105 protein-coding genes, 2 tRNA genes, 2 other RNA genes and 4 pseudogenes (2 of these 113 only partly in view) are annotated in these 115,343 nt (G+C 53.8%); 45 read left to right on the top strand and 68 right to left on the bottom strand.

The genetic code is table 11. The features are described 5' to 3' along the window. The 3 genes from galU to INT84_RS10640 form a co-directional block, all read right to left on the bottom strand. Positions 1–663, bottom strand: partial view of a UTP--glucose-1-phosphate uridylyltransferase GalU gene (gene galU, locus INT84_RS10650; RefSeq protein ID WP_194206757.1) — the 5' portion only. The gene continues 240 nt to the left of window position 1, outside the view; the window shows 663 of its 903 coding nt (coding positions 1–663); the start codon lies at positions 661–663; its stop codon lies off the left edge, out of view. Positions 664–859: 196 nt separating this feature from the next. After that, positions 860–1,873: a two-component system response regulator RssB gene (gene rssB, locus INT84_RS10645; protein WP_194206756.1), complete on the bottom strand. Its 1,014-nt coding sequence runs from the start codon at positions 1,871–1,873 to the stop codon at positions 860–862. 96 nt (positions 1,874–1,969) lie between these two features. After that, entirely contained in the window at positions 1,970–2,407 is a 438-nt protein-coding gene (locus INT84_RS10640; protein ID WP_194206755.1) for a hypothetical protein, read from the bottom strand. Positions 2,408–2,580: 173 nt separating this feature from the next. Here INT84_RS10640 and INT84_RS10635 point away from each other — a divergent pair, with 173 nt between their 5' ends. The 6 genes from INT84_RS10635 to INT84_RS10610 all read left to right on the top strand — a co-directional run bounded on the left by INT84_RS10635 (position 2,581) and on the right by INT84_RS10610 (position 4,657). Continuing rightward, the gene (locus tag INT84_RS10635) at positions 2,581–3,039 is read left to right on the top strand and encodes a YchJ family protein (protein ID WP_194206754.1); all 459 of its coding nucleotides are present in this window, start codon (positions 2,581–2,583) and stop codon (positions 3,037–3,039) included. Positions 3,040–3,089: 50 nt separating this feature from the next. Further along, the gene (gene purU / locus INT84_RS10630; protein WP_176917899.1) at positions 3,090–3,932 is read left to right on the top strand and encodes a formyltetrahydrofolate deformylase; all 843 of its coding nucleotides are present in this window, start codon (positions 3,090–3,092) and stop codon (positions 3,930–3,932) included. Positions 3,933–4,093: 161 nt separating this feature from the next. Beyond that, a tRNA-Tyr gene (locus INT84_RS10625) sits at positions 4,094–4,178 on the top strand. Positions 4,179–4,212: 34 nt separating this feature from the next. Then, positions 4,213–4,297: transfer RNA gene (locus INT84_RS10620), tRNA-Tyr, on the top strand. 47 nt (positions 4,298–4,344) lie between these two features. Next, positions 4,345–4,477: non-coding RNA, RtT sRNA (locus INT84_RS10615), on the top strand. 47 nt (positions 4,478–4,524) lie between these two features. Continuing rightward, positions 4,525–4,657, top strand: a non-coding RNA gene (locus INT84_RS10610) — RtT sRNA. Positions 4,658–4,719: 62 nt separating this feature from the next. On the opposite strand, the gene INT84_RS10605 is transcribed toward INT84_RS10610, so the two are convergent. The 16 genes from INT84_RS10605 to INT84_RS10530 all read right to left on the bottom strand — a co-directional run bounded on the left by INT84_RS10605 (position 4,720) and on the right by INT84_RS10530 (position 23,983). Continuing rightward, complete coding sequence (locus INT84_RS10605; RefSeq protein ID WP_194206753.1) at positions 4,720–5,904, bottom strand: glycosyltransferase; 1,185 nt, start codon at positions 5,902–5,904, stop codon at positions 4,720–4,722. After that, positions 5,904–6,446 carry a hypothetical protein gene (locus INT84_RS10600; RefSeq protein ID WP_194206752.1) on the bottom strand — a complete coding sequence of 181 codons (543 nt, stop codon included), beginning with the start codon at positions 6,444–6,446 and terminating at the stop codon, positions 5,904–5,906. The genes INT84_RS10605 and INT84_RS10600 overlap by 1 nt, the downstream gene beginning before the upstream one ends. Then, positions 6,443–7,570 (bottom strand): glycosyltransferase, encoded by a 1,128-nt coding sequence (locus INT84_RS10595; RefSeq protein ID WP_194206751.1) that lies wholly within the window; start codon positions 7,568–7,570, stop codon positions 6,443–6,445. Before INT84_RS10595 ends, INT84_RS10600 begins: the two co-directional genes overlap by 4 nt. Further along, complete coding sequence (locus INT84_RS10590) at positions 7,567–8,529, bottom strand: NAD(P)-dependent oxidoreductase (RefSeq protein WP_194206750.1); 963 nt, start codon at positions 8,527–8,529, stop codon at positions 7,567–7,569. The genes INT84_RS10595 and INT84_RS10590 overlap by 4 nt, the downstream gene beginning before the upstream one ends. Continuing rightward, on the bottom strand, positions 8,526–9,638 hold the full coding sequence (locus INT84_RS10585; RefSeq protein ID WP_194206749.1) for an acyl-CoA desaturase: 1,113 nt from the start codon (positions 9,636–9,638) through the stop codon (positions 8,526–8,528). Before INT84_RS10585 ends, INT84_RS10590 begins: the two co-directional genes overlap by 4 nt. Continuing rightward, positions 9,625–10,749 carry a sterol desaturase family protein gene (locus INT84_RS10580; protein ID WP_194206748.1) on the bottom strand — a complete coding sequence of 375 codons (1,125 nt, stop codon included), beginning with the start codon at positions 10,747–10,749 and terminating at the stop codon, positions 9,625–9,627. Before INT84_RS10580 ends, INT84_RS10585 begins: the two co-directional genes overlap by 14 nt. Continuing rightward, positions 10,742–11,356, bottom strand: coding sequence for a phosphatase PAP2 family protein (locus INT84_RS10575; protein ID WP_228066049.1), 615 nt, complete (start codon positions 11,354–11,356; stop codon positions 10,742–10,744). The genes INT84_RS10580 and INT84_RS10575 overlap by 8 nt, the downstream gene beginning before the upstream one ends. Next, a complete protein-coding gene (locus INT84_RS10570; protein ID WP_194206747.1) occupies positions 11,356–12,642 on the bottom strand; it encodes a F390 synthetase-related protein in 1,287 nt (428 codons plus the stop codon). Before INT84_RS10570 ends, INT84_RS10575 begins: the two co-directional genes overlap by 1 nt. After that, positions 12,639–13,445: an MBL fold metallo-hydrolase gene (locus tag INT84_RS10565; RefSeq protein WP_194206746.1), complete on the bottom strand. Its 807-nt coding sequence runs from the start codon at positions 13,443–13,445 to the stop codon at positions 12,639–12,641. Before INT84_RS10565 ends, INT84_RS10570 begins: the two co-directional genes overlap by 4 nt. Next, complete coding sequence (locus INT84_RS10560; protein WP_194206745.1) at positions 13,423–14,436, bottom strand: NAD(P)-dependent oxidoreductase; 1,014 nt, start codon at positions 14,434–14,436, stop codon at positions 13,423–13,425. The genes INT84_RS10565 and INT84_RS10560 overlap by 23 nt, the downstream gene beginning before the upstream one ends. Then, positions 14,433–15,440: a 3-oxoacyl-[acyl-carrier-protein] synthase III C-terminal domain-containing protein gene (locus INT84_RS10555; protein ID WP_194206744.1), complete on the bottom strand. Its 1,008-nt coding sequence runs from the start codon at positions 15,438–15,440 to the stop codon at positions 14,433–14,435. Before INT84_RS10555 ends, INT84_RS10560 begins: the two co-directional genes overlap by 4 nt. A gap of 106 nt (positions 15,441–15,546) precedes the next feature. Continuing rightward, entirely contained in the window at positions 15,547–16,224 is a 678-nt protein-coding gene (narI, locus tag INT84_RS10550) for a respiratory nitrate reductase subunit gamma (RefSeq protein ID WP_194206743.1), read from the bottom strand. After that, on the bottom strand, positions 16,224–16,934 hold the full coding sequence (gene narJ / locus INT84_RS10545; protein ID WP_194206742.1) for a nitrate reductase molybdenum cofactor assembly chaperone: 711 nt from the start codon (positions 16,932–16,934) through the stop codon (positions 16,224–16,226). The genes narI and narJ overlap by 1 nt, the downstream gene beginning before the upstream one ends. Further along, positions 16,931–18,466: a nitrate reductase subunit beta gene (gene narH / locus INT84_RS10540; protein WP_194206741.1), complete on the bottom strand. Its 1,536-nt coding sequence runs from the start codon at positions 18,464–18,466 to the stop codon at positions 16,931–16,933. Before narH ends, narJ begins: the two co-directional genes overlap by 4 nt. Then, positions 18,463–22,206, bottom strand: a complete 3,744-nt coding sequence (locus INT84_RS10535; protein WP_194206740.1) for a nitrate reductase subunit alpha — start codon at positions 22,204–22,206, stop codon at positions 18,463–18,465. The genes narH and INT84_RS10535 overlap by 4 nt, the downstream gene beginning before the upstream one ends. Before the next feature lie 379 nt (positions 22,207–22,585). Continuing rightward, the gene (locus INT84_RS10530) at positions 22,586–23,983 is read right to left on the bottom strand and encodes a NarK family nitrate/nitrite MFS transporter (protein WP_194206739.1); all 1,398 of its coding nucleotides are present in this window, start codon (positions 23,981–23,983) and stop codon (positions 22,586–22,588) included. A gap of 310 nt (positions 23,984–24,293) precedes the next feature. Between INT84_RS10530 and narX the strand changes: the two genes are divergently transcribed. Together narX and narL are read left to right on the top strand one after the other, a co-directional pair. Then, on the top strand, positions 24,294–26,090 hold the full coding sequence (gene narX / locus INT84_RS10525; protein WP_194206738.1) for a nitrate/nitrite two-component system sensor histidine kinase NarX: 1,797 nt from the start codon (positions 24,294–24,296) through the stop codon (positions 26,088–26,090). Further along, on the top strand, positions 26,083–26,733 hold the full coding sequence (gene narL / locus INT84_RS10520) for a two-component system response regulator NarL (RefSeq protein WP_194206737.1): 651 nt from the start codon (positions 26,083–26,085) through the stop codon (positions 26,731–26,733). The genes narX and narL overlap by 8 nt, the downstream gene beginning before the upstream one ends. Before the next feature lie 5 nt (positions 26,734–26,738). Here the strand turns inward: narL and INT84_RS10515 are convergent, their stop codons facing one another. Continuing rightward, complete coding sequence (locus INT84_RS10515; RefSeq protein WP_194206736.1) at positions 26,739–28,124, bottom strand: YchO/YchP family invasin; 1,386 nt, start codon at positions 28,122–28,124, stop codon at positions 26,739–26,741. Positions 28,125–28,277: 153 nt separating this feature from the next. Here INT84_RS10515 and INT84_RS10510 point away from each other — a divergent pair, with 153 nt between their 5' ends. From INT84_RS10510 to INT84_RS10495, 4 genes are all read left to right on the top strand, one after another. Next, positions 28,278–28,829: a YbhB/YbcL family Raf kinase inhibitor-like protein gene (locus INT84_RS10510; protein WP_194206735.1), complete on the top strand. Its 552-nt coding sequence runs from the start codon at positions 28,278–28,280 to the stop codon at positions 28,827–28,829. A gap of 73 nt (positions 28,830–28,902) precedes the next feature. Beyond that, positions 28,903–29,256: a DsrE/DsrF/TusD sulfur relay family protein gene (locus INT84_RS10505; RefSeq protein ID WP_176917881.1), complete on the top strand. Its 354-nt coding sequence runs from the start codon at positions 28,903–28,905 to the stop codon at positions 29,254–29,256. Between the two features lie 107 nt (positions 29,257–29,363). Next, positions 29,364–31,148, top strand: coding sequence for a methyl-accepting chemotaxis protein (locus tag INT84_RS10500; RefSeq protein WP_194206734.1), 1,785 nt, complete (start codon positions 29,364–29,366; stop codon positions 31,146–31,148). 212 nt (positions 31,149–31,360) lie between these two features. Further along, positions 31,361–31,606 carry a DUF1883 domain-containing protein gene (locus tag INT84_RS10495; RefSeq protein WP_176917879.1) on the top strand — a complete coding sequence of 82 codons (246 nt, stop codon included), beginning with the start codon at positions 31,361–31,363 and terminating at the stop codon, positions 31,604–31,606. A gap of 35 nt (positions 31,607–31,641) precedes the next feature. Here the strand turns inward: INT84_RS10495 and INT84_RS10490 are convergent, their stop codons facing one another. Beyond that, positions 31,642–32,322, bottom strand: coding sequence for a gamma-glutamylcyclotransferase (locus INT84_RS10490; RefSeq protein WP_194206733.1), 681 nt, complete (start codon positions 32,320–32,322; stop codon positions 31,642–31,644). Positions 32,323–32,484: 162 nt separating this feature from the next. Next, positions 32,485–32,715 carry a putative cation transport regulator ChaB gene (gene chaB / locus INT84_RS10485; RefSeq protein ID WP_194206732.1) on the bottom strand — a complete coding sequence of 77 codons (231 nt, stop codon included), beginning with the start codon at positions 32,713–32,715 and terminating at the stop codon, positions 32,485–32,487. A gap of 263 nt (positions 32,716–32,978) precedes the next feature. Between chaB and chaA the strand changes: the two genes are divergently transcribed. Beyond that, positions 32,979–34,079: a sodium-potassium/proton antiporter ChaA gene (gene chaA, locus INT84_RS10480; protein ID WP_194206731.1), complete on the top strand. Its 1,101-nt coding sequence runs from the start codon at positions 32,979–32,981 to the stop codon at positions 34,077–34,079. Between the two features lie 143 nt (positions 34,080–34,222). On the opposite strand, the gene kdsA is transcribed toward chaA, so the two are convergent. Genes kdsA through hemA form a run of 6 tightly spaced genes read right to left on the bottom strand, consistent with a single transcriptional unit; the run spans position 34,223 to position 39,517 of the window. After that, positions 34,223–35,077 carry a 3-deoxy-8-phosphooctulonate synthase gene (kdsA, locus tag INT84_RS10475; protein WP_176917875.1) on the bottom strand — a complete coding sequence of 285 codons (855 nt, stop codon included), beginning with the start codon at positions 35,075–35,077 and terminating at the stop codon, positions 34,223–34,225. Between the two features lie 39 nt (positions 35,078–35,116). After that, the gene (sirB1, locus tag INT84_RS10470; protein WP_194206730.1) at positions 35,117–35,923 is read right to left on the bottom strand and encodes an invasion regulator SirB1; all 807 of its coding nucleotides are present in this window, start codon (positions 35,921–35,923) and stop codon (positions 35,117–35,119) included. Between the two features lie 3 nt (positions 35,924–35,926). Continuing rightward, positions 35,927–36,319, bottom strand: a complete 393-nt coding sequence (gene sirB2, locus INT84_RS10465) for an invasion regulator SirB2 (protein WP_194206729.1) — start codon at positions 36,317–36,319, stop codon at positions 35,927–35,929. Further along, positions 36,316–37,143 carry a peptide chain release factor N(5)-glutamine methyltransferase gene (gene prmC, locus INT84_RS10460; RefSeq protein WP_194206854.1) on the bottom strand — a complete coding sequence of 276 codons (828 nt, stop codon included), beginning with the start codon at positions 37,141–37,143 and terminating at the stop codon, positions 36,316–36,318. The genes sirB2 and prmC overlap by 4 nt, the downstream gene beginning before the upstream one ends. Further along, positions 37,143–38,225 (bottom strand): peptide chain release factor 1, encoded by a 1,083-nt coding sequence (prfA, locus tag INT84_RS10455; RefSeq protein ID WP_176917872.1) that lies wholly within the window; start codon positions 38,223–38,225, stop codon positions 37,143–37,145. The genes prmC and prfA overlap by 1 nt, the downstream gene beginning before the upstream one ends. A gap of 35 nt (positions 38,226–38,260) precedes the next feature. Continuing rightward, entirely contained in the window at positions 38,261–39,517 is a 1,257-nt protein-coding gene (gene hemA, locus INT84_RS10450; RefSeq protein ID WP_194206728.1) for a glutamyl-tRNA reductase, read from the bottom strand. A gap of 195 nt (positions 39,518–39,712) precedes the next feature. On the opposite strand from hemA, the gene lolB reads away from it, so the two are divergent. The 4 genes from lolB (at position 39,713) to dauA (ending at position 44,085) form a co-directional block, all read left to right on the top strand. Further along, positions 39,713–40,330: a lipoprotein insertase outer membrane protein LolB gene (lolB, locus tag INT84_RS10445; RefSeq protein ID WP_194206727.1), complete on the top strand. Its 618-nt coding sequence runs from the start codon at positions 39,713–39,715 to the stop codon at positions 40,328–40,330. Then, positions 40,327–41,196 (top strand): 4-(cytidine 5'-diphospho)-2-C-methyl-D-erythritol kinase, encoded by an 870-nt coding sequence (gene ispE / locus INT84_RS10440; RefSeq protein ID WP_194206726.1) that lies wholly within the window; start codon positions 40,327–40,329, stop codon positions 41,194–41,196. Before lolB ends, ispE begins: the two co-directional genes overlap by 4 nt. A 126-nt stretch (positions 41,197–41,322) precedes the next feature. Then, a complete protein-coding gene (prs, locus tag INT84_RS10435; RefSeq protein WP_003856663.1) occupies positions 41,323–42,270 on the top strand; it encodes a ribose-phosphate diphosphokinase in 948 nt (315 codons plus the stop codon). A gap of 150 nt (positions 42,271–42,420) precedes the next feature. After that, positions 42,421–44,085: a C4-dicarboxylic acid transporter DauA gene (gene dauA / locus INT84_RS10430; protein ID WP_228066163.1), complete on the top strand. Its 1,665-nt coding sequence runs from the start codon at positions 42,421–42,423 to the stop codon at positions 44,083–44,085. A gap of 45 nt (positions 44,086–44,130) precedes the next feature. On the opposite strand, the gene ychH is transcribed toward dauA, so the two are convergent. Further along, complete coding sequence (gene ychH / locus INT84_RS10425; RefSeq protein WP_176917868.1) at positions 44,131–44,403, bottom strand: stress-induced protein YchH; 273 nt, start codon at positions 44,401–44,403, stop codon at positions 44,131–44,133. A gap of 269 nt (positions 44,404–44,672) precedes the next feature. On the opposite strand from ychH, the gene pth reads away from it, so the two are divergent. The 4 genes and pseudogenes from pth to INT84_RS10405 all read left to right on the top strand — a co-directional run. Further along, the gene (gene pth, locus INT84_RS10420) at positions 44,673–45,257 is read left to right on the top strand and encodes an aminoacyl-tRNA hydrolase (protein WP_194206725.1); all 585 of its coding nucleotides are present in this window, start codon (positions 44,673–44,675) and stop codon (positions 45,255–45,257) included. A gap of 116 nt (positions 45,258–45,373) precedes the next feature. After that, a complete protein-coding gene (ychF, locus tag INT84_RS10415; protein ID WP_194206724.1) occupies positions 45,374–46,465 on the top strand; it encodes a redox-regulated ATPase YchF in 1,092 nt (363 codons plus the stop codon). Positions 46,466–46,679: 214 nt separating this feature from the next. Beyond that, the gene (locus INT84_RS10410) at positions 46,680–47,873 is read left to right on the top strand and encodes an integrase arm-type DNA-binding domain-containing protein (protein WP_194206723.1); all 1,194 of its coding nucleotides are present in this window, start codon (positions 46,680–46,682) and stop codon (positions 47,871–47,873) included. A gap of 188 nt (positions 47,874–48,061) precedes the next feature. After that, positions 48,062–48,421: pseudogene (locus tag INT84_RS10405) on the top strand (Fic/DOC family protein); the annotation flags it as partial. Between the two features lie 89 nt (positions 48,422–48,510). Here the strand turns inward: INT84_RS10405 and INT84_RS10400 are convergent. Beyond that, positions 48,511–48,905 (bottom strand): annotated as a pseudogene (locus INT84_RS10400) (integrase core domain-containing protein); the annotation flags it as partial. A 352-nt stretch (positions 48,906–49,257) separates the two neighbouring features. Between INT84_RS10400 and INT84_RS10395 the strand changes: the two are divergent. The 4 genes from INT84_RS10395 to INT84_RS10380 all read left to right on the top strand — a co-directional run bounded on the left by INT84_RS10395 (position 49,258) and on the right by INT84_RS10380 (position 53,599). Then, positions 49,258–50,655 (top strand): 3'-5' exonuclease, encoded by a 1,398-nt coding sequence (locus INT84_RS10395; RefSeq protein ID WP_194206722.1) that lies wholly within the window; start codon positions 49,258–49,260, stop codon positions 50,653–50,655. Further along, the gene (locus INT84_RS10390; protein ID WP_080070219.1) at positions 50,656–51,321 is read left to right on the top strand and encodes a DarT ssDNA thymidine ADP-ribosyltransferase family protein; all 666 of its coding nucleotides are present in this window, start codon (positions 50,656–50,658) and stop codon (positions 51,319–51,321) included. It abuts the gene before it with no gap. 9 nt (positions 51,322–51,330) lie between these two features. Next, on the top strand, positions 51,331–53,016 hold the full coding sequence (locus INT84_RS10385) for an ADP-ribosylglycohydrolase family protein (protein WP_194206721.1): 1,686 nt from the start codon (positions 51,331–51,333) through the stop codon (positions 53,014–53,016). A gap of 289 nt (positions 53,017–53,305) precedes the next feature. Next, complete coding sequence (locus tag INT84_RS10380) at positions 53,306–53,599, top strand: TIR domain-containing protein (protein WP_370529661.1); 294 nt, start codon at positions 53,306–53,308, stop codon at positions 53,597–53,599. 55 nt (positions 53,600–53,654) lie between these two features. On the opposite strand, the gene INT84_RS10375 is transcribed toward INT84_RS10380, so the two are convergent. The 3 genes from INT84_RS10375 to INT84_RS10365 form a co-directional block, all read right to left on the bottom strand. Continuing rightward, positions 53,655–55,061 carry a hypothetical protein gene (locus INT84_RS10375; protein WP_194206720.1) on the bottom strand — a complete coding sequence of 469 codons (1,407 nt, stop codon included), beginning with the start codon at positions 55,059–55,061 and terminating at the stop codon, positions 53,655–53,657. A gap of 631 nt (positions 55,062–55,692) precedes the next feature. After that, a complete protein-coding gene (locus tag INT84_RS10370; protein ID WP_194206719.1) occupies positions 55,693–56,805 on the bottom strand; it encodes a hypothetical protein in 1,113 nt (370 codons plus the stop codon). 110 nt (positions 56,806–56,915) lie between these two features. Continuing rightward, positions 56,916–57,116, bottom strand: coding sequence for an AlpA family transcriptional regulator (locus INT84_RS10365; RefSeq protein WP_070802566.1), 201 nt, complete (start codon positions 57,114–57,116; stop codon positions 56,916–56,918). Positions 57,117–57,338: 222 nt separating this feature from the next. Here INT84_RS10365 and INT84_RS10360 point away from each other — a divergent pair, with 222 nt between their 5' ends. Continuing rightward, on the top strand, positions 57,339–57,953 hold the full coding sequence (locus INT84_RS10360) for a hypothetical protein (RefSeq protein ID WP_194206718.1): 615 nt from the start codon (positions 57,339–57,341) through the stop codon (positions 57,951–57,953). On the opposite strand, the gene INT84_RS10355 is transcribed toward INT84_RS10360, so the two are convergent. The 5 genes from INT84_RS10355 to INT84_RS10335 all read right to left on the bottom strand — a co-directional run bounded on the left by INT84_RS10355 (position 57,940) and on the right by INT84_RS10335 (position 60,987). Further along, positions 57,940–58,869 carry a site-specific integrase gene (locus INT84_RS10355; RefSeq protein WP_194206717.1) on the bottom strand — a complete coding sequence of 310 codons (930 nt, stop codon included), beginning with the start codon at positions 58,867–58,869 and terminating at the stop codon, positions 57,940–57,942. The two genes, INT84_RS10360 and INT84_RS10355, sit on opposite strands and share 14 nt — an antisense overlap. 46 nt (positions 58,870–58,915) lie before the next feature. Next, positions 58,916–59,368 (bottom strand): DNA repair protein RadC, encoded by a 453-nt coding sequence (gene radC, locus INT84_RS10350; protein WP_194206716.1) that lies wholly within the window; start codon positions 59,366–59,368, stop codon positions 58,916–58,918. A 1-nt stretch (position 59,369) separates the two neighbouring features. Then, positions 59,370–59,831, bottom strand: coding sequence for a hypothetical protein (locus INT84_RS10345; RefSeq protein WP_194206852.1), 462 nt, complete (start codon positions 59,829–59,831; stop codon positions 59,370–59,372). A 119-nt stretch (positions 59,832–59,950) separates the two neighbouring features. Continuing rightward, entirely contained in the window at positions 59,951–60,343 is a 393-nt protein-coding gene (locus tag INT84_RS10340) for a DUF2787 family protein (RefSeq protein WP_194206851.1), read from the bottom strand. A gap of 269 nt (positions 60,344–60,612) precedes the next feature. Beyond that, entirely contained in the window at positions 60,613–60,987 is a 375-nt protein-coding gene (locus INT84_RS10335) for a helix-turn-helix domain-containing protein (RefSeq protein WP_194206850.1), read from the bottom strand. Between the two features lie 190 nt (positions 60,988–61,177). Between INT84_RS10335 and INT84_RS10330 the strand changes: the two genes are divergently transcribed. The 3 genes from INT84_RS10330 to INT84_RS10320 are packed head-to-tail and all read left to right on the top strand — an operon-like array spanning position 61,178 to position 62,445. Beyond that, positions 61,178–61,705 carry a hypothetical protein gene (locus tag INT84_RS10330; protein ID WP_194206715.1) on the top strand — a complete coding sequence of 176 codons (528 nt, stop codon included), beginning with the start codon at positions 61,178–61,180 and terminating at the stop codon, positions 61,703–61,705. Between the two features lie 14 nt (positions 61,706–61,719). Further along, positions 61,720–62,079 carry an acyl-CoA dehydrogenase gene (locus INT84_RS10325; protein ID WP_194206714.1) on the top strand — a complete coding sequence of 120 codons (360 nt, stop codon included), beginning with the start codon at positions 61,720–61,722 and terminating at the stop codon, positions 62,077–62,079. Positions 62,080–62,109: 30 nt separating this feature from the next. After that, complete coding sequence (locus INT84_RS10320; RefSeq protein WP_194206713.1) at positions 62,110–62,445, top strand: hypothetical protein; 336 nt, start codon at positions 62,110–62,112, stop codon at positions 62,443–62,445. A gap of 115 nt (positions 62,446–62,560) precedes the next feature. Here INT84_RS10320 and INT84_RS10315 read toward each other — a convergent pair whose 3' ends face one another. Beyond that, entirely contained in the window at positions 62,561–63,478 is a 918-nt protein-coding gene (locus INT84_RS10315) for an SMEK domain-containing protein (protein WP_194206712.1), read from the bottom strand. Positions 63,479–63,549: 71 nt separating this feature from the next. Continuing rightward, positions 63,550–63,742, bottom strand: a pseudogene (locus INT84_RS24170) (IS3 family transposase); the annotation flags it as partial. A gap of 511 nt (positions 63,743–64,253) precedes the next feature. Between INT84_RS24170 and INT84_RS10310 the strand changes: the two are divergent. The 4 genes from INT84_RS10310 to INT84_RS10295 all read left to right on the top strand — a co-directional run bounded on the left by INT84_RS10310 (position 64,254) and on the right by INT84_RS10295 (position 67,762). Further along, entirely contained in the window at positions 64,254–64,661 is a 408-nt protein-coding gene (locus tag INT84_RS10310; protein ID WP_194206711.1) for a hypothetical protein, read from the top strand. A gap of 487 nt (positions 64,662–65,148) precedes the next feature. Next, positions 65,149–65,466 (top strand): hypothetical protein, encoded by a 318-nt coding sequence (locus INT84_RS10305; RefSeq protein WP_194206710.1) that lies wholly within the window; start codon positions 65,149–65,151, stop codon positions 65,464–65,466. Next, positions 65,463–65,915, top strand: coding sequence for a hypothetical protein (locus tag INT84_RS10300; protein ID WP_194206709.1), 453 nt, complete (start codon positions 65,463–65,465; stop codon positions 65,913–65,915). The genes INT84_RS10305 and INT84_RS10300 overlap by 4 nt, the downstream gene beginning before the upstream one ends. Beyond that, positions 65,912–67,762 carry a DUF3732 domain-containing protein gene (locus tag INT84_RS10295; protein ID WP_194206708.1) on the top strand — a complete coding sequence of 617 codons (1,851 nt, stop codon included), beginning with the start codon at positions 65,912–65,914 and terminating at the stop codon, positions 67,760–67,762. Before INT84_RS10300 ends, INT84_RS10295 begins: the two co-directional genes overlap by 4 nt. Before the next feature lie 397 nt (positions 67,763–68,159). On the opposite strand, the pseudogene INT84_RS10290 reads toward INT84_RS10295, so the two are convergent. The 4 genes and pseudogenes from INT84_RS10290 to INT84_RS10275 all read right to left on the bottom strand — a co-directional run. Beyond that, positions 68,160–68,369: pseudogene (locus INT84_RS10290) on the bottom strand (winged helix-turn-helix transcriptional regulator); the annotation flags it as partial. 95 nt (positions 68,370–68,464) lie between these two features. Then, entirely contained in the window at positions 68,465–69,811 is a 1,347-nt protein-coding gene (locus tag INT84_RS10285) for an MFS transporter (RefSeq protein ID WP_194206707.1), read from the bottom strand. Between the two features lie 25 nt (positions 69,812–69,836). Continuing rightward, entirely contained in the window at positions 69,837–70,739 is a 903-nt protein-coding gene (locus tag INT84_RS10280) for a dihydrodipicolinate synthase family protein (RefSeq protein ID WP_194206706.1), read from the bottom strand. 67 nt (positions 70,740–70,806) lie between these two features. Beyond that, complete coding sequence (locus tag INT84_RS10275; protein WP_176917863.1) at positions 70,807–71,982, bottom strand: enolase C-terminal domain-like protein; 1,176 nt, start codon at positions 71,980–71,982, stop codon at positions 70,807–70,809. 390 nt (positions 71,983–72,372) lie between these two features. On the opposite strand from INT84_RS10275, the gene INT84_RS10270 reads away from it, so the two are divergent. Then, on the top strand, positions 72,373–73,272 hold the full coding sequence (locus INT84_RS10270) for a LysR family transcriptional regulator (RefSeq protein WP_194206705.1): 900 nt from the start codon (positions 72,373–72,375) through the stop codon (positions 73,270–73,272). Positions 73,273–73,395: 123 nt separating this feature from the next. Here the strand turns inward: INT84_RS10270 and INT84_RS10265 are convergent, their stop codons facing one another. The 15 genes from INT84_RS10265 to INT84_RS10195 form a co-directional block, all read right to left on the bottom strand. Then, positions 73,396–74,745, bottom strand: a complete 1,350-nt coding sequence (locus INT84_RS10265; protein WP_228066028.1) for a sensor histidine kinase KdpD — start codon at positions 74,743–74,745, stop codon at positions 73,396–73,398. A 4-nt stretch (positions 74,746–74,749) separates the two neighbouring features. After that, positions 74,750–75,433: a response regulator transcription factor gene (locus INT84_RS10260; protein ID WP_194206703.1), complete on the bottom strand. Its 684-nt coding sequence runs from the start codon at positions 75,431–75,433 to the stop codon at positions 74,750–74,752. Then, complete coding sequence (locus INT84_RS10255) at positions 75,433–76,248, bottom strand: MipA/OmpV family protein (protein ID WP_228066026.1); 816 nt, start codon at positions 76,246–76,248, stop codon at positions 75,433–75,435. Before INT84_RS10255 ends, INT84_RS10260 begins: the two co-directional genes overlap by 1 nt. Positions 76,249–76,333: 85 nt before the next feature. Continuing rightward, the gene (locus INT84_RS10250) at positions 76,334–78,622 is read right to left on the bottom strand and encodes a molybdopterin-dependent oxidoreductase (protein WP_194206702.1); all 2,289 of its coding nucleotides are present in this window, start codon (positions 78,620–78,622) and stop codon (positions 76,334–76,336) included. A gap of 51 nt (positions 78,623–78,673) precedes the next feature. After that, positions 78,674–79,726 carry a porin gene (locus tag INT84_RS10245; RefSeq protein ID WP_194206701.1) on the bottom strand — a complete coding sequence of 351 codons (1,053 nt, stop codon included), beginning with the start codon at positions 79,724–79,726 and terminating at the stop codon, positions 78,674–78,676. A 78-nt stretch (positions 79,727–79,804) separates the two neighbouring features. Further along, positions 79,805–81,460, bottom strand: a complete 1,656-nt coding sequence (locus INT84_RS10240) for a hydantoinase B/oxoprolinase family protein (RefSeq protein ID WP_194206700.1) — start codon at positions 81,458–81,460, stop codon at positions 79,805–79,807. After that, positions 81,457–83,556, bottom strand: coding sequence for a hydantoinase/oxoprolinase family protein (locus tag INT84_RS10235; protein WP_194206699.1), 2,100 nt, complete (start codon positions 83,554–83,556; stop codon positions 81,457–81,459). The genes INT84_RS10240 and INT84_RS10235 overlap by 4 nt, the downstream gene beginning before the upstream one ends. A 22-nt stretch (positions 83,557–83,578) precedes the next feature. After that, positions 83,579–84,310 (bottom strand): aspartate/glutamate racemase family protein, encoded by a 732-nt coding sequence (locus INT84_RS10230; RefSeq protein ID WP_194206698.1) that lies wholly within the window; start codon positions 84,308–84,310, stop codon positions 83,579–83,581. Beyond that, positions 84,307–85,929 (bottom strand): ABC transporter substrate-binding protein, encoded by a 1,623-nt coding sequence (locus INT84_RS10225; protein ID WP_194206697.1) that lies wholly within the window; start codon positions 85,927–85,929, stop codon positions 84,307–84,309. The genes INT84_RS10230 and INT84_RS10225 overlap by 4 nt, the downstream gene beginning before the upstream one ends. Before the next feature lie 164 nt (positions 85,930–86,093). Continuing rightward, entirely contained in the window at positions 86,094–87,446 is a 1,353-nt protein-coding gene (locus INT84_RS10220; protein ID WP_194206696.1) for an MmgE/PrpD family protein, read from the bottom strand. A gap of 1 nt (position 87,447) precedes the next feature. Further along, entirely contained in the window at positions 87,448–89,175 is a 1,728-nt protein-coding gene (locus INT84_RS10215) for an ABC transporter ATP-binding protein (protein WP_228066025.1), read from the bottom strand. Between the two features lie 25 nt (positions 89,176–89,200). Further along, entirely contained in the window at positions 89,201–90,109 is a 909-nt protein-coding gene (locus INT84_RS10210; RefSeq protein WP_228066023.1) for an ABC transporter permease, read from the bottom strand. Then, positions 90,102–91,088: an ABC transporter permease gene (locus INT84_RS10205; RefSeq protein ID WP_194206694.1), complete on the bottom strand. Its 987-nt coding sequence runs from the start codon at positions 91,086–91,088 to the stop codon at positions 90,102–90,104. The genes INT84_RS10210 and INT84_RS10205 overlap by 8 nt, the downstream gene beginning before the upstream one ends. Before the next feature lie 211 nt (positions 91,089–91,299). After that, positions 91,300–92,028 (bottom strand): phosphate/phosphite/phosphonate ABC transporter substrate-binding protein, encoded by a 729-nt coding sequence (locus INT84_RS10200; RefSeq protein WP_194206846.1) that lies wholly within the window; start codon positions 92,026–92,028, stop codon positions 91,300–91,302. Next, entirely contained in the window at positions 91,925–93,010 is a 1,086-nt protein-coding gene (locus tag INT84_RS10195; RefSeq protein ID WP_194206693.1) for a fatty acid desaturase, read from the bottom strand. The genes INT84_RS10200 and INT84_RS10195 overlap by 104 nt, the downstream gene beginning before the upstream one ends. A gap of 145 nt (positions 93,011–93,155) precedes the next feature. Between INT84_RS10195 and INT84_RS10190 the strand changes: the two genes are divergently transcribed. From INT84_RS10190 to INT84_RS10150, 9 genes are all read left to right on the top strand, one after another. Beyond that, on the top strand, positions 93,156–94,136 hold the full coding sequence (locus INT84_RS10190; protein WP_194206692.1) for a GlxA family transcriptional regulator: 981 nt from the start codon (positions 93,156–93,158) through the stop codon (positions 94,134–94,136). A 78-nt stretch (positions 94,137–94,214) separates the two neighbouring features. Beyond that, entirely contained in the window at positions 94,215–95,225 is a 1,011-nt protein-coding gene (gene gap, locus INT84_RS10185) for a type I glyceraldehyde-3-phosphate dehydrogenase (RefSeq protein ID WP_194206691.1), read from the top strand. 129 nt (positions 95,226–95,354) lie between these two features. After that, positions 95,355–96,680 carry a sodium:proton antiporter gene (locus tag INT84_RS10180; RefSeq protein ID WP_194206690.1) on the top strand — a complete coding sequence of 442 codons (1,326 nt, stop codon included), beginning with the start codon at positions 95,355–95,357 and terminating at the stop codon, positions 96,678–96,680. Positions 96,681–96,838: 158 nt separating this feature from the next. Next, a complete protein-coding gene (gene paoA / locus INT84_RS10175) occupies positions 96,839–97,399 on the top strand; it encodes an aldehyde dehydrogenase iron-sulfur subunit PaoA (RefSeq protein WP_194206689.1) in 561 nt (186 codons plus the stop codon). Beyond that, the gene (locus tag INT84_RS10170) at positions 97,396–98,346 is read left to right on the top strand and encodes a xanthine dehydrogenase family protein subunit M (RefSeq protein ID WP_194206688.1); all 951 of its coding nucleotides are present in this window, start codon (positions 97,396–97,398) and stop codon (positions 98,344–98,346) included. The genes paoA and INT84_RS10170 overlap by 4 nt, the downstream gene beginning before the upstream one ends. Positions 98,347–98,350: 4 nt before the next feature. Beyond that, a complete protein-coding gene (gene paoC, locus INT84_RS10165) occupies positions 98,351–100,558 on the top strand; it encodes an aldehyde oxidoreductase molybdenum-binding subunit PaoC (protein WP_194206687.1) in 2,208 nt (735 codons plus the stop codon). Further along, positions 100,555–101,496, top strand: a complete 942-nt coding sequence (locus INT84_RS10160; RefSeq protein ID WP_194206686.1) for an XdhC family protein — start codon at positions 100,555–100,557, stop codon at positions 101,494–101,496. Before paoC ends, INT84_RS10160 begins: the two co-directional genes overlap by 4 nt. Continuing rightward, on the top strand, positions 101,496–102,068 hold the full coding sequence (locus INT84_RS10155; protein WP_194206685.1) for an NTP transferase domain-containing protein: 573 nt from the start codon (positions 101,496–101,498) through the stop codon (positions 102,066–102,068). The genes INT84_RS10160 and INT84_RS10155 overlap by 1 nt, the downstream gene beginning before the upstream one ends. A gap of 10 nt (positions 102,069–102,078) precedes the next feature. Further along, a complete protein-coding gene (locus INT84_RS10150; RefSeq protein ID WP_194206684.1) occupies positions 102,079–104,472 on the top strand; it encodes a phosphoketolase in 2,394 nt (797 codons plus the stop codon). A gap of 446 nt (positions 104,473–104,918) precedes the next feature. Here INT84_RS10150 and INT84_RS10145 read toward each other — a convergent pair whose 3' ends face one another. From INT84_RS10145 to INT84_RS10115, 7 genes are all read right to left on the bottom strand, one after another. Further along, complete coding sequence (locus INT84_RS10145; protein ID WP_228066021.1) at positions 104,919–105,671, bottom strand: amino acid ABC transporter ATP-binding protein; 753 nt, start codon at positions 105,669–105,671, stop codon at positions 104,919–104,921. Continuing rightward, entirely contained in the window at positions 105,671–106,735 is a 1,065-nt protein-coding gene (locus INT84_RS10140; protein WP_194206683.1) for an amino acid ABC transporter permease, read from the bottom strand. The genes INT84_RS10145 and INT84_RS10140 overlap by 1 nt, the downstream gene beginning before the upstream one ends. Positions 106,736–106,744: 9 nt before the next feature. Next, a complete protein-coding gene (locus INT84_RS10135) occupies positions 106,745–107,890 on the bottom strand; it encodes an amino acid ABC transporter permease (RefSeq protein ID WP_228066152.1) in 1,146 nt (381 codons plus the stop codon). Between the two features lie 92 nt (positions 107,891–107,982). Further along, positions 107,983–109,035 (bottom strand): amino acid ABC transporter substrate-binding protein, encoded by a 1,053-nt coding sequence (locus tag INT84_RS10130; RefSeq protein WP_228066018.1) that lies wholly within the window; start codon positions 109,033–109,035, stop codon positions 107,983–107,985. A 110-nt stretch (positions 109,036–109,145) separates the two neighbouring features. Next, the gene (locus INT84_RS10125; protein WP_194206681.1) at positions 109,146–109,907 is read right to left on the bottom strand and encodes a sulfite exporter TauE/SafE family protein; all 762 of its coding nucleotides are present in this window, start codon (positions 109,905–109,907) and stop codon (positions 109,146–109,148) included. Between the two features lie 11 nt (positions 109,908–109,918). Beyond that, the gene (locus INT84_RS10120) at positions 109,919–111,241 is read right to left on the bottom strand and encodes an MmgE/PrpD family protein (protein ID WP_194206680.1); all 1,323 of its coding nucleotides are present in this window, start codon (positions 111,239–111,241) and stop codon (positions 109,919–109,921) included. Positions 111,242–111,253: 12 nt separating this feature from the next. After that, positions 111,254–112,633 carry an MmgE/PrpD family protein gene (locus INT84_RS10115; RefSeq protein WP_194206679.1) on the bottom strand — a complete coding sequence of 460 codons (1,380 nt, stop codon included), beginning with the start codon at positions 112,631–112,633 and terminating at the stop codon, positions 111,254–111,256. A 239-nt stretch (positions 112,634–112,872) separates the two neighbouring features. Here INT84_RS10115 and INT84_RS10110 point away from each other — a divergent pair, with 239 nt between their 5' ends. Then, positions 112,873–113,526: a GntR family transcriptional regulator gene (locus INT84_RS10110; RefSeq protein ID WP_194206678.1), complete on the top strand. Its 654-nt coding sequence runs from the start codon at positions 112,873–112,875 to the stop codon at positions 113,524–113,526. A 15-nt stretch (positions 113,527–113,541) separates the two neighbouring features. On the opposite strand, the gene INT84_RS10105 is transcribed toward INT84_RS10110, so the two are convergent. Together INT84_RS10105 and INT84_RS10100 are read right to left on the bottom strand one after the other, a co-directional pair. After that, positions 113,542–114,069 carry a cupin gene (locus INT84_RS10105; RefSeq protein ID WP_194206677.1) on the bottom strand — a complete coding sequence of 176 codons (528 nt, stop codon included), beginning with the start codon at positions 114,067–114,069 and terminating at the stop codon, positions 113,542–113,544. Between the two features lie 34 nt (positions 114,070–114,103). Beyond that, a complete protein-coding gene (locus tag INT84_RS10100; RefSeq protein WP_194206676.1) occupies positions 114,104–114,883 on the bottom strand; it encodes a helix-turn-helix transcriptional regulator in 780 nt (259 codons plus the stop codon). Positions 114,884–115,003: 120 nt separating this feature from the next. Here INT84_RS10100 and INT84_RS10095 point away from each other — a divergent pair, with 120 nt between their 5' ends. Further along, positions 115,004–115,343, top strand: partial view of an MFS transporter gene (locus INT84_RS10095; protein WP_194206675.1) — the beginning only. It continues 872 nt past the right edge of the window; only the first 340 of its 1,212 coding nucleotides appear in the window; it begins with the start codon at positions 115,004–115,006; its stop codon lies off the right edge, out of view.

Raw genomic sequence — 115,343 nt, 5'->3', positions numbered from 1 at the left:
GCTAAGCACATAGCGGCCTACGACAGCGAGATTCGACGGCGCAACGTTGGCTTTAGGTTTCTCAACCACGCCCACCATCGGCACGCTTTCACCCGCGTGGAGCGCGACACCTTTACAGTCAACGACACCGTAAGCGGTAACGTCCTCAACCGGTTCAACCATAATCTGGCTACAGCCCGTCTCATCGAAACGTTTGATCATTTCAGCCAGGTTATCCTGAGAAAGATCGGATTCGAATTCATCAAGAATAACGTCAGGCAGAATAACGGCGACTGGCTCGTCACCGACCACCGGCTGCGCGCAAAGTACCGCATGACCCAGCCCTTTAGCCAGACCCTGACGGACCTGCATAATAGTAACGTGTGGGGGGCAAATAGATTGTACTTCTTCCAGCAGCTGGCGTTTTACACGTTTTTCCAGCATCGCTTCAAGTTCAAAGCTGGTATCGAAGTGGTTCTCAATCGAATTTTTGGAGGAGTGCGTGACCAGTACGATTTCAGTAATACCCGCCGCGATGCATTCATTCACCACATATTGAATGAGCGGTTTATCGACCAGCGGTAACATCTCTTTGGGGATAGCCTTGGTTGCTGGCAACATCCTCGTGCCCAATCCCGCAACCGGGATAACGGCCTTTTTGACTTTTGAATTTAAAGCAGCCATTGAACTCTCCTGAAGTGTTCGAAATCTGAACTTCTCATTAATAAATTAACGCGTTAAGTATATCAGCACCGGAAGGCAATCCTGGTCTGAAACAGACGCGGTAAGCTCGAATTAGGATTTTTACGCATTAACGTAAGCATAGTACCACCGCGATAGATTGGCAGGTAAACCTATCGCGAGGGTAAAATTCATTTGTTCATTCCGCAGACAGCATTAAACGCAAACGACCGCCAGCACCCCAAATCTGGCACTGCCACGCCTCGCTGCGCTGGCTGATTTGATTGAAATACGTATTACCCAGCGTCCCGAGCGGAACGCCGGTACTGATCTGCACCTGATGATCGCCGGTATTTAATGTTCCATTAAGCCCGGCAGAGACGAGAATTAAATTTTTTAATCCGCTGTGGTAATAACCAATAAATAGCGGAAACTGACCGGGCAGATTGGCCTGACGCAACAAATTATTCACCTGCTTCAGCAAACTGCCCATTTCTGGCAAACGCTGACGTTGTTGTGACAGCTGCTCCTGAAGTAGCCCGTTAAATAACGCCCGTAATAACAGGGCCGCCAGCACGCCGTTGTCCCCTGCTCGCGTGACATCAAGGCAGTAGAACGCAAGGTCATCATCCGAAAGCGGAGCGATATCCAGCACCAGGCCCGGTTGCTCGGCGGCGACCAGCTGGCGATAATTTATGCGGCAATGCGAAAGCACCTGCTGAACGGGCGGTTGCAGCTCCTGAAGTAGTTTCGCGGCAGCCGCGGGATCGCTCACCAGCGCATCCCAGTCCTCAAACAGACGTTCTTCCTCTTCGACCCGGGAATTAAACATATCAGGATAGAGGCAGGCAAAAACCGTTTCGCGCAGGCGTTTGAAGTCTTTGACCGGCTTTAACAGGACATCCTGGACCCCGATACGCAGCGCGCGGGCGATGTCAGACATGTTTTCGGTAGCCGAGATAACGAGGATAGGCAGTGGATTGCCCGCATTGCGCAGATGTTCAATCAGCTTGAGCCCGTTCATCCGCGGCATCGCGATGTCGCAGATCATCAGATCGATCTGCTGGTTGGTCATTTTCTCAATGGCGTCCATACCATCTTCGGCAAGCAGAGTGCTCGCCCCCAGTGACAATAACCAACTGTCCAGCAAAGTACGGAAAACGGGCTCGTCTTCAACTATGAGAATATGTTTTCCCGCCAGTGGCTGTGTCATGGTATCTCCTCTGACTTGCGATAACGTAATACTGGCATGCTATCTGCGCTATCGCTTGTCAGAATTTGCTGAAGTATTCTTAAAAACACAGCACGCTTAAACATTGCAAACAACCACAGATTTGTTATTTAAAATTTTTTCTCCAGCGGACAACATCATGGCTGCACGAAAAGGCACATGCGTAAGTGATTCACCGGAACAAATATTATGATGGAAAAGTTGTAACAAAATATCAACCTTTAGCTGACATTTACCTGCAACTTTCTGCCACCAGCCTGCGCTGCCCCTCAGTGTGCCACGGCTGGCGTGGCGTAGCGACAGAAAGCGCTTATTATCGTCATACCGTTGCGGTGCAAAATATCCAGTCGGGAAAAAAAGGTGGGTTAAGGAAGCGATTGCACCCTGAGAAAATAGCCTTGCAAAAAACGCGGAAATAAGATGACTGCCAACACTGGTTTCTATCAGCCAACAAACTATAAAATTTGCGCCAATATAAATTCTATTACCAGATTTTGGCGGAGATCCAACCGTCATGGACGGTGAACGGCTCCCGATAACGCCACAATTACGCGTTATCTCCATCGTCATTATTTTCATTGTGACCGGCAAACATCTCCCAGCTTCTTGCGTGCAACATTGGCATCGCTCAGTTAACATAACGCTACCAGGCGTACTGACGCCGTTATAATTTTTCCAAGGTGACAATTTTGTTAAAACTGTGTCCCTGCGGCAGCGCTGTCGAGTATAGCCTATGTTGCCAACAATTTGTGTCCGGCGAGCAGGATGCGCCAGATCCGTCACATCTTATGCGCTCTCGTTACAGCGCCTTTGTGATGAAAAATACCGATTACCTGATTAATACCTGGCACCCTTCCTGCCAGGCGAGCGCTTTTCGCCAGGAGATCGAAAGCGGATTTGCGCATACCCAATGGCAGGGACTGACGGTTTTTTCCACGGAAGACAGTACCTCTGCGGACGAAGGCTTTGTCAGCTTCGTGGCAAAATTCAGTGAGAACGGCAAGCCCGGCGTCATCATTGAACGTTCGCGATTCTTAAAGGAAGACGGAAAGTGGTATTATATCGACGGGACCCGTCCGCAGTTTGGTCGAAACGACCCCTGCCCATGTGGGTCAGGTAAAAAATTTAAAAAGTGCTGCGGACAATAGTCAGGCCCCGCACAACAAACGCAAACATATTCAACAGGATTTTCCCTGCAATGCATTCACTACAACGTAAAGTACTGCGCACTATCTGCCCCGATCAGAAAGGATTAATCGCGCGGATCACCAATATTTGCTACAAGCACGAACTTAACATTGTGCAGAACAACGAATTTGTCGATCACCGTACCGGACGCTTTTTTATGCGCACCGAGCTCGAAGGGATCTTCAACGACACCACCCTGCTTGCCGACCTCGACAGCGCCTTACCGGAAGGATCGATACGTGAATTAAATCCGGCCGGTCGTCGCCGTATTGTTATTCTGGTCACCAAAGAGGCGCATTGCCTGGGCGATCTGCTGATGAAAGCCAACTATGGTGGCCTGGACGTGGAAATTGCCGCCGTCATTGGCAATCATGAAACGCTGCGCACGCTGGTTGAACGTTTTGAGATCCCGTTTGAGCTGGTGAGCCATGAAGGCCATACCCGTGAAGAACACGATCAACTGATGGCCGATGCGATTGAAGCGCACCAGCCTGATTATGTCGTCCTGGCAAAATATATGCGCGTCCTGACGCCTGAGTTTGTCTCCCGCTTCCCGAACAAAATTATCAATATTCACCACTCCTTCCTGCCCGCGTTTATTGGTGCTCGCCCTTATCATCAGGCGTACGAGCGTGGCGTGAAGATCATCGGTGCCACCGCGCATTACGTGAATGATAATCTGGATGAAGGCCCCATCATCATGCAGGACGTCATTCATGTGGATCACACGTATACGGCTGAAGATATGATGCGTGCCGGACGCGACGTGGAGAAAAATGTGTTAAGCCGCGCGCTTTATCAGGTTCTGGCCCAGCGGGTATTTGTCTACGGCAATCGGACGATTATTCTTTAATCGTTAATGAAATGAATTGATTAGCATTGCTGCGTTACGGATGAAAAGTACGCAAACGATTCATGTTGAGCAAAGGAATGCTTTACAGCGGCGCGTCATTTGATATGATGCGCCCCGCTTCCCAAACTGGAAGCAGGCCAGAGTAATATGCATTACCCCGTGGTGGGGTTCCCGAGCGGCCAAAGGGAGCAGACTGTAAATCTGCCGTCATCGACTTCGAAGGTTCGAATCCTTCCCCCACCACCATTTCTAAGCACTACCTACAATTTGAATTACCCCTGGTGGGGTTCCCGAGCGGCCAAAGGGAGCAGACTGTAAATCTGCCGTCACAGACTTCGAAGGTTCGAATCCTTCCCCCACCACCATCTCTTCCAGAAGACACTAAATTCAATGACACCTCTTGTCTCACATATTCCGCCCGGACGGGGGAAGGATGAGAAGCTTCGACTAAGGTTCGATTCGAGCGTCAGCGAGAAAGCGTTGCCGCCAGGCAACGACCCGAAGGGCGAAGCGCGTAGCGCTGAGTAATCCTTCCCCCACCACCATCTCTTCCAGAAGACACTAAATTCAATGACACCTCTTGTCTCACATATTCCGCCCGGACGGGGGAAGGATGAGAAGCTTCGACTAAGGTTCGATTCGAGCGTCAGCGAGAAAGCGTTGCCGCCAGGCAACGACCCGAAGGGCGAAGCGCGTAGCGCTGAGTAATCCTTCCCCCACCACCATCTCTTCCAGAAGACGCCTCACTTACCAATAATCTTTGTCTTACCTGTTCTACCCGGACGGTTTACCCTACCAGTTTACGCAGCACACTCCCTGCCTGCTCAAGGCTGGCAAGCCCGCCACGCAGCCAGACGCCTTTCCCGCTGTATTCCAGCCGCGCAGCATGGTCGAACTGGTCATAATCGACCGGATACACCAGCGCCGGAATGTTGCGCTTCAGACAATGCCACATAATCCCCGCCCCGCCGTGATGGATCACCGCATCATAGCGCGATAACCAGCGGTCATAATCCACCCATGCCACCCGACAAAAATTACCCTGCTGATGGCGCTGTACGTCCTGCCCGTTGCCGTCGGTAAAATGAAACTCCCACTCCGGCATCGTCTCCGCCAGTACAGCAATTGCCTTAGCGACGGCATCTTTATGCCAGTCCAGATGGGTTCCCAGTGTAACCAGCACATGCCTTTTGCCCTCTTTAAAGGCAGGCTCCTGGTAGCCGAGCGGCGGCGTGTAAAGCGCCGGACCAATAAACCGCAATGCATCAGGCCAGCGTTGCGGGAATTCAAACTCTGGTTCGCTGAGCGCGAGGATCCGCGTCGGGGAATAGGCGCTTTCACTGCCGTCGGGACGGTACAGACGCGTGATGCCGGTCTGGCGGATCACATCGCGAAAAAGCCAGAAAACGGCGCGCTTAAAGACCCTGACTTTTTTGCGATGCATAACGTGCCAGGCACGCTCTCTCGCGTTTTTCGCCGGCATTAAACCACCGCAGTACGCAGGCGGGCCGTCCGGGCTTTCCAGTACACAGGGGGACGGCATACTGGTCCACCAGGGCACAGCAAACTGACGGCAAACCTCTCCCACTATCGGTAGCGTAAAATCAGCTATAGCCAGCTCGGGAATGCCGTTATGACGCCACAGCTGCGCCAGCTCATCGGCAAAGTTTTTCAGCAGCCCGACAACCGCACGGAACTGGCGGTAAAGCCTGACCGGGCTGGATTTAATTGCATAGTTCGGGTTCGCCACCGCCAGCAACGGCCCATCATATTCACCGGGCAGGATCAGCGCCGAAAGTCCGGCCGCCTCGATCCGCTTCTGCGCCCCTGACGTGCTGATAATTCGGACCTGATACTGCGCCGACAACGCTCTTCCCATAGCGAGAACCGGATGCAGATGCCCGGCAAACGGCGGAGCCAGCAGGTCAATGCGGGTGATCCCGGCGGGGATCAAATTGAGTAAGCGTTGCATTAAAGGGTCCTGATGAAACGTTTGCACCCGTCAATCAGTGCGGGTTGAGAAAGGTAATTCATATGCCCGCAGGCAATATACTCATCAGCATCGCGAAACCATAACCGGGAAATCCAGTCCTGACGTCCCTGAACCAGCAGATGCCTGCACTCCGGGCGACGCCGGGCTACCGGTCCGAAGGCAAAAATACTTACCCGCGACATAACTGAAGCGGGAAGCTGAAGGTTATTAAACAATTCAAGCCCACAACTTCCGCAAAGCAGCAGCGTATGATCGGCAGACGCCAGCAGTGCCAGCGCCCCCGTCTGATAAGTGCGGACAAACGCCGGACGGCGCGAGCCAAGATAATCTCGCGCATTGTTCATACTCGCACGTAGCAGCGGCGTGGCTTGCCAGGCTTCGCGTTGCGCTACCCACGGGAAATTTACCGCGATGCCCTCACTATTCCGTCCCAGCGCGGCCATAAAAGCGCGCTGATCCGGACTTAATGAGGTGTTCCCCGGCTGGCTTCTGCCGGTAATAAACGCAATTTGTAAGCTCATCGTGAAATAAAATGATCGTTGCTGAAAATACGGTAGCGCCGTGAGCGCCAGTGAATGGTGCGGTTAACGAGCGCATGAAGCAAATGCAGCGGCTGGAGCAACTCGGATAACAGCGAGAGCAGCGGGTGCGATGAAATATGCGGGGATACTTGTCGTTGTACCCGGCGCAGCGCAAGGTGGCGAAGAACCAGAACACCCAGCATGATAGCCGCGTCAGCCGCACCGCCGTTCAGGGTCAGAATGAGCATCAACCAGAGTAACAGCGGGTGAAGCCCCTGAAGCAGGAAGATTGCCAGATTGACCGATACAGACTTCTCGCGCATCAGCAGCGTGGCGAACAGAAACCAGCGATGCATCTGGCGGCCATAGCGCCTGAAATCCGGCACGCTGGTTTGTACCTGTACGGACGCCGTGGACTGAACGATGTTGACCTTTTCACGCGCCAGCAGAGTTGCCAGCGCTAAATCGTCCGTCAGATGATGCATAATCGATGTAAATCCTCCGACCCGTTCCAGCACGGCGCGATGCAGGACATAACACATTCCGTTCAGAGTTAACGGACAAGTGAAAGGCAACAGGGGAAGATAGGTCAGCGCCGCGTTATCGTTAACAAACTGCGCCAGCAGGCGTGACGGCAGTGTTTGGGCGGCACAATAATACGGCAGCGCGGTCACCAGCGAGGAGGCATCCAGCTCACTTAACATTCTCTGCAACGAGGCAGCACTCAGCGTCGCGTCATCGTCCAGCACCATCACCCAGTCGGTTTTCACCTGCGCCCTCGCCTGCTCAAGTTTGAATAGCTTGGGGTTCTGCCCTTGCGGCGCAGGCGGGTAACGAAGCAGCGTGATAGCGCAGTGCGGATAACGCTGCTGCAAATCCTGCGTGACGCGCCATCCTTGATCATCATCGTCATCCACCAGCCACAGAAAATGCGCATCAGGTAAATGGTGCAGGTTTGATTGCAGTACCGACGCCAGCGCCGGATCGCCACCGAGAATGGGTTGCATCACGGTGACGTCACCGCTGTAAATTGCACACTCGTGCCGGGGAAGGCGCAACATCTTAAGCGCAAACCCTGACTTAAACAGGAGTATGACCAGCCAGAGTAACGCTATCGCTATCATTGCCGTTGCGCCTTATAGTCCTGTAAAAAACGGGTCAGACTGACGGGAAACGGTACACATGGCGCACCGAAATCCTCCAGCATCAGACTGACGTCCAGGGTTGCGGAGTAGCCAAAAACGCCCACGCCAAAGCGGGTAATCGGCGGCTCGCCGCCGAGCGGCAGCCTGCGCCAGAGCCACTCCAGCACGCCGGCAATACGCAGCGCCGTCGCCACCGACAGCGTGCGCATCGGCACGGGTAAATCAAGATGGTTTAACACCGTTTGCAGCAACGCCTGCGTAGCCAGCGGATGCGCAGCAGAAATGTTATAGCAGGGTTTCAGGCGCGATGACATGGCCGCCAGCATCAGGTAATCACACAGCGTAGTAACGTGCATTATCTCAGCCTGCGCCGGGTGTTCGCTACGCAGATTGACCAGCCTTTTTTTACGCGCGGCCTCCAGCAACGGTGGTAGCAACAATGCGTCACCGGCACCAAATACCGCACAGGGGCGAAAAATAGTCTTCTCACCGGCGTAATCGTTAACCAGCTGCTCGGCCAGGTATTTGCTTCGCCCGTACTCGCTGGTAAAAGCGTGCCCGACGGCCGCGTGTTCATCCAGATGATATTGATGGGCGAACCGATAATACACCGCCGCCGTGGAGATAAAAATCAGCCGCGGTGACTGGCGGGCATGACAAAATGCAATTACCTGACGCGTGGTCTCAACGTTATCGCGATAATATTGCGCCGCGCTGCCCCAAGGCGAGGCCCTGCCCGCCGCGTGGATCACCACATCCGGATCAAAATCAAGCGTCTGCAACTGGTCGAGCGGAAGGGCCTGATAGCTCACCTCGGGTGGAAGATCCTGCAACGTCCGGCGGCCTGTGCCGTACAGAGATACCCGCGGATCGGCGGCAAACCGGCGCAGAAAAGCGCCACCAATAAAGCCGGACGCGCCGGTGATCAGCACCTTCATGGCCCGCTACCCGCACGTTGAGGGGATTCGCCCATCCGTTGCAGAAAGCGTTGCTGTAGCGACAGCAAATCCTCCAACGTCAGCCGCCGGTAATCCAGTCCCTGCTGACCGGCAATGTTGGCAATAATGCCGCTGAGCGCCGGGTAGTGGCGATGATGCCAGTGGGGAAAGAGATGATGGGTTAAATGAAGATTAATACCGCCAAGCCAGTACCCCATCCACGCTGGCGTGGGGAGCCAGTCAAAGGTCGTGGCAAAGGTATGCGCCAGTCTGCCCTGCGGCATTCGTCCCTCGTCAGGCGGAAGATAATGGTGCCCTTTAGCCCAGTGGGTACCAATAATCAGCATGACGAAAATCAGTGACGCTACCATCTGGCTGACGGCCCAGGTTATCAGCACGGCAAGTCCCCCAAATCGATCCGTCAGTAACCAAAGAGGCAGTCCGAGCGCGATAACCATATGCCCGATTTTACTGACAAGAAAACGGCTCCAGCCAGCGATGCCATGATGCGTCAGATGCGGCGTGACCGGAGTCAGCCCCGCTCTGTCGAGCCAGTCGACAACCCAGATATACCAGGGGAAGGTCATCCCGGCGATCAGCGGCCAGTAAAATCGCTGTAGCCGCATGAAAGGCCGCCAGCGCTGCCACGGCGTCTGACGCAGCAGGCCGTTTTCAGCGATATCCGGATCGTAGAACTCGACATTGGTAAAACCGTGATGAAACCTGACGTGGCGCACGCGCCAGCAGTCTGCGTCCAGTCCCAGCGGTAGCGCAGCGAAGAAGCTGAGCCGGGCGTTTGCCCGTTTCCCCCGCAGGAAAGCATTGTGCGAGGCGTCGTGTACCACGTTAACCGCCAGCAGCATGGCGCAGAGCATCACCGCCAGATACGCCAAAAAAAAGAACACGACTACCTGCTGGCGAAGCGCCACGATGTAGCAAATAAAGCCCGCCACGGCCAGCGCCAGCGCCTTGCCCGTCGCCCATCGGTCGGCATAACGATGATCGCCACGCTGCGCCAACAAGGCCTGGCTTTGCGTATGCAACGCTTTAACCAGCGCCGGATTATCGGCGGGAAAGGTCAGCCGCCGCTGGGGGTTAAACAGATTCACACTTGCCTCCCGCGGTACGGGTTCCCATTCCGCAGGCCAGGATCACACTATGTGCAACCAGCAGAAGAGAGAGGATCAGCGCAAAAGGAACCATCCCGGCAAACCGTATCGCAAAAACGAGCAGCGACAGTGTCACCGCGCACCAGGCTATTTTCCCCCAGCGCTGCCCGTCACTCACGCCGCCCAGCGCAACGGAACCGGCCGCCAGCAGAACAAACAGCAGCGCCTGCGCCAGCGAAACGTGCTGGATATCGTAGCCATAGCGCTGGATGTAGCCCAGCACCAGCATAAATAGCAACAATGCCCCGGTGACAATGGGCAAGGCGGCGCAGATGAAGTGACGCTCATACGTTCGTCCGGTGCGTGAAGCACCGATCAGGTGCTGAAATGGCAGGTTACTCTCCCGCAGCGGATTAGCAGAAAGCTGACTGCCTTTCACGCCATAAGCCGTCATCTGAGACGGCGGCATGGCGCAAAGCGTACCGAATAACCGGTCCCAGAGAATAAATGTGCCGCCGTAATTCGTATCCGCGTAGCGCCGCTCATTAAGGTGATGGACGCGATGATGCCACGGGGTTATGAAAATCTTTTCAAGCCAGCCGAGACGGGGAGTCAGCGCATTATGATTAAAAAACTGGATGCTGTAGTGGATGACGGAAACCGCCAGGTAGACGCTCAGCGGCACCCCGCACAGCGCCAGCAGCATAAAAAAAGGAATCGAGGTCAGAGAGGAGTACCAGGAGTTTCTGACGCCCAGCGACAGGTTATAATTCTCTCCCTGATGATGCACAACGTGTACCGCCCACAACCCTCGGCATTCGTGATGCAGACGGTGAAGCCAGTAAAAGCAAAAATCCCACACCAGCAACGTGAACAGCCATACCCAAACCGTAGCGATGCCGTCAAAAAGATGCAGATTAGCGTACTGAAGTACCAGCGCATAACACAGCACTTCCAGACAGCGAAACAGCCACAGAATGATGTGCCCGGAATTAATATTAAAAATGATGTCGTGCCAGTCAATTTTCTGCCGCCCCGTCACCTGCAAAAAGCAGGCCTCGCCGAATACCAGCGCGATCATAAACAGGATCGGGATCAGTAACTCACTCATAGCCTATTTCCCTGTGTTGTTTTTTCCGTATTTCCAGATGCATTGCCAGCCAGCCGCTGCCCCATGCCAGCAGCGCGCCGCCCAGTAAATCAATAAATAAGTGTCTGCGTAGTTGCAGAATAGAAAACGCAATAGCCAGCGCCCACAGCACACTTGCGGCAGTAATAAAAAAGCGTCCTCGCGCGGCGATGGCGACTACGGCAAGGATGGTCAGCGCCGCGTGTAATGAGGGGAAGCAATTTTGGCTGGAGTCGATCTCAATCAGCCAGCCCAGCACGGCGGAGGAGGCACCGTCATATGCCAGCGGCGGATAGTGCATCGTCGTCGGCCATAACAAATAGATGACCCCGGCCCCCAGCGCCGATAACTGCATGGCGCGGGCAAGCCAGCGTAAACGAGATAACGGCACCAGCAGATAGCCTGCGGGCACGATCAAAAAAAACGATAAATAGAGCCAGATGGCGGATGACGAAAACGGAATAGCGCGATCGACTGCCCACGCGGTGAGCAGGTGTCCCTCGCCCTGGAGACGATCGCAAAACGAATAGATAACCCCCACCGTTCCCCAGCCCAGCAGCATCTGTTTTAGTCGCTGTACGATGGCCATTACGCCTCCCTCCACTGGCGGATGATACGCCGCCGCTTTGCGCCGAACTGCACCTCCGGGCGCTGCGAAACCAGTTGCCATTTCAGCCGTTGCACATCGATGCCCTGACGGGCAAAAAACGCATTTAACGCCAGCTGGCAGGCTTCCAGCACGACGGGTTCGCAGTCCGCCGTCAAACACAGCGTATCCGCCGCCGTCTGTACCAGCCGGTAGTCTGCGCCAGGCGGTAGCGTTATCGCCAGCACCCGGCTACAGGGATCGGCAAAGATCCCTTGCCCCTGCCCGCTGGCGTCCGGTAACCGCAAACCATCGTCCTGGCGACCTTCAATACGGGCAATCGCCCGCGTCGCGCTACCGCAGGGACACGGCTCCTTGCTTGCCACCAGCACGTCATCAAGCCGGTAGCGGACAACAGGCTGCGTGCGACGGGTAAAGTCAGTAATAATGGGAACAAAGCGGTGTTCATCCAGCCACTCAGGCTCGACGTGAATAAATTCCTCGTTCAGATGCAGCGTGCCGCAGACACAGGTCGATGCCAGGAATCCTTCCGTCGCCTGATAAATCTCGCCCACCTCGCCAAATGCCTGGCGCAGCAGCGCGCGATCGTGATCTTCCAGCACTTCGGCTACCGAAATTACTTTTTTAACCGCAAGCCTCAGCGTACCGGCAAGCACCTCCAGCGCCAGCGCGCGCAGCACCTGAGCGGGGGCGACGATAATCGTGGGCGATTGCGACTCAAGCCGCGCCAGCTGCGGCGCAAACGGGGCGAGCAGATCGTAAAATGCCAGGCTGAGCCAGCGGTTATTGACGCTGCGATACAGATTGTTATCCGCGCGCAGAAAGAGCGCCACGCGCTCGCCCGCCAGTAAACCATCGGGCAGGACTTTTGCCAGAATGGCCCCCGCCCATAGCGTTTGTTCTTGCGGACTGACCACAAACAACCCGCGCCGTCCGGAGGTGCCGGACGATAAACCGACGCTGAACTTTCCGACTTTAGGCGAAAAATCACGGCTTTGTTCGCTGCGCACAGCACACGCCATCAGCTCGTCGCGCTGTAGTCCGGCGGTGTTCATGTCATCGAAATGCGCCATCATTAACGCTTTATTCATCGTTGGCCATTCATCGAACGGCAGCGCAAGATAGCGCCGGAACCACGGGCTTTTCGCCAGCACCCGGCGGCGAAACGTGCGCATTTTTTTGTCCTGCCACGCCTCAAGCCGCGCGCGATCGGTAAAACGCAGTTTACGGGTGCGGAAATAGTGCCAGAGCAGGTGGAATGGGATCACAAATCGCCCTCGTGGCACAGGCGAATATCTACCGAGCCCTGTTGCCAGAGCTGGTTAAGCCGCTCAAGCGTCTGGTAATACGCTATCGCATCCGACATCACCAGATTGGCCAGCCGTGAGGGGCCACGTAACTCGCGGTAATTTGCTGGCGACCACGCGGCATCGGCTGCCAGCAGCGTCCAGCCATCGTCCGTCAGAACAAACGCGCCAATGTGCCCGGCGGCGTGGCCAGGAAGCGGAACCAGAATAATTTGCCCCTCGCTTCCCGGCAGTACGTAGCCGTGCGTAAACGGAGCCAGCGCGGCGGGAAGTTGCAACGCGTCAAAACCTTCAATAAAGGTTAATGACGACTCAAAATCCGCCGGGAACAGCCCCGGAACAAATGCCTGGCGCAGCGCTGCGAATCCACGCAGCGTTCTGACCTGATCCCAGCCCTCGCCCGAGCAGATGCACTTCACGCCGGGGAAATCGCGCAGCCCGGCGACATGGTCAGCGTGAAAGTGCGACAGAATGATGCCCTGAATATCGTCGCCGACCAGCCCCTGCGCGAGCAGTTGACGGGCCAGCGAGTCTTCGGGATCGAAATACACCGGCGTAACCTGGCGGTAAATTCTGAAGACGCCAGAGCGGGTGTACTGTTCAAACCAGGAGGCATAGCCGGTATCCCACAGCCAGCGTCTGTCGCCCACTTCCAGCAGCCAGGCCCGGGAAGGAAATCGACAAACGCGCAGCCCGGCCCCCTTCAGTGCCATGCAGCCAATATGGGTACAGTACCCCACTTCAAAGGCGGTGATCGTGGCCATGTTCCCTCATCCATTTTCCGGTCAACGCGATGCCGTCTGCCATTGAAAACCGGGGCCGATAGCCCAGCTCCTCAATCGCCTTTTTCGCACTCAGCGTCATATCAAAACAGACCGTTCCCGCGCTGTAACGGGTCACCGGCGGCTCTTTGTTAAGGCAGTGGCCGAACATTTCCATGCCGCGCGCCGCAAGCGACAGCACAGGCCACGGCACATTACGGATCTGATATTGCAGCCCCAGTTGCTCGCGCAGCAGCGCGGCGAGCATCACCTTCAGACGCTGCGGCTGGTGGTTAGTGATGTTATACACGCTGCCGGAACGCAGGGATCGGTGGGTTGCCAGTTCCATCGCGTACACCACGTTCTGCACGAAAGTGAGATCCAGCAGCGCGTCGCCGCCGCGTGGCAAGCGCAGCACACCGTTATCCCGGCGAAGCTGTTGCAGCAGGCGCGGGACAATCACGTTGTCGTGCGGGCCAAATAAACCGCGCGGACGCAGCATGACCCAGGTTGTCGAGGCAAAACGCCTCACCGCCTCGGCGATAACCTGCTCGGCGGCATGTTTACTGTGGGCGTAATGGCTACTGAAGCGCCGGGCAAGATAGTTTTCCGTCAGATCATAGTGATGCTGAAAATCAAAATAGACGGCCGGGGTGGAGATATGAATGAAGCGCGGAACCTCTGCCCTGCCCGCCGCCTGCGCCAGACGCTCTGTGACCTGCACGTTGGTGTGCCAGAAATCAGCCCGACGGCCCCAGGGCGAGGATTTTGCCGCGCAGTGCCATACCGCATCGCAGCCTTCCACCAGCCGGAGGCACTCCTCTACGCCCGTGGTGGTCAGATCGCGCGGCACAAAGGTTGCGCCCATCCGCTGAAGCTGTTCGCCTTGCGCCGGGTTACGCCCGATAGCCACTACCTCATGCCCGGTCATAAGCAAATGCTCCGCCGCATTACGTCCCAGCCCGCTGGTTGCGCCCGTCAGCAGGATCTTCACGGCAGAAATACCATGCCTGCCAGCGTCAGTCCTGCCGCCGTGCCAATCAGCATCGCCGGTTGACCGCTAATCAACCTTCCGCTCACTACCGCTTCATGTAGCGCAACAGGAATGGAAGCCGCCACCTGATTACCATGGTGACGATAAATATCGATCAATACCGATTCCGGCACGCGCAGCCGCTTGCGCATATGTTCAAGAGACAGATGGCTTGCCTGATGCGGCACCACCGTCGCAATGTCGGCCAGCGTCACGCCGCTTTTCGCCAGCAGTCGGGCGAAGTAGTCGTCAATTAATGATGAGGCGTAGCGGAACAGCGGTTTTCCCTGCATATGAAACAAAAAATCGCTCTCGTTCATCCCCGCTCTGGGATTACGCCGCGTGCCGCCAGCGCGAATTTCACACAGCTCGCTGCCGTCCGGGTACATCTCAATCAGGCTCGCCAGAATGCCGCTGGTACCGTCACCGCGTTCGACAATAGCGCATGCGGCACCATCGCCAAAAATCAGCGAGGACTCTTCATGTGCCCAGTCGATCCCGCGTGAGGCGATATCCGCAGACACTATTGCAATGCGCCGGTACGCGCCGGTATTCAACAATCCGCCAGCGACTTCCAGCGCGGAAATAAAACTGACGCAACTGCTGTTAATGTCAAAACCCGCCATGCCCGCGGGCATTCTGGCGGCTTTCAGAATATGGGTTGCACTACAGGGTAGCGCCTGAACGGCAATCGCCGAGGCGCAAATCAGCAAATCAACCGAAGAGGGAGACAATGACCCTGCGTTAAGCGCGTTATGTAGCGCCTGTGCTGCCAGTTCAGCCTGGCTGGCGTCGTCCGTAGCGTGATAACGCCAGGCAATACCCGAGCGTTTTTCAACATAGCCCGCAGGCTTGCCGAGCCGGGTATCGAGCATTGATGAGGTGATGCGCTCCGGCGGCAGCGCGATGCCCGTTGAGACGATTTTAAGCGCGACGGTAACACCGGGGCGGGTCGAATACTCCATTATACGTTCACTTCTTAATTCCACGATTCGCATCATGATATAGAAATAAAACGCAAAAAAAACCCAGGAATAATTGTCCCTGGGTTTTATTGTGTTACCGCGTTAATCAGCGACGCGCGCGGACTATCTGGTATTTACGGGTCAGATATTCCACCGGCGCGCTCCAGATATGCACCAGTCGGGAGAACGGAAACAGCAGAAACAGCGTCATCCCCAGCACCAGGTGAACGCGGAAAATAAACGCCACGCCCTCGAGGTGGGAAGACGCGCCACCGTTGAACGTCACCACCGACTGCGCCCAGCCCACCAGTTTCATCATCTCGCTTCCGTCCATATGCTGAGCGGAGAACGGAATGGTCAGCAGACCGAGGGCGCACTGCACCATCAGCAGGGTGAGGATCAGGATATCGGCCCCGGTGGTGGTCGCCCGGACGCGCGGGCTGAACAGGCGGCGCTTCAGCAGCAGCAAGCCGCCGACAAGGGTCATCACGCCGCAGGCACCGCCGGCAATCATCGCCATTTTCTGCTTCACGTCGACGGCTAAAAAGCCTTCATACATCCAGTGCGGGGTCAGCATCCCCAGCAGGTGCCCGGCAAAAATCCCGAGGATGCCAAAGTGGAACAGGTTCGACGCCATGTTCATGCCTTTGCGATCCAGCATCTGACTGGAGCCCGCGCGCCAGCTGTATTGACCGTAGTCATAGCGCAGCCAGCTACCCACCAAAAATACCGTGCCCGCAATATAGGGGTAAATATCAAAGAAGAACCTGGTCAAAAATTGCATTATTGCTGTCCTCCAGTGGAGAGATTCAGATATTGCGGAGCGACGGCACCGGCAAAACGACGCTGGTGGGCGGAGATTTCCGACTCACCGCAGCTCTGGTCGACAAAGAACTTCACCTGTTCCTCTTCCCAGACGGCGTCCAGCGCCTGCGGCGTATCGTCGCGGGCTTCATCGGCGATCTTCTCGGCCACTTTTGCGTTATCAATCGCGGTATTCGCCAGCTTCAGTAGCAGATCGAACAACACGGCGTAGCGGCTTTCCCGCTGCTCGAGGCGTGCGCTTAACAGTGCCAGAATCGGCGCAATATCCTGCAAGCCTCCCAGCGCTTCGCTCACCGGCAGTTGCGCCAGATATTCGAGATACAGCGGCAGGTGATCCGGCAGTTCACGGCTGTCGAGATGCAGGCCGTGACGCTCGTACTGCGCCAGCAGATCAACCATCGCCTGACCACGGTCGCGGGATTCACCGTGAACGTGCTCGAACAGCAGCAGCGAGGTGGCACGACCGCGATCGAATAACTCGCTGTAGGCGGATTGCACATCAAGCAGATCCTGCGCGGTTAAATCGCGCAGGAAAACGCCCAGTTTCTGCGCATCCTCTTTGCTGAGATTTTCCGACGCGGCCAGCGCATCAAACAACTCCTGCTGATGCTGCCACAAAGCAGCATCCGGGTATTCGAGCAGGCGCGAAACAATGACGAGTTCAATCATTGGTGCGGCTCCGTTCTGGTGGTCACATCGATGGCATCAATGCGACGACTGTTAAACAGGTTGAATTTGCTGTCGGAACCGTGGCAGCCGTCACCGAAGGTGAAGCCGCAGCCGCTTTTTTCCGGGAAAGCGTCACGCGCCAGTTCACGATGGCTGCTCGGGATCACGAAGCGATCTTCGTAATTGGCAATCGCCAGATAGCGGTACATCTCCTGCGCCTGAGCTTCGCTCAGTCCCACTTCTTCCAGCGCGCGGGTATCCAGCTTGCCGTCCACGGTTTCTGCACGCTTGTAGTGGCGCATCGCCAGCATACGTTTCAGCGCCAGCAGCACCGGTTTGGTGTCGCCTGCGGTCAGCATATTCGCCAGGTACTCGACCGGGATACGCAGACTCTCTACGTCCGGCAGAATACCGTTACTGCCAAGTTCACCCGCATCAGCGGCGGACTGAATCGGTGACAGCGGCGGCACGTACCAGACCATCGGCAGCGTGCGGTATTCCGGGTGCAGCGGCAGCGCCAGCTTCCAGTCCATCGCCATTTTGTACACCGGCGACTGCTGCGCGGCGTCAATCACGCTCTGCGGCACGCCGTCTTTCAGCGCCTGGGCAATCACCGCCGGATCGTTCGGATTGAGGAAGATGCTGAGCTGACGCTCGTAGAGATCTTTCTCATTCTCGGTGCTCGCCGCCTGCTCAATGGCGTCGGCGTCATACAGCAGCACGCCGAGATAACGAATGCGGCCCACGCAGGTTTCGGAGCAGACGGTCGGCTGACCGGCTTCGATGCGCGGATAGCAGAAAATGCACTTCTCAGATTTACCACTCTTCCAGTTGAAGTAGATTTTTTTGTACGGACAGCCGGTGATACACATCCGCCAGCCACGGCACTTGTCCTGGTCGATCAGTACGATGCCGTCTTCTTCACGCTTGTAGATGGCTCCGCTCGGGCAGGTCGCGACGCACGCCGGATTAAGGCAGTGCTCGCACAGGCGCGGCAGGTACATCATGAAGGTGTTTTCGAACTGGCCGTACATCGCCTTCTGCATGTTGTGGAAGTTCTGATCTTTGGCGCGCTTCTCAAACTCGCCGCCGAGGATCTCTTCCCAGTTCGGGCCGGTCGTGATCTTATTCATCCGCTGGCCGGTGATCAGCGAGCGCGGACGGGCGATCGGCTGATGTTTGCCTTCCGGCGCGTTGTGCAGGTGCTGGTAGTCGTAGTCAAACGGCTCGTAGTAATCATCAATCCCCGGCAGATGTGGGTTAGCAAAGATTTTCCCCAGCAGCAGCGCCCGGTTGCCCATACGCGGTTGCAGTTTGCCGTTGATTTTACGGATCCAGCCGCCCTTCCATTTGTCCTGGTTTTCCCACTGCTGCGGATAACCGGTGCCGGGTTTACTTTCGACGTTATTGAACCACGCGTACTCCATCCCTTCGCGGCTGGTCCAGACGTTCTTACAGGTCACAGAACAGGTGTGGCAGCCGATGCATTTATCAAGATTCAGCACCATGCCGACTTGTGAACGAATTTTCATTTTACGCTCTCCTGTACCTGGTCATTGCCTTCGCCATCCAGCCAGTTAATATTTTTCATCTTGCGTACCACCACGAACTCATCGCGGTTAGAGCCTACGGTACCGTAGTAGTTGAAGCCGTAAGCCAGCTGCGCGTAGCCGCCAATCATATGGGTCGGTTTCGGGCTGATACGGGTGACCGAGTTATGGATGCCGCCGCGTTGACCGGTGATTTCCGACCCCGGCAGGTTCACGATACGTTCCTGCGCGTGGTACATCATGGTCATTCCGGACGGTACACGCTGGCTCACTACCGCACGTGCGGTCAGCGCGCCGTTGCTGTTGAACACTTCGATCCAGTCGTTATCCTCAATCCCCAGCTCTTTGGCGTCGATTTCACTCATCCAGACAATCGGACCGCCGCGTGACAGGGTCAGCATCAGCAGGTTGTCACTGTAAGTAGAGTGAATGCCCCATTTCTGGTGCGGCGTCAGGAAGTTCAGCGCTTTCTCCGGATTGCCATTGGATTTCTCGCCCATTACCGCTTTCACCGAACGGGTGTCGATGGGCGGACGGTACACCAGCAGGCTTTCACCGAAATCTCGCATCCACTGGTGATCCTGATACAGCTGTTGACGACCGGACAGCGTGCGCCACGGGATCAGCTCATGAACGTTGGTATACCCGGCGTTGTAAGAGACGTGCTCATCTTCAAGACCGGACCAGGTCGGGCTGGAAATAATCTTGCGCGGCTGGGCCTGGATATCGCGGAAGCGGATTTTTTCCTCTTCTTTATTGGTCGCCAGGTGCGTATGGTCGCGGCCGGTGAACTCGCTCAGCGCGGCCCAGGCTTTAACCGCCACCTTGCCGTTGGTTTCCGGTGCCAGGGTGAGGATCATCTCTGCCGCATCAATCGCCGTATTCAGCATCGGCTGGCCTTTTGCCGGGCCTTCCGCTTTGGTGTAGTTGAGCTTGCGTAGCAGATCCATTTCGCTCTGGGTGTTCCAGGCGATCCCTTTCCCGCCGTTACCGATTTTGTCCATCAGCGGACCGATGGAGGTAAAGCGTTCGTACGTAGCCGGATAATCACGCTCGACCACCATAATATGCGGCGCGGTTTTACCGGGGATCAGGTCGCACTCGCCTTTTTTCCAGTCCTTCACGTCCAGCGGCTGCGCCAGTTCGGCGGCGGAGTCGTGCTGGATTGGCAGCGTAACGATGTCGGTCTCTTTACCGAGATGCCCCACGCAGACTTCAGAGAATTTCTTCGCGATGCCTTTGTAGATATCCCAGTCGCTTTTCGATTCCCACGCCGGGTCAACGGCGGCAGACAGCGGATGAATAAACGGATGCATGTCCGAAGTATTCATGTCGTCTTTTTCATACCAGGTCGCGGTCGGCAGCACGATGTCGGAGTAGAGACAGGTGCTCGACAGGCGGAAGTCCAGCGTCACAACCAGATCCAGTTTGCCGTCGAGGCCGTTATCATGCCATTCCACCTCTTCCGGCTTCACGCCGCCCTGCTTGCCAAGATCTTTGCCCTGGATGCCGTTTTCGGTGCCCAGCAGATACTTGAGCATGTACTCATGACCTTTACCGGAGGAACCCAGCAGGTTGGAGCGCCAGATAAACAGGTTACGCGGATGGTTTTTACCATTCTCCGGCTGTTCCGCCGCAAAGCGAATCGATCCGTCTTTCAGGGACTTAACCGTGTAATCCACCGGCGACATACCGGCTTTTTCGGCTTCCGCGGCGATGCGCAGCGGGTTGGTGCCCAGTTGCGGCGCAGACGGCAGCCAGCCCATCCGCTCGGCGCGCACGTTGAAATCAATCAGATGGCCGGTATAGCGTGACGGATCGGCCAGCGGCGACAGCAGATCTTTTGCCGTCAGTGACTCATAGCGCCACTGGCTCGAGTGGTTGTAGAAATAAGACGTGCTGTTCATATGACGCGGCGGGCGCTGCCAGTCCAGGGCAAACGCCAGCGGCTGCCAGCCGGTTTGCGGACGCAGTTTTTCCTGACCGACGTAGTGTGCCCAGCCGCCGCCACTCTGACCCACACAGCCGCAGAAAATCAGCATGTTGATCAGGCCACGGTAGTTCATGTCCATGTGATACCAGTGGTTCATCCCGGCACCAACGATGATCATTGAGCGACCGTGCGTTTTATCAGCGTTATCAGCAAACTCGCGGGCGGTGCGAATAATATGGGCGCGCGGGACGCCGGTGATTTTTTCCGCCCAGGCTGGCGTATAGGCTTTGATCTCGTCATAGCTGCTGGCGCAGTTATTATCGCCGAGGCCGCGTTCCAGTCCGTAGTTAGCCAGCGTCAAATCATAAACGGTGGTGACCAGGGCGCTACTGCCATCCGCCAGTTGCAGGCGTTTCACCGGCAGTTTGTGCAGCAGAATATTTTGCAACTCAACTTTATTGACGTGCTCGGTGCCTTCCCCGCCAAAGTACGGGAAACCCACTTCAGCAACTTCATCATGGCTACCCAGCAGGCTGAGATTCAGTTCAGTCTCATCGCCAGAGGTGCCGTCGCGTTGTTCGAGGTTCCATTTGCCTTTTTCGCCCCAGCGGAAGCCAATTGAGCCGTTCGGCGCGATCATCTCGCCAGTGCTGTTAACGGCCACGGTTTTCCACTGCGGATTATTTTCCTGACCGAGCGCATCCACCAGATCGGCAGCGCGCAACATGCGGCCCGCGGCATAGTAGCCGTCGCGCTCTTCCAGCATCACCAGCATCGGCATGTCGGTATAGCGGCGCACGTAGTCGGTAAAATACTGGCTTGGGTTATCGAGATGGAATTCGCGCAGCATCACGTGGCCCATCGCCATCGCCATTGCCGCATCGGTCCCCTGCTTTGGTGCCAGCCACAGATCGCACAGCTTGGCGATTTCCGCGTAGTCCGGCGTGACGGCCACGGTTTTGGTGCCTTTATAGCGCACTTCGGTAAAGAAGTGGGCGTCCGGGGTACGGGTTTGCGGAACGTTAGATCCCCAGGCAATGATATAGCTGGAGTTATACCAGTCGGCAGATTCCGGCACGTCGGTCTGCTCGCCCCAGGTCATTGGCGAGGCCGGAGGCAGGTCGCAATACCAGTCGTAGAAGCTCAGACAGGTACCGCCAATCAGTGAAAGATAACGTGCGCCGGAGGCGTAAGAGACCATCGACATCGCCGGGATCGGCGAGAAGCCCGCGACGCGGTCCGGGCCGTAAGTTTTCACGGTGTAAACGTTGGAAGCCGCGATCAGCTCATTCACTTCCTGCCAGGAGGAGCGCACGAAACCACCACGACCGCGCGCTTGTTTAAAGCTTTTGGCTTTATCGCTGTCTTCAATAATCGACGCCCAGGCGTCAACCGGATCGCTGTGCAGGACTTTCGCCTCGCGCCACATTTTCATCAGACGTTTACGCATCAGCGGATATTTCAGGCGGTTGGCACTGTAGAGATACCAGGAGTAGCTTGCGCCACGCGGACAGCCGCGCGGTTCATGGTTCGGCATATCCGGACGGGTACGCGGGTAGTCGGTCTGCTGCGTCTCCCAGGTGACCAGGCCGCTTTTCACATAGATTTTCCAGCTACAGGAGCCGGTGCAGTTGACGCCGTGGGTAGAGCGCACCACTTTGTCATGCTGCCAGCGCTGGCGGTAGCCTTCCTCCCAGTCGCGGTTGGTCTCAAGAAGCTGTCCATGCCCATCGGCAAAAGTCTCACCCTTCTGTTTGAAGTAGCGAAACCTGTCCAGGAATTTACTCATCTGGTCTCTCCTGTATGGAGCCTGACGGCTCTCTGGTAAATCGACATTGCTGCATATGCCGCGAAATTAACCTTCTGAAACAGTGGGGGAATTGACGGCGATCAAGATGCGAAGGGTTACTGAATGAGCGTAAATCAGCGAATACCACCAAAGCGGTATAAAAAATTATTTTTCAATTTACTGATTTTAAAAGAATTTTAACCACAAGCCATTAACAAAACGGTTATAAATCGCTTTCGCAGGTATTAGGGGGTAGGCCACCTGCCAGAAAGGATTTTCTGCGCTGCCTGAGACGATCAAATTGCCACCATTGATAAGTATGTTGTAACTAATTAATAATAAAAAAAGCGCGGCTTTCACCGCGCAGGATAATCAAACGTTACTTGTTATTATATTTTTTACGTCCGTATACCACCCACGTGATCCCAACGCAGGCAATATAGAACACGAGAAAAACTTTCATCGCCTCGGCTGGCGATCCGGTTAGCGCCAGCGACGTTCCGAAGGCTTTCGGAATAAAGAAGCCGCCAATGGCACCGATGGCCGAAATAAAGCCCAGCGCGGCTGCCGTGTCGGTTGCCGCCTCACGCATCGCCTGCTCTTCCGTCCCCCCTGCCGCTTTCACCCGCGCCATCGTCATTTTGCGGAAGAGAAAGGCAATCATCTGGAAGCTGGAACCACTCCCCAGCCCGGCGGTTAAGAACAGCAGCAGGAACACGGCAAAGAAGGCGATAAAGTTACCGTCGCTCCCCGCCGAAGGCAGCGTCAGGAACAGCAGCCCGCTGAACAATGCCATGAAAATAAAGTTAACCAGCGTGACGCGAATACCGCCCAGACGATCGGACATCGCCCCGCCTGCCGAACGCGCCAGCGCGCCGACCAGCGGCCCGAAGAAGGCGAAGTGGAGGATATTCACATCCGGGAACTGGGTTTTAGAGAGCATCGCAAACCCGGCGGAAAAGCCAATAAACGAGCCGAACGTTGCCAGATAGAGGAAACCGAGGATCCATAAATGCGCCCGCTTCAGCACCGGTAGCTGCGCCTTGAGCGACGCCTTTGAAGTCGCCAGTTCGTTCATGCCAAACCAGGCCGCGAGGGTAAACACAATCAGGAAGGGAACCCAAATCCAGGCCGCATTTTCCAGATAGATGCGCGAACCATCCGGCTGATCGACACCGGTGCCGCCAAAAACCGCAAACATGGAGAGCGAAATAGCCAGCGGTGCGATTAACTGCATGACGCTCACGCCGAGGTTACCAAACCCGCCGTTGATGCCCAGCGCCCCGCCCTGTTTCTCCTTCGGAAAGAAGAAGCTGATATTGGCCATGCTGGAGGCAAAGTTTGCCCCGGCAAAACCGCACAGCAGCGCGATAATAATAAAGGTGCTGAACGGCGTAGACGTATCCTGAACGGCAAACCCCAGCCACAGACAAGGAATAACCAGAATGCCGGTGCTAAACGCCGTCCAGCGGCGACCGCCAAATACCGGCACCATGAAGGAGTATGGTACGCGAAGCAATGCCCCAGACACCGACGGTAATGCCGTCAGCATAAACAGCTGATCGGTTTCGAAATGAAATCCTACTTTGTTAAGATTAACCGCAACCGCGCTAAACAACATCCATACGCAAAACGCCAGTAACAGACAGGGGACCGAAATCCACAGATTGCGGCTTGCAATACGGTGACCGCGTTGCTGCCAGAACTGCGGCTCCTCCGGACGCCAGTCGGTAATGACCGAGCCCGTTTCCCGGACTGGGACGCTTGAGTGACTCATAGACACCTCTGATTATTTATATTCACCGCAGTCACGATAGGGTTTCTCGCTGGCGGTAAGTTGATATAAATCAAAGGAAAAGCCGGGGTTATCTTTGCGTGGAAATCATTATCCTTCTAAATGGGTAGAGTAAACCGGTAAAAAAGATGTGGTTTTTCACGGTGCTGATAAGTTTTGGCGAGTTCTCCTTCACGCCCCCTCAGCCGACGGCAATAAAGGAGTAATCCTTTAGGGGTATGGGTATACTCCGGGTGATGTCTCAGAATAGCCGCACGCCCGGAAAACGATCCCGGTCAGGAGTCATGCCACTATGTTTAAACGCCTGTTCACCCCGCTGACGCTGGTTAATCAGCTGGTGCTGATTGTCCTGCTCTCCACCGCCATTGGTCTTGCCAATATGGCGATTTCCGGCTGGCTGATCCAGGGCGTTCAGGGAAGCGCACATGCGATTAACAAGGCCGGCTCGCTGCGAATGCAAAGTTATCGCCTGCTGTCGGCCATTCCGCTACGCCCGGAAGATCGCTCCCTGCTTACCAACATGCAGCGCACCGCGTTTAGTGAGGAGCTGGTGCAGGCGGCGCGCCGTGATGGTCAGGTTGAGCAACTGACCGCGATCCAGCAATACTGGCAAAGTGAACTGGCTCCCGATATTCAGCGTGCGCGCGATCCGGCAACCGTGCGCGGCGATATTGTCAACTACGTGGCGCGGATCGACGATCTGGTCACCTCGTTCGATCGCACCACCGAAACGCGCATTCAGCGAGTGGTCTGGCTACAGCGGGCAATGGCGGTGTTTATGGCGCTGCTGCTGGTGTTTACGATTATCTGGCTGCGTGCGCGTCTGTTGCGCCCGTGGCGGCAGCTACTGCAAATGGCTCGCGCCGTCAGTCAGCGCGACTTTACCCAGCGGGTTGCTATCAGCGGACGTAACGAAATGGCGACCCTGGGGACCTCGCTCAATAATATGTCGGCAGAGCTGGCCGAAAGCTATGCGGTCCTTGAGCAGCGGGTGCGGGAAAAAACCGCCGGGCTGGAGCAAAAAAACCAGATCCTCTCATTCTTATGGCAGGCCAACCGCCGTCTGCATTCACAGGCTACGCTGTGCGAGCGTCTCTCTCCGGTCCTCAACGGTTTACAGGGACTGACGTTATTACGTGGCATTGAAGTTCGCGTTTACGACAGGGAAGACGAAGAGAACCATCAGGAATTTACCTGTAACTCCAGCATCCGCTGCGATGACATCGGCTGCCATCTTTGCCCGCGCGATATCCCCTCCACTCCCGGCGGCGGCACCACGCTGAAATGGCGATTAACCGACGCCCATAATCAGTACGGGATCCTGCTGGCAACCCTCCCCGCAGGCTGCCATCTGAGCCACGATCAGCAACAGCTGGTCGATACGCTGGTCGAGCAACTCACCGCCACGCTGGCACTGGATCGCCATCAGGAGCATCAGCAGCAGCTTATTGTGATGGAAGAGCGTGCGACGATTGCCCGCGAGCTGCACGACTCTATTGCCCAGTCCCTTTCCTGTATGAAAATGCAGATTAGCTGCCTGCAAATGCAGGGCGACAGCCTGCCGGAAAGCAGTCGTCAGTTACTGGGCCAAATCCGTCATGAACTGAATACCTCCTGGGCGCAATTACGTGAGTTGTTAACCACCTTCCGCCTGCAACTTACTGAATCGGGCCTGCGCCCGGCGCTGGAGGCAAGCTGCCTCGAATACAGCGCCCATTTTGGTTTCCCGGTCCAGCTGGATTACCAGCTGCCGCCACGCTTTGTGCCCTCCCATCAGGCGATCCACCTGCTGCAAATCACCCGTGAGGCGCTGAGTAACTGCCTGAAACATGCCGGGGCGAGTGACGTTAGCGTCACCGTGACGCAGAAAGACAATCAGGTAAAACTGGTGGTGTCCGATAACGGCTGCGGCGTACCGGACAGCGCCGAGCGCACGAATCACTATGGTCTGATTATTATGCGCGACCGGGCGCAAAGCCTGCGCGGTGATTGTCAGGTGCGCCGTCGCGATACAGGCGGCACCGAGGTTATTGTCAATTTTATCCCCGAAAAATCACTTTCATTACAACAAGGAGATACCCATGAATAATCAGGAGCGAGCCACAATCCTGCTTATTGACGATCATCCGATGTTACGTACCGGCGTCAAACAGCTTATTAGCATGGCGCAGGATATTCAGGTGGTTGGCGAAGCCAGCAATGGTGAACAGGGCATTGAGCTGGCGGAGTCGCTGGACCCGGATCTGATCCTGCTCGATCTGAATATGCCCGGCATGAACGGTCTCGAAACGCTGGACAAACTGCGTGAGAAAACGCTCTCCGGGCGCATCGTGGTGTTCAGCGTGTCGAATCACGAAGAGGATGTGGTCACGGCGCTGAAACGGGGCGCGGACGGTTATCTGTTGAAAGATATGGAACCGGAAGATCTGTTGAAAGCGCTTCAGCAGGCCGCTGCCGGAGAGATGGTATTGAGTGAGGCGTTAACCCCGGTACTGGCCGCCAGCCTGCGTGCGAACCGGGCCACCTCCGATCGCGATGTTACCCAGCTTACCCCACGCGAGCGGGATATTCTGAAGCTCATCGCTCAGGGCCTGCCAAATAAAATGATCGCCCGCCGTCTGGATATTACCGAAAGTACCGTGAAGGTCCATGTCAAACACATGCTGAAGAAAATGAAGCTTAAATCCCGCGTGGAAGCTGCCGTCTGGGTACATCAGGAACGCATTTTTTAATCGTGCTACGGCATATTCTCATTTTTGAATGTTACCAGCGGTTCGGTCAGCGCCAGCACGATCTCATTGGATGAGACGCGCTGCCCGCGTTGGTCTTCCACCGTTACCGCCAGTCTCCAGCGGTTTTCCGCGCCCTCGCTATAATCCCACGCCGGCATAATAATGGTCCAGCCCTCGGCGGAGTTGCCGTTGGCCGGCGGCGTCAGGCTGAGCGGCTGCGTATCGCCCTGCCACTCCAGCGTTTTAATGCCAAAGCTGCTGCGGATTTGTAACTTAAGCGCCACCGTCTCGCCCGGCTTTAGATCCCACGGCGGGGTTGCCAGAAATACCGACAGCGTTTTACGCTGGCGTGATTCCATCACTGGCAATGTGCTTCGCTGCACTTCGTCGTAACGACTGCCGCGCAGCGAGCGGCTGGCCGCCACTTCGTTAGCCTCAAGCTGCTTTTTCAGCGGCACGCCAAAACGATAATTAAGCTTCAGCCCGACATCATTCTGGCTGGTGCCCCCCTCGCCCTGCTTATGTTGTGCGCTGAGTGTTACCAGCGGCACCGGGGTGTAATCCAGCCCCAGTTTCACCGCCACCGGGTTGTGCTCGCCCGTACCGTTGCTGAACAAATCGACGCTGTCGCCAAAATACTGCTCCAGGCTGAGGCTGGTATTCAAACGCTGATAAAACGGCAGACGGGCGGCAGCGGTCACATCGTAACCGCGCGCCATCCGCTGCTGGAGGGTCATGGAGGTGTTGTGCCAGCTTTGCAGTGGTTCGTAATAATTCGCCGACAGTCGCAGATTTTCACCCCACGCTTCCGCGCCCAGCCCGGCCCTTGACAGGTTTTCGTCGAGCAGGTTGTCATAAAAGGTGTTGTAGCCGAGCAGCCAGTGTCCGGCAGTCCAGCGCTGACCAATGCCCGCGTTACTCACCAGCCCTTCATCCTGGCGGGTGACGCCAAACTGGGTCCAGCTCAGACGATGCTCAAGATCCTGCAACGGGAAAAACCAGCTGCCGCGGCTACCGGAAAAGTCACCATCATCATCAACGCGCAGCTCAACGCTGGCATTGGTGCCCGGTGCCAGCCAGCTCTGCAACTGCTGATTCACCTCGGAACTCAATGCGTCACGCGCCTGCCCGAGGGCAAACGTTCTGGCCTGCTCTCCGGCATCCAGCCCGTTATCGACCATACTCGCTTCGCCAAACGCCTTCGCCATTTCTGCGAGGCTTTTTTCACCTTCATGGGTGGGCTGAGCAAGACCCAAATCCGGCAGACCATCCTGATTATTATCCAGCGGATTTTCCGCCTGCTCGACGAATGCACCCTGGGCATGAGCAACACCGCCTGCCAGCAGCAAGAGTAAGGACGCGGGGGATAAAAAGAGGAGGTCTCTGGACATTAACCTCGTAGAGGTAAAGACAGGCAATAGCATAATCCTACCTTAGCCTTTTTCCTGCGGGTTTTCATCCCTGCACGAAATTTCAGGAAAATCCCTAACCCTGCCGCTGCGGTTTAACTACAGTTAAGGCGTGACCCTCTGGAGAGCATCATCATGCTAACGACGCTGAAACCTTTGTTGTGCGGCGCACTACTGATTTACGCTGGCGGCGCTGCGGCCGATTCACTTTTTATGCTGCAATCCCCCGCCTTTGCCGACAACGGGATGATGGATAAAAAATTTGCCGGTAATGCCAAAGATAATCCTAACTGTACCGGTGAAAACAACTCTCCGCCGCTGGTGTGGAGCAACTTACCGCAGGAAACCAAAAGCCTGGCGCTGATCGTTCACGATCCTGAAGGCGCAAAAGGATTAGGGGTAACGCATCTGGTGGCGTATAACATCCCCGCTTCGGCAACCGGGTTTACTGCCGACGCGCTGCGCGACGGCAAAGGGTTTACCGGCGGTAAAAATACGCCGGGGAACGATCGCTGGCACGGTCCCTGTCCGCCTCCGGGCAGTGGCGCTCACCACTATACCTTTACGCTTATTGCCACCTCACTCGCCCCCGACCTCCCGGCGGGATTAACCCGTGAACAGCTCTTCGACAAGCTGAAAGGTAAGACGCTGGCGGCAGCGGGCTTAATTGGGCGCTTCGGTCAGTAGCGAGGGGTGTTGTGCCCGCCTGTTTAGCGGTAGCATAGGGCTTTCAACCCTTTACCCGATGAGAGGAGTAACGATGCAACGCCTTGTGATTATCGCTAACGGAGCCGCTTACGGCAGCGAGTCGCTGTTTAATAGCCTGCGTCTGGCTATTGCCCTGCGTGAGCAGCAGTCTGAGCTGGATCTACGCCTGTTCCTGATGTCAGACGCCGTGACGGCGGGCCTGCGCGGACAAAAACCGGCGGAAGGTTATAATATCCAGCAAATGCTGGAAATTCTTACCGCGCAGAACGTGCCGGTGAAACTGTGTAAAACCTGTACCGACGGTCGTGGAATAACGGCCCTGCCGCTGATTGACGGTGTGGAGATCGGCACTCTCGTGGAACTGGCAAGCTGGACGCTGGAAGCAGACAAAGTATTAACCTTTTAATCCTGTAGCACTGCTTCATATTTTTTTCTTATGGCTTAAATAAGAGCATCAAGTTTACCTGCCGTGTTGCCGATAAATTTCGAAACAACACCGCAGGTAAAATTACTATGTTCAGGTCCATTCGCACTCGCATCATTGCCGCAACGGCCGCCTGTTTAGCCATTGCCCTTCTTCTTAACACCGTGATTAATTACCAGGTCACACGGCATAATAATCAGCGTTCGCAGCAGGAGATCATCACCAGCGCGCAGGCCAGTCACGGCATGGCGATTGCGGACTGGGCCAGCAGTAAACTGGCGATGATCGCCTCCCTGCAATCGGCGGCCCTGTCTGCCGACCCGATCCCGGTGCTGGCGCAGATCGCCCGCGCGGGCGGATTTATTAACGTTTATGTCGGCTACGCCAGCCATACGGCAAAATTCTCCGATGCTAATGGCATTCCTGCGGATTACGATCCGACGATCCGCCCGTGGTATCAGCAGGCGGCAAAGGATAACGCTCCTGTTGTCACGGCACCCTACGTCGATGCCGGAACCGGTAAGCTGGTAGTGACATTCGCCGTTCCGGTTACGGAAAACGGTGAACTGAAAGCGGTTGTCGCCGGGGATGTCTCGATGGATAACGTGGTCGCCAATGTGCGGGAAATCCATCCTACCCCCGCCAGCAGCGGGCTTCTGCTCGACAGCGACGGCACCATTATTGCGGCCAGCGATCCGAAACTGACCTTAAAGCCGTTTAGCGAAATGGTGAGCGGTGCGGACGTTGCCGCACTCGCGGCTGGCAAAACCGTGGAGGGGCAGCTTGGCGGTGCGGACAAAATATTGTCGGCCACCCCGGTTGAGGGTACCCACTGGCGGTTAGTCATCGCCCTCGATCGTAAAGATGCCACCGCCGGAATGGTTTCGCTGCTGAAAGCCTCGGCGTTGTCGTTAATCATCCTGGTGCTGCTGGGCGGCGCGGTGGTGCATGCTATTGTTGCGGCACTCCTGAAACGGCTGCTGACCATCCGCGATGCGATGCTCGCTATCAGCAATGGCACCAACGATTTATCGCAGCGCCTGCCGGAAAAGGGTCACGATGAAATCGCGCAAATTGCCCATGCCTTTAACGCCTTCAGCGATAAACTTGCGGTGGTGATGGTGCAACTGCGCGATGCCAGCGCCTCGGTCCAGACCGCCGCGCGCGAAATCGCCGCCGGTAATCAGGATCTGTCGACCCGCACCGAGCAAGCGTCCTCCAGCCTGCGTGAAACCGCCAGCGCCATTGAGCAGATCACTGCTTCGGTTACCCAGTCCACCGAATCCGCTGCCGATGCCAACGAGCAGGCGAAAAAAGCCAGCCAGGCCGCGTCGCACGGTGGCGAGGTGGTATCTCACGCCATTGAGACGATGCAATCCATTGAAAGCGCGTCGACCAAAATCGGCGACATCACCAGCGTGATTGATGGCATAGCCTTCCAGACCAATATTCTGGCGCTGAATGCGTCAGTGGAAGCGGCGCGGGCGGGAGAACAGGGACGCGGCTTTGCCGTGGTGGCAGGCGAAGTGCGTAATCTTGCCAGCCGCAGCGCACAGGCGGCGAAGGAGATCAAATCGCTTATTGATGCCACCACCAACAGCGTTGCCACCGGCTCACGCTATGTCCGGCTGGCGGGCGAAAGTATGCAGGACATCGTCGCCAGCATCGGTAGCGTATCGGGCATTATGCGTGAAATCAGCATCGCCAGCAGCGAGCAGATGCGTGGGATCCGCGAGATAAACCATGCCGTAAACGATCTCGACCGCATGGTACAGCAGAATGCAGAACTGGTGGTGGAATCCGCTGCCGCAGCCGGAGCGTTACAGGGCCAGGCGGGCGACCTTGCTGAAACGGCGGGCCATTTCCGCATTTAATATTACGCTGGCGCGCAATTTTCGGTTATTTGCGCGCCAGCGGAAACGTTTCAGGCATTTTGTCATTTTTGTTTAAGCTTTGTGCTTTTTTTTGATCAAAATCAGCATTTGTCGCCTCCCCATTTGGTGTTATGCAGAGAGTGAATTGTGAACAACATCACAGACAGGATTTTCCGACAGGGAAAGCGTTGATACTTTTGATGGGGTATAAAATGGCACTGGTGAAAGCAAGTTTGAGATTGTTTGGTGGAGACACGGTGGTCGTTCGTTGTTCCGAACGTTGTCATATTCATTTAATGAGTGCCAAAGAGCGCACTCAGGATCTGCAATCCGATATTCTTAGCGTGCAGGATCGCGAGAACGCTTATCTGACTGTACCGTACAGCGGAACCTGGAACGTCCTGATCGATAGCCACAGTCAGTCGCTGGAACACTCTATCAGTTACGTCGCCGCATGATATCTGTGCCCGGTAGCGCTTACCGGGCATCATTCTCAGGCCAGCCCCGACAGCCTCGTACCACCCAGCAGCGTACGCACCTTCCCCACCAGCTCATTCAGGCAATCATCGTGCATGCCTAATTTGACCAGTTCTTCTTCCAGTGAAAAAAGATACTGGGCGTTGGTACCCAGCGGGCCGCTGGCTGCCGCAATCAGTGGCGCAATGGTCTGCGCGCGGGTATCGGATTCATAAAGCGGGTGACGCGGGTCCATAATAAACACCAGCGCGTTGACCGTACGGCCATCGTCCAGCGCAAGCTGGCACCAGGTGGGCATATAACAGCCGGTAATCATCTCCCGCTTCCACAACAGGGTGAGTTCTTCTTCAAGAACGTCATCACGCAGACGGTAAGCGACCCCGGTGGTGCGCCCGCCCTCTTTCAGTGCAAGCATGCGACCCGGCTGGCAGGCGGTACCGCGTCCTGCGGTTAAGCGCAGGCAAAAGGCGCGATGCCATCCCGGCAGGGTGGCGGTCGCTGACTCGGTAAATTCCAGCGCAGGGTTCCACATCAGCGAACCGTAGCCGAAAATCCATACCGGGCCATCGTCGGGCCGACAGGCCAGCGTCGCCGCCAGCGACGATGCCCGCTGTTCCGCACTCCACAACAGCGATTCCTCAATCACGCCAAATGCCGTTTTACAATCTGCGTTCAGCAGGAAATCACGGGTTAACACGTTATTCTACCTCCACCACGACTACGGCATCCTGCCACATTCGGTCATCCTTACGCTGATGATTTATTACTCAGCCTGTCCTCACGATATGCAAAATACAGGCCGGATGCAACCGTCTCACTCTGACAGCGCAGGAAAATCACCCGTGGCGGAGGTCAGCGGCTATTTTTTCTTATGCCACTTATCATCATCTCCTTTTTCATAATCATTTTTCACCGCCGCCCAGGCGACCCGATGGGCGGTCTCTTCCCGGCTGGCATCTCCCCGACGGTCTTCTTTATCTTTATACTGATCCCAGGCGCTATTAAAAGCCTCTTTGTAGATCTCCTGCGCGTGGGCCGGCAGTACGTTGGTTACGTTATCGGGCAGATCGCTTTTGTTTTTGTACGGCATACTCTTCTCCTCTTAACGGTAAACAATAAGCCTGGTTCAGGAATGCTCTGCCTGCCAGTGAGAGAGGAAAGTGATAATGAGGTAAGCATAATGCGTTGTAATCTCGAATGAATATTCTATAAAGATAGAAATAAAGCCCTTCAAACCGTTTTTTGCTTCAGTAGTAAATAAAAGTAAAAAATCACTCAAAAACACCCGTATTCTGCTACGTTATGGCTTTCGGTTATCTATAATTACAACACATACATATATGGAGATGGTTTATGCCTCACAACGCAGAGGCGGTTAAAACCCGCCACAAGGAGACCTCGCTTATTTTCCCGGTGCTTGCCCTGGCAGTGCTGCTGTTATGGGGAAACAGTCAGTCACTGCCAGCGGTTATCGGTATTAATGCGCTGGCACTAGTCGGTATTCTGGCCAGCGCGTTTAGCGTTGTTCGACATGCAGACGTCCTTGCTCACCGCCTGGGTGAACCTTTTGGCTCACTTATTTTAAGCCTTTCAGTCGTTATTCTTGAAGTCAGCCTTATTTCTGCATTAATGGCTACCGGCGACGCCGCGCCGACGCTCATGCGTGATACGCTTTATTCCATCATTATGATTGTAACCGGCGGGCTGGTTGGAGTTGCGCTTCTGCTCGGCGGACGTAAATTTGCCACCCAATATGTCAATCTGTTCGGTATAAAACAGTATCTGATCGCCCTGTTTCCGCTGGCGATTATTGTGCTGGTATTTCCGATGGCGCTACCCGGCGGCAATTTTACAACCGCGCAGGCGCTGCTGGTGGCGCTGATTTCCGCCGCCATGTACGGCGTATTTCTGTTGATTCAGACTAAAACGCACCAGAGCTTGTTTGTTTATGAACACGAAGATGAGGGTGACGACGACGACCCGCATCACGGCAAACCGTCTGCGCACAGTAGCCTGTGGCATACCATTTGGCTGATCGTGCATCTGATTGCGGTGATTGCCGTGACCAAAATGAACGCGCATCCGCTGGAGGCGCTGTTGACCGAGCTTAATGCGCCGGTGGCCTTTACCGGCTTTCTGGTCGCGCTGTTGATCCTGTCGCCGGAAGGGCTTGGGGCGATGAAAGCGGTGCTGAATAACCAGGTACAGCGTGCGATGAACCTTTTCTTCGGCTCGGTGCTGGCGACGATATCCCTGACCGTACCGGTGGTAACGCTGATCGCCTTCCTGACGGGCAATACGCTGGTCTTTGCGCTGGGCGCGCCGGAAATGGTTGTTATGATCGCCTCCCTGATGCTATGCCAGCTCTCCTTCTCCACCGGGCGTACCAATGTCCTGAACGGCGCGGCGCATCTGGCGTTATTTATTGCCTATTTGATGACGATCTTTGCCTGAGTGTGGCGTGATGCCGGGTGGCGCTTCGCTTACCCGGCCTACCCGATCCTCAATACCCACCCCATTACCCGTCAAACGCCAGGCATCTTTTTGCTCATGCCAATAAAAAACCCGCCGCAGCGGGTTTTTTACTCAGGTGCGGTTTACTTGCTGGTATCCAGCTCGTCAAAACCTTTCACCAAATCGTCAATCGCTTTCATTTGCTTGAGGAACGGCTCCAGCTTATCCAGCGGCAGCGCGGACGGGCCGTCGCATTTCGCATTGGCTGGATCCGGGTGCGCTTCGATAAACAGACCGGCCAGACCGACCGCCATCCCGGCGCGGGCCAGTTCAGCCACCTGCGCACGTCGACCACCAGAAGCCGCGCCAAACGGGTCACGACACTGCAACGCATGGGTCACGTCGAAAATCACCGGTGAGTTGTTAGACACGTTCTTCATAACGCCGAAGCCGAGCATATCCACAACGAGGTTGTCGTAACCGAAGTTCGCCCCGCGGTCACAGAGGATCACCTGATCGTTACCGCCTTCAATAAATTTATCGACGATATTACCCATCTGACCCGGGCTGACGAACTGCGGTTTTTTCACGTTGATCACCGCGCCTGTTTTCGCCATCGCTTCCACCAGATCGGTCTGGCGAGCAAGGAACGCAGGCAACTGGATCACGTCAACCACATCAGCAACCGGCTGCGCCTGGCTGGCTTCGTGTACGTCAGTAATGATTTTCACGCCGAAGGTCTGCTTCAGTTCCTGAAAAATCTTCATGCCTTCTTCCAGGCCCGGACCACGGTAAGAATTAATAGAGGAACGGTTGGCTTTATCAAAAGAGGCTTTGAACACGTAAGGGATGCCCAGTTTCTGCGTCACGGTCACGTAGTGTTCACAGATGCGCATCGCCAGATCGCGCGACTCAAGGACGTTCATCCCGCCAAACAGCACGAACGGCAGGTCGTTTGCGACGTTGATATCGCCAATGCTAACCACTTTTTGTTTCATAGGATCGCCTTATCAGGGTTAAATCGGATTCATTCCAGATTAATGCAACGTAATGTGTTTATGCGAAATCGCGTTAATTTGTGCGCGGATCATCTCACTGATCGGATCTTCCGGACACTGCTCGACGAAATAGTTTAAATCCGTCAATGCAATGTGATCGCATTCAAGCTGCGCGTAGATCAATCCCCGGTCGCGGATTTCATACGGGTCTTCCGGGTTGAACGCCAGCAGCGCTTCGCTGGCCCGCAGCGCCATCTCCATCTGCCCCTCTTCCATCAGCGCGGCTTTCAGGGTGTCCAGCATTTTATGCACGACTTCCGCGTTATCTGCTTCGTCCAGATCTTCGTTAAAAAGTTCTGCAATCGGGCTAATATTGCCTTTCAGCCACACTTCCAGCGTATGCTCGTCGAGCGTATCGCCGTTGAAAGGGTTAATCAGCCATAACTCTTCAGACGTTTCAGCGCGCAATATCAGTTGAGTCGGGAAAATCACCGGAGCCAGTGGCAGCGAGAGTTGCTGGGCAATCCACAGCAGGATCGCCCCAAGAGAGACTGCGCTGCCCTGACGCTTTTGCAGCACCTGGTCCAGCCACAGCGCATCAGAGAGGCGATAGACACCACGACAGGCACCAAATCCCCACTCGTCAAAAAATAGCTCCAGCAGCTTTTCAAGCTGCCGTTCTTCACTCCAGGCCGTGCTGATCTCTTCCTGCGCGAGACTGACCAGATTTTCCAGTTCGTGATAAACGGCCTGCGTTGGAAAATCGGCGCGCACGATCTCTGAAATGCGGATCACGCCCTCGCCCAGCGATGCTTTGTTAAATTCGAAATCGGCCAACGACCTCATAACTTACCCCAATAACGGTATTTTTGTGGTGGCGAGTTTAATGATGATGTAAAGCACCACCAGCCCCAGCATAAACGCGATAAAGCCCGTTTGCTGGCTGCGCGGACAACGACGGTCGAGCGCAACAAAACCCAAAACGATGTAAATAATAACGCCAAATAGCTTTTCAGTCAGCCACGCGCCGTGCGCGGTGAAGGGCAGATAGTGCGTTATAGCAATAAGCCCGACGCCGCTTAACAACAATACGGTATCAACAATATGCGGCACCACCCGAACCCAGCGCTTTGCAGCAAGGGTATTTGCGGTGTAACGCCACCAGTAGCGCAGTACAAACAGGCTAATCGACAGCGTAACCGCGACGATGTGCGTATAAAACACCAGCAGGAAGAGCGTCATAGCTGTCCCAGCGTCAGGCGCTCATTGCCGCCATAATCCTGACAGGTTTCTACCTGTTGATAGCCCATCGCCGTGAATAACTCACGCACCGCCGCGGCCTGTTGCCAGCCATGTTCAAGCAGTACGTAGCCACCGGGCAGCAGGTAATCGCGCGCGGTAGTAATGATATGCGCGAGATCGGCCAGCCCGTTTTCACCCGCCACCAGCGCGCTTTTCGGCTCAAACCGCACGTCACCCTGATCCAGATGAGGATCGGTTTCATCAATGTAGGGCGGATTGCTGACGATAACAGTGAAACGCTGGCCTGCCAGCGCGCTAAACCAGTCGCTGCGCAGGATGGTGACGTTACGAATATCAAGATGCTGCGCGTTGCGTGTCGCCAGCGCTACTGCGTCGGGGAGGAAATCCACCGCCGTCACCTGGCAGTCCGGGCGCTCCGTCGCCAGCGCTAACGCGATCGCGCCAGTACCCGTGCCGAGATCCAGTATCCGGCATGGTTCAGCGGGCAGACGCGCCAGCGCCTGTTCCACCAGACATTCTGTATCCGGGCGCGGGATCAGCGTCACTGGCGAGACAAACAGCGGTAGCGACCAGAATTCACGCTGCCCGGTGAGGTGCGCGATTGGCTCACCGCGCTCGCGGCGGACCAGCAACGTCTCCAGTTGTTCCTGCTCGGTAGATGTCAGCGTGGTCTCGGCAAAGGCGAGAATATAGGTTCGCGCCCTGCCCGTGACGTAGCCCAGCAAAATCTCCGCGTCACGGCGGGGACTTTCGCTGGCGCGTAAACGGCCAATGGCCCGATCCAGCCACTGCTGAAAATCCATCATTCCTGATCGGCCAGCGCCGCCAGTTGATCGGCCTGGAATTCCTGCACGATAGGTTCGATCAGCATATCCAGCTTCCCTTCCATCGCTTCATCCAGACGGTAAAGCGTCAGGTTGATGCGGTGATCCGTCACACGGCCCTGCGGGAAATTGTAGGTCCGGTTACGATCGCTGCGATCGCCGCTGCCCAGCAGATTGCGTCGGGTAGAGGCTTCTGCCTGCTGACGCCGGGCCGTTTCCGCCGCGCGGATACGCGCGCCGAGCACCGACATCGCTTTGGCTTTGTTTTTATGCTGAGAGCGCTCGTCCTGACACTCCACCACAATCCCGGTCGGCAGGTGGGTAATACGAATCGCGGAATCGGTGGTGTTAACGTGCTGGCCACCCGCCCCGGAGGAACGGAAGGTATCAATACGCAGATCCGCCGGGTTGATATCCGGCATTTCGGCTTCCGGCAGTTCCGGCATCACCGCAACGGTACAGGCAGAGGTATGGATGCGCCCCTGAGATTCCGTTGTGGGTACGCGCTGGACGCGATGTCCGCCGGACTCAAATTTCAGGCGACCATAAACGCCGTCGCCGCTGACTTTAGCAATGACCTCTTTATAGCCGCCGTGCTCGCCTTCGCTGGCGCTCATGATCTCCACGCGCCAGCGGCGGGACTCGGCGTAGCGGCTGTACATACGGAACAGATCGCCGGCAAACAGCGCGGCTTCGTCACCGCCCGTTCCCGCGCGGACTTCAACAAACGCGTTGCGTTCGTCATCGGGATCTTTTGGCAGTAACAACAGCTGTAACTGCTGCTCAAGCTGCTCACTTTTCTCTTTCGCATCGCGCATCTCTTCCTGCGCCATGTCGCGCATTTCAGGATCGTCGAGCATCAGCTGCGCGGTTTCAATATCTTCCTGAACCTGTTGCCAGTCAGTAAAGCAGCGTGAAACATCGCTAAGCTGCGCGTATTCGCGCGACAGCGCCCGGAACCGCTCCTGGTCAGCGATGGTTCCCGCATCGCCCAGCAGCGCCTGAACTTCTTCATGGCGCTCGTGCAGAGCTTCCAGTTTAGCAACGATAGAAGGCTTCATAGGCGTTAATGCACCCTGTTATAAGAATGGTTGTGCTACTCCAGCCCGAGGCTGTCGCGCAAAATATGCAGGCGTTCTTCGTCCCCGTCACGGGCAGCCTGCTGAAGAGATTTGGTTGGTGCGTGGATCAGGCGATTGGTCAATTTGCGCGCCAGATCCTGCATAATAGCCTGCGGATCGCCTCCCTGTTGCAGAGACGCCAGCGCTTTGGCCGTCAGTTCATCACGCGCTGATTCGGCCTGGCTGCGGTACTCGCGGATAGTGATGCTGGCGCTTTGCGCACGCAGCCACGCCATAAACTCACTGGCTTCCTGCTCCACGATAGTCTCAGCCTGCACTGCCGCCGCCTTACGCTGCGCCAGGTTGTGCTGAATAATATTTTGCAGATCGTCAACGCTGTACAAATAGGCGTTAGACAATTTGCCCACTTCCGGCTCGACGTCGCGCGGCACGGCGATATCCACCAGCAGCATCGGTTGATTGCGCCGTGCTTTCAGTGCGCGCTCAACCATCCCTTTGCCGATAATCGGCAGCGGACTGGCGGTGGAGCTGATAATAATATCGGCATCCTGTAAGCGTGCATCAACATCGCTTAAAGCAATTACTTCCGCGCCGACCTCTTCCGCCAGCGCCTGGGCGCGTTCACGGGTACGATTGGCGATAATCATCTTGCTCACGCGATGCTCGCGCAGATGACGGGCCACCAGTTCGATGGTTTCACCCGCGCCGACCAGCATCACCGTCACCGTGGAGAGGGATTCGAAAATCTGCCGCGCCAGAGTACAGGCGGCAAACGCCACCGATACCGCGCTGGCCCCGATGTCGGTTTCGGTGCGCACGCGTTTGGCGACCGAGAACGACTTCTGGAACATGCGCTCCAGTTCGCTGACGTTAAGGTGTCCGCGCTCGGAATCGGCAAAGGCTTTTTTCACCTGGCCGAGGATTTGCGGCTCGCCCAGCACCAGCGAATCCAGACCGCTGGCAACGCGCATCAGATGGCTGACCGCGTCGTTATCCTGATGCCAGTAGAGGCTGTTGCGCAGATCCTCTTCGTTGAGATTGTGATAATCACTCAACCAGCGGATCAGCGCCTCGCGCAAATCGCCCTGCTCCTCAACGCTGAGATAAAGCTCGGTCCGGTTGCATGTCGACAGCACCACCCCACCCTGCACCATTGGCTGCGCCAGCAGGCTTTCGAGCGCCTGATCGAGCGTATCCGGCGCAAACGCCACGCGTTCGCGTAGTGCGACAGGAGCGGTTTTGTGATTGATGCCAAGCGCTAAAAGGGTCATGGATGCGGGAGTAGTACCAGCGTTGATAAGGTTAGTCTGAGCGCATCATACAGGATGCGCGAGGTCAATAAAAGAGACGCTATCCTTTCGGAGTAATTGGTGATAATGCGATTTAAGATAACGTGAACGTAGACGGTATCTTACTGTAACGCTAGCATTAAGCGTTAACTCCGCAACGCACATCAAGGATTTAGGATGATTAAAAGCCGTTTACTTCGCCTGCTACCGCTGACCGCGCTGGTTCTGAGCGCCTGTATGACTCACCCACCAAAAGGTCCGGGTGCCAGCCCTGATGCGCCACAGTGGCGTCAGCACCAGCAGGAAATCCGTCAACTGAATCAATACCAGACCCGCGGTGCGTTTGCCTATATTTCCGAACAGCAAAAAGTGTATGCCCGCTTCTTCTGGCAGCAAACCGGCCAGGACAACTATCGCCTGCTGTTAACCAACCCGTTAGGCAGTACCGAGCTTGAACTGAATGCCAAACCGGGTTCTGTTGAGCTGGTCGACAATAAAGGCCAGCATTATAACGCTGACGATGCGGAAGAGATGATCGGCAAACTGACCGGCATGCCGATTCCGCTTAACAGCCTGCGTCAGTGGATCCTTGGCCTGCCGGGCGATGCGACGGATTATAAACTCGACAGTCAATACCGCTTAAGCGAGCTGAACTACGCCCAGAACGGTAAGACCTGGAAAGTGGTTTACAGCGGCTACGACAGTAAAACCCAGCCTGCACTGCCGTCCAGTATGGAACTGACCCAGGGCACGCAGCGCATTAAGCTGAAAATGGACAACTGGATCGTTAAATGACGCTACGCTTGCCCTCGCCCGCCAAACTGAATCTGTTTTTGTACATTACCGGACAGCGGGCGGACGGTTACCACACCCTGCAAACGCTGTTTCAGTTTCTCGACTACGGCGATACGCTCACCTTTCACCCGCGTCAGGACGGGCAAATCCGTCTGCTGACGCCAATGAGCGGCGTGCCGGATGAACAGAACCTGATCCTGCGCGCCGCGCGCCTGCTGATGCAGGTCGCGAGAGAGAGCCACCGTCTGCCGGGCGGTAGCGGTGCCGATATCAGCATTGAGAAACGCCTGCCGATGGGCGGCGGTCTCGGTGGCGGATCGTCTAATGCCGCCACGGTGCTGGTGGCGCTCAACGCGCTGTGGCAGTGTGGTCTATCGGTAGATGAGCTGGCGACGCTGGGAATAACTCTGGGCGCGGATGTGCCGGTATTTGTGCGCGGACACGCGGCGTTTGCCGAAGGTGTCGGCGAGATTCTGACGCCGGTGTCGGTGGCGGAAAAATGGTATCTGGTCGCGCACCCGGGCGTAAGCATCCCGACGCCGGTGATTTTTAAGGACCCGGACCTGCCACGTAATACGCCAGAAAGGTCAATTGACACGTTATTAAAATGTGAATTCAGCAATGATTGCGAGGTTATCGCAAGAAAACGTTTTCATGAGGTTGATGCGGCGCTTTCCTGGCTGTTAGAATACGCGCCGTCGCGCCTGACTGGCACAGGAGCCTGTGTCTTTGCTGAATTCGAGACCGAAGCTGCTGCTCGTCAGGTGCTAGAGCAAGCCCCGGAATGGCTGCAAGGCTTTGTAGCACGTGGTATGAACCACTCACTGCTACAGCAAGCCCTTTCGGAGCACACTGAGTTTCGGTGACAACGTCACCCTGTTTCAGACGTTGCATCGCGCTCTTTAATACACCGCCTGGATGAAATCGTACCTGGCCCGCACAGTTTTTGGCACATTTCATCCACCACTGGACGCATGCCTGAGGTTCTTCTCGTGCCTGATATGAAGCTTTTTGCTGGTAACGCTACCCCGGAACTAGCACAACGTATTGCCAACCGCCTGTACACTTCTCTCGGCGATGCCGCTGTTGGTCGCTTTAGCGACGGTGAAGTCAGCGTACAAATCAACGAAAATGTACGCGGTGGTGATATTTTCATCATCCAGTCCACTTGTGCTCCCACCAATGACAATCTGATGGAACTGGTTGTTATGGTCGATGCCCTGCGTCGCGCTTCAGCAGGCCGCATCACAGCCGTCATTCCCTACTTTGGTTATGCCCGCCAGGACCGTCGCGTACGTTCTGCTCGTGTACCCATTACCGCGAAAGTCGTCGCTGACTTCCTGTCAAGCGTTGGCGTTGACCGCGTACTGACCGTTGACCTGCATGCTGAACAGATCCAGGGCTTCTTCGACGTACCGGTTGATAACGTATTTGGTAGCCCGATCCTGCTCGAAGATATGCTGCAACTGAATCTGGACAACCCGATTGTGGTTTCTCCGGATATCGGCGGCGTGGTTCGCGCACGTGCGATTGCCAAACTGCTCAACGATACCGACATGGCGATCATCGACAAACGCCGTCCGCGCGCTAACGTTTCCCAGGTGATGCACATCATCGGTGACGTGGCGGGTCGCGACTGCGTGCTGGTTGACGATATGATCGACACCGGCGGTACGCTGTGTAAAGCGGCTGAAGCCCTGAAAGAGCGTGGCGCAAAACGTGTGTTTGCCTACGCCACCCACCCGATTTTCTCTGGTAACGCCGTTAACAACCTGCGCAACTCCGTGATTGACGAAGTTGTGGTTTGTGACACTATTCCGCTATCTGATGAAATCAAAGCCTTACCGAACGTGCGTACCCTGACGCTGTCAGGCATGCTGGCGGAAGCGATTCGTCGTATCAGCAACGAAGAATCCATTTCTGCTATGTTCGAGCATTAATCGGGCCAGTATAAAAGACCCGCTACGGCGGGTTTTTTTTGCTGTTATGTTTATTTGTATGACTAATGCCTCCGTCATCGGTCTGTTTATTCCCCGATGATGCGCTCACGGACGATCACCATCGTGAAAAATATTCTTTCTCCAGATGTGATGCCTTTCCGCGCCCTGATTGATGCGTGCTGGAAAGAGAAGTACACCGCTTCACGCTTTACGCGCGATTTAATTGCGGGCATCACCGTCGGTATCATTGCCATCCCGCTAGCGATGGCGCTGGCTATTGGCAGCGGCGTTGCACCACAGTACGGCCTCTATACCTCCGCCGTCGCCGGGATTGTCATCGCCCTGAGCGGTGGGTCGCGCTTTAGCGTCTCCGGGCCAACCGCCGCCTTCGTGGTGATCCTTTATCCGGTCGCGCAGCAGTTTGGTTTGTCCGGCCTGCTGATGGCAACGTTGATCTCCGGTCTGTTTTTAGTGCTCTTTGGGCTGGCACGCTTTGGGCGACTGATTGAGTACATTCCGCTCTCCGTCACCCTCGGCTTTACCTCCGGGATCGGCATCACCATCGGCACCATGCAGATCAAAGATTTCCTTGGCCTGCAAATGGCGCATGTGCCGGAACACTATCTGCAAAAAGTGGGCGCACTGGTGATGGCGTTACCGACCATCAACCTGGGCGATGCCGCGATTGGCATTGTCACGCTGGGAACGCTGATTTTCTGGCCGCGGCTGGGCATTCGTTTGCCAGGCCACCTGCCGGCATTGCTGGCCGGCTGCGCGGTAATGGCTATCGTTAACATGATGGGATTCAACGTAGCGACGATTGGTTCGCAGTTCCACTATGTGCTGGCGGACGGTTCAAAAGGGAACGGCATTCCACAGCTGCTACCGCAGCTGATCCTGCCGTGGGATCTGCCCGGCTCCTCCTTTACCCTGAGCTGGGACTCGCTGCGCGCGCTGCTTCCCGCCGCGTTTTCCATGGCGATGCTGGGTGCGATTGAATCCCTGCTGTGTGCCGTCGTCCTTGATGGCATGACCGGCACCAAGCATAAAGCCAACAGCGAACTGATTGGTCAGGGCCTCGGCAACCTCGTCGCGCCCTTCTTTGGCGGCATTACCGCCACCGCCGCGATTGCCCGTTCAGCGGCCAACGTGCGTGCCGGGGCCACCTCTCCCGTTTCGGCGGTGATCCACTCCATCCTGGTGATCCTTGCACTGCTGGTGCTGGCTCCGCTGCTCTCCTGGCTGCCGCTGTCGGCGATGGCCGCGCTGCTGCTGATGGTGGCGTGGAATATGAGTGAAGCCCATAAGGTCATTAATCTGCTACGCCGTGCGCCAAAAGACGACATTATCGTCATGCTAATCTGTATGTCGCTGACGGTGCTGTTCGATATGGTGATTGCGATAAGCGTTGGCATCGTACTGGCTTCGCTGCTGTTTATGCGCCGGATTGCCCGCATGACCCGCTTCGCGCCGGTTAACGTTTCCGTCCCTGACGATGTGCTGGTGCTGCGGGTGATTGGTCCGCTGTTTTTCGCGGCGGCGGAAGGATTATTTACCGAGCTGGAATCGCGTATTGTCGGCAAGCGCATCGTCGTGCTGAAGTGGGATGCGGTACCGATCCTCGACGCGGGTGGTCTGGATGCTTTCCAGCGCTTTGTGAATAAGTTACCGGAAGGATGTGAGCTGCGGGTGTCAAACCTGGAGTTCCAGCCGCTGCGCACGATGGCGCGAGCCGGAATAAAACCGATACCGGGTCGTCTGGCGTTCTATCCTAATCGTGACGCCGCGCTGGAAGACGTACCGACGTCCAGTTAACGCTCCCAAACGGCTCTCTGATGAGGGCCGTTTTTTTAATCCTGATTAACTATGGCGACCGTCGCGGCGGCAGCGTTTATCGTAGTGACGAACCCACCAGTAACGATCGCTGACCTGCTCATGTCCACTGATACGCGCCCCGGCCAGCCACAGGATAGCGCCGAGGAAAATGCTGAAGACCGCACCATGCGCGAAAAACTGCGGCAGGTTAAGCTGAGGTAACTGATTCAGAATGGAATATCCTACGCCGACGACCATCACAACCAGGCCCAACACCATAAGTGTATTACCGCATAACGAAGCGTTTTTACGTTTCATATGAACCTCCGGATCGTTGGGTGGAAGGGAAAACCCCTTTTCCTTGTGGATAAAGTATAGCCACCCACCCCGGCGAGGATTGCGTAACGGATCACATTAATGAACATAAAGTCAACATAAATTTACAAATAAGCTATTGAATCGCATCAAATTCTAATAGTTCACTTTAGCAATTAATGCTCTTTTCACTTCACCGTCGCGTAATTTTGTCATTGCCCCGCACAGACAGTACACTACGCGCAAAATATCGACCCTTCAGGAATAATTACGTGAGCATAAAACTGATTGTCGGCCTGGCTAACCCCGGTGCGGAATATGCGGCAACGCGTCATAACGCGGGTGCCTGGTATGTGGATCTGCTGGCCGAGCGTCATCGCGCCCCGCTACGTGAAGAGGGGAAATTTTTTGGCTATACCTCGCGCCTTACTCTGGCGGGGGAAGATGTGCGTCTGCTGGTCCCCACCACCTTTATGAACCTGAGCGGTAAAGCCGTCGCCGCGATGGCGACCTTCTATCGCATTAATCCTGATGAAATTCTGGTGGCGCATGACGAACTGGATCTGCCGCCAGGGGTAGCGAAGTTTAAACTCGGCGGCGGGCATGGCGGCCATAATGGCCTGAAAGACATTATCAGCAAGTTAGGCAATAACCCTGGTTTTCACCGCTTACGCCTCGGCATCGGTCATCCGGGCGATAAAAACAAAGTTGTCGGTTTTGTGCTCGGCAAGCCGCAGGCGGCAGAGCAAAAGCTGATTGATGATGCGATTGACGAAGCGGCGCGTTGTACTGAGGTGTGGCTTAAAGAAGGTCTGACCAAAGCCACGAACCGTTTACACGCTTTCCGGGCGCAATAGCCCGCGATGTGCGGTATTTTTGTCTGGCTCCGTGTATAATAGGCTAAGTTATTTACTTTTCTACAATCTGTTATCGATAACAGATTGATTATCAAGATATTAAGGTGATTTACATCATGGGATTCAAATGCGGTATCGTCGGCTTACCTAACGTCGGAAAATCCACTCTGTTCAATGCGCTCACCAAAGCCGGTATCGAAGCGGCAAACTTCCCGTTCTGTACCATCGAGCCGAACACCGGTGTGGTTCCGATGCCCGATCCGCGTCTGGATAAGCTGGCCGAAATCGTTAAACCACAGCGTATCCTGCCGACCACCATGGAGTTTGTGGACATCGCCGGTCTGGTAAAAGGCGCGTCCAAAGGCGAAGGCCTGGGCAACCAGTTCCTGACCAACATCCGCGAAACCGAAGCCATTGGTCACGTCGTGCGCTGCTTTGAAAACGACAACATCATTCACGTTGCGGGTAAAGTCGATCCGGCAGAAGACATCGACACCATCAACACCGAACTGGCGCTGGCGGATCTCGATACCTGCGAACGCGCCCTGCATCGCGTGTCGAAAAAAGCGAAAGGCGGCGATAAAGACGCTAAAGCTGAGCAAGCGGCGCTGGAAAAATGCCTGCCGCAGCTGGAAAACGCCGGTATGCTGCGCGCGCTGGCGTTAACGGATGAAGATAAAGCCGCTATCCGCTATCTGAGCTTCCTGACCCTGAAGCCGACCATGTACATCGCCAACGTCAACGAAGACGGTTTTGAAAATAATCCGTATCTGGATAAAGTCCGCGAAATCGCCGCGAAAGAAGGTTCTGTGGTCGTTGCCGTATGTGCCGCCGTTGAATCTGACATCGCCGAACTGGACGACGCCGACCGCGACGAATTCATGGCTGAACTGGGCATTGAAGAACCGGGCCTGAACCGCGTGATCCGTGCAGGCTACGAGCTGCTCAATCTGCAAACCTACTTCACCGCAGGCGTGAAAGAAGTACGTGCGTGGACCATCCCTGTCGGCGCTACTGCACCGCAGGCCGCCGGTAAAATCCACACCGATTTTGAAAAAGGCTTCATCCGCGCACAGACCATCGCCTTTGACGATTTCATCACCTATAAAGGTGAACAAGGCGCGAAAGAAGCCGGCAAGATGCGTGCGGAAGGCAAAGACTATATCGTTAAAGATGGCGATGTGATGAACTTCCTGTTCAACGTCTAAGCCGTTTCTATTGTCTCATGCGATCTCAGTGAATCGCATGAAAAATGGAAAACCCCATAAAATCCACGCAATTGCGTGGATTTTTCATTTCATAACGTCTCACGTTATCTCATAATAACGCAGTCAAAAATGAGTACACGGATGAGTACAACATTCTTCCATCTTCATTTTAAGTGAGTACAATGACGGTATAATAAATAAACAAGGTTCCGTTATGCTCACTGATACGCAATGCCGCACTGCCAAGCCGAAAGAAAAACTCTATCGACTCAATGATTTCAACGGTCTCTACCTCGAAGTGAAACCCAATGGCAAAAAGGCATGGCGCTATCGGTTTAAACTCAACGGTAAATCCAGCATGTTTGCGCTAGGTGAGTACCCGGCGGTCAAACTTGCCGAAGCTCGCGAAAAATGCGAGCAAGCGCGTAAACAAGTCGCGGATGGAGTTAGCCCGACACTGGCTCGCCAGTTAGATAAGATCCGCAAGGTCAACGACGCATCCAACACCTTTGAGCTGATCGCTAAAGAGTGGTTGCAGATGAAAGACTGGGCCGAAATTACCAAAACGCGGCGACTGGATATGCTCGAACGAGTGGTTTTCCCCGCCATAGGGAAGCTCCCTGTCAGAGAGATCACTCCACACCACATCCTTAGAATTCTTCAGGAAACGGCTAAACGAGGAGCACCAACAGTTGCCGCTGAAGCCCGCCGCACCATTTCATCCGTTTTTGAACTAGCGGTGGCGACGCTCAGAGCAGATAGCGATCCTGTCTGGCCAGTGCGTAAGGCGATTCCGGCGAATAAGACACAGCACAAACAGGCATTAAACCCACAACAAATCGGGAAGCTATTAAGCTGTTTTGATAACAGTCGTGGCTCATACCAGGTTAACTATTGCATGTGGCTTATGTGGTGGACATTGACGCGTCCTGCAGAAGCCACCGAAGCTGAATGGACAGAATTCGATCTTGATAACGCCCTGTGGACCATTCCGGTAGCGCGGATGAAAGCCCGCAGAGAACATGTTATTCCCCTCCCCTCCCAAGCCGTCAACATGCTCAGAACGCTACAGGGATTAACCGGGCATCGACAGCACCTTTTTCCAGGCAGGGATAATCCGTTAGGTCCAATGACATCACACTCTCTGCGTCAACTACTTAAAAGCCTCGGCTGGAGCGGTACTTATAGCCCACATGCAACCAGAACCACAGGAAGTACCCGCTTAAACGAGATGGGCTATCGACCTGATGCTATTGAGGCCCAACTTGCGCACGCTGATACCAACAATGTTCGTCGCACATACAACCATGCAACTTATCTTGATGAGCGTAAAGTGATGATGCAGGAATGGGCGGATAAGCTTGAGGGATGGGTAAAAAGCACAGACAATAGTACTGATGTGTCGTAAACGAAGATGCTTTGGTGTGTTAACGCTGATTATTAACGATTATTTTCCACAATAGAATAAAAACTACATTTTAACCTACACTTTTGTAAGCAGCTGATTTTAAGAGTATTGTTTGCTGTACTCAACCAGCGTTATGCTCCCTCTGTTTTCACATCTGTCTAATACTACAGGGCATCTCCATGAGCTGATACCTTGTATTCAGCAGTGAAGGCCAGTATGGGAAAGACTCTGGTGAACAAGTTTTAGCTAATAAGCTGGGGATCGCTACTTCTGATGAGATGGATGAGGCTGAACTTGTTCTGTTAGAACAACTCTACCTGTCTGTTTTTGAAGAACAGTTCCCGGAAGGCCAACCCAGCGTAGCTCTGCTAAAAAGCTGGCATCGCCGCTGGTTAGGTAACATCTACGAGTGGGCTGGACAAGAAAGAACGGTGAATATCAGCAAGGGAGGCTTTGTGTTTGCCCCCTCAGCGCAGTTGCCAAAACTGCTGAACGAGTTCGACAGCAAGTATCTGGCTCAATACAAGCCGTGTAGCGACATGGGCGATGTGACCTGCCCCAGGATTAGATACAACGCGCAGTTCGTAATGTCGGCCCCTTCACTATCAGAATTCCTCTTTCTCCAGCCCGCCGCAAATTATGACGGCGTCTGATAATTGAGCGTGCAGTGTGGACGGCACTCGTTAAAATCCTAACGCCATTCACTGATGGTTCTCCTGCATGACTGACGTAGCTGAGCCAATGCTCATTCAGGCATTCATCGCGAAAGCGTCCGTTAAAACTCTAAATAAATCCGTTCTGTATCAGCTTGCCGGGCTGGATAAACCACAGCGCCACTCCATGCTCATAAGCCTACTAATAAAGTGCTTTGCAGGTAAACTCAGGCCCTTGGTCAGTTCTTGTCGTAGCCGGATAGCAGTGAAACAGCACAATGCGACCCATAATACGAGTGGCTTGCACGCCTGAAATCCCAAAGGCAACAGTGAGCGTCCGGCATGCCTTCGTGAAATTATCCACGCAGGTCAGACACTCCGGCTTCTGCTTCTGCTTCTACTTCTCGGAGAAGCCTGATCATCTGTTCGTCGGAAAACGCTTCTTCATAGGGATGTCCTCATGTGGCTTATGAAGGCATTACTAACATCGGGGCCTGCTAATCAACGGGGAGCAGGTCACATCTCTAACAGTATGACCAGATAAGCTATTCCATAGTAAAAAAAACGTGCCCTCTAGCCGTCTGAAACAAAAGTTACAATCTTCACTTGAAGGCTGGTGTCTCAAGGTATATAAGATTAATCTCACAATCATTGAGTAACAGACAAGCTACCCCACAACAAGCTTTATATATAGAGAAAATTGGAAATCACAAGTACTTAAGGAGAGCAATGTGAAAATTCTTTCTAACCATCGAGCTACACCTGAACAACTGCCCATAGTAAGTCGAAATACGTCAGGTATTGTAGTTATTCGGGGTGCAGCAGGCAGCGGCAAAACTACAAGTGCTCTACTTCGACTTACAGCAATAGTCAATGCGTTAACGTATCGAAGAAATCTCAACAATGATACGACCCCGATCAAAACATTAGTACTGTCATTTAATAGAACTTTAGCCGGATATATTGAGGGTTTAATCAATGATAGTATTCAAGCTAAGGCGATACCTGTAGTAGTTGAAAATGACACATTTGCCAATTGGGCTCGAGTGCATTTAAACACCCCTTTAATAAGCGATGCCAATCGCGATTCTTATCTTCTTAATAGATGTTTATCTCTGGGACTGGATTTAAACTTTGTGCTCGATGAAATAGATTATTTTCGTGGTAGATTCCGTCATCATGAATTGGATAACTACTTAACAGTTGAAAGAACGGGTAGAGGATTGTCACCTCAAGTAACCAGACAAACTCGTCAGTTTTTAATAGATGTTGTTCGCTCTTATGTACAATACCTTCAAGATAATCAGTTAGATGATTGGCACTCACAATGTGAGAAAATGATAGCTAACGAATGTCTAGGCTATGACATAATTGTAGTCGATGAAACCCAAGATTTTTCGGCTAACCAAATTAGAGCAATACTAAACCACCTAAATGAAGATTATTATTTAACATTTGTCATTGATACAATTCAACGTTTATATCCTCGAGGTTTCACATGGGTAGAAACCGGATTAGATATGCGAAATGCGGCCTATTTTAGATTAGGGGAGAACCACAGAAATACTGTGGAAATTGCTGCATTTGCTGCGTCAATCACTCATGGATTAACAATTGATGATGATGGGAGCATCAGCGACTTTACAAAAGCTACAAGACATGGCCCTAAACCAGTTGTTTGCAAAGGGCGATATTCTCAGCAAGTTAAGTATGCGATTGATTATATTAAAAACAATGTTAACTTGCAAAATGAATCAGTAGCATTTCTTAAACCTAAAGGCGGAAAATGGTTTGATGAAATTGAAAAACAACTAACTCATCATAACCTTCCTTACGTTACAATTACGAGAAATAAGGTTTGGTCAAGAGGGCCTGAAAATATCGCACTATCAACAATGAACTCCGCGAAGGGGCTCGAGTTTGATCACGTGATAATTTTAGGTCTTAGTACTGCAAATATGCAGCATCAACAAGATGAAAATGATGATAAATTACAGCAATTGAGAAGATTACTTGCAATGGCTATCAGTCGAGCCAAAGATTCAGTTGTTATCGGATATAAAGAATCAGAAAAATCAGATTTGGTAGAGTATTTTACCCCTGGAACTTTCGACGAGATAGATTTATAAATGACTATTGAACAATACATTACAGATAATGGTATAACTGAGATTCTGCATTTTACTACTGAAAGAGGATTAACCGGCTGTGCAGGTACTGGCGTAGTTTTATCTCGTAAAGCATTAAATGTAGATCAATATTTAAGCTATATTGCGTCACCTGTATCAAGTGAGAGAAAAGAGGCCCAAGATACCTTTAATAAAGATGAAGATTGGTTAGATTATATAAACCTATCCATAAGTGAAATAAACACAAGTTATTTCAATGCAGCTAAGCGTTGGTTCAGAGGCGAAGATCGATGGTGGTGTATTATGGCTTTTGACCCTATTATACTGACTCACCCAAAGGTTTATTTTACAACTACGAATAATATATATACATCTGTAATAAGAACTCATGGTCCTGCAGGGCTTCAAGCTATGTTTGCAGATACGATTACAAGGTGGAGAGGAAATACGGTAAGAAGAAATGGTCGACCTCAAAGATTGACTACCTGCGAGCAAGCTGAAGTTCTGTACCCAAACCCACTTGATATGAAATTTCTTAGAAGCGTTTATGTACAGGACCAAGAGCAAGCAGCATCTATACACGGAACATTGAGGAGCTTTGGTTTTCATTCTGTAAATGTTATTATTTGTCCAGAAAAATTTTTAGGTGTGCCTAACACATTCTAAGAGGGAAAAATGAACTCACTCAGAAAACAAAAGGTCATAAATTCCGCACTGTGGGCCGCTGCTGGTGATGCTATTGGCTGGATTTCTGAACTTACAGATGAAAGTGGCTTAAAGCGTAGGATTAACGATACCTACCTTCTGAAACCTGTTAGCTGGAATCGAAAAATTGGTGGATACTCAGGAGTAACTGTGAGTCTCCCGGCAGGAACATATTCAGATGATACACAATTAAGATTAGCTGTATCAAGATCTATTAGAAGCAATGGAGAGTTTGACACTGAGTCATTTGCTAAAATAGAGCTTCCAGTTTGGTTATCTTATGCATTAGGTGCAGGCAGAGCAACTAAGTTAGCAGCTACCAATCTTATGCGGAAAGATACTAATTGGTTCTCTAACTTCTACAAAAGCAATGGCATTGAGTACACAAACTCAGGTGGAAATGGAACCGCCATGAGAATACAACCCCACGTATGGAGTTGTAAGAATTTATCTGATAGAAAATATGTTGCATCTGTAATTAAAGATTCATTAGTAACTCATGGGCACTTAATAGCAGTCTGCGGAGCTCTCTTGCATGCTGATACTCTACAGTATGCGTTAATAAATGGTAGACCAGCAGGCCCTACAGAAATCAATGGTTTTATTGATAACTTCACTTCTGTCCCAGATATTATTCAGGAAATCTATGAGTTGAATAACTTCTGGCTTCCTAATTGGGAGATTATGTCAGGTAACAAATTGCATGAAGAAATAGATAGAATTCGAGTAGAATCCAAAACATATCTTTCAAAATCTCTAAATGCAGCTAAAGAAAATAGTGATCTGTCGGATAAGTACAAATCAGCAATTAATGCCCTTGAATGTAACAAAGACTCAAGGAGAGGAGCAGCAACAAACACTGCAATTGCGAGTGCTTTGCTTTGTCATTTTTACAAAAACACAACTCCATACGAAGCAATTATCTCGTGTGTCAATTTATTAGGCACCGATACAGACTCAATTGCAAGTATGGCTGGGGCTATTTTGGGATGTTACAATGGAATTCCAGAGTGGAATATCCAAGATAGCAAATATATAATTAGTGAAGCAAGCAGATTAAATGACATTGCAGAAGGTATTGTCACCAAAAACTTTAATTACCCAAACATAAACAAATGGCAGACACCACAAACGCAAAGTGATACATTAGTTAAAGACAAAGATGGTATGTTTCATATTATCGGGTTAGGAAAAGTCACACCATTAAAACCAGAAGGCTGGAAAGCTAAAAGTCACGAGTGGAAATGGATGCAACTCGAATATGGTCAAACTGTATTATTGAAGAGTAAAATTGGTGATATTAAACTTGCTGACCCAACTCAACTTAGTGAGAATGACTTACCTCTCAAAAATGATATTGTGTCCGAACAACCACTTGCACCTAAAGAACCTTCACGACAAAATGATTTAAGAAATAATTCACAGCCAGTTTCTAATCAATATAATTTTGAACAAAATAGCTTCGATTATGCCTATGCAGACTCTAAAAACTTAGATCTCGATGACATAACAACAAAATTAATCAAAAATGGCTTTAGTGAACGGGAAATAGGTCATTACCTTATTCAATTTGCTGATAAAAATGGCCTTGATTCGTGCATTGCTTTCGCTGCGATCATAGGCAAGGCATTTATTTCAAGAAAGAAAAAACAGTAATATACTAAATGGCTCAGACTTAAGTCTCGAGCCATTTTTGTATAAAATACAGGTTAATGCTTATTAAAAATAATTTATGCGATAGTTCTCTTAAAGAAGAAAAAATCGCAATTCCAATCCAAACCTTTCACAATATTAAGACCCTTGGCAATTACAGTTAATTTCCAGTGGCAGTGATGTAGTTTCCAAAAAGCATACCATAAACAGATCTTCGATTTAGTTTTGTGGATTAATTCACTATAATTATTATTCACGACCGGGATGATCTTGCAAAAAAGGAAACTGCACAATTTATCGAAAAAATATTTTTTCTGCGGTTATTCTTCACGAACAGGTAAATTATAGAAAAACAGTTATTGAAAAAATCGAAGCCCATACAAATGTAGGGTTTGCCATTGTTTTGTACACTCCCTGTGACACTGGTAGCCTTGCTGGTGAGCATACACGGAAATCACGAGCAAGACAAAATGTTGTATTTGAGAATGGTTACTTAAAACTAGGATGTCATAACGCTTGTGCACTGGTTACGGGAGATATAGAAATTCCAAATGATATTAGCGGGGTGGCCTTAATCACATTCTAGATCAAGCCGTACATATAGTTTAGTGTTTCTTTTGTAGTACCAAATAAGGGTGATCCTAGGTTATCTCACAATTACTCACCATCCCATCATGCTCAATAGAACAACACACTCCGGGATTAACCAGAATGGTCTCATAAACTGCCCTACTCTCAATACCTTGGATCATATGCGACAACACACAACGACGAACACTCGCGGTGATCTTGCCCGGTTTAACCATCAAAGACTGACGGACAGCATTGCGTATGGCCCAACCACGACCAGGGCAATTAACATGCTCACCAAGATAACGCGCCACCAACGCGTTAAGTGCCCTTCTCACGGGCCGAACAAACTCAATCCACTCATCAGCCACACACACCGCCTCATTGTAACCATACAAATCACAAAGCTTACGAAACGCAGCGCTGTCCTTATGCTTACGAAACTCTCCGAGTGAATAAATCAGAGTATAGATAAGCAACTTAGCAGCCTTTTGATCAACGTTGAACCGACGCATAACCTTCTTCTTGGTGATCTTTGCCAGCCGCTTACATTTGATGCCGTATCGCTCCAGTTCATGTTTCAGAATAGTCAGTTGGCTGCTTTTGATATCGTAGTTATGGCCTTCAACTACCGACCATTTGATAGCGGCCTTTAGCGCCTGAAAGCCACCATTCTTCTCAAATGAACGCGTTCCCCGCTCTGCCAGTTTGTATTCAGGGAAGTATTCAACCACCAAAGGAACGCTTGAAACCATCCTGCAACCACGCTCAGCCAGATGCTGGAGGAAGTGAGACTTCAGAGCAGCCTCCCTTTCGTCTTCAGGAACGTAGGCCTGTAGCTTATCAAGGTTGATACGCAACGCCCCCATGTTGAGATACACTTGACACATATATTGCTGGGTTTCACGGGATACGTGACGCGTAGCATGGCGGGGCTTATTAAAGTGCGATAACGCTTTGTGGATCAGTTGTTCCTCCGTCATGATCTTTACGTCACGAACACGCTTATCCACAGACAGATAAATGTAACGATCATCGCGCTGCCTGTAGTCATCAGGCGAGACTTCAAACCAGCGTTTGAGGTATGCCTTGGACAAAGCAAAAGTACGGCTTTTCCCATTCCCATAAAAGTATTTTTTAATATTTATAATTCCTGCATCTTTCAGCAACTCTAACGCTCGCTCACAACACAGGTATTTATTCTGTTTAAAGACAAACGGTAATTCCTTTTTACTCAGCTCATTATATATTGGCGAGTATTGCGTCCATGGATTATCCTCCGGGGTGTCTTTAGCATAAAGGAAGTTATTACAAATCAGATGCTGCAAAAACCGTTGAATATCCAGATAGTATGACGGAGACTGGCGAGCATCTTTCCCAATGAAAGGTATGTTATGTACATCCTCAATGAACTTATTATAAGTATCGAGTGTAACCAGAATGCCACGTTTAATGATATAACCCACAGAATATTTCACAGAATACCTCGTAATTGAAAGTTGCATAACAAAAAAAACACAGTTGTTTTTACAACGCTGGAATTTACAACATTAATTACGAAGAACAGTGACAGGATATAATTACAGGCTTACTAAAGAATTCTAACTAAAAAAGGTCATTACAGAATCAATTATGAAGGCCATTTTTTCTCATACCACTCACACTCACATATTACCACGCTCCTCCCCGCTATATATCTCTGGTGCTCGTTATCACTATTAATATGGCAGTGACATATACATACTATATAGTGAGTAATATAGAGTTATACCTGATAACTACCTTGAGGAATGCATTAACCGATGTAATTGACAAAAATACAGAATCGAAAATACAAACATAGATTCTGTGTTATGGGGATAATCATCAATCCCTGCGGTTAATATCAGGGTACTAAAGCCGATGTTTGGAATAAAAACCATCGGCGGTTTTCCCCTACCAATGTACGAGATGCGAATCTGACACTAAACAGCAGCGGTAGTTAGCTGGTCTGTCACACCAAAATCCTACAATGATGGGCGGTTTAAAACCGTCATCTTTCAGGTTTCTGATTTAACATGTCCGTCATCTTCATGCTTTGAAGCAAACGGCATCCCTGCCCAACCACAATTACCCGTCTTTCAGTCGCAACTGAAGCCACTTCTGGCGATGCCTAAATTGCCAGTATTGTGGTTGCGCGAGAATCCCAAGTTTTTCCACCACATGCGGGAACATAGCCCATACAGCCTCTGAATCGAACAATTCTACACGGTAGCGCTCCATGAGTTTATCAACGCGCTTATCCGCAGCTTTTTTCGATGAGCTGACCTGCTTACCATTCAGGGTCGCTGACGGCTGGTAATCCGCTCTGGCAGCCGGGTAAGGGACATACTCACGTAGCAGGCGAGAAAAATCAGGTTCAAGCTCAGAATCTACCAGCGCGTTACGGTCATAAAATGCGAGTTTAGATACCAGATTCTCCATATTTAGCAGGTTGTTCAGCATGAGCTTTTTCTTGCCGGGTGATAAACGCAACTCCAGCCGCAGAAATCGCCGGAACTGTTGTTCATCAAGCAGAAGGACAGCTTGTTCATACCTTCTCTCAGTTGCCAGACCCGGAACATCGGCCTTTTCGTATATTGACGCGACGATAGTCGTAGACCCCAGCCGTAACCCTTCCTGCTCTACATGCAAATCATTAAAGTCGCCGCTCCTTGCACCAACTAGCCTTATTAAATAGTCGTGAAGCTTCATTCCCACCACATCCAGCGCGTAATGAATAGTTGTTATCCAGGCATTACGTAATCCCCAATATAGATACTTGCCGATGCGTCCGTTCCGCCCCAGCCACACGAACAAATCCGTTATCTGTTTCGCAGAATAGTGCTGGGGACTAAGTTCCATTCGCTGAAATCCACGCTGACGACTGGTTGGGGCAAAATGGATTGCCAGCAATATGGGGTGCTTGCGCGATTTAGCTTTCAGTCGGATTTCCACCACCCAACGATAGTGCCCGCCACATTCATACTTACCAGCCGGTCGAACTTTGATCAGGTAGCGCCCACCTGAAGCGAGGCTAAACAAACGCTGTCTGAGTATCTGATTCTCTTCCCAGACATGCATGTCCGTTACCCATGCTATTTTGTCTATACTGCCATGCGTAGACTGGCCTGCACCATTAACTCCAAGTGAGGTTTTGTCACGTAAGGATGTTACCCGTTTACGATTAAATTTTAGCGTCATATTCTGTTCCGATAGCTCATAGCAGTAACAGTGCCCCCTTTCATATGCAGGTATCATCACTGTTACTGGTTATATGGTTGGTGTGTCAGGGGTTGGATAAGGCTTACAGATCACTGCGTAGTGCTAATCCCGCGCGACTCAATCCAGCTTTGAATTTCATTTGATCCCCATCCCACAGCCCGCCCACTGTCGCCAGTCAGTTTCTTAGGGATTGGGAATGTCCCTTTCGCAATGAGTCGGTACATCGTGGCGGCGGAGATCCCGGTCAGGTGAAGAACTTCTTTTTTGCGGAGAATACGGTTGGTGTTCATGCTTGTGCTCCTTTGAGCTGGTTCAGGAGCTGCGCTATTTACAACCACCAAAAAACGCAAGGATTCACTCAACGATGCCTTCGTTGAGCACGTTCAGGGCATCGTTCATGTTTATGCCATCCGAGATCACCTTTTTCTGGCTTCAAAACGATCACATCAAGGGCTATTGGTCCCTGAGGCTCAATGATGCTATTTTGAACAACACTCTCATGGAGGTGACCTGTGATTGGTAACCAAAGCAACAAGGCTGACGCTAAATGCCACCGGGAACGGAAAAGCAGTAACGAGGTCTTTGAATTTCTGGAGAAGAAGCTCTATCTGGGGCGGGATACACGGCAAAAGCTGGCGTTGATTGCTAGAAAACTGACGGGATCGGGTTTTAGTCCAGATAAATTCGATGCAGAGAAAGCGGCAGATGTGCTTAGTGCCTGCGTGAATCACATGTTTAATGACCTGCTCAATGGGGGAGAGCTAAACGGAATTTATGGGCTGGAGGACCTACCCGTGATAGTCCCGGACAGATCCCCTAAGGCACTGGAAATCTACACTGTTTACCAGCTCGTTAAAGGTCGCTTTGACAAGCTTCACACGGGGGAGTCAGATCGTGAGAAATGCGCATCAGTGGCAGCAAAACTTAATGAATGCGGGCCGGGGAAACCGTCATTTAAACATTTCTCTGACAGTGAACAATGGACGCGTGAAGATGTTGCGTGGGTACTTCAGCCTGAAAATATCAATGCACTGATTAACGTCCAGAATCAAAAGTACGCGCGGTTGAGTGCTGAAGATAAAACTGAAGCCGTTAATGGAGACAGCTCAACAGCTAAAAACACCTGATGCGTTTACTGGCGCTGATTTTCATGCTCTCACCACGACAGTCATAGCGGGTTGTCGTGGATATGTCGCTGTGGCCTGCCAACTGGCGGACGGTGTTGATATCCACGCCCTGCTCCAGCAAACGGGTGATGAAGGTCCGCCGCATGTCATGCGGGGTAAACCGCGCTATGCCTGACGTTTGCTGTAACTCAGCTAGGATACCCGTTAACCCGGTTGTTGTCAGAGGCTGGCTGGCGACCTTACCGTTGCGCTGGATACGGTTGAACAGTGCGCTGTCAGCTTCATCTGCGCCAACTTTCAGCCATGCGCGGATGGCCTTGGCCACCGCATCCGCCACGTGAATTTCACGGTATTTACGCCCTTTCCCTTGCCTGACCGTCAGGATGCCGTTGTCATAGTCCCGGTGCTCAAGTTTGACCAGTTCACCGGCCCGCAGGCCTGTTCCACAAAGTGTCAGCACTATGGCGGTATCACGACAGCGCCGTACCAATTGCGGATGCTGTTTAGCGGCCTGGATCAGTGCCCGGATTTCCGACTTTTCTAACGCCCTTCCCTTACGCTGTATATCACCGCTCACGCGCTTTACTGACCGGATACGTGCCAACGTTTCGGCATCCATGCAGTTGAGGTTAAAGGCCGTCTGCGCCACGCCCCGGAGTGCTGACAGCGCCATGTTGACCGACGACACGGCGTAACCATCATCCAGCAGTGCCGCACGTACTTTGGCAACAGCGGCGTAGTTAAGTTGTTCCCACGGATAGTTATCTGCGCCCGAACCGCGTTTAAGTATGCTGGCACTGCGGTTTAACAGGCTGATGATGCCCCGCCGTCCCGAGGGGGCCAGACCGCCAATATACGCATCGAACACGGTGGTTTGCACCACCGGCACGACCTGACGTAACGACGTCCTGCTCATGGGCGTAACCCGCAATAACGTACATTAAACCAGGTAACTTTCAGCATCACACCAGTCCCCGTTCTGCCATCGACACCGTTTCAGTTCCTGCCACAATAAAGTGATCAAGTAACCGCACATCCGGCATTTTCAGCAGTTCCTGAAGCTTTTTAGTCAACTTGATATCGCAACGGCTGGGTTCAGGCTCGCCGCTGGGGTGGTTGTGTACAAGGATGGCTGCGGCGGCGTTATGTTTCAGCACACGCTTGATAACTTCACGGGGGTGAACGCTGACCGAGTTTAGCGTACCCCTGAACAGGATTTCGCGGTGCAGCAGCTGATTCTGATTATCGAGCAGGATGATGCCAAACTCTTCATGTTCAAGCAGTGCCAGCTCAACCATCACGCACCGTCGAACATCATCAGGGGAGCAGGGTTGAACCCCACGCTGATAGTACCGGCTGATGATGTCACGCGCCTGATCGAGGATACGGGTTTCACGCTGGGTAAACATGGTCATATCAGAACTCCCGTTCAATGAAGTAAATGGCTCCGGGAAACAGCTGGCGGCGGGTTACACCAGTACGCAGGGAGAAGGCTTTACGGGGCATGGCGGTTCGCCCGTTGCTGTCGAAGAAACAGAGCGTTTCCTCATCTATTTTGACCAGAAGGGACCAGTGAAACTGGTCGCTGAGCATAATCAAGCGGGAGGAGTCAGTGACGTCCAGAAACCGCTGCATTTCCCTGAAAAGCCGCCCGTCTGAGAATCCCCGTTTCCCGGCAAAGGGTCTTGTGATTTGAACCGGGAACTGGCGGCTGTAATGTCCTTTCTGCAGCACCTGAGCTATCAGCCAGTCTAAACGGTCTTCTTCAATTCCTTCAGTCAGCCATTCATGCAAAGGCCAGCGCTGCTGATAAGTCTGAATAAGCCGGTTCATTAACGGGCGTCGTTTCACCCTGCCGTCAAACAGCCAGCTCAGCATGTTAACCACGCAATAAGCACCGCAAAGACAGTCCAGTTCGCCCTGTTGAGACGCACGTATCCCTCTGTCAGTCGTCACAGATAATTCCTCATAAATTAGTGATGGTTAGTACAGGGGGATTAGCTTTCCCAGAGAACGGTAATGGTGTAGATGTTCATGGCGTGATACTGAATAAAGTTGGATTGCCAGAGTTCAAATAACTCCCTTCCGGCGTTAACAGGCAGGTCACCAACATGAGCCAGAAAGACATATTGCTGACTCCAGCTAAAATCAATTTCCTTTTCCAGTTCGGGGTAAACCACACCCATATAACTGAAGTCGGTGATGTAATCGAAATACCATTCATCATTGCGTGAAATAATCCGTATTTCGACAGGATGGTAACCGCCCTTTTCAGCGCTGTAGCTCAGGTCTTTAAATAATAGACTGACGGCTGTAATTTTGGTTTTATGCGGCGGTGGATTTCCCACTTCATTTATTATGATATTTATTAATTTCTGATCGACGGGCATAGCTAGTCCTTCCTGATGGATAACACTCATCGTTTTTATTCCGGCAAATATGCATTTGAATTGATGGTACAAACCAATAATTGGCCATTGCCCATACTGACTATTTAGACGATAGGCGTCCTCCCATCAGGATGGAATAATAAAATGAAATGCTAAGTTGGCAATTAGTTTGTATCAGCTACTGGACAATATGACACTATCCAGCAATGTTATTTTACCAGCGCTATGCTTTTAATGCAAATAGTTTCACTCAGGAACTAATTTGGTTGTTATTTTATAAACTCATCTAAAAACATAATTAAGCTTTTCCTCTTAGTGTTATCTAGCTTATTCCAGACTTGTTCGAGACGTTGTTTTAATTCAACGTCAAGCCCAGTGGCGTAGTTAATCGGGATATCAGAAACATTTAAATCCTCCATACAATCAATAAAGAACCAACTGATTGGAGTTTTTAAAGCAACAGCAATTTTGACTAAATGAGCAATATTGATCTTATTCGTTCCGCGTTCATAGCGGGAAAGTTGTTGTTGAGAGATATCGATAGTCTCTGCAAGATCGGCAGCGGTTAGCCCTGCTTCTTTACGTCTGGTCTGAATACGCTGTCCTACCAGCTTATCAGCTGAATCTGCCAACAGTTTAACCATCATTTTATCTCCAGAACGTCCATAACAGGAATTCTGGGGCTTTTTTACTCTTGCATGAACATCACTAATGGACATAAAATTGATGTTTACGTCATTTATGGACAAAAACAACTACAACCGATCAACCAGACTGGATTGAAAGCCCCATCTGTTGAGCAACAGAGCAAAGGTGGACAAAAAGGAGAACATTGTGGCAACCACCATTACTGAGATAACGGATTGCTTTGAGTACTTTTTCAGCTCTCTTTACCGGCGAGAATTTGTCAAAACACTGCGTCTGAACGAATGTAGCGAGCGGGAATTACTGCCTCTGGTACGTTGCTATTTGCTGGGTTGGTTTGCAGATAACGTATCACCGGAAGTAAAAAGCAAACTGCCAGGAACTGTATCCGGGCACGGTTACATCGATTTTGTCATTGATGATGTAGCCGTTGAGTTTGCAGTACGTAAACCAACTGCGGCATGTTCCAATGTCTCCGCGACCGTCAACAGTACAGAAGTAAAGAAATTGATGAAGCACGATGGCAAAGCCTTGCTTGTGCTGTTTGACTTCTTTGACACGCCCTACTCAGAAGAACAGATCGAATCTTTCCGCAACTGGCCCTCTCTTGGTCGAGGGAATCATCGCAAGTCCGCATTCAATGTCGTTTATTTCTTTGTGGAAAAACGCAGACCGCTGGCACTGGGGAAAATCACCAAAAACATCCGTATCACTTAACAGGGAATTAATTAATGAACAGAAAACTGTTGGCCTTATTGATGGCAGCCATAACGCTACCTGTCGCAGCAGAGCAGTACATAAAACCCGGAGCGGTTCTAACCCTGCATCCGGGGCAGGATAACGCTGAATTCAACATTAATGCCTCAACGGGGGATGGTTCGGGTGTATGCAATATGGAGGGGACAGCACAGCAAATAGCTGCCGGAGAACGCCAGAAGCGTCGCTGGGTCTGGAATGACAATACCAGCCAGTGTGTTGCAGTAATTAGTGAACTGAAAAACGGTAAAGCCAGCGTGATGACTCGTGCTTGCGAAGGATACTGCGGGGCTTCTGCGGCACGCGCAATGGATGGTCTATTTAATAAGAAGTAAAAACTGCCTTAATTAACGAAGGAATCTTAGATGAAAAGAACAATGCTTCTGGTATTAATAGCTGCTGGTTTGCTGGCTGGCTGCGGCGAGAAAACACCAAAATGCAATAGTGATGATGCAAAAAACCTGGTCGTGGATATTGCCAGAAAGACAATCGAAAAAAGCATGACACTGGATAAGGATGTGAGGATTTCTGTTGAAAATGTCAGAACAATAAGCCATGAATCAGGCCTTGACGTTTATCAGTGTGCGGCTGACTTAACATTCACAAAACCAGACCTGCAAAACTCTCTACCAATCACATACCGGATTCAGAAAACTGATGAAGGTAAAGGTCAGTTCTATATAAATATTTTCGGGTTATAACCAGAGGACTCAGAAATTCAGCAAGTGAAACGCTTATTTGATATAAGCTCGTATCTAGGTGCGTGCCAGCAACAGTAACGCGCACCTAACCTTAGAAAAAAAGTATGTCAAAAAACTACATCGTGGATATTCTTTTTACAACATCATTTTTCTGTTTATCAATAACACTTATCTCTCGAGCTATCTCATTACGCACTTTCATTAAAATTTGAACACAATCCGCAGAGACCTTTTGAAAGGCATTTGTTTTCCCATGCTTATATAGAATATATTCATCAGGATATTTGACCGCCACCTCATCCTCAGCATTACTTATCAACAATCTAATATTAGAAAAAGCATTCGCAACATCTTTATTTTCTATATGTAATATTTTGCTTGTTTGTATACTGATCCTTGTTTCCTGATAAGCTTTAAGCATTAACTCAGGTTCTTCTATGGCATAATGCCCGCAGAAAGCTTTACGATCCAACAAAGATCTCACATTTACAATGTTATCAAGTAAAGCCTGATATCTCTCACGAGTCTCACTAAAGATACTTGGTAATGCCTTCACTATTAGTTCTGAAGCTTTAGCGATCTTGAAATCATCCTCAACCAGTAACCTCTTAAGATCTTTAAAGCTTATTATGTTCTTGTCAGAAAACTCAACGCCAGGGCAACTCTCAGTAATTGAATAACTACTTTGCCTCCCTGCACTCATGAATATATATAAAACATCAATATCCCTATTTACATTATTCTCCCTAATGACTCTTAATGTTTTATTCACTTTAGCGGAAGTTTTAACCGAAGTAATTTGAAGACCAACCTTAGCATTCACGTCCACAGCATCTATACCGGGATAATTTGACTTTAAAATATTAGTAGACACTAAGTTGTACCCCTTCTGCAAACTGAAAAGCGAGCTTATTAACTCTTCAGAAACAACAGCCAAGTTATTATAATTAGCAGTCGAGAAGGTCTTGATTGAGGTCTCTAGATATGCAAGCCCAAATCCAATTTGATCAATCTTCTTTTGCTTATCGAACATTTTATTACTCTCCATTCTAATTAAAGTCGAATGCACGCATAACCGTTATTCATCAATCACTAAAGCGGTTTGTCTGGTAACCTATTGCCGAAGCACTTTTCCACCGTTCTCAGCATCACATCCTTCACGGTCGAACTTTCCTAGCTAATAGAACTCGCGGCTCAGTCTATAGCCTCCTAGTTACAACAGTCCAGCGCGAACATTACCCGCACCGCAGCCTAACTCGAAGCCATCTGAGCATCGTCGCATACCGTTTTCTGCTACCGTCTGGTCTCTCAGGTGACACATCAGTCAAATATATCGAAACTGTGATTAAATCCGGTGATTGTCTGTAGTGGATTAATTAAAAAATCGTCATCCCTAACAATAGACATTAACATTGAAAGCAAACAAGAGTTGCTAGGCATATGGGTGGCAGAAAACAAATGCGCTATATCCTGGCTAAGTGTATTGACAGTGCTTACAAATCGGGGGGCGGGGCATTGAGTATCTACCGATTTCTCTGCATGAATGCTGTGAAAGCGTTTCAGGATGCGGTCAACAACATCTACCCACAGACGCAAATCCCGCTGTGTATGATTCATGTGGTCCACGATAGCATGAAATACGGATAGACATTATCCTCCTAGTATGCTATTAAGAAGATAACAGCTTGTTTTTATATCAATTAAGCAACCCTTTCGTTGTTCATGGAAAGCAAACAAATCGGCTATTAAAGATTGTTCCATGAGACAAAAAGGCATGAAAAGGACTTCAGCTAACGAGTGAAAATGGCATGAATCATTCAGATAAAGTAGCAGCGGACAAAACATCACTTGGGTTTGAATTCCAAGATCTTGTATATATCGAAAAACTTATCGAACTCAGACTAGGACAAACATTAGGTCTTGAACTCTACGATGATATTCACGTAGAAACTATCGCAGAAGATTCCTCCATCAAAGATCTTATACTTATTCAGGTTAAACATTCTGTCAACCCTGGCAATATCACAGAACGAGATATTGATCTTTGGAAGACCCTATATAACTGGCTCAAGCTCGTTCCGGATCTTCCGTCTTGTCGAACACTTACATTCCAACTTTACACAAACAAAAATATCAATAATCAACCGTTTGTAAACTTGCTAAAATCTCCGCGCCAGAATACTCAAGCAATCCTCGATTATATTAGAAAAATTTAAAAAGAAATTTCGTTGACAGAGTCACAAAAAAAAACCGGTGACACCAAAATCCGTTAGCGAAATATGTAGAATCAGTATCCCAGACAGATGATACAGAGCTCATTTTTGTCTTGGAACGATTCGAGTTTCACTCTGATAACTCCTCCGTCATAACAAGAATATCGTCAGCACTTCGGCAGCTTTCGATCCCTGAATCAGGTTTGGAAGATACAAGAAAGCACGTGATCGGTGCATTTAAAGAGTCAAATTCTCAAGAATCATAAGTGGTGAAAAACTAATCATTGATTTTGACAATTTCAGAACCGAAATCGGCTTTGATAGAATAATCAGATCCGCTCGGTCTGATCCCACCGACTTCGATAGATTCCTTGATATATACTACAGTTATCAGCGGCCAGATAAGTTATCTTTTAACAGCAGTAAGTTTCATGACCAACTAAAAGACATTGGCATCAGCAATGAAGAAATCATTGATCGTGGAATCGAAATGATGCTAGCTGAGCAGTTTATGGAGTCCTTGAGCAAAGCTGGCTCATTTAGTGCGAGCGAAAATTTACGACTAGAAAACAAGGCCGTTTCTAATTGGCAACTGTTACACAACCAATCGCATAGAAATATAAAAGAAGAAGATGATGTTGCACACATGCAAGCATCACAAAACTGCTATGACCAAACAATGTGCAATACCTTAAAGGCTGAAAATATAGAGCTTCCAAGCAATTTGAGTTGTGGAAAATACATGAAGCTTTCCAACCTCCCCAGTATTGGCTGGAGTAAAGACTGGCAGAGTAGGTTTAAAAAATGAATCGATTAATTCAAAATGAATTGATAGGAACGGTTGCTATTCAAAGTGCATTGGAAAATTCAAAATTAAACAGCCTATCTCTTGCCAAAGTAATGTTGGTATTACTCTTGCTTTTTGATAGTGCCATACGCTCTATTCTGAAGAGGAAAAACAGTGTTGTTTTAAGCAGCAAAGACCTTCTAATTTCTAACCCAACTGCATTTATAACGGTACGTGCAAGGTATGAAGACTTGACTATAACTTCCTTGAATACAATACTCCTAACCCAGGAACTTGGCATAGCTACATTGAAAAATAATGATCTTGTTCTCAAGGAAAAGATTTTTTTTCAAAGTAGTTCCGAGATTGGAAAAATTGCATTAGATATTTTAGCGGCTGGACCCAAACTCGGTCTAATTCTCAGTGAAGCCACCTCAGATCTCTATCAAACTTTTAGGATTGAATTGTGAGTAACATTCAGATTTCCAATGTTGTCCTCTGGCAAAAGAATGGTATCAAAAGGACTCTTGAGTTCTTACATAACCGTGTAAACGTCATTACAGGGGACTCAGGTAAAGGCAAATCATCAATTCTATTTATCATTGATTATTGCTTACTAGCAAGCGAAACTACTGGAATATCGAAAACTAATATCGATTCCAAAGTAGACTGGTACGGTATCAAAATCGCTATTGATGGCAAAGAGCTGGTCATAGCACGCCCTTCAGAAAGCAATGGAACAACAGACCAAGCCTATTTCAGTGAGAACGGCGTCATCCCAACTTTGCCAGTTCTAAATGTCCGAATAGACAATCTAAAGAAAGTCCTGAGCAGCGCCTTTGGGATTGATACTGAGTTGAAAGTCCCCTATGGCGGTCGATTCATCCAGGCGGGTTCGAAGGTTTCCTTCAGAAATTTCCTTGCATACAGCTACCAAGACCAAAACACCATAGTCGCGCCAGATCATCTATACATTCGGCCGACAGATGGCCGCTATCAGGAAGCCATTGAACGAACATTCAGAATGACCATTGGAGCGGAAAATGTAGACACCGCACTTTCACGGAATCGCCTCTTAGAATTGGAGCGAAAAAAAGCTGTTCAGACAAGAAAAAATGAGTCTTATGCTATATCTGCGATTATATTTTCTGAAGAAATAGATACTCTATCCAGAGAGGCCTATTCTTTAGGAGTAATCGAGCGTGTTCCTGAATCGCATAAAGACAGACTTAACGTACTCTATGAATTGATTACAACACCTACAGCACCAAGTGATTATAAGCATGAAGTGGAAAGGATAGAACGTGAAATATTTGGCTTGTCAGACAAAAATCGTCAATTGAAAGCATTTATCGACGATAAGCCTACTTATACCAATGCATTAAAAGAAACTGAAGATTCGCTCAAGCCTGTCAATGTATTCAACTCACAAGTTGACAAAATATTTCCTTCCGATTTAGCAAATGAAGTTATCGCTAAATTACAACGTGAACTTTCTGATATTAAGTCTTCATTGCGTAGCCGTAAAAGCTTCCCGTTTCTAGAGGAGGTAAAAATTTTACACGCAGAGAATAATAATAAAATATGGGAGCTCAAAGAGGAACTGTCGCTACTGGAGAAAAAGCAGCCTATTAGGTATAACCCTAATGATTACTATCGTTATTTAGGTCGATTGGAAGCAAACCTTGCGGTCTATAACCAAAGCAATGAGCAGGTCGCTCGTGTAGTACAAGATAATCTTGATGATTCTATCGCCGAGCTACGTGGGATAGTCGAGCAAAATGAAGAGAAGAGTACTCTGGCAAAACAGGGGTTAAATCTTTTAATTAACAAGCGACTCGAAAAACTATCGCTAAAGGGCTATAATGACTTTTCTGCTTTCTACTATGAGAAAGAAAAACTTATACATCTACATTCTCCCGATTTAACAACAATAGAAAAAATGCCTGATGTGGGGAGTGCTTCAAACTACCTTTATCTTCACATATCCTTTTTCCTTGCTATACATGAGATCGCCAAGACAAGGCAGGTTCCATGGATTCCGTCTTTCTTGGTACTTGACCAAGTCAGTACACCCTACTTTTCAAGTGACGGGAAGCCCAATGATGACATCCTAAGCTTAGATAAGGTATTAATAGAGTTAAACCAGTTCGTTATTGACATGGATAAACTAGGTGGATTTCAGATTATCTTGTTAGAGCACATAGATAAAGAGCACTGGACGACGCTGGAACTGGATCGGTTCCACCTTGTGGATAGAGAGTTACGAGATGACTATGGACTTATTCTTGACGATGAATTTCCTATAGAATCATAACATTAAACTTTTACAGGGCAAGTCGCGCTAAAACCTACAGTGGCAGTTGCACAAGAGTTGAACTCAATAAATGCGGACAGAGTTCGATGCGGCTCAGCAATGGGTGCCGCACTTACTGCCTACACATAACAAAATCTGAATCACATCAAAAGTGAGTACGGAAATGAGTATAATGCTAAAGTGAAAAATAAAAATCTCTTTAAAATAAATAAGTTAAATAAACAAAAGTAGTTCAACGTCTAAATAAAACCTGTTGTCTCATGAGGTTTTACGGAATCTCATGAAGAGTGACAAACGCTATAAAATCCACGCCATTGCGTGGATTTTTTTATGATGTCTCAGATGATTTCGCTACAGAGCAGGCGTGCTAAAAAGCGGCTTTTCTAAGTTCGAAAGACTAACTCTCCAGATAGCGCGTATTGTTTTTCATCCAGCATGCCAGAGAATCGAGGGTTGGACGCAGCGTTTTACCCAGCGCCGTAATCTCGTATTCGACCCTGGGAGGGACTTCCGGATAGACCGTCCTTTTCACAAGATTTCTTTGCTCAAATGAACGAAGCTGGCGGGTTAATTCTTTCTGCGTAATTGGCGATACCGCCCTTTGCAAAATGTCGCGCGCTTTTTTCGACCACTAATAAAAAAGCCATGTTGTAAGGCGTCAACATGGCTGGCTCAGGAAAATCTTCCCAAGTGCTTCAGGAGTTAGTTATGTACTGCTGTTTTGCTGACAGAGACTTCAGATGCTGGCCCCAGCGTCATTCTCTGCAATTTGCCGACAATAAAGAGATAGGAAATAACGCCAACAATCCCCATCGATCCCACGTAAATAATGGCCCAGTCAAACGATCCGGTCGCCTGAATAATAAAACCGATCACCAGCGGCGTGAGAATCCCTGCCACATTGCCAAAGGTGTTAAATATCCCTCCGGCAAGACCGAGAACTTCTTTTGGCGACGTATCGCTCAGTACGCACCAGCCCAGGTTGCTGAATCCTTTGGCGAAGAACGCCAGACTCATCACGAAGATAACTACTGGAATTGACTGGGTATAGTTTGCCACGATGATCGAGCAGGACAGCAGCATGCCCGAGACAATCGGCAACTTGCGCGAGAAGGTCAGGCTATAGCCTTTTCTCAGTAAATAATCGGAAAGCATACCGCCAATAATCCCACCCACGAAGCCAGCGATAGCCGGGATCGCAGCCACCAGACCTACTTTGATAATCGACAGCCCCTTTTCCTGATACAGATAGGTCGGGAACCAGGTAAAGAAAAACCAGGTGATCGACGTGAGGCAGAACTGACCGATATAAACGCCGATCATCATTCTGTTTGAACACATACTTTTCACTTGTCTCCAGCTCACTTTCTGCTGCGATTTTCGCTCCGCAGAACCCAGTTCCGGGATGCCCCCACCATGACGGATGTAGTCGAGCTCCTGCGTATTAATCGATTTATGCTTCAGCGGATCGCGCACGAACATCAGCCAGAATGCGCCAAAGACAATACCTAACAAACCCGCGCTGTAAAAAACGTAATGCCAGCTATAGATGCTGATGACCCAGGAGAGCACCGGCGTGAAGACGCCCAGCGCCACGTAAGGTGCCGTCTGATAGATGGAGGTGGCGAAACCCCGTTCCCGGTCAGGAAACCACTGCACGGACAGGCGGCTGCTGGCGGGCGTGGCGGGCGCTTCCGCCATTCCCATCAGGAAGCGGAGAATAAAAAGCGCAACAAAGACGGAGGGAAAAAGATAAACACCGCCCTGAAGAAAAGTGAAGACTGACCATACAATCATTGCCAGGCCATAAACCAGCCGGGACCCGAATTTATCCAGTAAAATTCCGCCGGGGATCTGAAAAATCATATACGCCCAGCCAAATGCAGAAAATGCCCACCCCATATCCGCTGCGTTAAAATTAAGTTCTTTGCTCATCACGGGGGCGGCAACCGATAACGTTGCACGATCGATAAAATTAACGAGCATCGCCACACCCATAAAAACCAACATCAGATACCGGACGTTTGTTTTTTTATCTGTCTTTTTCATGTCGTATTCTCCAGAAATCGATTGATTACTGCAGCAAAAGTGCGCGGTATTCCTCAATGAGCGCTTGCCGGGAGTCTGAAGAAAGCGCGCACAGCGGTGGGCGCAGCGTTTCCCATGAAGGGTCCTGAGTATGGTAAGCCAGCAGGGTTTTCACCACCGGAATTGTATCTCCCATCGCCACGATGCTGCGCAGACGGCTGAGCTTTTCCTGCGCAGCGATCCCCTGGTCGTTGGCATAGTTGCGGTAGATAGACGCGGTAAGCGACGAGGCGATATTAGTGGTCGCGGTAATACATCCTGCTCCGCCCGCCTGCATAAAACGGGCAAAGGTAGCATCTGCCCCGGAATAGACTTCAAATCCCTGGGCAGCAAACGCCTCAATATAGGACAGCGAATTGGCAAAATCACCGCTGCTGTCCTTAATGCCCTGAAACACGCCGGGGTAATATTTCAACAGGCGTCCAATCAGATCGGTGCTTAACGGAATGGTTGTCTGCTGCGGAAAGTTGTAGAAATAAAGCTTCACCACATCGCCTAATTGCCCGGCCAGAGCGCTATAAAACTGATACAAGCCCTCTTCAGAAGGGGATTTATAATAAAATGGTGGTAGCACCAGGACTCCTGGGCACCCTACTTTTGCCGCATGACGCGAAAGCCGAACAACGGTGGGAATATCGCAAGCGCCGGTGCCGGGCAGCATCTTTGCTGGCGCAATCCCGCTGCTGGCGAGACGTTCTAACAGCGTTTCACGTTCCTGCACGCTGAGTGAATTGGTTTCCGATGTGGTCCCTAAGACTGCCAGACTGTTGCAACCGTTATTGAGTAAATAATGGCAATGCGCGATAGTTTTATCGTAATTCAGCGTCAAATCGCTGTTAAATGAGGTTAATGCCGCGGCATTAACGCCAGCATATAAAGCATTCTGCATGTGATGTTCCTCGCCGCCAGAATAACTATTTCTGGCGGAGTGAGCTAAAACGTATAGTCCGCGATATCTATTTCTTACCAAACACGAAGCGATCGGTGGCGTGGTAATTAATCCAGTCCCAGTCATAGGTCACTCCCAGACCTGGACCGTCAGGGACGGTGACGCAGCCGTTTTCATCAATGGAATCCAGCTCATCTTTGTAACCACAGGCATAGCAATGCGGCAAAATATTCCCCAGTTTTGGTCCGACTTCGGCCATTTCGTAAAAATTGGTATTTCTGATGCTGGCCATAAGTTGACGATGCGCGGGTCCAGGCGCGTGGATTTCGACATCCAGTCCAAATGCTTCCGCCATATGCGCCGTTTTTAATGCGCCGGTAATGCCCATATCGTATTCCGGATCGACGCGCACAAAATCCGTTCCCCCTGCCATGATGAAATCACATTTCGCTTCCAGCGCGCGAACATGCTCGGTAATCAGCAACGGCGTCTTGATCATGGAGCGCAGTTTTTTATGCGAAAATGCGGAAAGCGAATTATCCCGATAGGGATCTTCGTACCAGAAGAAATTAGCATCATCACACGCGCGTCCAACGTACAGGGCATCCGCAAACGTTTTGAGATCGGAGGCGGCGTCATACATTAACTTCATTTTATCGCCTACCGCTTCCCCAAGGGCCAGGATCAGCGAAGCTTCTTTTTGCGCATCGCCATCAAACCAGCCGTGATGCTTAAAGGCGCGATAGCCCATTTCATAACATTGCAGCGCGAAGTCGGTAAAGGCTTTATTGTCATTCAGCATGCCTTCATCGCCATGATAGGTGCTGGCGTAGGTAGGTAATTTATTGCGATATTGACCGATCATTCGGGAAATAGATTTACCCGCCTGCTTACCGGCCAGATCCCAAAGAACGATATCTACCGGTCCCTGCCCCATATGATCCATATGACATAACCTGCGGTTCCACTCGGTATAAAAAGCTTCGCGCCGATCGGAATCGCGACCGGGTAAATCGCCTGCCAGCATTAATGTCTGCGCCAACGCCGGTCGGGTGCCGCCCCATAATGCAACATATTCGCCGCGGGAACCGTCAGAACATTCAACCACAATGGCATATTTCGATAATGAAAGCGTAGATCCTTCCACATATCCAACGTGATTATGCGCATTAGTAAAAGACGATCCCATATCTTTTACATCGTATTTAAAGTCAATAACTTCTACTCGTTCAATTACAGGCATAGCAACTTCCCCCTGATAAAAATATGGCTTCACCCTTAAGCAAATACGTTTATTCGCCAGCTATGATGTAGAATGATTCTGATTAAATTAAGAGTCAATTTTAGATAAAGCATTGCCTGATATAAAAAAGATATCAACCGCAATGGCCTTTACGCCAAAAATTATACCTGGCTCACATAAACCTCTAATCCAAAATTATCATAAATTGCGAAAAATCATTTAAAATCAATAAATTATGAAAAATTAAAGCATCCCCAAATCATAAATTTCCTTGAGGGTTTTTTATGATGCTAGTCACATTATTATGGTTTTCTTTTTATGCCTGGCAAAAAAGCGTGCAAATTTTTTAGCAATTCAGCAAAATATTGACCGTCGAGAAATGCAATTTAATTGGAGCAGCAGATGTTAAACTTAAATCAGGTAAGATGTTTTATTGCGGTCGCAACTGAGTTAAGTTTCCGCCGCGCTGCTCAGTCATTACATATGAGCCAGCCGCCATTAACGCGGCAAATACAGCTTCTGGAGCAACATTTAGAGACTATATTGCTGAACCGGGATAAGCGCAGCGTAACTCTGACCGCCGCCGGAAAGGCGTTTTATCAGGAAGCGCTTGAGTTGATCGAACATATTCATCAAATCGAGCAATATACAAAACGAGTCGCCAGCGGTGAAGTGGGTTCGGTTACCATTGGTTTTGTCGCCAATGCCTTTTATCACTTCTTGCCTGAGCTGCTTTCCCTGTTAAAAGAGGCATTCCCTTTTATTAATATCTCGCTGCAACAATCAAATACGTTCCAGCAGGTTGAAGCTGTTATTAACCACCAGATAGATCTGGGGATCGTGCGTGTCGTGCCGGATAATGACGCGCTGGAAAGCGTACTCTGCGTAGATGAAACTTTTGTCGCCGCAGTACCGCGCCAGCATCCGCTGGCAACACGGGAATTTCTGGAATTAAAAGATTTTGATAATCAACCAGCGATTATGTACTCCGTCGCCTGGAAGCCAATTTATGATTTGCTGACCCACGCGTTTGACGTTGAACAGGTGAAACCCAATTATGTGCAATATGAATCCAATACCGTTAATATTCTTTCACTGGTGAATGTAGGGTTTGGGCTGGCCCTTGTCCCGCAAAGCGCCGCCACGTTTAAATTTGATAATGTGAAATATATTCCGTTAGAAACAACACAGGATTTATCTAATCATCTTTATATCATTTACCGTAAAGATAATGAGAATGAAGCATTCCATTTGGTCAAGCGAATGATTTTGCAGTATATCGCTGCCTGATGAATTAATGGGCCAGAGTGACGAATATATAACTTGTTAGCGCCGGGGTAATTCGGTCACAGAGAAGGATACCGTTGAGAGAGCGGCGATACCAGAATTGCGTTCAGCCGCTTCTCGCAGGCGTCAGTTCCGGATAACCGCGGATTCCTCTTCGGTAAGATCCGGTCGTCGGACAGTGATCATCAAACCGGGCAGCGCATTTTCCGCGACTATAGTCCATCCATGTGCGTTAGCTATTTCCTGACAAATGGCGAGCCCCAGCCCGGCACCCTGATCCCGACGATGCGCGCCGCGCCAGAAGCGGGTAAACAAAACGCCGAGCTGCTCATGTGTGACGCCAGGACCAAAGTCCCGCACGCTAATTTTGTCGCGATCGATGTCAATAAAAACAGGCGTGCCCGGCGGCGCATGCTGAATCGCATTTTCAATAATATTCTTTAATAACGTGAAGAAAGCACCGCGATCCGCTCGCCATATTATCGTGTCATGTTTGCTGTTAATCGCGATGTCGACATCCGCCTCCATAGCGATTTTCTCAAGGTAAGCGATGGTATCCTGAACAGCTTCATTCACATTAACGCCAACGGGTTTATAACCCAGGGGTTCGCTGACTTCAGCCAGTATAAGAAGTTGCTGAACATGACGACTCAGATGGTTTATATGGGCCAGCAGATGTTCCTGAAAGGGTATATCGCCCTCAAACAATTCTACTTCTGCACGAATAAGGGTGAGCGGGGTTTTTAGCTCATGCGCCGCTTTTGCCAGAAACGCCTGTTGGGCTTTGAACCCTGTTTCAAGCCTGTCCAGTGTCTGATTAAAGCTGTAGATGAGCGGCATAATTTCTGCTGGCACCTGATTAATATCAAGCCGTTCGTCGAGCGATTGCGGCGTGATGCAGGCCGCGGCCAGAGAGGCTTTTCTTAAGGGTCGCAGCGAATACGCCAACGTAATGTATGCGCATGCGCCAAAGACAACAAGGAGTACCAGACTAAAGGTGATAACACCCTGTTTGATAAAAGGAAGTGCAAAGCCCTGATGAAGAAATTCGATTATTTGCGTGCTTACGGTGAGCTGAACAAACCAGGTTTTCCCCGCTTTTTGTACCGGTACCGACGCGCCGTCATAAAGCACACCGTTCAGCCGTAGCGCAAAACGCCGTTGTGTAAGTTCGGTCTGAGCCGGCCACTTTTTCGCGCCAGCAGACGCCAGTACCACCTGACCTGAAGCATCAAGCACTCTGTACGCCGTTTCATTGCTCAGGCTATCGTAAAGCCAGAAGGGATGCTCTGTATTGCCCTCAAAACCTACGGGCATACCGGTATTATCAAATCGCAACTGGGTAGCAAGATTATGCGCCCGATCCAGCATTGACATCCCCGGCAGGCGATCCTGCACGATGGCCCCAAACGCCAGCATTAAACCAATACTGAGCAGCGCACCCGCAATATAAGCGGCTAAAATTTTTAGCGCCAAACTGTTAAACCAGCTGGTTTTTTTGCAGGGCATAGCCTTGTGACCTTATATTTACCAGTTGCAGTTCCGACGCTATTATCGCCAGCTTACGGCGTATCCGATGCAACGCGACATCCAGCGCATTTGGCGTTACCGCCTCACTAAATCCCCAGGCTGCCGATTCCAGCGCGCTGCGACGAACGATACCGCCCTGCTTACGTACCAGCGCCAGCAAAATTTGCATTTCCGCAGGCGCGAGTAAGATCTTTTCATCGCCGCGGCAGGCCATACCTGACTCCGGGGAAAGCATTAAATCGCCGAAAAAAGGTTGCGGCGGATGACTGACTGAAGGGCGTCGAAGCAGCGCCTTCACGCGTGCAACCAGCTCAGCCATTGCAAAAGGTTTGGTTAAGTAGTCGTCGGCCCCGGCTTCCAGTCCCTCGACCCGATCGTGCAAAGCATCTCTGCCGGTCAACATCAGGCAAGGTATCGTCACCCCGGCCCGCCGCAATTTTTGCAGCAGCGCCAGGCCATCGCCATCGGGCAATCCGCGGTCCAGCACCAGCCCTTGATAGGTTATCTGATTGACCGCGCTCCACGCTGCGTCGCCCCGCTCGACCACATCTGCCATGATACCGGCATTCGCCAGGCCTTTGATAATGAGCCGGGCAATATGGTCGTGGTCTTCAACAAGCAGGATCCTTGCCATCAGAAATAGTACACATAACCAAGGGAGAGGCGATTACTACTGGAACGATCCACCAGCGGACTGTCTTTAACGTCAGAGGGAAAGCGACTCATTTGTGCATCCAGTATTAAAGAGTGGTGAGTGTTGAAGCTGTAAACGCTTTGCAGGCCGGCTTCAGCACCGATCCCTGCCCCGCCATGATACCTGGGGCGTCCGGCTCTGACTTCATGCGAACGTACGCCGTAATAATAATCCACGTATTTGCTGTCATACCATGTTGCGCCAATGCGAGGCGTTATCGATAAATGGTCTCCGATTTGCCAGGATCTGTCCAGGACAAGCGAAAGTTGTTGTCCTTTGCTGTTGCCTGAAACGTCGTGCGTCCAGTCGGCATTAATATTAAGCAGGCTGGTTTGCCATTCTATTTTTCCGCCAGCCCAAAGCCCGCCCTTTCGCTTTTCCATCCCTTCCAGCATCCATGAGTCATCGGATTCGTATCCGGCACCGTCCCATCTGCCAATAATGCCAAAATGAAGGTTATTCGTTTCGCTCAGGGTGATGCCTGGAAGTTTGGCCTCAAGGGTCGTGCCAAAGAATTTGACATAGCGATTTTCAACATGGAGCAAAGGCAGGACGGACGTATCGCGATCGACGTCAATGTAAGGCTTCTGGCTACTGGTAACGCCAACCCCCAGCCCCCAGACAGTCGCTTTTTGTGGATCTTTTACACTGGCCTGGGTTGCCGGTACGAACATTAGCGTTCCGTTAATCAACAATGTAACAACAACCCCGCGCCCGGCAGCGCAACCAGAGAGAAAAAGGGAACGACAGCGCATGATGATTTCCTGAAGTAGTGAAAATAGCATCATGAAGGCGAGATTCTTACAGATAACTTACTGGCGCGGCATGGCGTGAACAATTTCAGGACAGCCGCGGCGGAATAAACGCCTTTACCGGCGGCAAAACGCCTTCATATTTTACCATCTCTACGGTAGCGATCTGCCCGGTACACCCCTGCGCCAGCGATGACGTGCCTTCGTCGAGGGTGACAACATTGGGGTTACCATGGACGCAAAACGGCGCGTCAGCCAGCGGCTCCAGCGGATCGAACCAGGCACCGGTCGGCACCTGAATTACGCCAGGCATGATGTCCTCCGTCACCTTTGCGCAGGCCAGCAGCGCCCCGCGCTGATTAAAAATCTTCACGATATCGCCCGTGTGGATCGCTCTCTTCGCGGCGTCCAGCGGGTGCATCTGGCATATTTCCCGATCTTTTTGCTTGTGCCGCGCGCTCCACTGTCCAAAATCAAGCTGGCTGTGCAGGCGCGTGGCGGGCTGATTCGCGATAAGCCAGAGAGAATGATGCGCGTCGGGTTGCTGCGTCGGCGGCAGCCACGCCGGATGCCCCGGACAATCCGCATAGCCGAAACGCGCTATGGTGCGGGAAAAGAGTTCGATTTTCCCGCTGGCTGTGGGCAGCGGCGCGGCGGTCGGATCGGCGCGAAAGCCCCGCATCAGCCGATCGCCGTCCTGGATCTGCGGTAACAACAGCGTTCCTGCCTGCCAGAAGGCGTCGAAGTCCGGCACGTTAATACCGAGCTCACGCAGTTTTTCCTGCATCTGGCCGTAAAGATGATGCAGCCATTGCTGGCTGCTGCGCCCTTCAGTAAAGGCGAGTTCCGCGCCCAAACGTCGCGCCAGTGTCGTAAAAATTGCATAGTCATCCCGCGCCTCGCCCTGCGGCGCTCTTACTTTCTGCATCGCCACCAGCAGAGGATCGGTCGGCGTGCCGCCGATATCATCACGCTCAAGGGTCATTGTGGCAGGCAGAACAATATCGGCATGACGCGCCGTGGCGGTCCAGAACGGTTCATGGACGATAAGCGTATCCAGACGGCTGAAGGCGCGACGCAGCCGGCCCAGATCCTGATGGTGGTGGAACGGATTGCCGCCCGCCCACCATGCCAGCTTAATGTGCGGATAGGTTAGCCGCTGACCATTAAAATCATAGTGCTCACCAGGGTTGAGCAGCATATCGGCAATTCTGGCCACCGGAATAAAGGTGCTCACCTTATTCACCCCCTGCGGGAACGGCGGAAAGGCGACCACGTTATGATGTTTACCGTAATGCCCAATCGCTCCCAGCGCATAGGCGTAGCCGCCGCCGGGTAATCCGGGCTGGCCTAACACCGCCGCCAGCGCCAACCCCAGCCATACCGGCTGCTCGCCGTGTTCCGCGCGCTGTAAGGAGTGCGAGACCGTCACCAGCACCCGCTTCCCGGCAAGGTCACGGGCCAGCGAAGCAATCTCGTTTTCCGGGATCCGGCAAATTTCCGCCGCCCAGCGCGGCGTTTTTGCCTGACCATCGGCATTACCCAGTATATAGGCTTCGAATAGCGGCCAGCCCTCGCAGTAACGTTCGAGAAACGCCCGGTCGGCATTGCCGCTGACGACAATCTCGTGGATCAGCGCCAGCATCAGCGCCGCATCGCTGCCGGGGACGACCGACCACCATTCGGCGCGGGCCTCTGACGGCATATCCGTTCGCAGCGGGCTGAAATTGATAAACCGGGCCCCCCTTGCGGCGGCCTGACGCATAAACTCCCGCTCGGTATGCCGGCTGATGCCGCCGCTGGCTACCTGCGAATTTTTCAGCGCCATGCCGCCAAAAGAGAGAATGATATCGCTATGCGCGGCGATATCGTCCCAGCTGACGCCCCGACGCGCCACCTCGTTTAACTCGCCGATAATATGCGGCAGGATCACCGCCGCTGCTCCTGAACTGTAGCTGTTGACCGAACGTACGTAGCCGCCGATGGTGGTGTTCAGAAAGCGATGTACCTGGCTTTGCGCGTGGTGAAAACGCCCGGCGCTCGACCAGCCGTAGGAGCCGCCAAAAACCGCCTCTGGCCCGTACTGGCGATTGACCCGCGCCAGTTCATCGGCGGCAAGGTCGAGGACCTGCTCCCATTCCATCTCAATATACTCATCCGCACCCCGGCGATCGTCAGGGCCCGGACCGTTCTCAAGCCAGCCGCGCCGTACGGCGGGCTTTGTAATTCGCACCGGGTGGTCGGCAGAATCAGTAAAATTCGCTAATAGCGGACTGGGGTCAGGATCGTCGCCCCAGGCTTTCACGTTTAGCCCGTGCTTCTCCTCAGAGACGCGAAAAACGCCCCAGTGCGAGCTATGCATTTTTTCATTATTCATGCCGCCACCCTTTTATTAACGCCTGCGTTATGTCAGTTGATAACAGTGATATCAGAACTGGTACGTTAACCCGACACCAAATTTGTCATCGCTACTCACCCCCAGCGGATTATCATCGTCCAGCAGGTTGATTTTATAATCGGCATAGGCCAGCATGTTTTTATTAATGAACCAGGAGAGCGCGACATCAACATATTTAACGATATCCGCCTTCCCTACCCCTTCAATATCTTCTCCGCGCGACTGGAAATAACCCGCGAACGGTTTGATGCCGGAAGAGAACAGATATGAGGCAACCGCTTCAAAACTGTTGGCTTCGTTGGCATAACCGGATGAACTGATTTTGTTCAGGTTATGGCTGTTGGAATAGAGCGCGGCCAGATATAAATCGTTATCGTCGTATTTAATGCCGGTGGCCCAAATCTCGGCGCGGTCGCCTTCGCCCCACCGCAGCTGTTGCTGAGCCGAGGTTCTTTTCGACGCGCTGTACGTCCCGAGAACAGTAAGATTATCGACCAGTTCATAACTCAGCGAGAAACCGTAGCCATCGCCGTTAGTGGCGGTAGCCGACCGATCTGAGTTGCGCCCCTGATACTGCGCGGTCACGTCCAGTCCGTCAACGGCACCGAACAGGTCGCTGTTACGCCAGGTCAGTAAGCCGGTAGAACGCCCGGTCATAAAGTTATCCGCGGTGCTATAGGTCAGCTCGTCGAAGATCGGCGCTTTATCGGTGATCGACGCCACATCATACGTCACGCCCCAGTTACGTCCATAATCAATGGAGCCGAAGCGGCTAAACTTCAGACCAGCAAAGGCCAGACGCGTTTTATTGCCGTCCTGCGCATCGCTGCCCTCGGAGTTATTGGCCTGGAAATTATATTCCCACTGGCCGAATCCGGTCAGGCTGTCGTTAATTTGGCTCTGGCCTTTAAATCCCAACCGGACATAAGATGCATCGCCATCAACGCTGTCGCTATCGCTGAAATAATGTCGGGCCCGGACGCTGCCATACAGATCCAGTTTATTTTTGTCCTTATTAAAGATTTCCGCCGCGTGGGCAGAGGAGGCGCTGACAAATAACGCCATAAGAATTATTTTTTTCATTAACTTCCCCAGAGTTTAGGTCACAAAATTACCGTCCCATTCATTCGAATGAGACAGTCTACTAACAACGTTAATAACTTATTTCAGGCGCTGCGCGTCAATGCCATAAACGGCGACAGCCTGCTCCTGACTAATATATCCCGCCTCAATATCAGCAAGGATCTCGCTCTCTGCCCGCTGCTGCGGATCACCCCACCCGCCGCCGCCGGGCATTTCCAGCACCAGCCGATCCTCAACGGGGATCTCCTGGATGCCTTTGGCGTTCAGCGTCTTACCCGAAGCCAGATAAAGTTGGCCCGTACGGCCCGGCAATCCGCCTTCGCTGCCGCGTGCGGGATGGATGACCCGATCGAAACGGGCGTAGAGCGCCAGCGGCACCGGAAAACGATTGCCGATCACCATTTTTTGCCCCAGTCCGCCACGGTACTGCCCCGCGCCGCCGGAATCCTGAAGCAGGGATTTCTCCCATACCACGATACTGGTCATGGCTTCGGTGATCTCCACCGGCACATTTTTCACGCCGGAGGGAAACGGCGTGGCGGAAAGCCCGTCGCTCTGCGGCCTCGCTCCCGCGCCGCCGCTGTGGAAACTGGTGGTCATATAGGCGTTTCCCCATTCGGAAGCAGGCGCGGCCAGCCGCACGTTCCACAGGCTGCCGGTGCTTTCCGCCGGGGTTTTATCGGCGAGGATTTGGCGCAGGCAACCGAAAATCAGATCCGGCAGAAACATGCCGACCAGAGAACGGGCCACCACCGGGCGCGGCCAGTGGGCGTTGGCGATGCAGTCCTCCGGCGCACGCAGCGTAATGCAGCCCAGCGTCGCCGCGTTGTTGGGCAGCGCGGGCGCAATCAGACTTTTAACGCCAAATGCCGCGTAGGCTTCGGTGTAGCACAGCGGGCAGTTGATGCCGTAGCGCGACGGCCCGGAGGTGCCTTCCATATCGATATGGATGCCGCTGTCGTCAATGGTGACAGCGGCCACCAGATCGATCGGCTGTTCATAGCCGTCGACGCGCATGCTGTTGCGCCACGTGCCGTGCGGCAGTTCACCGATGGCCGCCATCATTGCCCGCTGGCTGAAGGCCAGAATGCGCGCGCCGATAGCGGAAAAGTCATCCAGCGCGTACTCATCCATGACCTTTTGCAGGCGGCGGTTGCCTACGTCATTACAGGCCATCAGGGCAAAAATATCGCCCTCGACCTGCACCGGCTCCCTGACGTTGGCACGGACGATTTGCAGCAGGCTTTCGTTAACCACGCCTCCCGCGGCCAGCTTCATAATGGGAATAAACAGCCCTTCGCCGAACACCTGACGTGATTCTGGTGACGGTCCGTTGCCGCCGATATCCACCACGTGCGTAGTACAGGCGAACAGCGCCACGGCGCGTCCGTGACGAAAGACCGGGGTGACCACCGAAATATCGGACAGGTGCCCCGTCGCTTTCCACGGATCGTTAGTAATGAGCACGTCGCCCGGTGCCAGGGTGTCCAGCGGATAAGCGGCCAGGAAGTGCTTCACCGAACGGGCCATCGAATTCACATGTCCGGGCGTGCCGGTCACCGCCTGGGCCAGCATCTCACCCTCGCGGGAGAAGACGCCCGCGGAAACATCGCCCGCTTCCCGGGTCGAGGTGCTGAAACCGGCGCGGATCAGACTTCTGGCCTGCTCCTCTACCGCCGCGATAAGGCGGCTCCAGATGACCTGAAGCTGAATGTCGGAGATAGCGGCGCTCATTTTTCCTCCCGGTTGGCTTGCAAAATAAGATGTTGCTGGCGGCTGAGGGTGACGCTGAACCCCTGCGGGACGACGGTGTTCGTTTCGCTCTCTGCGATAATCGCCGGGCCCTGTAGTTGTGCGCCGATGCGTAAATCTTCGCGCGGATAGACCCCAGCCTGCTGTGCCGACAGCGTGGCCAGGTCGACCAGCGTCTGTTCGCGCTGCGGCGCGGGCGTATACGCCTCGCGCTTCGTTGCCGCGGGCACCGGTGGCGCGTCGGTTTCACGGCTCAGCCTTAAGCCCCACGTCAGACACTCGATCTGCATGCCGGGAATGATGCGGTGAAAGTGGCGGGCGTACTCCTCTTCGAAGCGGGTGGTAAGCCAGGCGGCGTCGTGTTCTTGATAGCGCGTTTTTCCGCTCAGGCGTACCGGGATTTCATGCCCCTGCCCGCGGTAGCGCATATAAACAGTATGTTCCTGATGCAGCGCTGCCTCATCCTGCGGACTGACCGCCAGCGTGGCCTTCGCCTGCTGGTACAGCTGGCCAAAAATGGCATTCACCTGCTCTGCATTAAATGCCTTCAGCGACAGAAGCTGCGTCTTAACTACTTCGCAGGCCAGCGGGGCCAGCAAAAAGCCGTGCGCTGAACCGACGCCCGCCCCTTTGGGAATAATTACCCGATCGATGCCAAGTTTTTGCGCGACGCGCGCCGCATGCATCGGTGCCGCGCCTCCAAAGGCGATGAGCGTCCGGCCTTCAATGGATAAGCCCCGGTCGGTTGCATGCACCCGCGCGGCGTTGGTCATATTCTCATCAACCACTTCGACCATCGCCATCGCTGCCTGCTGTCCGTCGCGGTCGGTTTCATCGCTGAGATGCGTCTGTAAAGCGTGAACGGCATTGTCCCGCGACAGGGCGATTTTGCCGCCGGCAAAACGCGAGGCGTCGATTTTGCCCAGCAGCAGGTCGGCATCGGTAATCGCCGGCAACTCGCCACCGCGACCATAGCAGGCGGGCCCCGGCTCTGAGCCACTGCTTTCCGGACCAACGTCGATAAGCCCAAGCGCGTTACGCTTCGCCAGCGAGCCGCCGCCAGCGCCGATTTCAACCATATCCACCACCGGGATACGCAGCGGCATGCCGCTGCCTTTCAGAAAGCGATACGCCCGCGCCACCTCAAGCTCGCGGCCGTATTGCGGCACGCCATCATCAATAAACACCACTTTCGCCGTGGTGCCGCCCATATCGAAGGCAATGGCTTCGGCGATCCCCGCTTCGCGGGCGATATGCGCGGCAAACACCGCCCCGCCCGCCGGGCCTGACTCCACCAGCAGTACCGGGAAACGGCAGGCCTGCTCAAGCGAGGTCAGACCGCCATTCGACATCATCAACAGCGTCTGACCGGCGATGCCGCGCTGACGCAGCCCCTGATCCAGTCGTTGCAGATAGCGGGCAATGGTCGGTTGCACATAAGCGTTAGCGCAGGCGGTGGAGAGTCGCTCGTATTCGCGGATCTCCGGACAGACCTCATGCGACAGGGTGATCGAAAGGCCCGGACGCGCCCGGCGAAGAAATTCCGCGGCCTGGCGTTCGTGCTCGCCGTTGACATAGCTGTGCAGAAAACCTATCGCCACCGAGGTGATCCCCGCAGCATCGAGCGGCAGCAGCAGAGCTTCCAGCGAGTGCAGGTCCAGCGGCGTCAGCACGCTGCCGTCGGCGGCCAGCCGCTCAACAACCTCAAAGCGCAGCGCGCGCGGCACCAGCGGCTCCGGGCGTTTCATGTACAGGTCGGAAACGTCAAACCGATGTTCGTGGGCGATTTCCAGCGTGTCGCGAAATCCCTGGGTAGTGATCAACGCCGTTTTTGCGCCCTTGCGCTCAATGAGCGCGTTGGTGGCAAGCGTAGTGCCATGCACGACAGCGCTGACTTCCGTCGCCGCCGTCGCCGTCTCATTGAGCAAATTATCAATGCCCTTTAATACCGCCTCTTCCGGCGCGCCGTGGGTCGTCAGACGTTTGGCCGACACCAGCGTGCCGTCGGCGCGCTGCAATACAATATCGGTGAATGTGCCGCCGATATCGACAGCAATTCGGGTTCCTCTTTGCGACATAACCTGTTTCCGTATAGTTAGCTCATTCATTCACTGACAGCAGGCGGCCCGCCGCTCTGCGAGACTTCACATCAAGCGCCTGTAATAGCGCCCACAGCGATGCCTGATTAGAGGTCACCACAGGCACGCCCAGCGTCTCTTCCAGCGCCGGAATAATTTCCAGCGTGAGCAGGTTGGTGCAGCTGATAAACAGCGCGTCGGTCCGACCGATCGCTCCGGCATATTTGCCAGCGAGCGCCACAATGTCATCGCTATCGACAGCCGCGATGGGATACGCCGACGAACAGTTGAACGACTGATAGCCTGCGGTCTCTATGCCGTACCGGCGTAAAAACGCCACCTCAGCGAGGTTAATGTCGTCCGGGTAAGGCGTGATCATAAAAATTCGCTTCGCCCTCAGCGCGCGCAATGCTCTGATGACGGCATGGGCGGTGGTCACGGCGGGCACGCCGAGAGTCGCGGTGATGTGCCGCTCAATCGCTTCCGGCGCATCGGGCTGACCAACAAAACTCCCGCTTGTACAGCCAAACAACGCCACCTTCAGCGGCAGACGATCCATCTGGCTGAGCGCCGGCGCGATATTTTGCTGCATCGCTTCCAGCGCTGACGCAGAGAGCGTCGTTCCCCCAGGCCGCCACACGCGCGCGACGTTTAACGCGATGGTCTCCGGCAGCCAGCGCGGCAGCTCATACTCCAGCGCCATATTGCCTGCTGGCACCAGTAGCCCGGCACGGATCAGATCCCGGTGTTTCATGTTGGCGATCCCGCGCCGATCTCCATGGCAATGGTTTGCTCATCGCTGCGTCCCGGATAGCTCAGCGGTTTACGCAGTCCCCAGACATTGATGGGATGATAAAGCGGCAGCAACGCCACATCCGCGATGGCAAGTTCAATGGCCGAGGCGAAAAGCGCTTCGCGTTTGGTATCATCAAGGGTCACCAGCCCCTGCTCGATAATCTCATCCACTTTTTTGTTGCTGTAGAAAGAGCGGTTGCTGGAGCCGTAGCCTTTCTCTTTGTCGATGGTGTGCAGTAACGAGCGCAGCGGCGAGGAAGATTCACCGGTGGCGCTCCCGTAACCGACGAGAAAGAAGCTGAATTCGCTACCCTGCGCGTCGCCGGTAACCCGCTTGTAAAATACGCTGCTGGGCATGGTCTCCACCTCGGTTTTGATGCCGACCCGCGTCAGCATCTGCGCCACGGCCTGAGCAACGGCGCTGTCGCGAATAAACCGATCGTTTGGCGAGTGCAGCGTAATGCGAAAGCCCTCCGGATACCCTGCGGCTTTAAGCAGCGCCCTGGCCTTTTCCGCATCTGCGGTGACGGGTTTAATTGCGTTGCTGTGGCCGAAAATGCCTTCCGGCACCAGTTGATCGGCCACTTCCGCAGCGTCGGTGAGAATGTGTTTAACGATCAGTCGCGTATCGATCGCCAGCTGAAACGCCTGGCGCACCCGCAGATCCAGCAGCGGGTTATCAATCGGCTTACCGGCGTTGTCGCGAATAAACGGCGAACGTTTACGCCCGTGATCGAAGCTGAGAAAAATAGCCCGGTTGGTCACGCTGCGGGTTAAATTAATCGTGCCGTTGGTTTTCAGACGGGCGATATCGGTGGGCGCGACTTTTTCAATGACGCTGACGTCCCCTGAGAGGAGCGCCGCCACGCGCGCGCCATCCGCGCTAATCGGGCGGATGGTAATCTCCTTCCACTGTGGCTTGTCGCCCCAGTAGTCATCATTGCGGGTCAGCACAATCCGGTTACCGGGAATATAATTGACCAGCTTATAAGGGCCGGTGCCGATGACGGCTTTGCCACTGTTATAGTCGGCGGTGGTCGCCTCGCCGATGCTGCGGCTAATAATAGCGACTGTCGCCAGTTCATTAGGGACAATCGGATTCGGTGCCAGGGTTTTTATTCTTAATACCGTGTCGCTGACTTTAATGACGGTTTTATCATGTAAATAAGTTCGCAACGCAAAAGGCGAACCAACAATATGGCTGGCGCGATCGAAAGAGAAAATAACATCATCGACGGTCAACGGCGCGCCGTTATGAAACGTCACGTTCGGCTGTAATTCGAACTCCCAGGTCGTGTCATCAATGACCTTCCATGATTTTGCCAGCCCCGGCTGCGGGCGCTGTTTATTATCCGATCTTACCAGCCGGTCAAATAAATAGGTGGTCAGCGCCGCGTTAGCGCTGACAATATGCCAGTGCGGATCGAGCGACGACGGTTCGTTACTGAACCCCAGTACCAGGCTGTCTACCGACTGGGCGGCCCAGCCTGTCATCGGCCAGGTGACAGCAGCGGGAATAAACGACGCCGCTGCCAGCGCGCCGGTACGGAAGAGAAATTGTCTTCTGTTAATACTCATGACTGTCTCCTGGTGGTTTACTTTTAGCAAATTGTATTTATTGATTTGATTTAATCAGCAAGATAAAAATTTCTTTCCCGTACCGGTTACAGACTAAATCATCAGGCTGAAATATTTTAATAACCAATATCGCTATAAATATGTGTAATATTGATTAGTCATTATTATTTACAACATGGCAACAGCCGATAAATATCTAATTCATCGATACAGGATAACTGCGCTATATTTTGTAAGGACGTCCACAGCGTGTGGGTATTTTCTGTTACGCCTCCCCAGTGCAGACACTCAATAAATTTCTCACGCAGTTGCTCCGCGCTTAATGGCGATCGGGTATCGCCCGTGGCATAACGCACCGGCGGGCTGAAAAGCGTATCTCCCTGACGAAAAACAATCTCGATCCGATCCTCTGGCGCGAAGCCCTCGCGCCCGGGATCGCTTTCTGCAATGGCAATACGTTCGCAACAGGCCATTAGCCGCCCCACCTCTGCACGTTCACGTTTTTCACCCTGTAAAGAACGCAGCGTCAGCTCGCTATCGATGAGCGCGCTTGCGGCCACAAACTCCAGGCTAAAGGCACTCTGGGTGCGGTCCGTCGGCTCGCGAAAACGCAAAATATCGCTGTGACGCTGGCTGGTCATCAGGCGGATGCGTACGATATCTGCACGGCGTTCGGCGGTATGAGAATAGAGCTGGCGGGCAGCATCCACGATCCGGTGAGCGGCATAGCACACCGGATAATATTTAATCGCTGCGGGCTGGCGCGCCAGCAGCCAGTCCTCCTGGCGTAATGCCAGCGCCGTCGTCCTGTCGGCGGGATGATGCGGCGACCAGGTCGTCAGCCAGCCGTTGTCCTGCTCCAGGATAGCGTCATTGCCAGTGATGCCCTGGCGCGCCAGCAGTGCGGCAAACAGACCGGCTTTGGCGGCGAAGCCGATATGCAACGCCTTAACGGGCGTGCCGAAATTCGCCATCAGTCCCGCACTTTGCGACGCCGCAATCGCCAGCGCGTGCCGGGCCTTAACCGCATCAAGTTTAAGCGCCGAGGCGCAGGCTGCGGCGGCCGCTATGGGTCCGATTAACCCGCTGGGATGCCAGCCCGCCGCGTGCGCCAGCACCGGATGCCGCCGCCGTAATTCGCCCCACGCTTCATAGCCGGTGGCATAAGCAATCAGTAATGCGCGTCCGGACAGCGGAAAGCGTCGCGCCAGCGCCAGCAGGGCCGGGATCAGCACGGCGGCCGGGTGCCCACCCAGCGCGACGTTGTCATAATCCAGCACGTGCGCCGCCGTGCCCGCCTGTAGCGCGAAGGCCAGAATATCCGGCGACGCGGCGTCCGCCAGCAGGCGCTGCGTTTGCGCCAGCCGGATGACGGTATCCTCGTTTCTGCCCGCCAGCATCACCGCCAGCGTATCGATCAGATCACGTCTGGCGTAATGCAAGGCATCGTCGCCGGGCGGTATCTGGTGGGCGGAAGCAATCATATCGCCCAGTTCGCGGGTCAGCATTATCGTCATATCAGCGGTTCACCACGACCTGATGCTCCAGCGCAATTTGCCGGTAGACTAACGGCGGAACGGCGGCATTTACCGGCATGACGGCATGCGCTATCTCGCTGTTATCCAGTTCCGGTGCCCGGCTGCGTCGGGACGGATCGGCGACGGGAACCGCGCTGAGTAAACGGCAGGTATAGGGGTGCTGTGCCCGCTGAAAAATATCCTCGTTACGCCCCGTTTCGACAATAACGCCGCGTTGCATGACGGCGACACGGTGGCTGAATTGTCTCACCACCGACATATCATGGGAGATAAACAGAAAGGCCGTACCGAGCTTCTGCTGTAGCTCGCTCAGCAACTGCATAACCTGCATTTTCACTAATGCGTCCAGGGCAGAGACCGATTCGTCAGCAATAATTATCTCCGGCTCCAGTATCAGCGCCCGGGCGATGCAAATACGCTGGCGCTGGCCGCCGGAAAATTCATTGGGATACCGCGTCGCCATATCGGGCGTAAGCCCGACCAGATGTAGCAGCTCGGCCACCCTTTCACGCGCCTGACGCCGATCGCCGAGCCGGTGATAAATCCACGGTTCAGCAATCGCCTCGCCGACCGTCATGCGGGCATTCAGGCTGGACCACGGATCCTGAAAGATCATCTGCACGCGGCGCGCAAGATCGGTTCGTAACGGCAGGCCTGGCGCAACGATGGGTTCGCCATTGAGGAGGACGCGGCCAGCCTGCGGCGCGACCAGCCCCACCAGCGCGCGTCCCAGCGTGGATTTGCCGCTGCCCGACTCGCCCACCAGCGCCAGCGTTTCACCGCGCCTGAGCTGTAAGGAGATTTGCTCAACGGCATGCACGCGCTGCTTTACCCGTCCCAGCAGGCCGCCGCGGAGGTTAAAACGGCAGGACAGTCCCACAATTTCCAGCAGCGGTTTTGCGGCGGCGGGCGCGGTGGGAGGACGCGCGTCATGACGGGCAGCCGCCAGCAACCGCGCCGTATAGGGATCCTGCGGCCGGGCAAACAGCGCAGCGGTGGAATTCATTTCTTTTACTTCCCCCGCCTGCATCACGAGGGTTCTGTCGGCCATTTCTGCCACCACACCCATATCGTGAGTGATAAACAGCACCGCCATTCCCTCTTCACGCTGCAATAGCTTAAGCAGCGCCATAATTTGCGCCTGGATGGTGACATCCAGTGCGGTCGTGGGCTCGTCGGCAATCAGCACTTTCGGGCGTCCCGCCAGCGCCAGCGCAATCATCACCCGCTGGCGCATCCCGCCGGAGAGCTGATGCGGATAGTCATCCATCCGCTTTTCCGCAGCCGACAGCCGGACTTTCTTCAGCAGGACGATGGCTTCCTGCCGCGCCTGACGGCGGCTCAGTTGCTGGTGCTGAATCAGGTGTTCCGTAAGCTGATAGCCAATGGTGAAAACCGGGTTCAGACAATCTTCCTGGAAAACGATACTGATATCGCCGCCGCGCACCGCACGCATCTGTTTTTCGCAGAGCGGCAACAGCGCCTGCCCGTTCAGCAAAACGCTGCCGGTAACGCGGGTGTTATGCGCCGGTAAGATGCGCATGATCGCCGCTGCGGTAACGCTTTTCCCCGATCCCGACTCGCCGACCAGCGCCAGCGTTTGCCCGGCGTCCAGCGTGAAGGAAATATGCCTGACGACAGAGCGCCACTCGCCGTCGGACTGAATGTCGACGCTCAGATTTTCAACTTCAAGAACTGGCCTCATCATGCTTCTCTCCACCGGGCTAAACCGTTTATCGTGTCCATGGATTGAGCACGTCCCGCAGGCGATCCCCTGCCATATTAATAGCGACGATGGTCACCATCAGCGCAATGCCAGGGTAAAAGCAGATCCAGTATTCACCCGATAACATATATTGATATCCGTTGGCGATAAGCATGCCGAGACTCGGCTCCGTCACCGGTACGCCTAACCCCAGAAAAGAGAGCGTCGCTTCCAGCGCAATCGCTCGCGCAACCTGTACGGTGGAAATCACAATCAGCGGCGGCATACACTGCGGCAGCAAATGGCGAAACAGAATGCGGTGTAAGGGCAAGCCAAGGCAGACCACGGCTTCGATATAGCCTTTCTTGCTTTCAACAAGCGCAGTGCTGCGCGTGGCCCGGGCGTAGGTCGCCCACTCCACGATGACCAGCGCCAGCACCACATTGCCGATGCCTTTGCCGAGGAATGCCAGCAGCATTAAGGCTACAAGGATGGCCGGAAAGGAGAGCTGCAAATCCACCAGCCGCATAATAAGCGCATCGGTTTTACCGCCGCGGTAGGCGGCCAGCAGCCCCAGCGACCCGCCGATAATGGCGGCGCAAAAAACGGAAACAAAACCGACGCCCAGCGAAATACGCAATCCATACAGTATCGCCGATAACATATCCCGCCCCTGATCGTCGCTCCCCAGCCAGAACGGGATGCCGGTGCTGCTCTGTGCGCCCGGTGCCAGCTGCCCGTCAATAATGCTGAGCTGCTGAAGATCGTAAGGATTTTGCGGGGCCAGCAGCGGCGCGGCAAAGGCAACGATAATAATCAGCCCTACCAGCAGCGCGGCGACCAGCGCGCTTTTTGAACGGGCGTATAGCCGCAGAAATTGCCGTAAGCCCAGGCTGCGCTGCGGCGTTGACGGTATCACCATATTTGCCTCAGCCATGCGCGTTTTCTCCTGCATTTAACCTGATCCGCGGATTAAGCAGCGATGAAAGAATATCCACAACGAGATTGATGACGACAATAAGGGTGACGATGATCATCAGATAGGCGACGATAACTGGCCGGTCGAGCATATTAATACTATCGATAATCAGTTTCCCCATACCGGGCCAGGCAAATATGGTCTCGGTGACGACTGAAAACGAGATAATCGAACCAAATTCCATTCCCACTACGGTAATCAGCGGGATCACGATATTTTTTAATAGGTGAACAAACGTTATTCTCAGGCCAGATAAGCCTCGTGCTTTAGCCAGCCGCATATAATTCGCCGACATCTCCTCCCGCACGCCCGCGCGGGTAAGACGCAATAACAGCGAGGTTTTAAATAAAGCCAGATTAATGGCCGGGAGTAATAAGTGGCGTAATCCGTCGCTGGTCAGGAAAGACCACTGAACGCCCAAAAAAGTTTTCATCTCGCCGCGTCCGCCGCTGGGCAGCCATCCCAGACCGACCGAGAAAAACATAATCAGCAGCAAACCGGCCCAGAATGTTGGCAGAGAAAAGCCCAGAATACTGCCCGCCATAATGGTTTTTGACAGCCAGCTATCAGGCTTTAATCCCGCATAAAGACCGAGCGGCAACGCGATAATAATTGCCAGCAGGGTCGCACTGACCGCCAGCTCCAGCGTGGCCGGGAAGCGTTGCAGGATCAGCGTCAGCGCAGGCTGATTAAAGACGTAGCTGCGCCCCAAATCACCGTGCAGCAGGCCCTGTAAAAAAAGCCCGTACTGTTGCCACAGCGGAAGATTCAGCCCAAGTTCGGCAATCAGCTGTTGCCGATCCCGCTCGGTGGCATCGGGAGACAATAAAATATCGACCGGACTACCAATAACGTGCAGGGCGAAAAAGACCAGCGTCGCCATTAACCAAACCACAAGGCATGCCTGCAACAGGCGTTTGATTATCAGATTCAACATAGGTAATACGGCTCCGGCTCATAAAATAGCGGCTTCACAGGCGGAAAAATAGTGCGTTCGACTGGAGCCTTTTGTCAGCGATGAATAAGGAACCGAAAAAGAATACCAATGTATACAGTAATGCTGAAATGCAAAAACCGGCAAAGAAAAGTCTTATTTGAGAAATAGCCAATGCTCTGTTGCCGGTTATTCCCGGCGCATATCCGCCGGGTCAGTTCAGCAATACCCTGTACGCCTCGCGCGACTGTTCGCTGAATCCGGCAATCAACGTGGAGGCACAGAGTTCAGCGTAGCGGGCAGAGGTGACCAGAGTATGCAGGACCTCGCGTAAGCACTGCACGGTTTCGGGTGGCGTCTGCGCCGCGGTAATCAGCGGCAGTCCCGGCGTAGAGGGCGTATAGCCAATCACCGTCAGTTCACGCATTCGTTGCGGTTCATAGCGCTGCACCAGTGCCAGCGTCACGCAGTCGATGGCCGCGAGATCCGCACGCTGGTCGACGATCTCCACCAGCGACTGCTGGTGACTGCCGCTTATCACGACCCGGGAGAAAAAAGGGCCCTCCTGCGCCAGCGGCGTGACCATTTTCCTCAATGCGTTAAAACCAGACTGCGAATCAACGGCATTACAGGCCGCGCGCCTGCCAAAGAAATCCGCCAGCGTCTTATTCTGGTCTTCACGACGAGCCACCAGCGCACTACGATAATTAACGCCGTCGCACCCCGGCGCGGAGTAGTGAAACCCGCCCACCACCTGCACGTCTGGCAGCGCGGTCATTAACGGAAATCCACAGGTCTGGCTTAACAGCACATCACTGCCACGCCAGTGGGCAAGCAAATCAGATGCCGGAAAAGCCAGCCTGGCGACGATGTTTCGTTTCGCTAACAGTTGCTGAATGGCCTGGAGCAATGCGTGTGTCTCGTGGCTTTGCGCCCGGTACATCGGCAGTGAAAGCGTCTGGGGCATTGTTGTTCTCCTGCGGGAAACCTGGATGCGCATTAACGTTGACCGGTTTGACGAAAAACTGCCGTAGCCATTGTCCATATCCCGGCACCACAAAGCCGCCATTACGCTGCTGATAGTGATCCCGCTCGTACAGATACACGTTGCGCAATCCATACCATGGCACGCCAGGAAGATCGTGATGTACAGAATGATAGTTGAGATTGAGAAATAGCAGACGCCAGGGCAGTGCCGCGTCATTGATGACCGAGCGCGCCAGCGGGTTATCTACCGCGCGATGTTCGAAGAATGAGCGTACTTTAGTCATTCCCAGCGCCGGGTAGCTCACCGCGAGGACAAAATAGAGCGGCGAAAAATCACAGTGAACCATCCAGGCGAAGATCACACTTAACAATAAACCGTGCACCAGCCACATCGCCATTGCCTTGGGCTGACGGTACTGAAAGGCCATCAACGCCCCCTTCAGCATTGCCCCGATATCCAGCAGCGGTGCGAGAAGCATACGGCCGACAAACGTATTTCTGAGGTGAATGAGTTTTTGCTGCCACGGGGCAAAAGCGCGCCAGCTGGCAGCGGTAACATAGTAGGACTCGGGATCGTCAACCGGTACGGTCAAATGGTGATTGTTGTGGTGCGCCAGATGCGAGTCGCGATACAAACCATACGGATACCATATCGCCAGCGGCATGAGTCCCAATAGCTGATTAAATCGGGGATGGCGGGTGGGATGACCATGAATCAGCTCATGTTGCAGGGACATATACCACGCCGTAAACCAGATAAGTAACACGGTGGCGGGAACCAGCCCCAGCGTTTTCCAGTACGCCAGCGTAGCGAACCAGCCACCATAGATAATGACGATCAGCCCCCACGTGGGTAACTCGCTGCGCCATAGCCAGCCACGCGACCATTGCCGGATAAGTTCGCGCTGCTGTTGATGCAAATAGACTGCTTTACTCATTCACTCTGATACCGTCTTCGCCCCTGCCATGCCCTGACGATGTGGCAACGTACCGCGTATGACAACGAATTTAAATGGCTTAGCTTTGCCAAAAATTAGCGCAGTCACAGTTGACTTATTTTATACAGGATGTACTTTTCAGGACATGAAGAAAATACTGATTATCGTCCCCGATGGCGGGATGCTGTTCGAAGCCGCCGGTATTGCGGATATCCTGATGCAGGCCAATCGTCTGCATCAGGATGAGTTTGCACGCCCGCGTTACAGCATCACCCTTGCCACTCCCCAGCCCCATCAGGTGATCCACGGTCAATCCGGATTAAATCTGCTGGCCGACCATCGCCTGCCGGATATTGATCCGCGAGAACCCCTCGACACCATCATTATTACCGGGCGCGGTTTAAATGCTCAGGAGGGCACGGCGGTTGTTGACTGGCTCAACCTCGCCGCTCCCCACGCCCGGCGCGTGGCGTCTATTTGCGGCGGTGCGATGCTGCTGGCACAAAGCGGCCTGCTGGATGGACGGCGTGCGACGACGCACTGGCGGCTGCTGGAGACGATGCAGAAGACCTACCCTGCGGTGAACGTTGAAGGCGGGCCGCTCTACATTCAGGATGGCCCGATATGGACCTCTGGCGGCGTCAGTTCGGGCTTTGATTTAACCCTCGCCCTGATTGAAGAGGATTACGGTTTTACCCTCGCGCGCGACGTGGCCCAGGATTTAGTGATGTACCTGCGCCGACCCGGTGGTCAGCTCCAGTTCAGTCGCTTTAATCTCAAACAGGCCAGTACCTCAGGCCCGATCAGTGAGTTGCAGGGCTGGATTTTACAGCACATCGCGGCCGATCTGTGCGTCGAAAAGCTGGCAGAGCAGGTGTCAATGAGCCCGCGGAATTTTACCCGCGTCTTCACCAGAGAGACCGGCGTCTCCCCCGCTCGTTACGTGGCGGAAGCGCGTCTGGCCGCGGCCCGGCAACAGCTTGAGCAAACCACGGAATCGCTGGACCGCATCGCCGAACAAACCGGCTTTGGCACCAGCATTAACCTGCGCCGGGTTTTCGAAAAGCAGCTTCATCTGACGCCTGGCGACTACCGCCAGCGCTTCCACTGCCGTAAAATGGCGTAAAGTGATCTATTTTTGTCATTTACGCCACATCACCTGCGTCCTACATTAATTCCAGACATCTGAGAGAAGGAGTTGATTATGGTTAAGGTCGGTATTAATGGTTTCGGCAGGATCGGACGCAACGTCTTACGCGCGGCGTTGGGCAACCCGGATATTCAGATTGCGGCAATCAACGATCTGACGGACAGCAAGACGCTGGCACATTTGCTGAAATACGACTCGCTGCTCGGTACGCTCCCCGTCCCGGTTGAGGCGGCTGATAATGCGCTACTGGTCGACGGCCAGCGGATCCGCGTTTTCAGTGAACGCGATCCGGCCAATATCCCGTGGCGCGACGTGAATGTGGATATTGTTATCGAGGCGACCGGCTTCTTTACCGGGCGTGAGCAGGCCGCCGTGCATATTCACCGCGGAGGCGCGAAACGGGTGATCATCTCTGCGCCGGGCAAAAATGACGACTTAACGATCGTCATGGGCGTTAATCATCAACACTACGATCCGGCCAAACATTCCGTGGTCAGCAACGGTAGCTGCACCACCAACGGTCTGGCTCCGGCGGCGCAGGTGCTTCATCAACGTTTTGGTATTGAACACGGGCTGATGAACACCACTCACGCCTACACCAATAGCCAGGTACTGCACGATCAACCGGAGAAAGATCTGCGCGGTGCGCGAGCCGCAGCGCTGTCCATCGTGCCCTATTCCAGCGGTGCCGCTAAAGCGCTGGGGAAAGTGATCCCGGAACTGGATGGCCGCCTGACGGGCTATTCGCTGCGCGTCCCGGTGCCGGTGGTGTCGATTGTCGATCTGACCGTCACGCTTAAACGCGATGTCACGGCGGAAGAAGTTAACGCAGCGTTTCGTGAGGCGGCGGCATCCGGTCCGCTACAGGGCATTCTCGGCTACAGCGATGAACCGCTGGTCTCCAGCGATTATCAGGGCGATCCCCGGTCATCAATTATCGACGGCCTCTCCACGCTGGTCATCGGCGGTAACATGGTGAAAATTCTCGCCTGGTACGACAATGAATGGGGATTCTCTAATCGACTGGTTGATCTGGCGCTGTTTATGGCCCGGAAAGAGCAGTAATCCCTCCCGCAGGGCTGGCGACTCAACGCCAGCCTTATGGCTTCCGCCTCGTAATGTCCTCTCTTTCTGGTACATCCTTTCTTTACCAACTATAACCTATTGATTGAGCTGTTCGTTTAGAGGTGAAGTATGGGGTATCTGGGGTGGACAGCGGCGACGGGCGTCTTATTACTCTTAATGTCTTTGTCCTATGGCTGGATCAGCCGTTTTGCGGTTCCGGTCTTCGGGCTGTATTTACTGGTGGGTATCGCCTGCGGCCCGTGGGGGCTGGGGATACTGCGGATTGATATTGTTGAACACGCGTCATTAACCAGCCGGATCACGGAAATTGCGATGGCGGCGTCGTTATTTATTACCGGCCTGAAGATCCGCCTGCCGCTGAGGTTCTCCTTCTGGAAAACCGGCATTATGCTGGCATTGCCGGGGATGCTACTCACTATTGGCGGCATTATGGTGGTCTCGCACTTTCTGACCGGCATCTCATGGCCGCTGTCGATGGCGCTTGCCGCAATCCTTGCGCCCACCGATCCGGTACTGGCGAGCCTGGTGGCGATTAACGATGCGCAGGATGGCGACCGGCTGCGGATTTCGTTATCCAGCGAGGCGGGACTGAACGACGGCACGGCCCTGCCCTTTCTGATCCTCGCGCTGCTGTGGAATAACGCCGGGTCGGCGCTAAGCGGTGAAGAGTTGCTGAAATGGTTTAGCGTCGATCTGGTATGGGCGCTGGTCGGCGGTTTAGCGATTGGTTTTCTGCTCGGACGCTTCATCGGCATGATGGCAACCCGTTCACGCCATGCGCAGGGCGAGGTCGCTCCGAGTGATTTTGTCGCGCTGGCGTTAATCTGTCTGAGTTTTGCGCTGGCGCAGTGGGTCAGTGCGTCCGGTTTTCTGGCCGCCTTTGCCGCCGGTGTCGGCCTGCGCAGCACCGAAATCAGCGTACAAAAAAGACATGCCGATCAGAAGGAAGACGAGGATGATTTACCGGCTGAAATGCTGGTGAATCCGCATACCCGCCACGGGCTTAATCTGAAAAACCCGATCAAATCGGTGGGGCTCATCATCGGCGATGCCCTCTCTTTTGGCGACACGGTAGAACGCCTGTTTGCCGCAGCGCTCATTATCATCCTTGGCGTCACCCTGGCGCAACACTGGAACAGCGCCGCGTTACCGCTGGCCTTTATTATTTTCTTTCTCATCCGTCCGCTGGCCGTGTTGCTGGTGACCTGGCGCTCAAAAAGCGCGTGGCTGCACCGGCTTAGCCTCGGCTGGCTGGGGATCCGGGGTATCGGTAGTCTGAACTATATTGCCTTCGCGTATATGCACGGATTTAAGGGGGATGGCGCGAACCTGGTGACCGATACCGCCATCACCATTGTCACCATCAGCGTCCTGGTGCATGGCATTACGGTGACGCCGTTGCTCACCTTACGGCGCAAGAAAGCAGAGCACTAACGTAACAGGGGCGGCCTGGCTGATGCTGGCGCGCCTTGATTACCTCCCGTCCGCATGCCTCACAAGCCGGAAAAGCCGTCTACGCTTAAAGATATTCCAAAAATAGCGCACCGCGTCCTTGAGTTGTTTTTTTGCTCCCTGAATACTGGAGAATCTTTATGTGTAAGCAATCGTCCAGCGCCACTGACTGTCTGTCGCCAGTAGAAACGGCGCATCTGAAATTCACCGTCAATGGTGAAAGATACGAACTGGATCTTGATACCCGTACCACCCTGCTCGATGCCCTGCGTGAACATCTCCATCTGACCGGCAGTAAAAAAGGCTGCGATCACGGTCAGTGCGGTGCCTGCACCACGATCGTCAACGGACGGCGGATCAATGCCTGCCTGACGCTTGCGGTAATGCATCAGGATGCCGACATCACCACCATTGAAGGTCTCGGCACGCCGGACGATCTGCACCCGATGCAGGCGGCATTTGTTAAACATGATGGTTTCCAGTGCGGCTATTGCACCTCCGGGCAAATTTGTTCGTCGGTAGCGATGCTGAAAGAGATTGAAGCGGGCATCCCGAGCCACGTCACCGACGATCTGCTGGCCCCCTCCAGCCTGACAGCTGATGAAGTTCGCGAACGGATGAGCGGTAATATCTGCCGCTGCGGTGCGTACAGCAACATTCTGGCCGCCATTGACGACGTTGCCGGGGGTGAACAAAAATGAAATCGTTCACCTATGAGCGCGCCACCACGCTTAGCCAGGCGGCGGCCAGCGCAGCACAGCATGCTGGCGCACGGTTTATCGCCGGTGGCACCAACCTGCTGGATTTGATGAAGCTGGAAATCGAAACGCCGGGGCATCTGATCGACGTTAACGGTCTGCCGCTGGACCAGATTGAATCGACGCCGGAGGGCGGCCTGCGGATCGGCGCGCTGGTGCGCAACACCGATCTGGCTGCCGACCTTCGGGTCCGTCGCGATTATGCGGTATTAACCCGCGCCCTGCTGGCAGGGGCCTCCGGCCAGTTGCGAAACCAGGCCACCACGGCAGGCAATCTGCTCCAGCGTACCCGCTGCCCCTATTTCTACGATCCCAATCAGCCATGTAATAAACGTGAACCGGGCAGCGGCTGCTCGGCGCTTGACGGCTATAGCCGCCAGTTAGCGGTCGTTGGCGCAAGTAGCCACTGTATCGCCACCCATCCCAGCGATATGGCGGTGGCGATGCGCGTCCTGGATGCGGTTGTTGAGACCGTCCGGCCTGATGGCACCCGGCGCAGCATTCCTCTGGATGCGTTTTACCGCGCGCCGGGTAACACGCCGCATATTGAAACAGATCTTGCTCCCGGCGAGCTGATCGTCGCCGTCACCCTGCCACCGCCGGTGGGCGGGGCGCATATTTATCGCAAAGTGCGTGACCGGGCGTCCTACGCGTTTGCGTTAGTTTCGGTGGCAGCCATCATTCATTCCGATGGCAGCGGTCGCGTCGCCCTGGGCGGCGTGGCGCATCAACCCTGGCGCACGCCGGACGCGGACGCGGAACTTCCGCACGGGGCGAAAGCGGTCTGTCAGCGGCTGTTCGCCGACGCCCAACCCACGGACGACAATCAATTCAAACTGACGCTGGCAGAGCGCACGCTCGCCTCGGTCCTGGCAGAAGCGAGGGAATAAGCAGATGAAATTCGACAAACCCGCGAGCGTAAATCCCATCGACCGTCTGAACGTGGTCGGCCAGCCGCGCGATCGTATCGACGGGCCGCTCAAAACCACCGGTACCGCGCACTATGCTTATGAATGGCATAATGAAGTCGACAATGTGGCCTATGGCTATGTGGTCGGCTCCGCCATTGCTAAAGGACGAGTCAACGCCATTGATACCGACGCCGCAAGTCATGCTCCCGGCGTGCTGACGGTCGTCACCGCGCAGAATGCCGGGCCTCTCGGCAAAGGCGAGATGAATACCGCCACCCTGCTCGGCGGTCCGGAGATTGAACATTACCATCAGGCGCTGGCCCTGGTGGTGGCGGAGACATTTGAACAGGCGCGTGCGGCGGCGAGTCTGGTGGAGGTACACTACCAGCCGCAGGAGGGTAACTTCGATTTGGCAAAGGCCAGACCGGAGGTTAACACGCCGCCAGAAGATACCCCTGACAGCATCACCGGCGACTTTTCTACCGCGTTTGCCGCCGCCGACGTCAAACTTGATGCGACGTACACCACCCCGGATCAGTCGCATTTTGCGATGGAGCCACACGCGTCGATGGCCGCCTGGGACGGCGATAAAGTAACCGTCTGGACCTCAAATCAGATGATCGCCTGGTGTCGCAAAGAGCTGGCTGCGACGCTGAAGATAGAGCCGGAAAAGGTGCGGATCTATTCGCCTTATATCGGCGGCGGCTTCGGCAGTAAATTGTTCCTGCGCAGCGATGCCCTGCTGGCGGCGCTGGGCGCACGGGCGCTGCAACGTCCGGTGAAGGTGATGTTACAACGCCCGCTGATCGCCAACAACACCACGCACCGACCGGCGACTATTCAGCAGATCCGTATCGGCACCGATAAGGCCGGACATATTTCCGCTATCTCTCACCTGAGCTGGTCCGGCAATCTTCCGGGCGGTACGCCGGAGAACGCGGTGCAGCAAACCAATCTGCTGTATGCAGGCAACCATCGTCAGACGGGGTTGCGGCTTGCCGAACTCGACCTGCCGGAAGGCAATGCCATGCGCGCGCCCGGCGAAGCGGCGGGCCTGCTGGCACTGGAAATCGCTATTGACGAGATAGCGGAGAAAGTCGGCATCGATCCGGTGCAATTTCGTATTCTCAACGATACCCAGGTTGACCCCACCCAACCTGAACGCTTTTTTTCTCACCGTCAGTTGAATACCTGCCTGCGCGAAGGCGCAAAACGCTTTGGCTGGCAGGATCGTGTCGCCCGGCCCGGTCAGGTCCGCGACGGGCGCTGGCTGGTAGGAATGGGCGTTGCCGCCGCCATTCGTAATAACATGGTGGATAAATCCGCCGCGCGGGTGCATCTGGAACCGGATGGAACATTAACGGTCGAAACCGACATGACCGACATTGGCACCGGCAGCTATACCATCATCGGCCAGACGGCGGCTGAGATGCTCGGCATCCCGCTGGAAAAGGTGGTGGTGAAACTGGGTGACTCTGACTTCCCGGTCTCGGCTGGCTCCGGCGGCCAGTGGGGCGCAAATACCTCCACCGCAGGGGTCTATGCTGCCTGCGTCAAACTGCGCGAACAGGTCGCGCAACGACTCGGTCTGGAGAGTGACGGACTCGATTTTTGTGACGGCGAGGTGCTGGCGGGTCCACAGCGATTTGCCCTTACCGAGGCGGTAAAGGACGGACGGCTCACGGCGGAGGACACCATGGAATATGGCAATCTGGATAAACAATTTCAGCAGTCTACGTTTGCCGGGCATTTTGTGGAGGTCGGCGTGGATATGTTTACTGCCGAGGTGCGCATCCGCCGGATGCTGGCGGTCTGTGCCGCGGGACGGATTTTGAATCCTAAAACCGCCCGCAGTCAGGTGATCGGCGCGATGACCATGGGCGCAGGTGCCGCGCTGATGGAGGAACTGGTGGTCGATCCACGCCGGGGCTATTTCGTCAATCATGACTTAGCCAGTTATGAAGTGCCGGTGCATGCCGACATCACCGAACAGGAGGTGATTTTCCTTGACGAAACGGACCCGATTTCGTCGCCGATGAAGGCCAAAGGCGTCGGTGAACTGGGACTTTGCGGCGTCGGCGCGGCCATCGCCAACGCCATCTACAATGCGACCGGCGTCCGGGTACGGGAATACCCGATTACCCTCGACAAACTGCTGGCAGAGATGCCTGAACCGGCGCTGAAAGGATGACCGCCGTGTTGCAGCAAGTGACGGCTCAGCACAGCCAGTGCACGCCGCGGGCGGCGTTTCAGACCGACGATCCGCTGGTTATTCTGCGCTTCGCGGCCGACGCCCTGCACGCAGGCATGGCGTCGGCGCTGGTGACACTCACCGATATTCGCGGCGGATCGGCGCGCCCGCGCGGCGCACAGATGGCGGTGCGGGAAGACGGACAGTATTGCGGCGTGGTCTCCGGCGGATGCGTCGAAGCCGCCGCCGCGTATGAGGCGCTGGAGGCGATTCATAGCGGGCGCGATCGCGATGTTGTCTACGGCCAGGGTTCACCGTATATGGATATTGTTCTGCCCTGCGGCGGCAGTATCACTCTGCATATCCGCCTGATACGTTCGGCGCAGCCGCTGCTGACGGTGCTCGCCGCGCTGGAGCAACGTCAGGCAGCAGGCTTACGCTGGCATTCTGACGCGCCGGGCTTCAGTGCCGTCAGCCATCCACTCAAAACCGGACGCGATAAGCAGACTTTTCAGGTCGGCTATCGCCCTCGTCCGCGCATTATGCTGGCGGGTCGCTCAGCGGCATCTGACATCACCACGAGCGTTGCTGAAGCCGCCGGATATGAGGTGCATTCCTGTAACGGCGTGCATTCCGCCAGCGGGCTTATTGATGACGACACCGCCGTCGTGCTGCTCTACCACGATCTGCATCAGGAACTACCGTTTCTCGAGGCGGCCCTGAATGCCACGCCGTTTTATATTGGCGCACTGGGCAGTGAGCGTACCCATCAGCGGCGCAGCGAAAGCCTTATCCAGCGCGGCTACTCTCCGCAGGCCATCGCGCGCATCAACGCGCCCATCGGCCTGTTCCCGAAAGCCCGCGATGCCAGTTCGCTGGCACTGTCGGTGCTGGCCGATGTGGCGGCCGCGCGAACGGCCATGCTGGAAGCGCGTTGATGCCGGTGGTCATTATTCTGGCGGCCGGTCAGGGCGAACGCTTTTATGCGTCGGGTGGAACAAGCCACAAGCTCGACGCGCTGCTGGAGGGGCAATCCGTCCTGCACCATGTCATTGCGGCGGTTAATGCCTCCGGCCTGCGCTGGCATCTGGTCCGCCCCGCAGGCGGAACGGCGGGAATGGGCGCGTCGATTGCGATGGGCGTCCGGGCGACCGCCGAAGCCGGAGGCTGGCTGATCCTGCCAGGCGATCTGCCGCTTATCCGCCCGCGGACCCTGCAACAGGTCGCCGATGCCCTAAAGACCCATTCCATCGTGGTTCCCCACTTTCATCAACGTCACGGACACCCGGTGGGATTCGGGCGCGAACATCTGGCAGCGCTGACTTCGCTGTGCGCGGATACTGGCGCGGCGACCCTCGTTCGTGCCGCCAGAGCGGAAGGACGCGTACAGGATTTAGCGCTTAACGACGCTGGCATTATTGATGACGTTGATACCCTTTCCGATCTCGCCAGGGCGCGCCGACATGTCCTTTCCCGGCAAAAACGCGCCCTCGCAGATGATAAACCTTAAGGAGAACGGCATGACCCAGGTATCCTCTTTTACCGATAACGATCTTCACCTGCTCGATCGCTACTGGCGCGCGGCTAACTATCTCTCGGTGGGACAAATCTATCTGATGGATAATCCGCTGCTGCGCGAACCGCTACAGCCGGAACACATTAAGCCGCGCCTGCTCGGCCACTGGGGCACCACGCCGGGCCTGAATTTTATCTATGCGCACCTTAATCACGCCATTCGCCAGCGCGATCTGGATATTCTTTATATCTGCGGTCCGGGCCACGGCGGGCCGGGGATGGTGGCGAATACCTGGCTGGAAGGCAGCTACAGCGATATTTACCCTGACATCAGTCAGGACGCTGAAGGGATGAAAAAACTGTTTAAACAATTTTCATTCCCCGGCGGTATTCCCAGCCACGCCGCGCCGGAAACACCCGGCTCGATTAACGAAGGCGGTGAACTCGGCTACTCGCTCTCGCATGCGTTTGGCGCGGTGTTTGATAACCCATCGTTAATTGCGGCCTGTGTAATTGGCGATGGCGAAGCGGAAACCGGGCCGCTGGCCTCAAGCTGGCACGGCATCAAATTCCTTAATGCCGCCCGCGACGGCATGGTGCTGCCGATCCTGCATCTTAACGGCTATAAAATTGCTAACCCGACCATTCTGGGGCGTGAAAGCGACGACAGCCTGCGCCAGTATTTCAGCGGTCTGGGCTATGCGCCGCTGCTGGTCAGCGGACACGAACCGGAGAAAATGCACCGGCAAATGGCGCAGACGCTGGCTGAAGCGCTGGACGCTATTGAGCGTTATCAGCAACAGGCCCGACGCGGCGAAGCTGCCGGTGAGCTGCCCCGCTGGCCGATGATTATTCTGCGCAGCCCAAAAGGCTGGACCGGGCCGCAAACCGTGGACGGCAAAAAGGTTGAAGATTTCTGGCGCGCCCATCAGGTCCCGGTCTCCGCCTGCCGGGAAAATGACGAGCACCGGCAGATCCTGGAGCGCTGGATGCGCAGCTATCACCCGGAGGAGTTGTTCGATGAGCGCGGACAGCTTAAGGCCGAGTTGCAGGCGCTGGCCCCCAAAGGCGATAAACGGATGGGGTCTACGCCGTGGGCCAACGGCGGAAGGCTGCGCCGCGAACTGATTACCCCGTCGCTGCATGACTACGCGATAGACGTTCAGTCACCGGGAGAAACCCAGGCCGAGTCCACCGACGCGCTCGGCAGCTACCTCGCCGGCATTTTCCAGCGCAACGCCGATAATTTCCGCCTGTTCGGGCCGGATGAAACTGCCTCCAACCGGCTGGGTAAAGTCTTTAACGTCACCAGCCGCACCTGGCAGGAGCCGATAAAGCCGTATGATGAACAACTGGCCGCGGATGGCCGGGTCATGGAAATCCTCAGTGAGCACCAGTGTCAGGGCTGGCTGGAGGGGTATCTACTTACCGGTCGGCATGGCCTGTTTAACTGTTATGAAGCCTTTATCCATATTGTCGATTCGATGTTTAATCAGCATGCCAAGTGGCTTAAGGTCTCCCGCACCCTGCCGTGGCGCAAACCGGTCTCTTCGCTTAACTATCTGCTGTCGTCTCATGTCTGGCGGCAGGATCACAATGGTTACAGCCATCAGGACCCGGGGTTTATCGATCATGTCGCCAATAAGAAAGCCGATATTGTGCGCATTTATTTGCCGCCGGACGCCAATACCCTGCTGTGCGTGGCAGATCACTGCCTGAAAACCTGGGATCGCATTAACGTGATTATTGCCGGGAAACAACCCGCGCCGCAGTGGCTGACGCTGGAAGAGGCGCAGAAGCACTGCGCGGCGGGAATGGGTATCTGGCACTGGGCCGGAAACGAGCAGAGCGGCGGCACGCCGGATGTGGTGATGGCCTGCGCGGGCGACGTGCCGACCATGGAAGCCCTGGCGGCGGTGGATCTGCTGCGAGAGTACCTTCCCGACCTGCATGTGCGGGTGGTTAACGTGGTGGATCTGCTGGCATTGCAAACCAAAGATCAGCATCCGCACGGGCTGAGTGACGACGACTTCGACGCCCTGTTCACCCCGGATAAACCGGTGATATTTGCCTTCCACGGCTATCCAAGTCTGATCCACCGGCTAACCTACCTGCGAAACAACCATCGCAATTTCCATGTCCGTGGCTTTATGGAAGAAGGCACCACCACCACCCCGTTTGATATGACCGTGATGAACGAGCTGGACCGCTTCCACCTCGCGCAGGAGGCGATCCTGCGTGTGCCGCAGTTGCAGGGCAAAGCCGACGATATTCTGGATACTCTACAGGAGAAAATCGCCGAACATCATCGCTACGTGCGCGAACACGGTGAAGATCTTCCAGAGGTGCAGGGATGGAAATGGCCGTCACAGCAGGGCGACGAAAATATTCCGGAGTAGCGGGATGCGCCCCTGTGGCTGATGGTGGAACTGATGCCGGGTGGCGGCTTCGCCTTACCCGGCCTACGCCCACAACGTTAGCGGGTTACACCATGATCGTAGGCCCGGTAAGCGCAGCGCCACCGGGCATCAGGGGCATGGCGCTGACGCCCATACCGGATAATGCCGGGTGGCGGCTTCGCCTTACCCGGCCTACGCCCACAGCGTTAGCGGGTTACACCATGATCGTAGGCCCGGTAAGCGCAGCGCCACCGGGCATCATGGGCATGGCGCTGACGCCCATACCGGATAATGCCGGGTGGCGGCTTCGCCTTACCCGGCCTACAAATGTCATAATATCAGCGGGTTACGCTATGACCGTAGGCCCGGTAAGCGCAGCGCCACCGGGCATCAGGGGTATAGCGCTGACGCCCATACCCGACATCCTTGCCGCGCACCTGGTAACGTTAATGGCTCAAAATCTGCTCCAAAAACTGCCGGGTGCGTGGGTGTTCAGGCTGGCTGAAGAACTGCTCCGGCGGCGCGGATTCCACAATCCGCCCGTCGGCCATCAGGATCACCTTATCCGCCACGGTGCGGGCAAAGCCCATCTCATGCGTCACGACGATCATCGTCATTCCGCCCTCAGCCAAATCCAGCATTACATCCAGCACTTCCTTGATCATCTCTGGATCAAGCGCCGACGTCGGCTCATCAAACAGCATAATTTCTGGCTGCATACACAGCGCGCGGGCAATCGCCACTCGCTGCTGCTGGCCACCCGACAGCTGGAGCGGAAATTTATACGCCTGGTTGCCGATATGCACTTTCTCCAGATAATGCATCGCCAGCTCCGTCGCCTGTTTCTGGCTCATCTTGCGCACCAGCCGTGGGCCGATGGTGAGGTTATCCAGCACGCTAAGGTGGGGGAACAAATTAAACTGCTGGAACAGCATGCCGATGCTCAAACGAATGCGATTAATATTGCGCACATTGTCATTCATTTCGATGCCGTTGACCAGGATCTGCCCCTGCTGATGCTCTTCCAGCCGATTGATGCAGCGAATTAGGGTCGATTTACCCGACCCGGACGGGCCGCAAATCACTACCCGCTCGCCCTTCGCCACGTTGAGAGAGACATTGTCCAGAACCTGAAACTTTCCGTACCATTTACTGACGGCATTCATTTCGATGATTGGTTTAGGTAAAGCTGCGGACATCAGGAGGCTCCTTCTGCGTGGTGGCTGGCGTCAATGCGTTTTTCTACCCAGATGGCGTAGCGGGAAAGCATAAAGCCGAACAAAATATAAATAGCCGCGATAAAAATATAGGTTTCGATGTAATAGCGTCGCCACTGCGGGTCCTGCATCACGGCGCTGGTCGCGGTGAGCATGTCAAACAGGCCGATAATAATGACGAACGAGGTGTTTTTCATCGCGGCGATGATATGGTTAGTTACTGCTGGCAGACAGATGCGCAGCGCCTGCGGCAGAATGATTTTGGTGGTTGTGTGCCAGTAGCCGAGATTCAGTACCGTCGCCGCCTCATACTGCCCGCGTGGCACGGACTGTAAACCGCCGCGAATCACTTCCGCCTGATAGCAGGCAAAAAACAGCGCAATACCAACAATAATGCGCAGCAGCTTGTTCACTTCCATATTGGTGGGCAGGAACAACGGAAACACATTCACCGCCACAAACAGAATGGTGATCAGCGGCACACCGCGCAGCCCCTCAATAAAGATCACCGACAGCCCACGGAAAAACGGCAGCGGCGAGCGACGGCCCAGCGCCAGCGCCACCGAGACCGGCATACCGAGGATCACCGTGCCGGAAAACAGCAGCAAGGTCAGCGGCAGGCCCCCCCAGTCGGCCGATTGTACCGGCGACAGCCCCAGCACCCCGCCGCTCATCAGGCAGTACATCGCCACCAGCGCGACACCCCACAGCGGCCACAGAAACCGTGAATGCCAGCAGGCAGGCGACAGCGACAGCCCGACGCTCACAAACCAGATCAACATGCACAGTGCCGGACGCCACTGCTGCTCATACGGATACAGCCCAAACAGGATAGGCCGGTACTTTTCGCCGATCACCGCCCAGCAGGCTCCTGCGGCGGCCCGACACTCCGCCGCCCCGCCGCTGAATACCGCGTCCGTCACGCCCCAACGCAGCAGTTTTGCGCCGATGGTGACGATGACCGTCAGCAGCACCAGCGTTAATACCGTCTGAAGCACGCTACTGAACAGGTTGCGACGCAGCCAGTCAATTGCCGTAGGTTGCATAGCCTCTCCTTAGCGCTCTTTAATGGCGACGTAACGGTTAAAGATATTCATCAGCAGCGAGGTCGTAATGCTGATAATCAGATACACCACCATCATGATGGCGATCGCTTCAAGTGCCTGTCCGGTCTGATTCATCAGGGTATTGCTGATATTCGCCAGTTCCGGATACCCCACCACCACGGCAATGGAGCTGTTCTTTGCCAGGCTGACATACTGACTGGCCAGCGGCGGGACAATCACCCGCATTGCCTGCGGAATAATGACGTGGCGGATCACATGCCATCGCGAGAAGGAGAGCGAGCGTGCCGCTTCAAGCTGCCCTTTCGGCACCGACTGGATCCCGGCGCGGACGATCTCGGCAATAAACGCCGATGAATAGAGCGCGATCCCCAGCAGCAGCGCGGTGAATTCCGGGCTGATCGTAAAGCCGCCGCGAAAGTTGAAACCTCGCAGTTCCGGGCGATCGATAGCGTGCGGCGCGCCGCTCAGCCACCAGACCAGCAGCGGCAAGCCGACGAGAAGGACGATTCGCAGGCGCGCCACCGGCAGCAGGCGACCGCTCCGCTCCCGCAACCGCCGGGCCAGCATTGCCAGGGCGAGACTGAGTACCACGCCTGTCGCCAGCGCCCACAAGGTCCACAGCCAGCCGGGATCGGCCTGTAACACCGCAAAGGTCAGACCGCGGTTAGTCAGATAACCGGCCCCGGCCAGCTCAATGGCCCCGCGGGGCGACGGCAGGTTACGGATCGTCACCGCCCAGAAAATCACCTGTAAAATCACCGGCACGTTGCGCAGCAATTCTACATAGCCTTCGGCCAGTTTCTTCAGCAGCCAGTTTTTTGACACCCGCCCCAGGCCGACGATAAACCCCAGTACCGTCGCCAGCACAATGCCGCAGGCCATGACATACAGGGTGTTAAGTAAGCCGACCAGCACCGCGCGGGCATAACTGTCGCGCGGCGTATAGTCGATCAGCGTTTCACCAATCGCAAAATGGGCGCTTTGCTTGAGGAACGCAAACCCGGTGGTAATACGCTGGGTTTGCAGATTCTCCACCACGTTGTTATAAAGCCATCCGCAAAAGCCAACCAGCAGCACGGCGAGCAGGATTTGATAGCACCAGGCTCGCGTCGTTTTACTGCCGATAAGCGTCATGAGGCCAGCGGTGCTGACCGGCCCCGGCGCATCAAGCGTTTCGGTATGTTGTGATTGTTTCATCATGTCAGGATCAGGCGCACAGATGGAGGTTAGCGGATCGGTAAGCCATACAGCAGGCCACCGTCATTCCATAATTTATTCAGATCGCGATCCAGCGGCTCTGCGCTTTGGGGACCAAAGTGGCGGTTATAAATATCGCCATAGTTGCCCACCTGCTTAACGATGTTGTAAGCCCATTGATTATCCAGCCCCAGCTTCTGACCGAAATCACCACTGACACCTAAAAGGCCCTGCACATCCGGGTCGGCGGATTTTAGTTGCTGATCGACGTTCGCCTGACTGGTTTTCAACTCTTCCGCGTTAAACGTGGCGTACACCACCCATTTGACGATATCAAACCACTGATCGTCACCTTTACGCACCGCCATCGCCAGCGGCTCTTTCGAGTAGATCCCCGGCAGGATCACATGGTCGTCCGGGTTTTCGGCATCCACGTTTTTTACGCCCGGTAAGGCGACTTTGTCACGGGCCAGCACATCGCAGCGTCCGGAGAGGTAGGCCGCCACATACTCTTTATTATTTTCAATCACCACCGGGGTGTAGTGCAGATGGCGGGAGGTGAAGATCTGCGCCACATTCTGCTCGGTGCTGCTGCCCGGCGTGATGCAGACGGTGGCCCCGTCCAGATCCTCAATTTTCTTCACGCCACTATTGGCGCGGACCATAAATCCGGTGCCGGTATAAAAGTTCGGCGGCGCAAAGTTGAGGCCCAGCGACACATCGCGCGTCAGCGAGGCGGTAATATTGCGCGACAGGACGTCCACTTCACCCGACTGAATGGCCGGGAAACGCTGCGCCGTGGAGAGCGGCGTAAAGCGAACTTTTTTGGCATCGCCTAAGACCGCCGCCGCCAGCGCCCGACAGAAATCCACATCCAGCCCGACCCACTGGCCTTTACTGTCGATGGAGGAAAATCCGTGGCGCGCCGGATGAACGCCGCACACCAGTTCGCCCCGGGCTTTAATTTTCTTTAGCGTCTCCCCGTTGCTGGCGGGCGCGTCTGCGGCCTGCGCTGAGAAGGCAAGGTTTCCGCTGGCGATCAGCAAGACCGCCGCCAGCATTTTCATTTTATTGATCATCATCGACCCTTTTCCCGGTTAATTTTTTGTATTTACAACGCGTCTGACTATGTTCCGCGCTACGCCCGACCTCTGGCAAAGAAGGAATATGGCGTAGCACATGCAAAAATGATCTAACCCAACCAGCCCTGCGCGCCCTGCCACAGCAGTTGCAGGCTCAGCAGCAGCATCGTCACCCGGAACACTACGCGGAACAGTTTTTCCGGCAGGTTGTCGAGCAGTCGTGAGCCCAGCCAGGTGCCCAGCGCGCCGCTGATAATCATCGCAATGAGCACCGGCAGCCAGGTCGCCCAGGCAAAGCCCATCAGACCAAAAGCGAGTATTTTTAATCCGTGCTGAAGGACCATGCAGGTCGCATGGGTGGCAATCAGCGGTTGTCTCTTCAGCCCCTGAGAACTGATAAGCCCCGCGACCATCGGCCCCGTCGCGCCCACAATCATCGTCCCGATGCTGCTGATCCCGCCGCCGATGACAAAAAACAGCTTATTGGTCGGCTTCGCCTCACTGCGTTTGTGAAAGACCGTCCAGAGGATAAATAGCGCTAATGCGATACGCGCCAGGCTGTCCGGGATCGCCGCCGCCAGCGGTGCACCGAGGGCGATACCGACCGCGCTGCCGAGCAAAAACCACAGCACCAGCGGCCAGACCACATACATGCGCTGGATCAGCGTCCGGCTCAGGTTTGATCCTAACTGCACCATCCCGTGTACCGGCATCAGGCTGGCGACCGGCATTCCCAGCCCCATCACCGCCAGCAGCGCCGTGCCGCCGCCTAGTCCCATCGCCGCCGTCAGCGCCGAGGTCAGAAAACTGCAAAACACCATCACCCCGGCAAACAGCGGCGAAATGTCAGCAGGAATAAGCGATAAGGTCATAGCGGTTCCACTTAGCGATAATCGTCTTGCAGCAGGCGGGCATACAGCGCCTGTGCGTCATCCGCAGACATCACGCGCGTGGCACAATCGATAAATTTTTGCGCCAGCACGCCTTCCGCCAGCGGGTTACCCGGGCTGGAACCCCGCGCCCCGGCAATCGCCTGGTGAAATTGACGCCCGTCTGTGGTGGTCAGCGTGACATAGGCTCGATGCGTCGTCGCCTCGTCATGGCAACCCAGCGTGACCTTGTGCATTAATGACTGCGTCGTCGGATCGGCAAAACGCGCCGTGTCGATAAAATCCTCCAGCGTCAGCGTCCCGGCGACAAAGGCCCGCGCCACGCAGTAGTGCAGACTGAATTTTCCTGCCAGCGGATTTTCCGGCTGCGGAATATTGATATGCGGGAAGCGGATCGGGTGCACCTGCACCTCAATACGTTCGATCTGCTCCGCTTTCAGGCCCGTCTGCTCGCGCAGCGCCAGCACGCCGTCCACCGGCGACAGAATGGCGTAACAGCAGGAGAAGTACTTAAAGTTGTTGCTCTTTTCGGTATCAAGAATGTACGGCGTGCCGTCCCAGCGTTCGGTCAGCGCGGAAGGATCGACATTCTCACTGCCGTTAAAAACGTTGAAATAGCCGTGGTGATGTTCCAGCGCCGTTTGCCCGGCGCTGAACCCCTCCCGGGCCAGTTGCACCGCCATCACCGCACTGCGTGCCGCCTGGCCGACGACCAGCGCTTTGGTCTGGCTGCCAAAATTGGATTTAATACCGGACGCGAGCGAGGCACATATCGACAGCGCCGTCGCGGTTTGCGCTTCCGTTAAGTCGAGCAGCACCGCGCAGGCAGCCACACCGGCGAAAATCCCCACGGTGGTGGTCGGATGCCAGCCGTGCCGGTACTGGAACGGGCTGACCGCTTTACCCATCCGCACGGCGGTTTCATAGCCGCAGAGATATGCGCGGATTATTGCCTCGCCGTTAAGCGCGTGCTCGTCCGCCAGTGCCAGCACGGCAGGCAGGACGGCAACCGAGATGTGCCCGTGCAGCCAGGAATTTGAATCATCATAATCCAGCAGATGTGATGATGTGCCGTTAAGCAGCGCGGCATCCAGCGCGTTGAGCCGCAGATCGGTGCCGAAAACGCGGCTATTCCCGGTCGCGGCCGAAGGAACAATGACGCGGCGCAGTTTTTCTGCCCCGTCCTGCGCGCCACCCGCCAGCGTTACCCCGAGGGTGTCAATAATAGCGGTTCGCGCCTGCTCGCGTGCTGCTGGTGAAAAGCTTTGCTGCGAGAAGCGCAACAGATTTGCAGCGAGTTGTCCGGCAATACTCATACCTCTACTCCTTTAAAATTCAGTGAATTCGCCTGCCAGCAGCGCGGTGAGGGTTGCCAGGGAGCCTGGACGCTCAAAATGCGCCGCCGCCTGATACAACGCCTCGCTCTTCTGCGCCCCGAGTGCCGGAATTGCCAGCGAATCAAACTTGGCGCGCAGTTCCTCGTCGGTTAAGGGGTTTTGCGCGTGACCGCGATACACCTCAGTATGGGCGTGCAGTACCTCGCCATCCTCCAGCCAGACGTCAATAAAGGCGGAGCTGGCGGATTGCCCCTCAACCGCCTCGACATTAAGCAACTCAAGCAGCGCACGCGGCGCGGGGTCGGCCACCGTTTGCGGCGTGAAATCGGTATCGGTGAGCGCATATCCGCTCAGCGCCAGCGCGATGCAGTGCGGAATACTGAATTTGCTCTCCAGCGGCGTTTGCGGATTGAGGATCCCGGCGTTAACCATCCCCATCGGATGCACTTTGGCGTCAATGCGAACAATGGCGCGACCTTGTAGCTGCGGGTAAAGCTGTCGTGCGGTTTCAATGGAGGCGTGCGTTCCCCGGCAGCTGGCATACAGCTTGTAGCCGTTGGTCAGCAGCTCCCAGCTTTCGCCAAAATCCAGCGGCGGTATTTCCGCACTGCCATCCTGGATAAAGTTTTTCACCCAGCCGTCCGTTTCATAAAAATGATGCGCGCCGACGAAGCCTTCTGCGGCCAGTTGCGCCGCGAGGATCCCATCCATCGCGGCTTTCCCCGCATGAAAAGGCTTACCGTGCGTACCCGAGGACTTTTGCAGCCCGCCCATCATGGTTGCTGCCGCGCCGAGCGCGTTTTGAATTTGCGGCTCGCTAAGCCCGAGAAGAGAGGACGCGACCGCTGTCGCGCCCGCGCGTCCGACGATGGCTGTCGGATGAAAACCGCGGCGTTGCAAATTACGGCCTACTCCCGGCACCCAGCCGCCGCCAAGTTTTGCCATCACTTCGAACCCGGCGATAAAGGCTTTCAGTACCCGTTCCTCGCTGACCGGATGCGCCTGCGCCATCGCCAGCGCCGTTGACCAGCACGGCCCCCCAGGATGGCCCGCGCCCGCAGGATGGGTATCGTCATAATCTGCCGCATGGGCCATAGTGGCATTTATCAGCGCCGCCAGACCCGGCGTGGTGGTTTCGCCAAGAATAACCCGCGCCGCACCGGTGGCATTCCACTGGCGTGCCACCTGCCGCACGGCGCGCACCGCATCGTCATTTACCGCGCCCAGCGCTACGCCGAGGTAATCAATCAGCGCGCGTTTGGCCTCATGCAGCACCGTCTCCGGGATCGGTATCGTATGAGCGTGATGAATAAAATGACTGAGCTGGTCTCCCCGGGGGTAAGAGCCAGATACGGTGTCTTTTTTTGTCATGGTAAAATTCCCTGATGCTGACTACAAAAAACTTATAAAACAATAAGATGATTGATTGAATTCATTTGTATACAATAAATCAGGCTTTAAACATACCAGCGACGGCGCAAAGGTCAAAAGACGATTTTTAGCTATGCTAAGAACAAAATGAGCGATGAAACATGATTTACTGTGGCAATATGGCGCTACATTCATGGCACGCATTTCTGGCCTGTAAACTGGAAAAACCCTCTGAAATTATGAACGTAAAACCTGGCGAGCGTGATGTGACAATGTCACCTTTCGAGATACTGATTACGGCTATTGAACGCGGCGAGCTGCTGCCCGGCGAGCGACTACAGGAAACCCGGCTGGCAGCGCAATTTGGCCTTAGCAGAACCCCTATTCGTGAGGCGCTGCATCGCCTGGAAACCCTGGGTCTGGCAGAGCCGGGGCCGCAACGCGGTTTGATCGTCGCCAATATCAGCTATGACCGTTTGCGTCAGCTTTTTGCCGTCCGAGAAGGACTGGAGAAGATTGCCATGCAGCTGGCGGTGGCAGCCGCATCTGATGAAGAAATTGCGCTCCTGCAACGTATGGTGGATGCGGAAAAAACGCTGACAGACAGTAAAGCGCTGCACGATCATAACCGCCTGTTTCACCGGCAGATTTATCGCTCCACCCACAATCCGTATCTTAATGAGATGCTGGATAATTTGCGCATTCATCTGTCACTGCTGCGCGGTACCACCTATGCGCTGTCGGACCGGGCGGAAGAGGCAAAGTGCGAGCATCAGGCGATGGTTGATGCCCTCACCCGCCGCGATGTTGAGGCGGCGCAGGACGCTGCCTGTCAGCATATCCGCAACGGCTATCGCGCCCGCCTCGCGATTATCAGTCAACTGGATAACTAAACCAGCGGCGAAGCACTATTCCCCAGACCGCTGCCAGTATTCGCTAAGCGCATGCGCCTCACCATTCACCGGATCGCTGTCAGGAAACGGCAGCGAAGCAATGCGGGCCAGCATCTCCGGCGTCGCTGCCGTTTTGCACAGATCGGGCTTCTGACCAGATGCATACGCGCCAACCACCAGAAAATCGTCGGAGGCGGATAACCGGCGATGCCCGGTACCTGCCGGCAGTAATAGTACATCGCCTTTACGCACGTTAAATTCCTTACCGCCTGGCCCTCCCAGCAGCAGGCGAGCAGAACCGGCGGCAATACCCAGCACTTCATGCGCGGTAGAGTGGTAATGATGGTAATCAAAGATGCCATCGCGCCATTGCGGCGGCCAGCCGTTATCGGCAAAGCGCTGCTCAAACTGGCTGGCGATATCCCCTTCGGTCACCACGCGCTGATAAAGCAGCACCGTCAGAAAAGGATGATTAGGGACCCATTCATGGGCAACGAAATGTTGCGTCTGCGGTAAAACCGGGGGCTGATGATGGTCGGGCATCGTTATTCTCCGTTGTTGTCGACACCCTTTAATACTAGTCGTTATTGAGATACTGCCCCGGCGTAGTGCCAAGGGTCTTTTTGAACATGGTAATAAATGCCGTTACCGAGTCGTAGCCCAGCTCCCAGGCGGTATTTTGCACCGACATTCCGGTCACCAGCAGACGAATAGCGACCAGTACCTGAAGCTGCCGCCGCCAGCGGCCAAAGGTCATGCCGGTCTCTTTCAGTACGAAACGTTCAAAGCTGCGGGGACTCATTGCCAGGCGGCTGGCCCACAACCCCAGCGGGCTACGATCCGCCGGATTGGCCATCAGCCTGTCCGCCAGCTGTTTGATCCGCGGATTCTCGCTGATCGGCAGACTCAGCTGTTCTACCGGCATCAGGGTCAACTCATGCAGCATCACCTGCGCAAAACGGGCGACGGGGCTATCGGGCGAATAATCCTGCGGCAGATCGGCAAAATGTTTCAGCATCTCGCGCAGCATTGGACTGATTTGCAGGGTGCAACATGCCTGCGGCATACCCTGTACGTCCGGTTCAATATATAAAAACAAAACGTCGCCACGGGTCGTTACCCGATTGCTGTGAGCAACCCCGGCGGGGATCCACGCGGCGCAGTTGACCGGAACCATCCAGTATGCCGTCGGAGCCAGACAGGTGACACCGCCGCGCAGCGTCAGAATCAGCTGCCCTTTACGATGACGGTGAAACGGTACCTCTTCCTGTTGCCCGGCAGAGTGCACCTTCAGCGCCACCACCGGATTAGGGTTGTGATCGATAGTAAAATTTTCGAGGGAATGCAGCAAAGACATAGTGAGGGGTTTCGTGCGCCAATATTGGCGAAATTTAGCGATTGATTGTTGTTATATCGTTATTACGGCAAACCGACAAGCCTTTATAGTAAAGCTGAAATTTGATTCAGAGCAAAAATCATGCGTAACGTGCATAAAAAAAACCTGCTGCTTATTGTTGGCATCCTGCTGATCGCCACCAACCTGCGCGCGCCGTTTACCAGCGTCGCGCCGCTGCTGGAGATGATCCGTACTGAACTGGGCTTAACGGCGACCCTGGCTGGCCTGGTGCAGACGCTGCCATTACTGGCCTTTGCCGCCTTTTCGCCATTTGCTGCCGGGGTAGCGCACCGGCTGGGGATGGAGAAGGCGTTATTTCTGGCGCTGATCGTTATTGCGGTCGGCATCGTAGTGCGCTCGTATGCCGGGCTGCCCGGACTGTATGGCGGAACCCTGATCGTGGGCTCAGGCATTGCTATTG

It is taken from the genome of Superficieibacter sp. 1612_C1 (assembly GCF_015234305.1).
GTDB lineage: Bacteria > Pseudomonadota > Gammaproteobacteria > Enterobacterales > Enterobacteriaceae > Superficieibacter.
Note: the sequence above shows the minus strand (reverse complement) of the source record. Positions and strands in the feature narration are given on the sequence as shown.

Coding starts and splice junctions, on each gene's coding strand:
- rssB (WP_194206756.1), bottom strand. CDS start 1,873: ATGACACAGCCACTGGCGGGAAAACATATTCTCATAGTTGAAGACGAG.
- INT84_RS10640 (WP_194206755.1), bottom strand. CDS start 2,407: ATGACGGTTGGATCTCCGCCAAAATCTGGTAATAGAATTTATATTGGC.
- purU (WP_176917899.1), top strand. CDS start 3,090: ATGCATTCACTACAACGTAAAGTACTGCGCACTATCTGCCCCGATCAG.
- INT84_RS10605 (WP_194206753.1), bottom strand. CDS start 5,904: ATGCAACGCTTACTCAATTTGATCCCCGCCGGGATCACCCGCATTGAC.
- INT84_RS10600 (WP_194206752.1), bottom strand. CDS start 6,446: ATGAGCTTACAAATTGCGTTTATTACCGGCAGAAGCCAGCCGGGGAAC.
- INT84_RS10595 (WP_194206751.1), bottom strand. CDS start 7,570: ATGATAGCGATAGCGTTACTCTGGCTGGTCATACTCCTGTTTAAGTCA.
- INT84_RS10590 (WP_194206750.1), bottom strand. CDS start 8,529: ATGAAGGTGCTGATCACCGGCGCGTCCGGCTTTATTGGTGGCGCTTTT.
- INT84_RS10580 (WP_194206748.1), bottom strand. CDS start 10,749: ATGAGTGAGTTACTGATCCCGATCCTGTTTATGATCGCGCTGGTATTC.
- INT84_RS10575 (WP_228066049.1), bottom strand. CDS start 11,356: ATGGCCATCGTACAGCGACTAAAACAGATGCTGCTGGGCTGGGGAACG.
- INT84_RS10565 (WP_194206746.1), bottom strand. CDS start 13,445: ATGGCCACGATCACCGCCTTTGAAGTGGGGTACTGTACCCATATTGGC.
- INT84_RS10555 (WP_194206744.1), bottom strand. CDS start 15,440: ATGGAGTATTCGACCCGCCCCGGTGTTACCGTCGCGCTTAAAATCGTC.
- narI (WP_194206743.1), bottom strand. CDS start 16,224: ATGCAATTTTTGACCAGGTTCTTCTTTGATATTTACCCCTATATTGCG.
- narJ (WP_194206742.1), bottom strand. CDS start 16,934: ATGATTGAACTCGTCATTGTTTCGCGCCTGCTCGAATACCCGGATGCT.
- narH (WP_194206741.1), bottom strand. CDS start 18,466: ATGAAAATTCGTTCACAAGTCGGCATGGTGCTGAATCTTGATAAATGC.
- INT84_RS10535 (WP_194206740.1), bottom strand. CDS start 22,206: ATGAGTAAATTCCTGGACAGGTTTCGCTACTTCAAACAGAAGGGTGAG.
- INT84_RS10530 (WP_194206739.1), bottom strand. CDS start 23,983: ATGAGTCACTCAAGCGTCCCAGTCCGGGAAACGGGCTCGGTCATTACC.
- narX (WP_194206738.1), top strand. CDS start 24,294: ATGTTTAAACGCCTGTTCACCCCGCTGACGCTGGTTAATCAGCTGGTG.
- narL (WP_194206737.1), top strand. CDS start 26,083: ATGAATAATCAGGAGCGAGCCACAATCCTGCTTATTGACGATCATCCG.
- INT84_RS10515 (WP_194206736.1), bottom strand. CDS start 28,124: ATGTCCAGAGACCTCCTCTTTTTATCCCCCGCGTCCTTACTCTTGCTG.
- INT84_RS10510 (WP_194206735.1), top strand. CDS start 28,278: ATGCTAACGACGCTGAAACCTTTGTTGTGCGGCGCACTACTGATTTAC.
- INT84_RS10505 (WP_176917881.1), top strand. CDS start 28,903: ATGCAACGCCTTGTGATTATCGCTAACGGAGCCGCTTACGGCAGCGAG.
- INT84_RS10500 (WP_194206734.1), top strand. CDS start 29,364: ATGTTCAGGTCCATTCGCACTCGCATCATTGCCGCAACGGCCGCCTGT.
- INT84_RS10495 (WP_176917879.1), top strand. CDS start 31,361: ATGGCACTGGTGAAAGCAAGTTTGAGATTGTTTGGTGGAGACACGGTG.
- chaB (WP_194206732.1), bottom strand. CDS start 32,715: ATGCCGTACAAAAACAAAAGCGATCTGCCCGATAACGTAACCAACGTA.
- chaA (WP_194206731.1), top strand. CDS start 32,979: ATGCCTCACAACGCAGAGGCGGTTAAAACCCGCCACAAGGAGACCTCG.
- kdsA (WP_176917875.1), bottom strand. CDS start 35,077: ATGAAACAAAAAGTGGTTAGCATTGGCGATATCAACGTCGCAAACGAC.
- sirB1 (WP_194206730.1), bottom strand. CDS start 35,923: ATGAGGTCGTTGGCCGATTTCGAATTTAACAAAGCATCGCTGGGCGAG.
- sirB2 (WP_194206729.1), bottom strand. CDS start 36,319: ATGACGCTCTTCCTGCTGGTGTTTTATACGCACATCGTCGCGGTTACG.
- prmC (WP_194206854.1), bottom strand. CDS start 37,143: ATGGATTTTCAGCAGTGGCTGGATCGGGCCATTGGCCGTTTACGCGCC.
- prfA (WP_176917872.1), bottom strand. CDS start 38,225: ATGAAGCCTTCTATCGTTGCTAAACTGGAAGCTCTGCACGAGCGCCAT.
- hemA (WP_194206728.1), bottom strand. CDS start 39,517: ATGACCCTTTTAGCGCTTGGCATCAATCACAAAACCGCTCCTGTCGCA.
- lolB (WP_194206727.1), top strand. CDS start 39,713: ATGATTAAAAGCCGTTTACTTCGCCTGCTACCGCTGACCGCGCTGGTT.
- ispE (WP_194206726.1), top strand. CDS start 40,327: ATGACGCTACGCTTGCCCTCGCCCGCCAAACTGAATCTGTTTTTGTAC.
- dauA (WP_228066163.1), top strand. CDS start 42,421: ATGCCTTTCCGCGCCCTGATTGATGCGTGCTGGAAAGAGAAGTACACC.
- ychH (WP_176917868.1), bottom strand. CDS start 44,403: ATGAAACGTAAAAACGCTTCGTTATGCGGTAATACACTTATGGTGTTG.
- ychF (WP_194206724.1), top strand. CDS start 45,374: ATGGGATTCAAATGCGGTATCGTCGGCTTACCTAACGTCGGAAAATCC.
- INT84_RS10410 (WP_194206723.1), top strand. CDS start 46,680: ATGCTCACTGATACGCAATGCCGCACTGCCAAGCCGAAAGAAAAACTC.
- INT84_RS10390 (WP_080070219.1), top strand. CDS start 50,656: ATGACTATTGAACAATACATTACAGATAATGGTATAACTGAGATTCTG.
- INT84_RS10385 (WP_194206721.1), top strand. CDS start 51,331: ATGAACTCACTCAGAAAACAAAAGGTCATAAATTCCGCACTGTGGGCC.
- INT84_RS10370 (WP_194206719.1), bottom strand. CDS start 56,805: ATGACGCTAAAATTTAATCGTAAACGGGTAACATCCTTACGTGACAAA.
- INT84_RS10365 (WP_070802566.1), bottom strand. CDS start 57,116: ATGAACACCAACCGTATTCTCCGCAAAAAAGAAGTTCTTCACCTGACC.
- INT84_RS10355 (WP_194206717.1), bottom strand. CDS start 58,869: ATGAGCAGGACGTCGTTACGTCAGGTCGTGCCGGTGGTGCAAACCACC.
- radC (WP_194206716.1), bottom strand. CDS start 59,368: ATGACCATGTTTACCCAGCGTGAAACCCGTATCCTCGATCAGGCGCGT.
- INT84_RS10345 (WP_194206852.1), bottom strand. CDS start 59,831: ATGCTGAGCTGGCTGTTTGACGGCAGGGTGAAACGACGCCCGTTAATG.
- INT84_RS10340 (WP_194206851.1), bottom strand. CDS start 60,343: ATGCCCGTCGATCAGAAATTAATAAATATCATAATAAATGAAGTGGGA.
- INT84_RS10335 (WP_194206850.1), bottom strand. CDS start 60,987: ATGGTTAAACTGTTGGCAGATTCAGCTGATAAGCTGGTAGGACAGCGT.
- INT84_RS10325 (WP_194206714.1), top strand. CDS start 61,720: ATGAACAGAAAACTGTTGGCCTTATTGATGGCAGCCATAACGCTACCT.
- INT84_RS10320 (WP_194206713.1), top strand. CDS start 62,110: ATGAAAAGAACAATGCTTCTGGTATTAATAGCTGCTGGTTTGCTGGCT.
- INT84_RS10315 (WP_194206712.1), bottom strand. CDS start 63,478: ATGTTCGATAAGCAAAAGAAGATTGATCAAATTGGATTTGGGCTTGCA.
- INT84_RS10310 (WP_194206711.1), top strand. CDS start 64,254: ATGAATCATTCAGATAAAGTAGCAGCGGACAAAACATCACTTGGGTTT.
- INT84_RS10305 (WP_194206710.1), top strand. CDS start 65,149: ATGATGCTAGCTGAGCAGTTTATGGAGTCCTTGAGCAAAGCTGGCTCA.
- INT84_RS10300 (WP_194206709.1), top strand. CDS start 65,463: ATGAATCGATTAATTCAAAATGAATTGATAGGAACGGTTGCTATTCAA.
- INT84_RS10285 (WP_194206707.1), bottom strand. CDS start 69,811: ATGAAAAAGACAGATAAAAAAACAAACGTCCGGTATCTGATGTTGGTT.
- INT84_RS10280 (WP_194206706.1), bottom strand. CDS start 70,739: ATGCAGAATGCTTTATATGCTGGCGTTAATGCCGCGGCATTAACCTCA.
- INT84_RS10275 (WP_176917863.1), bottom strand. CDS start 71,982: ATGCCTGTAATTGAACGAGTAGAAGTTATTGACTTTAAATACGATGTA.
- INT84_RS10260 (WP_194206703.1), bottom strand. CDS start 75,433: ATGGCAAGGATCCTGCTTGTTGAAGACCACGACCATATTGCCCGGCTC.
- INT84_RS10255 (WP_228066026.1), bottom strand. CDS start 76,248: ATGCGCTGTCGTTCCCTTTTTCTCTCTGGTTGCGCTGCCGGGCGCGGG.
- INT84_RS10250 (WP_194206702.1), bottom strand. CDS start 78,622: ATGAATAATGAAAAAATGCATAGCTCGCACTGGGGCGTTTTTCGCGTC.
- INT84_RS10245 (WP_194206701.1), bottom strand. CDS start 79,726: ATGAAAAAAATAATTCTTATGGCGTTATTTGTCAGCGCCTCCTCTGCC.
- INT84_RS10240 (WP_194206700.1), bottom strand. CDS start 81,460: ATGAGCGCCGCTATCTCCGACATTCAGCTTCAGGTCATCTGGAGCCGC.
- INT84_RS10235 (WP_194206699.1), bottom strand. CDS start 83,556: ATGTCGCAAAGAGGAACCCGAATTGCTGTCGATATCGGCGGCACATTC.
- INT84_RS10230 (WP_194206698.1), bottom strand. CDS start 84,310: ATGAAACACCGGGATCTGATCCGTGCCGGGCTACTGGTGCCAGCAGGC.
- INT84_RS10225 (WP_194206697.1), bottom strand. CDS start 85,929: ATGAGTATTAACAGAAGACAATTTCTCTTCCGTACCGGCGCGCTGGCA.
- INT84_RS10220 (WP_194206696.1), bottom strand. CDS start 87,446: ATGACGATAATGCTGACCCGCGAACTGGGCGATATGATTGCTTCCGCC.
- INT84_RS10215 (WP_228066025.1), bottom strand. CDS start 89,175: ATGATGAGGCCAGTTCTTGAAGTTGAAAATCTGAGCGTCGACATTCAG.
- INT84_RS10210 (WP_228066023.1), bottom strand. CDS start 90,109: ATGGCTGAGGCAAATATGGTGATACCGTCAACGCCGCAGCGCAGCCTG.
- INT84_RS10205 (WP_194206694.1), bottom strand. CDS start 91,088: ATGTTGAATCTGATAATCAAACGCCTGTTGCAGGCATGCCTTGTGGTT.
- INT84_RS10200 (WP_194206846.1), bottom strand. CDS start 92,028: ATGTACCGGGCGCAAAGCCACGAGACACACGCATTGCTCCAGGCCATT.
- INT84_RS10195 (WP_194206693.1), bottom strand. CDS start 93,010: ATGAGTAAAGCAGTCTATTTGCATCAACAGCAGCGCGAACTTATCCGG.
- INT84_RS10190 (WP_194206692.1), top strand. CDS start 93,156: ATGAAGAAAATACTGATTATCGTCCCCGATGGCGGGATGCTGTTCGAA.
- gap (WP_194206691.1), top strand. CDS start 94,215: ATGGTTAAGGTCGGTATTAATGGTTTCGGCAGGATCGGACGCAACGTC.
- INT84_RS10180 (WP_194206690.1), top strand. CDS start 95,355: ATGGGGTATCTGGGGTGGACAGCGGCGACGGGCGTCTTATTACTCTTA.
- paoA (WP_194206689.1), top strand. CDS start 96,839: ATGTGTAAGCAATCGTCCAGCGCCACTGACTGTCTGTCGCCAGTAGAA.
- INT84_RS10170 (WP_194206688.1), top strand. CDS start 97,396: ATGAAATCGTTCACCTATGAGCGCGCCACCACGCTTAGCCAGGCGGCG.
- paoC (WP_194206687.1), top strand. CDS start 98,351: ATGAAATTCGACAAACCCGCGAGCGTAAATCCCATCGACCGTCTGAAC.
- INT84_RS10160 (WP_194206686.1), top strand. CDS start 100,555: ATGACCGCCGTGTTGCAGCAAGTGACGGCTCAGCACAGCCAGTGCACG.
- INT84_RS10155 (WP_194206685.1), top strand. CDS start 101,496: ATGCCGGTGGTCATTATTCTGGCGGCCGGTCAGGGCGAACGCTTTTAT.
- INT84_RS10150 (WP_194206684.1), top strand. CDS start 102,079: ATGACCCAGGTATCCTCTTTTACCGATAACGATCTTCACCTGCTCGAT.
- INT84_RS10145 (WP_228066021.1), bottom strand. CDS start 105,671: ATGTCCGCAGCTTTACCTAAACCAATCATCGAAATGAATGCCGTCAGT.
- INT84_RS10140 (WP_194206683.1), bottom strand. CDS start 106,735: ATGCAACCTACGGCAATTGACTGGCTGCGTCGCAACCTGTTCAGTAGC.
- INT84_RS10135 (WP_228066152.1), bottom strand. CDS start 107,890: ATGACGCTTATCGGCAGTAAAACGACGCGAGCCTGGTGCTATCAAATC.
- INT84_RS10130 (WP_228066018.1), bottom strand. CDS start 109,035: ATGATGATCAATAAAATGAAAATGCTGGCGGCGGTCTTGCTGATCGCC.
- INT84_RS10125 (WP_194206681.1), bottom strand. CDS start 109,907: ATGACCTTATCGCTTATTCCTGCTGACATTTCGCCGCTGTTTGCCGGG.
- INT84_RS10120 (WP_194206680.1), bottom strand. CDS start 111,241: ATGAGTATTGCCGGACAACTCGCTGCAAATCTGTTGCGCTTCTCGCAG.
- INT84_RS10115 (WP_194206679.1), bottom strand. CDS start 112,633: ATGACAAAAAAAGACACCGTATCTGGCTCTTACCCCCGGGGAGACCAG.
- INT84_RS10110 (WP_194206678.1), top strand. CDS start 112,873: ATGAACGTAAAACCTGGCGAGCGTGATGTGACAATGTCACCTTTCGAG.
- INT84_RS10105 (WP_194206677.1), bottom strand. CDS start 114,069: ATGCCCGACCATCATCAGCCCCCGGTTTTACCGCAGACGCAACATTTC.
- INT84_RS10100 (WP_194206676.1), bottom strand. CDS start 114,883: ATGTCTTTGCTGCATTCCCTCGAAAATTTTACTATCGATCACAACCCT.